The following is a 103631-nucleotide window of genomic DNA, read 5'->3' as shown; positions in this document are numbered from 1 at the left end:
CCACCACCGAGGCCGACATCGACGCCCTGATCGCAGCCCTCCCGGCGGCTCGGCGGGCTCGGTCGACGGCCGCCGGGAGGGCTGCGATCAGGGCGTCGATGTCGGCCTCGGTGGTGGTGTGGCCGAGGGTGAAGCGCAGCGAGGAGCGGGCGCGGTCGTCGTCGGCGCCCATCGCCAGCAGCACGTGCGAGGGCTGGGCCACCCCGGCCGAGCAGGCCGAACCCGTCGAGCAGGCGATGCCCTGGGCGTCGAGCAGGAGCAGCAGGGCGTCGCCCTCGCAGCCCGGGAAGGAGAAGTGCGCGTTGCCGGGCAGCCGGTCGACGGGGTCACCGTTGTAGACCACCTCGGGGACCGCGCGGCGGAGCCGCTCGATCAGGTCGTCGCGGAGCGCGGCCACGCGGGCCGCGTACTCCTGCTGGCCCTTCACCGCCGCCTCGACGGCGACCGCGAAGGCCACGATGCCGGCGGTGTCCAGCGTGCCCGAGCGGACGTCGCGTTCCTGGCCGCCACCGTGCAGCAGCGGCGTGGCCGCCACGTCCCGGGCGAGCAGCAACGCGCCCACCCCGGTCGGGCCACCCAGCTTGTGCCCGGTGACGGTCAGGGCGGCGACCCCGCTGGCGGCGAAGTCGACCGGCACCTGGCCCACGGCCTGGATGGCGTCGGTGTGGAACGGCACGCCGTGCTCGGCGGCGACGGCGGCCAGCTCGGTCACCGGCTGGATGGTGCCCACCTCGTTGTTCGCCCACATCGCGGTGACCACGGCCACCCGGTCGGCGTGCGCGGACAGCTCGGCGCGCAGGTCGCTCGGGTCGAGCCGGCCGGCGGCGTCCACCGGCAGCCAGCCGACCTCGGCTCCCTCGTGCTGGGCCAGCCAGTCGACCGCGTCCAGCACCGCGTGGTGCTCGACGGCGCTGGAGACGACCCGTCGGCGGTCGGCGGCGCCGCCACGCCGCGCCCAGAAGATGCCCTTGACCGCGAGGTTGTCGCTCTCCGTGCCGCCACCGGTGAAGATCACCTCGGACGGCCGGGCGCCCAGCACCGCGGCCACGCGCTCGCGTGACTCCTCCACCCGGCGGCGGGCACGGCGACCCGACGCGTGCAGGGAGGACGCGTTGCCAACCTCGCGGGCGGTGGCGACGTACGCCTCCAGTGCCTCGTCGAGCATCGGAGTGGTCGCCGCGTGATCCAGGTAAGCCATCGCCGTTCAGCCTACGGCCGTCAGGTCGGGAGCCGAATGCCGGAGGGGACCCCGTTGACGGCCGGAACCCGCGACCGGCGCTCTACCTGGCACAGCCGGGGCGGGAAGGGCGCCGCCGCGGCGATCGGTGTCGTGGGCACGGGTGACGCGCGAGTTTTCCAGAACGGCCAACTACATCCGCACGTGGCGAATCTCCCGCGCGTGCCGGGGTACTACGAGGTCTGGCTCATCAACCCGACGACCATGCAGATGTTCTCGGTGGGCACCCTCGGTGCCGACGCGGACGCCCTGCTGCCCCTGCCCCCCATGTCGACCTGAGGTCCTACTCGGTGGTCGACGTCTCCGCCGAGCGGTACGGCAACAACACCCGCCACTGCGGCGACAGCCTGTCGAGGGGCACCCTGACGGGCTGATCGGCGGGCCGGCTCAGCTCCCCGGCCCGCCGATCAGCTCCCTTTCCCGCTCGGGAAGGGCCATGACGACACGAAGCCGCCGCCCGGTGGTCCGGGCGGCGGCTTCGTCGGTACCGCGTCACTTGCGCTTGCGGATCTCCTCGGCGGCCTGCGGGACGATCTTGAACAGGTCGCCCACCACGCCGAAGTCGGCCAGCTCGAAGATCGGCGCCTCGCCGTCCTTGTTGACCGCGACGATGGTCTTCGAGGTCTGCATGCCGGCGCGGTGCTGGATGGCACCGGAGATGCCGAGCGCGACGTAGAGCTGCGGGGAGACCGTCTTGCCGGTCTGGCCCACCTGGAACTGGTGCGGGTAGAAGCCGGAGTCGACGGCCGCGCGGGACGCGCCCACGGCGCCACCGAGCAGGTCGGCCAGCTCCTCCACCAGCTTGAAGTTGTCGGCGTTGCCGACGCCGCGACCGCCGGAGACGACCACGCCGGCCTCGGTCAGCTCGGGGCGGGAGCCCTTCTGCTCGGCGACCCGGTCGACGACCTTCGCCAGCTTGTCGGTGTCGGTGACCGACACCGTGAGCTGCTCGATTGCCGGGGTGGCCGCCGCCGGGCTCGGGTTGACCGAGTTCGGTCGGACGGTGACCAGCGGCAGGCCCCTGGTGACCTTGGCCTTGACGATGGTGGAGCCGGCGAAGGCGACCTGGGTCGCGGTGCCGTCGGCGTCCAGGCCGACGACGTCGGTCAGGATGCCGTTGTCCAGCTTCACGGCGAGCCGGGCGGCGATCTCCTTGCCCTCCTGGGCCGACGCCAGCAGCACGGCGGCCGGCTGCACCCGCCGGACCAGCTCGGCCAGCACGGTGGCCTTGGGGGCCACCAGGTAGCCGTCGATCTCGTCACCCTCGGCGGCGTAGATCTTCTCCGCGCCGTACTCGCCCAGCTTGGCGCTCAGCGCCTCGGCGGCGCCGGCGCCGCCGAGCACCACCGCGCTCGGGGTGCCCAGCTCGCGGGCGAGGGTGAGCATCTCCAGGGTGACCTTCTTGACGCCGAATTCCTTGGTGGCTTCGACGACGACGAGAACCTCAGACATGTCCAGACCCCGCTCTCACACGAACTTCTCGGTGGCGAGGAACTCGACCAGCTTGACGCCGCCCTCGCCCTCGTCAGTGATCTTGGTGCCGCCGGAGCGTGGCGGGCGCTTGGTGTGCTCGACCACGGCGCTGGTGGCGCCGTCGAAGCCCACCTCGGCCGGCGCGACGCCGAGGTCCGCCAGGGAGAGCGTCTGCACCGGCTTCTTCTTCGCGGCCATGATGCCCTTGAAGGAGGGGTAGCGCGGCTCGTTGATGGTGTCCCAGACGGAGACCACGGCCGGGGTGGCGGCGGTGACCACCTCGTAGCCCTCCTCGGTCTGCCGCTCGACGGTCAGCGTGGCGCCGTCGACGGTGAGCTTGCGGGCGCCGGTGAGCGCCGCGACGCCGAGCCGCTCGGCGATCATGTGCGGCATGACCTGGACCCGACCGTCGGTCGACTCCGCGCCGCAGATCACCAGGTCGGCGTTGAGCTGGCCGAGCGCGGCGGCGAGCACCTTCGAGGTGGCCACCGCGCAGGAGCCGTGCAGGGCGTCGTCCACCACGTGCACGGCCTTGTCCGGGCCCATGGAGAGCGCCTTGCGGATCGACTCGGTCGCCCGGTCCGGACCCATGGTCAGGATGGTGACCTCGCCACCGTGCGCCTCCTTGATCTTCAGCGCCTCCTCGATGGCGTACTCGTCCATCTCGTTGATCACGTTGTTCGCCGAGCCGCGGTCGACGGTGTTGTCGTCATTGCGCAGGTTGCGGTCCGCGCCCGAATCAGGCACCTGCTTGACGAGTACGACGATATTCATCGCGCTTCGACGACCCTCCTGTGTGGTGTTGCGATTCGCTCGCCCGGTCTCGGGCGCAGCCTCGCGCGTCGGCCGACGCCAGGTCAACCGCGGGGTGCTGTGCGGTTTCCCACGGCGCAATGTTACCTGCCAGTAGCTTGCGGCTCCCGGGGCACTCAGAGTGACACAGCTCACCGGCGCCGGCAGCGAGGCCGGCCCGGTCAGGCCGGCTCGGCCAGCGCACCCCGGATCCGGTCGATGACCGCCGCCTCCGCCGGCGCCACCCCGTCGTGCGCCCGGGCCACCCGGTCCGCCGCGGTCAACACCACCGAGCGGTACGCGTCCACGTCCGCCGGTGACTTCTCCCGCAGGATCCGCACCGCCCGGTCGAGCGCCGGCAGCACCACCGACTCGATCTCCAACTGCGAGTCCCGGGGCAACCGGGGCATCGGGCCCGTGGTCAACGCCTCCTTGACCACCCCGCTGGCGTCGGCCAACGCGCCGGACGCGGCGACGCTCTCCCGGATCACCCCGAGCATGCCCGGGTCGGCGTTGGAAACCAGGAAGACGGCCCCGAACGCACCGGTCTTGAGGGTCAGCCGTTCCTCGTCCGTCAACCGCTCCATGATCACGGAGTGTAGACGTACGGGGTGGTGGTGGTGACCGGGACGAGACCGAGCCGCTGCAGGATCGGCCGGCTGTCCTCGGACGCGTCGACCTGCAACAGCGTCCGGCCGCGCTGGTCGGCCAGCCGCGCCCGGTACGTGACCAGCGCCCGGTAGATGCCCTTGCGGCGCCACTGCGGCAGCGTGGAACCGCCCCAGAGGGTGCCGAAGCCGGTGTTCCGCGGGAAGCGCACCCACCCGGCGCTCACCACCGTCTCGTCCGCCTCGGCCACCACCACGGTGATCGAGTGCGCGTCGGCGTCGATCTCCTTGGCCAGCCCCCAGACGAGGCGCGAGCGGTCCTCCTGCCAGACCTCCTCCTCCATGGCGGCGATCCGCTCCAGATCGGTCCGGGAGGTCACCTCGCGCAGGCGTACCCCCTCGGGGACGACCGGCAGCGCGGCGGCCAGCGGCGCGACCGGCCCGATCACGACGGTCTCCCGCTCCTCCGCCACGAAGCCGGCGGCGCGCAACCGGTCCGCCAGGTCCGCCGGCTCGTCGTGCTCGTTGAGCTTCCACTCCACCGACTGACGGCGCTCGCGGAACAGCTCCACCTGCCGGGCGATCAGCTCGTCCAGCGCGTCGCCGGTCAACCCGCCGAGGTCCCGGTAGGTGAGGAACCCGCCGGCGTCGAGCCCGATGATCCGGACCAACGGCCCGTCCCGCTCCACCGTCACCCCGGCCGGGACCGGGTCGGGGATCTCCGGGCGGAGCTGGTTGTCGTAGGCGGTGCGCAGCGTCATCACGTCGAGATCAGTCACGGGCCCAGGCTAAGCGGGAGGGGAAGCGGATAATCGGCAGCGTGTGGGAGGCGATCAGGCGATGGTTCGACCCGGCGGACCTGCGCTCGGTCGGCGAGCCACCGGACTACCGCTTCTCCCTGGCCAACGAGCGGACCTTCCTGGCCTGGCTGCGCACCAGCCTGGCGCTGGTCGGCGGAGGGTTGGCCGCCGCGCAGTTCCTGCCGCCGCTGCCCGTGTCCCACCTGCGAGAGGTGATCGCCGTCGCGCTGCTGCTGCTGGGCGGCACCGTCGCGGTCCGCGCGGTGGACCACTGGGCGCGAATCGAACGGGCCATCCGACTCGGTCAGGAGCTGCCCGCGTCCCGCTTCCCCGCCGTCCTCGCCCTCGCCGTCGGAGCCGGCGCGGTGCTGCTGGTGGTCGCGGTGCTGGTCCGGGCCATCGGCGCGTCGTGACCGGCGGCTCGATCGGGCCGGTGGGCGCCGGGCGCGACCCGGGGCTGCAACCGGAACGGACCCGGCTGGCCTGGCGGCGTACGGCGCTCGCGCTGAGCCTGGTGACCGCGCTGGCCGTCCGGCTGGGGTCGACCGGCGACCCGGCCGATGCGCTGATCGCCGGCGTCGTCGTGCTGGTCTGGGGGGCGGCGCTCGTGCTCTGCTGGCCCCGGGGCACCGGCACGGGGCCGGCAGGCGTCGGCGGCCGGACGCTGCCCCTGGTCGCGCTGGCCACCGTCGGGCTCGCGCTGCTGGGCGTGCTGCTGGTGGCTCGCGGACTGTGGTGACGGGACGCGGTGCGCCATGATGGGTGCATGGCCCGGCTGTACGTCCTCCTCTTCCTGGCGCAGATCGTCCTCGCCGTCTGCGCGCTGATCAGTTGCCTCTCCGCCGAGGAGGGTCAGATCCGCGCCCTTCCCCGGATCGCGTGGGTGCTGATCATCCTCTTCTTCCCGCTGGTCGGGTCGATCGCCTGGTTCGTCGCCGGCCGGCAGCCCGGCTCCGGCACCCGCAAGGCCTGGCCGTCCGGCACCGGCTCCGCCGGTCGACCGCCGCGCCGGCCGGTCGCCCCCGACGACGACCCGGAGTTCCTGCGCTCCGTGCAGGATCGCGCCGAGCAGCAGGACCAGGAGCTCTTCCGCCGGTGGGAGGAAGACCTGCGGCGTCGCGAGGACGACCTGCGCCGCCGCGACGGTGAGCCGCCACGCGAGGGCGACCGGCCGGAGGTGTGAACGCGGTGCCGCCGCGGTTCACACTCGACGCTTGAGCCCCCGTACGGCCAGCGGCGCGAAGATCACCGCGATGCCCGCGCCCCAGAGCAGCGTCTGGAGCACCGGGCCGGCCACCGGCCCGCCGACCAGGAGGCCGCGCAGCGCGTCGGCCACCACGGTCACCGGGTTGACCTCCACCCAGTTCTGCAACCAGCCGGGCATCCGGTCGGTGGGCACGAAGATGTTGCTGGTGAAGGTCAGCGGGAAGATCACCATGAAGCCGAAGATCTGCACCTTGTCCGGCTCGCTCACCAGCACGCCGACCAGCACCGAGATCCACGACGCGGCCAGCGTGAACGCCAGCAGCAGCGCGAACGCCCCGACCACCCCGAGCAGCCCGTTGCCGACCCGGAAACCCAGGATCGAGCCGACGCCCAGCAGCAGCGCGATCGACCAGGCCTGCTTGACGGTGTCGGCGAGGATGCGGCCGGCCAGGGGCGCCCACCGGGCGATGGGCAGCGCCCGGAGCCGGTCGAAGACCCCCTTGGTGAGGTCGTTGTTCAGCCCGAACCCGGTCGTCATCGTGGCGAAGAGCGCGTTCTGCACCATGATGCCGGGCAGCATGAAGGTCAGGTACTCACCGGACGAGCCGGCGATGGCGGTGCCGAAGACGTAGGTGAACAGCAGCACGAACATCACCGGCTGGATGCTCAGGTCGAGCAGCTCCATCGGGTTGTGCTTGATCTGCACCAGGCTGCGCCAGGCGAGCGTGAAGGTGTGCCGCAGCCCGGCGGCGGGGCTGAGCCGGCGGGTCGGCGTCAACGCGGGCGTGAGGGTCGCGGCGGTCATGCCGGAGTCCTTTCCAGGTCGGTGTCGGCAGGGGCGTCCTCGGCACGGTGGCCGGTGAGGGAGAGGAAGACCTCGTCCAGGCTGGCGCCGCGCAGCGCCAGCTCGGCGACCGCGATCTCGGCCGCGTCGAGGCGGCTCACCACCGCGGGCAGCACACCGGGGTCGTTCACCGCGACGGTGACCGCGTTCTGGGCCACCTCGGGCGTCGCGCCGGACACCTCGGCGGCGATGGCGGTCACGGTGCCCAGGTCGACGAGGTCGGCCGGCCGCACGGTCAGGGTCTGACCTCCGGTCTTGGCCTTCAGCTCCTCCGGCGTGCCCTGCGCGATCACCCGGCCGTGGTCGACCACCGCGATCTCACCGGCGAGCTGGTCGGCCTCCTCCAGGTACTGGGTGGTGAGCAGCACCGTCACCCCGTCGGAGACCAGGGCACGGACGATGTCCCACAGGTCGTTGCGGCTGCGCGGGTCCAGGCCGGTGGTGGGCTCGTCGAGGAAGAGCACCTGCGGCCGGCCGACCAGGCTGGCGGCGAGGTCCAGCCGGCGCCGCATGCCGCCGGAGAAGGTCTTGGCGGCCCGGTCGGCGGCGTCGCTGAGCTGGAAGTCGGCGAGCAGTTGACGGGCGCGCCGCTTGGCGTCGGCCCTGCTCAGCCCGAGCAGGCGCCCGATCAGCAGCAGGTTTTCCGCGCCGGTCAGGGTCTCGTCGACCGAGGCGTACTGGCCGGTCAGGCCGATCAGCTGACGGACCCGGTGTGCGTCGCGGACGACGTCGAAGCCGCCGACCGTGGCGTGCCCCTCGTCGGCGCGCAGCAGGGTGGCGAGCACCCGCACGGCGGTGGTCTTGCCGGCGCCGTTCGGCCCGAGCAGGCCGAAGACGGTCCCGGTCGGGACCGCCAGGTCAACTCCGGCGAGGGCGGTGGTGGCGCCGAAACGCCGCACCAGGCCCTCGGCGCGGATCGCGTGGTTCATCGCAACTCCTGTCGTCTCCGGTGGGGACACCACCATGGGCGACAGGGCTGACATCCCGCCGGTCCCCGGCTGACGTTACGACGACCGGCGCGGAGATTCCGCTGATTTAGCTGCGGGAAGAGGCCGCGCCGCCGCCCGGTGGGGGCGACGGCGCGGCGACGGGTGCGACTCAGGCCAGGTTCGACGACCGGGGGTACGCGTCGGTCGGGTCGGTGAGCACGTTCACCAGGTACGGCACTCCGGCGTCGAACGCCCGCTGGAGGGCCGGCCCCAGGTCGGCGGCCTTGGCGACCGTCTCCCCCGCGCCGCCGAGCGCGCTGACCACGGTGTCGTAGCGCAGCTCCGGCTGGAGGTCGGCGGCGACGTCGTAGCCGTACATGGCCCGCATCGGGTGCTTCTCCAGGCCCCAGATGCCGTTGTTGCCCACGACGATCACCACCGGCAGCTTCTGGCGGACCAGCGACTCGACGTCCATCAGCGAGAAGCCGGCGGCGCCGTCGCCCATCAGCACGCAGATCTGCCGGTCCGGGTGGCTGACCCGGGCGCCCATCGCGTAGCCCATGCCGGTGCCCAGGCAGCCGTACGGGCCCGGGTCCAGCCAGGTGCCGGGCTGGGCCGGCTCCAGGTACCGCCCGGCGTACGAGACGAAGTCGCCGCCGTCGCCGATGGTGATCGCGTCGCGGGCCAGCACCCGGCGCAGCTCGCCGTAGATCCGCGCCGGCCGGATCGGGTCGGTCTCGGCGGCCATCTCCGCCGCGTCGCGGGCGCGGGCCGCGTCCTCGGCGCCGCGCAGGTCGGCGATCCAGCCGCTGTGGTCGGCCCGGTCGCCGCTGTGATCGGCGAGCGCGGAGAGGATCAGGCGCAGGTCGCCGGCGGGTGCGGCGGCCGGCTGCACGTGCCCGGCCCGCTGGCTGGGCGCGTCGACGATGTGCACCACCTTGGCCTCGCCGAAGTCACCGAAGCTGAGCCGGAAGTCCAGTGGGGTGCCGACCACCACGACCACGTCGGCGCCGGAGAGCGCGGCGCGGCGGGCCTTGGCGAAGGCGAGCGGGTGCTCGGGGGGCAAAGAGCCGCGGCCCATCCCGTTGGTGAAGACCGGCACCTGCAACGCCTCGGCGGCCTCCCGCAGCGCGGCGACCGCGTCGCCGGCGTACACGTCGGAGCCGGCGATGATGACCGGCCGCTGCGCGGCGGCGATCAGCGTCGCGGCCCGGGCGACCTCGTCCGGGTCCGGCTCGACCGGGTCGATGCCGGTCGGGGCGGGCAGGTCGGCCTCGGAGACCGAGAAGACCGTCTCCAGCGGGAAGTCGAGGAACGCCGGCCCGCGGTGCGGGGTGAGCGCCGCGGTGAGCGCCGCGCCCACCGCGCGCGGGATGTCGTCGGTGCTGAACACCGTCTCGGCGTGCTTGGTGACCGGGGCGACCAGCGGCAGGTGGTCCATCTCCTGGAGGCTGCCCGAGCCCCAACGGAACGCCGGCGCCCGGCCGCCGAGCACCAGGACCGGGGAGGCGTTGAAGAAAGCGCTGGTCATGCCGGAGATGCCGTTGGTGACGCCAGGGCCGGCGGTGAGCACGGCGAGGCCGGGACGGCGCTGGAGCTTCGCCACCGCCTCGGCGGCGAAGACGGCGGACTGCTCGTGCCGCACGTCGTAGAGCGGGAAGTCGCTCTTGTGCGCCGCGTCGTAGAGGGGAAAGACATGGCCACCGGAGAGGGTGAACATCTCGCGCACCCCGTACGCCCGCAGCGCCGCGAGCGCCAGCTCCCCGCCGTGACCTTCGATCCGCTCCGCCATCGCCGCTCCCCTTCGTCGCTCCTGACCGGAGTCACACGCTACTGGCCGGTAGGAAGAATGTGAACCGTTCTCGGCTCACCGTCGGGCGGCGGCGCGGACCGCCGGCCCCGACCGGTCAGCGGCCGGTGAAGCCCGGCTTGCGCTTCTCGACGAACGCAGCCATGCCCTCGCGCCGGTCGTCGGTGGCGAACAGCGCCGCGAAGAGCTGACTCTCCCAGGCCAGGCCCGAGTTCAGATCCATGTCCAGGCCGCCGTCGACCGCCAGCTTCGCCGCGCGCAGCGCCTGCACCGGCCCGTTCACGTACGGCGTCACGAGCGCGACCGCCGCCTCGTAGACCTCGGCGGCCGGGACGACCCGGTCGGCCAGGCCGATCCGCAGCGCCTCTTCGGCGTCCACCATCCGCCCGGACATGATCAGATCCTTGGCCCGCGCCGGACCAACCAGCCGGGCCAGCCGCTGGGTGCCGCCAGCGCCGGGAATGATGCCCAGCTTGATCTCCGGCTGGCCGAGCTTGGCGTCCTCGGCCACCACCCGCCAGTCGCAGGCCAACGCCAGCTCGCAGCCGCCTCCGAGGGCGTAGCCGGTGATCGCGGCGACCACCGGCTTGGGGATCCGGGCGATCGCGCCGAGCGCGCTGGACAGGTTCGCGGCGCGGTCGGCCATGTCCACGTAGGACATCTCGGCCATCTGCTTGATGTCGGCGCCGGCGGCGAAGACCTTCTCTCCGCCGTACACGATGACGGCGCGGACCCCGGGGTCGGCGGTGGCCGCCGTCGCGGCGGCGCGCAACTCCTCCTGCACCTGGGTGTTGAGCGCGTTCATCGGCGGCCGCTCCAGCCGGATGGTGCCGATGCCGTCCCTGGTCTCCAGCCGAACGAACTCGCCCACGCTGCCCTCACTTCCTCGTCGAAGTCGCGTGCCAACCTTACGACCCGGCTCGTTGGGGTAAGTAGTCTGGTGTCAGCCCCGCGGGCGGGAGTCCAGCATGATCACCTATTACGACGACAGGTCGGTGCAGGTCACCTCCACCGCCGTCCGAGTGGACGGCCGCAGCTACGCGCTCGCCGACATCACCATGATCTGGCACCGCCGGGGCAGCCGCTCCTGGCGGGTCCTCGTCGGGCGGGGTGCGATCGGCGCCGCGCTGGCCGGTCCGCTGGTCGCGGCCGTGCTCGGCATCGGCGTGGCCGTCTGGCTGCACCGCTCGCCCACCGTGACCATCGCGATCGTCGGCGCCTCGGTGCTGGTGGGGCTGGCCGTCGGCCCGATCGCCGACTTCCTCTTCGAACACCTGGACCGCTCGTACGCCCGCGGCAGCCGGCAACTGGAGATCTGGGCACGCTGGCGCGGCCAGCCGGTACGGCTGCTGCGCACCGGCGACGCACTGCGCTTCGGTCAGATCTACCGGGCGGTGCAGCGCGCGGCCGAACGCAGCCAACCAGCCCGCCCCGGCAACCGCCGATAGCGGTCCCCGCTCAGAACCGCATGGGCTCGTCCGGCAGCAGGTCGAGCGGAACCGCACGAGGGGTACGGGTTGCCGGCCGGTGGTTAGGGTTAGTGATGACCCTCTATTACCGGGACGACGCGGTGCAGGTGACCTCCGAGTCGATCCGGGCGGGCGGTCACGTGGTCGCCCTCTCCGACGTGACGTACGTCTGGCACGCCCGCGGCCGAAAGACGCTCGCGGTACGCGGCCGGGTGCTCGGTCGCGGAGTCCTGGTCCTGCTGCTCTCCCTGCCCCCGCTGGTCGGGCTGGTCTGTGTGCTCTCGCTGGCCTACACGGCGCAGGACCGGGGCAACTGGAAGATGGCGCTGATCGTCCTCGCCGCCTGCGCGGTGGGGGCGCTGGCGTTGACCCCGTTCCTCGAGATCCCCCTCGGTTGGCTGGACCGCTCCTACGAGCGCGGCAGCCACGTGCACGAGCTGTGGGTGCAGCACCACGGCCGCGAGCAGCTGCTGCTGCGCACCCCGGACGCGCTACGGTTCGGGCAGATCTACCGGGCGGTGCAACGCGCCGTCGAGCAGCAGGGGGATCATCGGTGACCAGCCGCCGGGCCGAGGCCGCCGCGCCGGCCGAGCGCCGTCGGGCGGTTGTGGTGCAGCCGGCGCACACTTGATCCCATGGCGATTCCTCTCCCCACACCCACCGCGATGGTCGGCCTGACCCGCTCCGCCCTCGACCAGGCGCTCGGCTCGGCCGCCTCATTCGCCGCCGTGCCCGCCCGCGCGTTCGCGGTGCTGGACGGGGTTGAGGCGCTGCTGGCCCGGATCAACGGCGTGGTGGACCGGATCGAGACGACGCTGGACCGGACCGACCAGGTGCTCACCGACGCCGACACGGCGGTCCGCGAGGTGGCCGTGATCAGCGCCGCCGCCACCACCGCCATCGACACCGCCACCGAGGTGGCGACGGCCGCAGCCGTGGTGGTCCGGGAGGCTGATCAGGTCGCCCGCCTGGCCGCGGCCACCGTGGGCACCGCGGCCGAGGCGGCGGCCACCGCGGCCGAGCTGCTGGCGGCGTACGAGCCGGCACTGCGGCGGGCCGCGCCGATGGCCGGGCGGTTCGTCGGGGAGCTGAGCCACGAGGAGGTCACCGCGGCGATCCGCCTGATCGACGAGCTGCCCAAGCTCAAGGAGCACCTGACGGCGGACATCCTGCCGATCCTGGCCACCCTGGACCGCGTCGGGCCCGACCTGCACGACCTGCTCGACGTCACCCGCGACCTCAAGCTCGCCGTCGCCGGCATCCCGGGCCTGGGCATGCTGCGCCGGCGGGGCGAGAAGCTCAGCGACGACCTGGTCGGCTGAGCCCTCGCCGGCCGGGGTGGGCCACTGGGGTCAGCCCGGGGCGTACAGCTCGTCGATCTCGGCACGGCGGGGCAGCGCCACCGAGGCGCCGAGCCGGCGGACGCAGGCCGCGCCGGCAGCCGACGCCCAGCGCACCGCGTCGACCAGGTCGCGTCCCTCGCCCCAGCCGACGGCCAGCGCGGCGGTGAACGCGTCGCCGGCCGCGGTGGAGTCGACCACGTCGACCCGGACGGCGGGCACGTGCACCTCGGTGCCCTCCCGGTCGACGTACCAGGCGCCCTCGCCGCCGAGGGTGAGCACGGCCCGGGGCACCAGGTCGAGCAGCGCCCGCGGCTCCTCCCGGCCCCGGCCGGTGAACGCCCGCGCCTCGCCCTCGTTGACGACGAGCAGGTCGACCGCGGCGAGCAGCTCCGGTGGGAGATCGCGGGCGGGGGCGGCGTTCAGGATGACCCGGGTGCCGGCCGCGCGGGCGGCCACGGCGGCTTCGGCCACCGTCTGCACCGGGATCTCCAGCTGGGCGACCAGGACGTCCGCCCCGCGTACCGTGGCCAGCTCCTCGTCGGTGAGGCCGGTCAGCGCGTCGTTCGCGCCGGGGGTCACCACGATGGCGTTCTCCCCCTGCGCGTTGACCATCACCAGCGCCACCCCGGAGGCGCCGTAGACCACCCGCAATTGGCCGGTGTCCACACCGGCCGCGGTGATCCGGGCCCGGAGCGTGACGCCGAACGCGTCGGAGCCGATCGCGCCGAGGAAGGAACTGGACGCGCCGGCCCGGGCCGCGGCGACGGCCTGGTTGGCGCCCTTGCCGCCGGGCACCATCACGAAGTCGGTGCCGAGCATGGTCTCGCCCGGCCGGGGCAGCGCGGGCGCCATCGCCACCAGGTCCATGTTGGCGCTGCCCACCACAACCACCCGGGTCTGCGGCACGGTCACCTCCCGCCCTGTCGCGCGCTCAGGCGGCGCGGGCGGTGTAGCGGTCGCCCGACCGCTCGACCACCAGGGGCAGGCCGAAGGTCTTGGAGAGGTTGTCGCCGGTCAGCGTCTCGGCGAGCAGGCCCTGAGCGACCACCCCACCCTCACGCAGCAGCAGCGCGTGGGTGAACCCCGGCGGGATCTCCTCCACGTGGTGGGTGACCAGCACGAGGGCCGGGGCGTCCGGGTCGTACGCCAGCTCGGCCAGCCGGGCGACGAGGTCCTCGCGCCCGCCCAGGTCGAGCCCGGCGGCGGGCTCGTCGAGCAGCAGCAGCTCCGGGTCGGTCATCAGCGCGCGGGCGATCTGCACCCGCTTGCGCTCGCCCTCGGAGAGGGTGCCGTAGCGGCGTTCGGCGAGGCCGCCGATGCCGAGCTGGCTCAGCAGCGCCCGTGCCCGCGCCTCGTCGCCGCGGTCGTAGCTCTCCCGCCAGCGGCCGACCACCGACCAGGCGGCGGTCACCACCACGTCGCTGACCCGCTCCTCGGCGGGCAGCCGCTCGGCGAGCGCGGCGGTGGAGAGGCCGATCCGGGTGCGCAGCTCGTTGACGTCGGTGCGGCCGATCCGCTCGCCGAGCACGTGGGCGACACCGGTGGTGGGGTGCAGTCGGCCGGCGGCGAGGTTGAGCAGGGTGGTCTTGCCGGCCCCGTTGGGCCCGAGCACCACCCAGCGCTCGTCCAGCTCGACCCGCCAGGTCAGGTCCTGCAGCAGGGCGGTGCCGGAGCGGCGTACACCGACGCCGTCGAGGCTGACCACCAGATCCGGGTCCACGGGTGCGGCGGCAGGCGCGGCGCCGGCAGCGCCGGGGATCAGGTCACCAGTCACCGGACCATCCAACCACGCAGCGCCGCGGTGCCCCCCACGGGCGGCGTCCCGGTCATAGGGTGAAGCGCCGTGTCGTTGATCACCACACCCGGAGGACGGCTCATGCCCCGTCGACGTACGGAGCCGCGCGGATGAGCGCGGTCATCGAGATCGAGGGTCTGCGCAAGACCTTCCACAGCCTCCGGAACGGCCGGCGGGTCGCGGTCGACGGGTTCGACCTGCTGGTCGAGGCGGGGCAGATCCACGGGTTCCTGGGCCCGAACGGCTCCGGCAAGACCACCACGCTGCGTGCCCTGCTCGGGCTGGTCCGGGCCGACAGCGGGCGGATGAGGGTGCTCGGTGAGCCGTCGCCACAGCTGCTGCCCCGGGTGGCCGGCCGGGTGGGCGCCATCGTGGAGAGCCCGCAGTTCTTCGGCAACTTCACCGGGTACCGCACGCTGCGGCTCCTCGCGCGGGCCGGAGGGGTTCCCATCGCCCGGGTTCACGAGGTGCTGGACACGGTGGGCCTGCGCGACCGGGGCGACGAGCGGGTCAAGGGTTACTCGCTGGGCATGAAGCAGCGCCTGGCGGTGGCGTCGGCGCTGTTGAAGGACCCGCGGCTGCTCATCCTGGACGAGCCGGCGAACGGGTTGGACCCGGCCGGCATCCGGGAGATGCGGGACCTGATGCGGTCGCTGGCGGCGGCCGGGGTGACCGTGCTGGTGTCCAGTCACATCCTGGCCGAGATTCAGCTGATCTGCGACCACGTCACGATCATCTCCCGGGGGCGGCGGGTGGCGGCCGGCCGGGTGGACGAGGTGCTGGCCGGCCACGACCGGCACGAGTTCCTGGTCCGGGTCGCCGAGCCGGAGCGCGCCGTCGAGCTGCTGGAGACGGCCGACCTGACGGCGAGCGTGGACGGCGAGGCGCTGGTGGTGGGCGGGGTGACCGACCCGACGGTGATCAGCCGGGTGCTCGGTGAGCAGGGGCTGTGGGTGGGCGAGCTGACCCCGCTGCGGCCGGACCTGGAGAGCGTCTTCCTGGAGCTGACCGGCGCTGCCGGGCATCCGTCGGTGCCCCGGCAGGTGGACGACTCGGGGCTGCCGCCCGGCGGCGCGGGCGGCGCTGTGACCGATCTCGACGTACGGGGAGTGGACGCGTGAACCTGGTCCGTGCCGAGGTGGAGCGGCTGTCCGCACGTCGCTTCGTGCAGCTCATGGTCGTCCTGCTGGTGCTCGCGTTCGGCGTCACCGCCGCGACCACCCTGGCCGGCTCGCACAAGCCGAGTGCGGAGGAGCTCAGCTCTGCGCGAGCCCAGGCCGCCGAGGCGCGGCAGAGCATGGAGGACAGCTACCAGCAGTGCCTGGCCCGACAGAACGGCACGCTCCCGCCGAGCGACAATGACCAGTACTTCCCCTCCGACTGCTCGGAGATGGACCCGACGCTGCGGGACCGGCTGCCGATCGCCGCGGACTTCCTCCCCGGGGTGTTCAGCTTCGCCCAGCAGGCCCGCCCGCTGCTCTACTTCCTCATCGCGTTCCTGGTGCTGTTCGGGTTCCTGGTGGGCGCCTCCTACATCGGCGCGGACCTGAACTCCGGCGGTGTGGTGAACCTGCTGCTCTGGCGGCCGCGCCGGATGACGGTGCTCGGCGCGAAGCTGGGCACCCTGCTCGGCACGGTGCTGGCGCTGGCCGTGGCGGCCTCGGTGGTCTACCTCGCCACGTTCTGGGTGATCGGGCAGACGGCCGGGCTGGCCGGCCAGCTGGGCGACGAGTTCTGGCGCTCGCTGGGCGCGGTGCACGGGCGTGGCCTGGTGCTGGTGCTGCTGGCCAGCGTGCTCGGCTTCGCCATCGCCACGCTGGGCCGGCACACCTCGGCGGCGCTCGGCGCCGTCGCCGCGTACGCGGTGGTCTGGGAGCTGGGCGCCCGGCTGGTGCTGGAAATCGTCGACGCCCGTCGCCCGGACCAGCTGATGCTCTCGAGCCACATCGGAGCCTGGCTGAGCGGTGAGGCGAGGTTCTACGACAGCCGGCTCTGCGCCGGCTACACGGGGGGCGGCTACTGCGAGGGGTTCTACACGCTGACCTGGGCGCCGTCGCTGGTGGTGCTGCTCGTGCTCACCGGCGGGCTGACCGCGGCGGCGTTCGCCGTGTTCCGTCGCCGCGACCTGATCTGAGTCGCGGCGGGGCCGCCCGCCTGGTCCGGGCGGCCCGGCAGGCCCACGCGGTTGCGGCAAGAGCTTGCAGCACGCCGGCCGGCGGTGAAATATTCCTTCACATGACCGCCCCAGCGGGCTCAGCCGACGGTGGAGCCGAACACCTCGTCGCGGACGGCGTCCAGCGCGGTGCGCAGCGCTCCGCGCAGGATCGGCTCCTCGGTCAGCCCGGTGGGCACCACCCGGGGCCGCACCAGCGTGATCGCCGCGACCTCCTGCTGCACCCGGTCGGCGAGCGCGGCACCACCGGCCTGGCCGACCTCGCCGGCGAGCACCACCAGCGGCGGGTCGAGCACCACGCAGGTGCTGGCCACGCCGAGCGCGAGCCGGCGGGCCAGCTCGTCGAGCAGGGGGCCACCACCGTCGCCGTCGGCGACGGCCGCGCGGACCGCCTCGGCGGCGTCGGCGTCCGGGTAGCCGTGCTCGCGGGCCACCGCGCGCACCGAGTCCCCGCCGATCAACTGCTGGAACGCCGGCTTGGCGCGACGGGAGACGTCACGCGGGATGGGCGCGCCGGGCACCGGCAGGTAGCCGATCTCGCCGGCCGCACCGCTGCTGCCGTGGTGCAGGCGCCCACCGAGCATGATCGCCAGACCGACACCGGCGCCCACCCAGACCAGCACGAAGTCGGCCAGCTCCTGCGCGGCCCCGGACTGCGCCTCGGCCACCGCGGCCAGGTTGACGTCGTTCTCGAAGACGACCGGGGTGTGCAGGTCGTCGCGCAGCGCCGCCAGCAGGCCGCTGTGCCAGCGCGGCAGGTTGAAGGCGAAGGTGATGTCGCCGGTGTGCGGGTCGACCAGGCCCGGCGTGCCGAGCACGATCCGCCGTACGCTGCTCAACTGCGCCTGGGCGCTGCTCGCGGCCTGCACGACGGCGTTGTGCACCACTCCCACCGGGTCGTCGGTGTCCCGGGTGGACTGTTCCACCCGGCCGATCACGGCGCCGGTGATGTCGGCACAGGCGGCCACCACCCGGTCCGGCCCCACGTCGACACCGACCACGTGGGCGCTGCTCGGACGTACCGCGTAGAGCTGGGCGTTGGGCCCCCGCCCGCCGGCCTGCTCGCCGACGCGGGTGACCAGGCCTCGCTCCTCCAGCCGCTCGACCAGCTGGGAGGCGGTGACCTTGGACAGCCCGGTCAGCTCGCCGAGCCGGGCCCGGGTCAGCGGCCCACGCTCGAGGAGCAGTTCCAGCGCGGCACGGTCGTTGAGCGCCCGCAACAGGCGGGGGGTGCCGGGCAGCCGGGTCGCACTCATGCCACGTCCTCGTGTTTTAGTAAACTTTGCTAACTGTAAACCGACCTGCGAACGGGTAGCCGTAGCGTATCGGCCACCCGGGGGCGGAGCGCTCGGCCGACCCGGCAGGGCGATGACCACCGCCGGTAGGACATCCGTACCCGTGGGTACCGAAGGGGGAAGATCACGTGGGGCTCGATCCAGGACTGCGCCGGCTCGCGCTGGGCACGCTGCTCGCCGCGTACCCGGGACCGGTCCCGCCCGACTGGGCCGTCGACCTGGTGGCCGACGGACTGGCCGGGCACACCCTGTTCGGCACCAACGTGCACGACCCGTCCCAGGTGGCGGCGAGCACGGCCGCGCTGCGCGCCGGTCGGGCGGACGTGCTGATCGCCATCGACGAGGAGGGTGGCGACGTGACCCGGCTGGCCCACGCCACCGGCAGCCCGTACCCCGGCAACGCGGCCCTCGGCGCGATCGGCGACGTGGCGCTGACCCGACGGGTCTACCAGGCGATCGGCGCCGAACTGGCCGCGCTCGGCATCACCGTCAACCTCGCCCCGACGGTGGACGTGAACTCCGCCGACGACAACCCCGTGATCGGCACCCGGTCGTTCGGCGCGGACCCGGTGCGGGTGGCCGCCCACTCGGCCGCCGCCGTGACCGGTCTGCAGGCAGCCGGTGTCGCCGCCTGCGCCAAGCACTTCCCCGGCCATGGCGCCACCGTCACCGACTCCCACCACGAGCTGCCCACCGTGGACGTCCCGCTGGGCCTGCTGCGCCAGCGGGACCTGCCGCCGTTCGCCGCGGTCGTCGCCGCCGGGGCGCGCGCGGTGATGACCGCGCACATCCGGGTGCCGGCACTCACCGGCACCGGACCGGCCACCTTCAGCCGGGCCGTCCTGGTCGACCTGCTCCGCACCGAGTACGGCTTCACCGGCGCCATCATCACCGACGCGCTGGAAATGAAGGGCGCCGCCCTGGCGGCCGGCGGTGTGGGGCCGGCCGCGGTCCGGGCCCTGGCCGCCGGCGCGGACCTGCTCTGCATCGGCGCGAAGGTCGACGCCGAGCTGGTCGAGCGGGTCGCCGCCGAGATCGTCGACGCGCTCACCGACGGCCGGCTGGCGACCGCCCGTGTCGAGGAGGCGGCCGGCCGCGCCGCCGCCCTCGCCGCCTGGACCCGGGCCGCCGGCGGGTCGCCGGCCACCCCCGACACCGACCTGGGGTACGCCGCGGCGCGCCGGGCGGTCCGGGTGGACGGGGTGCTCACCGGCATGGACCAGCCGCTGGTGGTGCAGCTGCACACCGAGTCCACCATGGCCGAGGGGCGGGTGCCGTGGGGTCTCGGCCCCCACCTGGACGGCGTGCAGGAGGTCCGGGTGATCGCCGCCGAGACCGACACGGCGACGCTGCGCGGGCTGGCCGGTGACCGGCCGATCGTGCTCGTCGGGCGGCACCTGCACCGGCTGCCCGGCGGCCCGGAGCTGATCGACCGCCTGGCCGCGGAGCATCCGGTGACCGTGGTGGAGATGGGCTGGCCGGCGCAGTGGCGCCCGGCCGGCGTACGCGCCTTCGTCACGACGTACGGCGCGAGCCACGCCAACGGCCGGGCGGCCGCCGAGGTGCTCGGACTGGCCGGCTGACGCCGGGTTCCCGGTCCGCCCGCACTCTGCGTCACCACGCCTCGCCGGACACCCGGAGCACTGCGATCCAGGTCAAGTCCGTTACTCGACACTCCGAACCGACAGCTCGCACCTTGCACCGAGCCTGCTCGATACGTAGCGTGATCGGCACGTACCGGCCCGCCCGTCGCGCGGCCGGTCACCCGAAACCGGGACCTGGGGGAAGGTTGCGGACCGTGGATCCGGCCCGGGATCCACGGTCCGCGCCCCGCGACGGAAGCTCAGCGTTGCGCGGGCACCCGTGCCGGGTCGGCGTTCCGCTCGTCGACGACGGTCCCGTCGTGCGCGGCGTCCTCGTCGAGCATGGTGGCCTCGTCGAACGGGTCCTCGCCGCGCAGCACCCGGTTGGCCCGGCCCCGGTCGAAGCCGCCGGTCCAGGTGCCGACCAGCACGGTGGCGACCGCGTTGCCGGCGAAGTTGGTCAGCGCCCGCGCCTCCGACATGAACCGGTCGATGCCCACGATCAGCCCGACCCCGTCGACCAGCTCGGGCTTGTGGGACTGGAGCCCGCCGGCGAGGGTCGCCAGGCCGGCGCCGGTGACCCCGGCGGCTCCCTTCGACGCGATGATCATGAAGAGCAGCAGCGACACCTGCTCGCCGACCGACAACGGCTTGCCCAACGCGTCGGCGATGAACAGCGACGCCATGGTCAGGTAGATCGCGGTGCCGTCCAGGTTGAACGAGTAACCGGTCGGCACCGTGATCCCGACGACCGGCCTGCTCACGCCGACGTGCTCCATCTTCGCGATCAGCCGCGGCAGCGCCGACTCCGACGACGACGTCGAGACGATCAGCAGGAACTCCCGGCCGAGATACCGCAGCAGGGAGAAGATCGAGATCCGGGCCACCAGCCAGAGCAGCGCGCCGAGCACCAGTAGCACGAAGATCAGGCAGGTGGCGTAGAAGCCCAGCATGATCTGCGCGAGGCTCTTCAAGGCGTCCACCCCGGTGGCGCCGACCACGGCCGCGATCGCGCCGAACGCGCCGATCGGCGCCAGCCACATGATCATGGCGAGGACCTTGAACACCACCCGCTGGAGTACGCCGATCGCGGCGATCACCGGCTCGCCCCGCCGGCCCAGGCTCTGCACGGCGAAACCGACCAGCAGCGCGACCAGCAGCGCCTGGAGCACGTCCCCCTCGGTCAGCGCGGAGAACAGCGTGGTCGGGATGATGCCGAGCAGGAAGTCGACCGTCCCCTCCGCCTCGCCCTCGGCGGCCTGCTGCCCGGCGCCGGCCAGGGCGTCGTTGAGCTGGAGGCCGGAGCCGGGGTGGATGAGGTTGCCGACCACCAGGCCGATGGCGAGCGCGACCGTCGACATCAGCAGGAAGTAGCCGAGGGCGAGCCCGCCGACCTTGCCCACCTGCGCGGCCCGGCGGACCGAGCCGACCCCGAGCACGATGGTGCAGAAGATGACCGGGCCGATCATCATCTTGATCAGCGCCACGAACCCGGTGCCCAGCGGAGCCAGGGACTTGCCGAACTCCGGCCAGAGGAAGCCGACCGCGATACCGGCCAGGACCGCCAGGATCACGGCAAGGTAGAGAAAACGGGTGCGGTCCGGGCGCCGGGCCGGCTGCGCCACCGGATCGGCGCCGGGCGGGGCGCCGTCACCGGGCGAGGTGGCGGAGGTGGCGCCGGGATCGGGCACGGGATCCGGTTCGGGTGCCTGGGTCGCTGCCATGCCGGCACCCCTACCCACCCGGATCCGCCGTCACACGGACGGCTGCTCAGCGCGGGTAGACCCCGTACGCACGCCAGCCCCGGTCGGGGAAACCAGCCGCCTCGGCGACCCGGGCCGAGGCGTGATTGTCCCGCTCGTGCAGGTAGGTGGGCACCGCGCCCTCGTCGAGCACCCGCCGGGCCGCCTGTGCCACCAGGCGACGGGCGAGGCCGCGACCTCGGGCGGCGGCGACGGTGCCGACGGCCAGCTCCCGCCCGTACGCGTCATGTCGTTTGATCCCGGCCCCGGCCAGGTAGGCGCCGTCCGCGTCGCGGACCACCAGCACCGGCCGGTCGAAGAGCCGCAGCCAGGCCGGCAGCCCGGGGGCGGTCGGCTCGGTCCACTCCCCCACGTCGGGCAGCGGCGCAGGGGCCAGGGTCCACCGGAAGGGGCCGTCGTGCACGCACCAGTCGGGCAGCCCGACAGCCTCCGGCAGCCGCGGAAGCAGCTGGTCCGGCGCCCGCTGGAGCAGTGCGCGGATCGCCGCGACCCGGTCCGGCGGCACGGAGAGCACGCCGCTCTGCCCGGTGTCCACGGCCAGCGCCGGGCGCAGCCGGCCGTCCCAGGCCGGCTTGGCCCGCCGGTGCGAGGCGATCACGTGCAGCCCCGGCCCGGCCGGCCACTGGCCGAGCCAGGTGGCCAGGTGCAGCTGGAGCCGCCGGTCGAGCATGCGCACCTCCCCGTCACCCGGCCCCTCGTGGATCACCGTACGCCGGGCGGCCCGGCCCGGCGGACGATCCCCCAAGGGCCGGGCTCGCCGGGTCAGGACGCCGCCGGGGCGTCGCGGTGGTGCCCGCCGTGGTGGTGCTGGTGCACCACCGCGTGTCCCCTCCCCCGCACGATCAGCGCACGGTTCACCGGCACGGTGACGGCGAAGGCCACCGCCAACGCGCCGGCCAGGCTGCCCCAGAACAGTGGGTCGGTGAGGCCGGCCCGCATCGCGCCGGGGACGGCCAGCATGACGCCGTTGTCCACCAACTCCATCACCGCGATGCTGAGCGTGTCGGCGACCAGGGCAACCCGGATCGCCCGGCCCAGCGGCAGGCCCGAGCGCAGCACCGGGCGGATCGTCAAGGCGTACCCGAAGACGAACGCCAGGGCGACCGCCAGGGCGATGGTGGCCAGGTCGGACCAGCCGAGCGCGGTGCCGATCACCATGCCGAGCACCTCGCCGATGGCGCAGCCGGTGAGGCAGTGCAGGGTCGCGGCGATGGCCAGTCGGGTGGGATTCGTGTTCTCCATGCCCGGGACCATATACCCCCCGGGGGTATTGAGTCGAGCGACAATCGTCACTCTTCGTCAAGTCGCGGATCCGGTCGATTACCGACGGGGCGCACGGGGTACGGCCCGGTCGACCGTCAGCTCGACGCGCCCATCAGCCGGAACCGGGCGTACCTATCGACCGTCATATCTATTTCCATACATGGACACCTTTCTTTGGGACGGTATTGGGCATGCCGATTCAGCCGAACGACCGCTACCAGCAGGACCCCGAGCGACTCTGGCGGGCAGCGGAGGCCGCCGGACGTTTTCCGGCCCAAGCGCGGTACCACGGGGCCCGCGCGACGAGCGCGACGGAGGCCCTGCCCTGGGCGGAGCTGAACAAGCTGCCGGCGGGCCGCTCCAGCCGGCGCGGCCTCAACACCCGCTGACCCGGCGGGCGCCGACCGCGACACACCCGGGCCGTCCAGCGCTGGCGTTCGCACACCTGTCGGGTAATTTCTTCTGGTCCGGCACCCCGGCCTACGACAGGAGAAGCTCCGCGCATGGGCAAGAAGACGATCCACGTCTCCGACTTCACCGGCACCGCCCTGCAGGACGACGACGAGGTGGTCCGCATCGTCGTCCTGGAGCACCCGGACCTCGTCGCCGGGCCCGTGCAACTGGACGCCACCCCGGCCGAGGTGGAGAACATCGACGACGCCGCGCTGGACGTGGCGGTCGTCGAGATCCATGACCGTCACGGCGGCGGCGAGCCGCGACGGGTGGTGCTGACCGCCAGCGAGTTCGACGCGATGGCCACCGACGTGCCGATGGCGCAGCTACTGAAGACGGCCGAGCGGGTCCGGCCCCCGAAGACCCGCAAGAGCGCTGAGAAGATCGACTACGGGACGCTGGACCACGCCGGCAAGCCGCACCGGGGACGGGTCACCGAGGAGGAGGCTCGACTGGTGCGTGAGCGACTCGACGAGGTCAACAAGCGCCTCGCCGACGCGGGCGTGCGCCAGATCGACCCGGCCGACCCGGAGCACGCCCTGCGTTACGGCTTCCCGACGCCCTGAACGCGGGAGGTCACTTCTGCTGGACGGCCGCGGCGAGGGCGGCGGACAGGTCGGCCTCGACGGCCGCCTTCTCCAGGCCGAGGGTTGTGAGCACACCAGAGCCGTCCTCCTGCTCGAGCAGGGCGAGCAGGATGTGCTCGGTGCCGATGTAGTTGTGCCCGAGCCGCAGCGCCTCCCGGAAGGTCAGCTCCAGCGCCTTCTTGCCGCGCGCGTCGTACGGGATGAGATCCGGCACCTGGTCGGCCGGCGGTGGGAGGGCGGCGCCCACCGCCTCCCGCACCGCCTCCGGGGAGGCGCCCCGACCAGCCATCACCCTGGCGGCCAGCCCGTCGGGCTCGGAGAGCAGGCCCAGCACCAGGTGTTCGGGGCCGATTTCGGCGTGGCCGGTGGCCCGAGCCTCCTCCTGCGAGGCCACCACCACGTTGCGGGCGCGAGGCGTGAACCGGCCGAAGCCCGCGTTCGGGTCGAGCGCCGCCGCATCGGTCGAGGCCTTCGGCACGAAGCGCTTCTGGGCGGCCTGCTTGCTGACCCCCATGCTGCGGCCGATGTCGGTCCAGGAGGCGCCCGAGCGCCGGGCCTGGTCGACGAAGTGACCGATCAGGTGGTCGGCGATGTCCCCCAGGTGATCGGCGGCGATCACCGCGTCGGTGAGCTGGTCGAGCGCATCGCTGTGCGCTTTCTTGATCGCCTGGATCAGATCGTCGAGGCGAACGGTACCGGTGATCTGGAGTGGATCCGTCATGCGTCAACCATAAGTTGACGCTCCCGTTCCGTCAACCTGAAGTTGACGATCACTGGGACAACTCCGGTGGCCGACCCAACGGCCGGCGTCAGCCGGCCTCGGCGTACTCCGGTAGGCGGTGGGCGACGGCGGCCGGGGAGGGCATGCGGGCGATCTCCTCGGCGATCGTCCGGGCCGCGTCGCGGTGCTCGGTGTTCCCCTGGCGGGGCAGCAGCCGCCGGGCGTGCTCGGCCACGGCGTCCGCGTCGACCTGGTCGGGGAGCAGGCGCAGGGCGGCGCCCGCGGAGCTGACCGCCTCCGCGTTGGCGAACTGGTCGGCGCCCTGCGGCAGCATCAGTTGCGGGACGCCGACCGCGAGCGCGCCGAGGGTGGTGCCGCTGCCGCCGTGGTGCACCACCACGTCGACGTGCGGCAGCAACTCCGTCTGCGGCACCCACGACCGCACCGTGACGCGGTCGGGAATCTCGCCCAGCTGCTGGGGGGGCACCCGACCGGCGGCGACCACCACCCGCCCGCCCAGCGCCGCCAGACCCGCGATGGCCGTCCGCAGCAGCTCCGCCGTACCGAACGCGGTGCCGAGCGTCAGGTAGACCAGCGGACGGGACGCGCGGTCGGTGACCCAGACGGGCACCGGGGCCGGCGTCGAGTACGGGACCGGCCGCAACTCGATGCGCCGTTCCGTGGCGAGGAACCCCTTGTCCTGCAGGGAGGGCGGGCAGATGTCGAGGTGCGCCCGGCCGGCGACCTCGGCGTTCCTCGTGGGCAGCTCGAGACCGATGCCGTCGGGAAACATCCGGCCGAACCCGTGCCAGATCCCCGGGATGCCGGCCCGCTGGGCGGCGACGGCCGCGCCCGGCAGCCCCCACTCGTGCACCACCAGGTCGGGGCGCAGCCGCGCCAGCTCCGGTTCGAGATCCTCGGCGTACACCTCGTAGAACGCGTCGCCGGGCCGGAACGGCCGCAGGCCGTTCGCGGCCAGCGGCTCGTGCACCTCCGACCCGGCGGCGAAGTGCACCTCGTGGCCGGCGTCCCGCGCGGCGATCGCCAGCGGGATCAGCGGGTAGGTGTGACCGACGGACGCCAGGCTGGCGAACAGCACGCGCATGTCGGCGGACGCTACACGCCCGCACCGCCGGCCCCGTACCGTCCGGCGGCACGTATACCGTGGGCCCCGGTCAGACCGCCGGGGCGCGGTTCACCGGTGGGAAGGACGGTCATGCGTCTGCACGTGGGGTGCGCGATGTGGACCCACAGGTCGTGGCAGGGGCGCCTGCTGGCGCACCCACTGCCGCCGCAGGAGCGTCTGCGGCACTACGCCAGCTGGTGCGACGCCGTCGAGGGAAACACGACGTTCTACGCGACGCCGGCGCGGGAGACCGTGGCGTCGTGGGCGGCGCAGACCGATCCCGACTTCCGGTTCGTCCTCAAGCTTCCCAAGGTCGTCACACACGAACGCCGGCTCACCGACGCCGATGAGCCGATGCGGGCCTTCCTGGAGGCGGTCGAGCCGCTCGGCCCGCGCGCCCACGCGCTCTGGATCCAGTTGCCCGGGTCGTTCTCCCCGGCCGATGTCCCGACCCTGAGCCGCTTCCTGGCCCGGCTTCCCGGGTCCCACCGGTACGCCGTCGAGGTCCGCCATCCGGCCTTCTTCACCGACGCCCGCGCGACCCGGCTCCTGGAGGAGACCCTCACCGCGGCGGCCGCGGAGTGGGTTCCCTTCGACACCACCGCGTTCTTCGCGAGCCCGCCGACCAGCGACGGGGAGCGGGACGCCTGGACGAAGAAGCCACGGGTGCCGCTCCGCTCGCTCGCGCTGACCGACCGGCCGATCGTCCGCTACCTCGGTCGCGACGACACCACGCGGACGGTCGAGGGGTGGCAACGCTGGGTCGACATCGTCGCCGACTGGCTGCGCGAGGGGCGCTCCCCGACGGTGTTCATCCACACCCCGGACAACGCCGACGCACCCGTGCTCGCCCGCCGCTTCCACGACGAGGTCCGGGCGCGCGTACCCGAACTCGCCGCGTTGCCCGAGCCGATACCGGTCGAGCCCCTGACTCTCTTCTGATCCGCAGCGCGACACCGGGCGGGCGGGGCGACACGTCGGTCTCCCGCCCGTCCCGGCATCGGTGGGTCAGACGGCGCGGAAGCTCGTCCAGCGTCCGGCTTCGTAGGTGCGGAGCGTGCCCACGCCGGTCGCCTGCCCGGAGCAGTCCGGGGTCTGGTAGAAGGTGACGTCCCGGAAGCCGCTCCATCCGACGTGGCTGTCCGCGGTCGGGGGCAGCGCCGTGCAGGCGCCGGTCGGGGCGGGGACGTTCGCGACCCTCGTGGCGAATGTTCCACTGTAGAAGGTCAGGCCGGATTCCTGCGCCGAGGCGGGCGTTGCCAGGAGACCGAGCCCGGCTGTCATGATCGCGGACATGGTCAGAACGGCTCCGGCCCTGGCTGCTCGTGCTCGCATGCACCACTCCCATACATCGACAACTGTTGAGATCATCGTTGCTCGGTCTTGTTGCTGTCGCAAGTATTTCAGCGAGGAATACTTCGACAGTTCATTGCGGAAGCTCTCCTTCCGCAATCGTCGATAGCGTGGCCCACGACGGCATCGACGAGGGGACACACGATGAGCCTGCGAGGCTTCGCCACACTCAACTTCTGGGCGGACGACGTGGCCGCGGCCACCGCCTGGTACGAGGAGTTCCTGGGCACGAAGGCGTACTTCCTCCGGCCGGGCCCCGATGGGCGACCGGCGTACACCGAGTTCCGCATCGGCGACTACCAGGGCGAGCTGGGCATCATCGACCGCCGGTACGCGCCGGCCGGCGCGGCGAGCGGGCCCGGCGGCGCCGTCATGCACTGGCACGTCGACGACCTCGACGCCACCGTGGCGCGGCTGCTGGCGATGGGCGCCACGGAGTACCAGCCGATCACGCCGCACGGGGACGAGGGGTTCGTCACGGCCTCGGTGGTCGACCCGTTCGGCAACGTGCTGGGCGTCATGAGCAACCCCCACTACCGCGACGTCCTCTCGTCGATGACGGCGGAATGACGTGGACGTGCTCGACTTCCCCGATGCCGCGGCATGGGAGTCCTGGCTGGCCGGGCAGCACGAGGTGAGCGGCGAGGCATGGCTGCGGATCGCCCGGCGCCACTCGGGGCTCGCCTCGATCACGATCGTGGACGCGCTCGACGTGGCCCTCTGCTACGGCTGGATCGACGGCCAGCGCAGGTCCCACGACGACGTGTCGTTCCTCCAGCGGTACTCGCGCCGCCGACCGCGAAGCTCGTGGTCGCAGGTCAATGTGGCGAAGGTCGAGGCGCTGGCTGCGGCCGGGCGGATGCGGCCCGCGGGGCTGGCGGAGGTCGCCGCCGCGAAGGCCGACGGGCGGTGGGACGCGGCGTACGAGTCGCAGCGCGCCGCCGCCGTCCCGCCCGATCTCACGGCCGCGCTGGCTGGCGACCCCCGCGCAACCGTGGCCTTCGAGCGGCTCGGTCGATCCGCCCGGTACGCCGTGATCCTGCCGCTGCTCAAGGCCCGCACCCCGGAGACGCGCGCGAGGATGGTGGCCCAGGCGGTCGCGCGACTGGCCAGTCAGGGGTAGGGCCGCTGCCTTGCCGAGCGGGGCGGGGTCCGTAGGCATCGACAATTGCTGTTATGATCACGGCGGCACGCGCGAACCGATTATTCGTAAGATCCGGTGGATATCATGGTCCCTGACGGACAGGATCCGTACACGCTTCTCGGCGTGACGCGCGAATCGTCGGTCGCGGAGATCCGTGAGCGTTACCTCGTTCTCGTGCAGATCTGGCATCCCGACAAGCATCAGTCGAGTCCCGCGAAGGTCCGGGAGGAAGTCACCCGGCAGATGCAGCAGATCAACGCGGCGTACGAACATCTGACCGCCGCCCACGAGCGCGCGGCCCGCGACCGACAGAGTCGCGAACGCCAGGAACGCCAGACACGTGAACGCCAGAACCGCGAACGTCAGGACCGCGAACGTCAGACCCGTGAGCGCGAGGACCGCGAACGTCAGACCCGTGAGCGCGAGGACCGCGAACGTCAGACCCGCGAACGCCAGAACCGTGAGCGTGAGACGCACGACCGCCGGGACCGCGAACGCGAGGCACGGGAACGGCAGGACCGTGAGCGGGAGACCCGCGAGCGGGAGCACCCCAGGGCTCAGTGGACGCACCCGGGACTCGCGGGGGCGAGCCAGCAGGACAAATTCTCGGGCGCGTCGTCGACCATTCACCCGATTGCAATGTCGCTCCGCTCCGGGGAAAGGGGTTACACGCTCCGGGCGTATCTCGACGAAGAACGGACCGAGGCTGTTTTCCCCGGCGCGCAGAGCCGCCTGCTCCTTTTCCGGTCTTTGGAGTCGATGCGCAAGTATGTGGCCAGGACCGAAGCGCATGAATTGGCGAGATTGGCGGGCTGGGAAGACTTCGTCGACCAGTTGGGCAGCACGGCGACAGAGCCGGACGACGACCATTGCTTCGACTTCGACCTCGTTCTCTACAGCCTGCGGTATCCGCCGACGCAGTGGGTCCCGGCGTTGTTCGTCGCCAACCGCGACTTCGTTCGAGAGGTCTCCGAGGCGTTCAGTATCGACGACGTGCTCAGGCTGCTGACCGTGGGCTCACCGCTGGATTATCTCGACGACCTGTTCCGGAGCGTCGACAAGCCGGTGGCCGGGTGGGGCGCACGGCGTCAACTCGCGTCGCTCAACGGGGGGCTGGTCAGCAACGCCTGGCGAAAGGCGCTCCACGGGATCGAGGAACACGTCCGCTGGCTGCGGTGAGCTGCGGCAACCGATCATGCGGGACGCAATAGATCCGATGTCTCGCACCGCGCTCCCGTCCAGTGATCCCAAACTTCTCCCGCGCCGGGGATTGACCCTCGAAGACCTCCGATGTTAACTGCATGTCAACGATGTGGGTCGATGTTCACCTGATCGTCGGCAACCCCGGCGCGGTGGGCACCCTCCCAGATCCGACTCGACATCGCCCTCGTTTCGGCGGACGTGGGCAGACCGGGGCACTCCCCCCGGGGTGCGAGGCATGCATCCGCACGGACGATCCAGAGGAGATCGTGTCGATGAAGATGACGACGCCGCTACGAATCGCGCTCGCCGTCCTGCTCGCCGGTGGTGTCGTCGCCACCGGACCGGCCGGACCGGCCACCGCGGCCCCGACGGACGCCGCGTTCGGCGCCGGCACCGGGACGCTGAACGTCAACCGGGCCGGCTACCTGGCCAAGCACGACATCGTCTACAACCGCCCGAACACCAACCCCCTGCACGGCCTCACGGTCGGCAACGGCCGCACCGGCGCCATGGTCTGGAACGCCAACGGCCTGACCGCCCAGGTCTCCGGTGTCGATCTGTCCCAGCAGTCGACCTACGCCGCCGGGCTGGTCAACCTGTACAGCAACCCGCAGCTCGACACCGGCTACACCACCTTCGAGCAGCGACTCTCGCTGTACGACGGGACGCTGACCACGAAGTACGACAACAACCGCACCGTCACGGTCATGGGCGCGCCCAACTCCGAGGTGATGGGCATCCACGTCGAGGACAGCCGGCCCGGGGTGACCAGCGTCGGCCTCGACCTGAGCCTCTGGGACATGAACACCGTCCAGAACATCGCCGACGTCCCGGACCTCAACACCTGGCGTACCGTCTCGACCTTCGCCGACGCCACCGGTGTCGGGTTGAGCCGTGGGCAGACCGATGCGAACAACTTCGGGTACACCCTCGCGGCCACGGTCGAGGGAGCGTCCTACACCTCCCAGGTGGTCAACGGCACCCGCGTCCGCCTGACGATCACCCCCACGTCGAGCTACACCGTCTGGTTCACCGCGGCCAGCCGGATCAACTCGCCCGGCCTCAACTCGGTGACCCAGGCGAAGAACCAGCTGGCGGCGGCCAAGAGCGCCGGCTACGCCACCACGTTGAACAACTACCGCAACTGGTGGCACGACTTCTGGGCCAGGTCGTTCGTCCAGTACTCCAACGCCGGCGGCGACGCCGACTACCTGGAGAACGTCTACTACCTGGCGACCTACATGATCGCGGCCGGCGGCTACGGCAACTACCCGCTGCACTTCATCAACGGGGTCTTCCGAGCCACCCAGGACAACTCCAAGTGGAGCAACGGGTACTGGTACTGGAACCAACGGGACGTCTACAACTCGTTCCTGGCCAGCAACCACCTCGACGTGATGGCGGGCTTCAACCGGCTCTACAGCCGCAACCTCGCCTCGCTGAAGTCGTACACCACCACCCGCTACGGCAGTGACGGGCTCTGGGTGCCGGAGACGATGGGCTGGGACGGCAACGCCCGGGGCACGGTCAACAGCGACTACGTCAACGACCTCTACTCCACCGGCACCGAGGCCGCCTACAACATGTACCTCCAGTACCGGTACAGCAACGACGAGGCGTACCTGCGCAACACCGCCTACCCGTACATGCGTGAGGCGGTAAAGTTCTACGAGGACATGCTGGACCACGACGCCGCCACCGGCCGGTGGTACATGGCCAACTCGAACGCCCACGAGACGTACTGGGACGTCCGCAACGCCATCACCGACCTGGCCGCGGTGCGGCTGCTCTTCCCGCTGGCGATCCAGGTGAGCCAGCAGCTCGGCCTCGACGCCGGGTTGCGGGCCAACTGGCAGACCATCGTCAACAACCTGGCGCCCTACCAGGTCCAGAACGGGGCGTACCTGCCGCACGACCCGCCGATCTCGCAGACCCGTAACAACGAGAACGTGTCGCTGGAGCTGGTCTGGCCCTACGACCAGACCGGCATCGGCTACCCCGACCAGCAGACCGCCATCAACACCTGGAACGTGCGGCCGCACCCGTACGGCAACGTCTGGTCCAACGACCACGTGCACGCCGCCCGGCTCGGCCTCGGCAACCAGGCGTTCCAGGGCATGCGGACGATGCTGCAGAAGTACCAGAACTATCCGAACGGGATGACCAACAACACCAACGGCGTCTTCGAGTACCTCGGCATCCACCTGGCGGCGATGAACGAGTCGCTGCTGCAGTCGTACAACGACAAGATCCGGGTCTTTCCGGCCGTGCCGACCGACTCCAGCTTCGTCGGGAAGTTCACGCTGCTGGCCAAGGACGGGTTCCTGGTCAGCTCGGAGCGGGAGGCCGGCGAGGTCAAGTACGTCGGGCTGCGCAGCCTGCACGGCAAGACGGCCCGGGTGGTGAACCCGTGGGGTGGTCAGGAGGTGCGCGTCCGCCGTACCTCGGACAACGCCGTGCTGACCACCACCTCGGCCGCCGAGATCAGCTTCGCCACCGCGGCGAACACGGTGTACGTGGTGGAGCGCACCGCCAAGCCGCTGTCGACGTACGCGGCCACCACCCTGACCGGCACCGCCAACCAGGGCGAGAAGAGCCTGTCGGGCACCGCCTCGACGCTCGGTCTCGGCGGCGTCGGCGGCGGGGGGCTGGTCAACGACACGATGCTGACCTACGACGCCAACTGGCACCACACCACCGCCCGGGGGTACGGCGACTACAACGACGACACCCACCACAGCACGACCGTCGGCTCGGCGGCCAGCTACACCTTCACCGGCACCGGGGTCGAGTACCTGTCGGAGCGGTTCAGCGACATGGGCAACGTCGACGTCTACCTGGACAACGTCCTCCAGACCAACGTCAATCTGAACGTCGCCGGCCCCCGCCAGGCCCAGCAGGTCGTGTTCCGCAAGACCGGGCTGGCCAACGGCACCCACACGATCCGCATCGTCAACAAGACCACGTCGGTGGGCATGGTCGACGCGTTGCGGATCCTCACCGGCGGCCCACCGGCGACCGGCGCGGTCGCGCTGCGGGCCCAGGCCAACGGCCGCTACGTCAGCGCCACCAACGCCGGCGCGGGGAACCTGGTCGCGTCCGCCACCGGTGTCGGCGGCTCGGAGCAGTTCGACCAGGTCGATCTCGGCGGCGGCACCGTCGCGCTGCGGGCGCGGGTGAACAACCAGTTCGTCTGCGCCGAGAACGCGGGCGCCAACCCGCTGGTCGCCAACCGGGCGTCCGCCGGGTCGTGGGAGACCTTCGCCCTGGTCCGCAACGCGGACGGCTCGGTCAGCCTGCGGGCGACGGTGAACAACAGGTACGTGGTCGCCGAGAACGGCGGTGCCGAGGCGCTGATCGCGAACCGGGAGGCGATCGGCCCCTGGGAGAAGTTCGACCTGATTCCCGTGTGACGCCGGAGCGGCGGGCCCGAGCAGGGCCCGCCGCTCCGGCATCGTCTCCGACCCCCGCAAGGAGCCCTCATGCGCAGACGCGCCATCACCGCGGTCGCCGCCGTGGTCGCCGGACTCACCGTCGCCGCCGGCACGGCGACGGTGACCTCGGCCCCGGCCGAGGCCGCACCGCTGACCAAGATCCTGGTCTTCTCCAAGACCGCCGGCTTCCGGCACTCCTCCATCCCGAACGGCGTCGCCGCGATCCAGCAGCTCGGCGCGGCGAACGGCTTCACCGTCACCTCCACCGAGGACGCGGCCACCTTCACCACGGCCAACCTCGCCCAGTACCAGGCGGTGGTCTTCCTCAGCACGACCGGAGACGTGCTCGACGCCGGTCAGCAGAGCGCGTTCGAGGCGTACATGAGCGCCGGGGGTGGCTTCGTCGGCGTGCACGCCGCCGCCGACACCGAGTACGACTGGCCGTGGTACGGCGGTCTGGTCGGGGCGTACTTCGCCTCGCACCCGGCGACCCAGCAGGCGACCGTCCGGGTCGAGGACCGGGCCAACCCCTCGACCGCGCACCTACCGTCGACCTGGACCCGCACCGACGAGTGGTACAACTACCGCGCCAACCCCCGCTCCGCGGTCAAGGTGCTGGCCAGCCTCGACGAGTCGTCGTACAGCGGCGGGTCGATGGGTGGCGACCACCCGATCACCTGGTGCCACGGCTACGGCGGCGGACGCTCCTGGTACACCGGCCTCGGCCACACCGAGGAGAGTTACAGCGACCCGAACTTCACCCGCATGCTGCTCGGCGGCATCCAGGTGGCGGCCGGCGCCGTGGCGGCCGACTGCCGGCCGGAGCCCGGCTACACCCCGCTGTTCGACGGCACCGAGGCCAGTCTCGCGCAGTGGCGGCAGGCCGGGTCGGGCGGCTTCACCCTGGCCGACGGGACCCTCACCTCGTACGGCGGCATGGGGTTGCTCTGGTACCCGGTGCGCACCTTCGGCAACTACTCACTCAAGGTCGACTGGATGATGCCGGGCGACGACAACGGCGGGGTCTTCATCGGGTTCCCCGACCCGCAGGGCGACCCGTGGGGCCCGGTGGACGCCGGCCACGAGATCCAGATCGACGCGACCGACGCCGACCCCTCGCGCACCACCGGCAGCGTCTACAGCTTCCAGGCGCCGAACCAGGCCGCCCGTGCGGAGGCCCTCAACCCTCCCGGCTCCTGGAACACCTACGAGATCGGGGTGCACGGCCAGCGGGTCGAGATCTGGCTCAACGGAGTCAAGATCAATGACTACGTCAGCGGCCGGGCCATCGCCAACGGGTACATCGGGTTGCAGAACGACGGCGCCGGGCTGGACATCAACTACCGCAACGTGCGGATCAGGACCGACGGCCCGAGCGAGCCTCCCGCCACCGACGTGGCCCGAGGTCGGCCGGTGATCGCGTCCAGTGTGGAGCCAGGCAGCGCGCACGTGGCCGCCAACGCCGTGGACGGCAACGCGGGCACCCGGTGGGGCAGCGCGTACGCCGACCCGCAGTGGATCACCGTCGACCTGGGCGCCACGTACGCGGTCAACCGGGTCCGGCTGGCCTGGGAGACGGCCCACGCGCGGGCGTACCAGGTGCAGGTGTCGCCGGACAACGTCACCTGGTCGCCGGTCCACACCACGACCAGCGGGGACGGCGGCGTCGACGACCTCACCGTCGCTGGCACCGGCCGCTACCTGCGGGTGTACGGCACCCAGCGGGCCACCCAGTGGGGCTACTCGCTGTGGGACCTCAACGTCTACGGCACCCCGTCCGGCGGCACCCTGCTCTCCCGGGGCCGGCCGGTCACCGCGTCCAGCGTCGAGCCGGGCAGCGCACACGTCGCCACCAACGCGGTGGACGGCAACACGGGCACCCGCTGGGGCAGCGCCTACGCCGACCCGCAGTGGATCACCGTGGACCTCGGGGCGTCCCGCACCCTCGACCGGGTCCGGTTGACCTGGGAGGCGGCGTACGCGCGGGCGTACCAGGTGCAGGTGTCCACGGACAACGTGACGTGGTCGCCCGTCCACACCACGACCACCGGCGACGGCGGCGTGGACGACATCCCCATCTCGGCCACCGGCCGCTACCTGCGCGTCCAGGGCACCCAGCGCGCCCTGCCCGCGTACGGCTACTCGCTGTGGGAGCTGGAGGTCCACGGCACCTGACCCTGTCGCCTCCCCGTTCCACCGCCTCGCCTCCCGAGGCACCGATCCCCCACCGGGCCCGCCGTCGGACCATCCCCTCCGGCGACGGCGGACCACCACCAGGGCAGCCGGTGCGGCCGGCGTCCCCCGGCCGCACCGGCTGCCCCCGACCCGTTGGAGCGTCATGCACCCGAAGAACCGCTGGCTGCGCGTGGTCGCCGCCCTGGTCGCGGCGATCGGTCTCGCCGCCGCCCCCACCCCACTCGCCCAGGCGCGCGCGGCGGCGCAGCCGCCGACCGCCGCCGCCGCGCCGATCCAGCCCATGGCCGCCACCGCCAGCAACGTGCACATCTTCTACTACTCCTGGTACGGCAACCCCAGCGTCGCCGGCAGCTACCGGCACTGGCCGCAGGGCGGTCACACCCCACCGCAGGACGTCGGCGCGAACTTCTACCCGACGTTGGGCGCGTACGACTCCGGCGACCCGGCCACCGTGCGTCAGCACATGGCCTGGATCCGGGACGCCGGGGTCGGGGTGCTCGTCTACAGCTGGTGGGGCCAGGGTTCCTACGAGGACAACCTGGCCCGGACCGTGCTGGACGCGGCCGCCGAGTACGGGCTGCGGGTCGCCTGGCACCTCGAGCCGTACACCGGGCGGACGGCCGCCTCGACCGTCGCCGACATCACCTACATCCACAACCGGTACGGCAGCCACCCCGCGTTCCACCGGGACGCGGCACACGGCAACCGGGCGCCGTTCTACGTCTTCGAGAGCCTGCGGATCACCGACTGGTCGCCGCTGGCGCAGGTCCGCAACACCAGCATCGTGCTGGCCCAGACCACCGACACCACCAAGGTCGCCCACTTCGGCGGGATGTACACCTACGACGGGATCGCCGGTGCGACTGCCCCCGGCTGGGCGTCCACCAGTGCCTACTGCCGGGCCAACGGCCTCGTCTGGGCGCCCTCGGTGGCGCCCGGCTACCTCGACGACCGGGCGGTCCCGGGCAACACCACACCGACCGCCGACCGGGCCAACGGCGCCATGTACGACCAGCAGTGGACCAACGCGTTGAACCCCGCGCACGGCGGCCCGCCGACCTGGGTGTCCATCACCTCGTTCAACGAGTGGCACGAGGGCTCGACCATCGAGCCGGCGAGCGCGAACCCGCCGGGCGGGCACGGCTACCTGACCTACTCGGGCGCGTACGGCCGCACCGGTGTCGCCTCCGAGACCGCCTACCTGGAACGGACCCGCTACTGGGCCAGCCGGTTCGATCCCTCCGTCGACCCGGCGCCCGGCCCGCAGCGGCCGGTGAGTCTGCGCGCCCACGCCAACGGCCGCTACGTCAGCGCCGCTGCCGGTGGCGCCTCCGCCCTGATCGCCGACCAGACCGCGATCGGCACGGCCGAGCAGTTCGACCTCGCCGACCTCGGCGGCGGCACGGTCTCCCTGCGTTCCCGCGTCAACGGCCGGTACGTGACCGCGGAGAACGCCGGAGCCGCCCCGCTGATCGCCAACCGGACGGCGGTCGGGCTGTGGGAGAGGTTCCACCTCGTCCGCAACGGTGACGGGAGCGTGAGCCTGCGCGCCGCGGTCAACGACCGGTACGTGGTCGCCGACAACGCCGGGGCCGCGCCGCTGATCGCGAACCGGACCGCGATCGGGCCCTGGGAGCGGTTCGACCTGGTCGGCGGCTGACCGCCCGTCGCGCCTACGGAACGATCGGGAGTACGTCGTCGTCGCGGCCGGTCTGGGGTAGCCCGGCGGCCGCGGCGATGGCCTCGACGGCTTCCTCCAGCCCGGTGCTCTCCGCGAGGACAAGTTCGTCGGGCCAGCCGAGGACGTCGTGCGCGGCGTACCAGCCACTCATCTGCTCGGCGGTGAACTCGCTGACCTGTGGGCGGGTGAGGTGCCGGCGCAGAGTCTCGGGCAGGGACACGTCGAGGTAGCAGAACAGCGACTGCCCCCGGTGACCGTCCCGCAGGCCCGTCAGCATGCTCCGGTAGCGGCTGGTGTGCAGGATGCCCTCCAGCACGACGTGGTAGCCGTGGTCGAGCGCGAACCGGACGGTCTGCCCGATGAGCGCCGGCGCCGCGCCGCCGGGCTTGTCCCGCTCGCGCAGCACGATGCGCCGCAGGTAGTCCTGCTCGACCAGCGCACAGCCCCGACCGTGCCGACGCCGCAACTGCCGGGCGATGCTGCTCTTACCCGAGCCGGAGTTGCCCCGGACGCAGACGAGGATCGTGTCCGGACTGCCGGTCGGGAGGGCGTCAGCCACCATGCGCTCTCCACCACCGTCCTTCAGCAAATCACCGACGCGCGCACTGTCGACGAGGCCGTCAAGGAAGCGCAGACCCGGGCACGACGGCGCTGGCAACCATTAGACGCGGTCGAAGGCGGCAGCCGCACGGCTCTCAACCTTTCGTCGCACCTCTTCCGCGTCGTCTCGGGTGACGGAACCGGTGGAGGGAGCGGAGAGGCAAGCGTCATGCGTCCACCGGTCAGCGAGGGGATACGTGGGAGCAGTTCTCTGGCTCGGCATCGCCGGCGACCTGGAAGTCTCCGCAGGTGAGGAAGCGATCGTTCAACCGGCCAACGGCATAGCCGGTGAGTGTCACGGCGGCGACAACAGCCACGACTGCGATCTTGGCTCGTCGGTCCGGCAGGGTGAAGTAGTCCGGTGCGAGCAACCGCGCGACGACCCAGGCAACGATCGGCGACACAGCCACGGTCGCCACGAGCAGGATCCGATCCACGACAGTTGAGAAGGCACCTGACTCACTGGCCGGAAAGACGAGCCGCACCAGGGTGAGCAGGAGCGGAGGAGCGAACAGGGCCAGCAGCCACGGATGGATCCGCGTCCGAGAGCGCATGATCAACGCTCCCAGCAGCACGACCATCGCCACGACGAACAGTTGCTGCCGAAACGGGTAGAGGAGTGTGCCGTAAGCGCCGAAGCTGAAAGCAACATGCCACGCGTACAGGGACGCGCCGATGGTGATGGCGAAGAAGCCACCGAGTCTTCCTCCGCTCGGCCCTGTCTGGTCGAATCCCTTCAACAGGTCGTCTTCCGCCAGCCGACGCCGCTTCGACTCCGCCACACCGTTTGCTTCCCACACTGGCGTCATCAAAACGGAACTCGTCCAGCATCAGGACGAGTTCCGGGACGTGGGCGACACCGCGACCTCCCGGAGCGGATCCAACCACCTTCGGGTTCCTCGGCTCGTCCACCGGCATGCTCAGCAGGCGGCCGGCCCGGGACCGGGTCGACGATCGACCCGGCCCCGGCCCCGGCCCCGGCTCCGGTCACCGGATGGAGAAGTTCGCCAGCCGCAGCGCGGAATCGAACACCAGGTACACGTCGTGGGTGCCGGCGGCGCGGGTCAACTCGGCGCTGACGTCGACGTACCGGTAGTCGTCGCCGGTGCTGGGCACGGTGGCCGTGCCCAGCAGCCGCCCGGTGGGCGAGCCCAGCCGGACCTGGATCGTGCTGGCGCCCGCGCCGGCCTTGGCGACCCTCGCGGTGAGGGTGTGCGCACCGGGGCGTAGCGCGGAACCGGCGAAGGCGATCCACTGGCCGGGCGCGGTGGCGCCGACGGCCGTACCACTGGCCTTCGTCTCGTCGACCAGCCGGACCCCGGCGTACCGGTCGAAGTTCTCCGCCCGGGTGGAGCGGGACAGGTCACGGGCCGGGATCACCTCACCCCGTACCCGAATCGCGGTCCGGGCCCGGATGTCCTTCGCGGACGCGCCCACCATCAGGTCGTGGACGGACGACTCGACCACCCACCGGCTGCGGGTGACGTCCCAGTGCGCCAGGTCGACGGCGGGCAGTCGCAGCGTCACGGTCCGGGTCTGCCCGGGTGCGAGTTCCACCCGCTGGAACGCCTTGAGCTGGCGGATCGGGGTCTTGACCCGCGAGGTCCGCTGGTGGGTGTAGAGCTGGGCCACCTCGGAACCGGCCCGGCTGCCGGTGTTGGTCACGTCGACGCTGACGGTGATGGTGCCGTCGGCCGCGACCGAGGTGGCGCCGGTGCGCGGCGGGCCGTACCGGAACCGGGTGTACGACAGCCCGTGGCCGAACGGATACAGCGGCTTCGCGCTGCTGTACAGGTAGGTCTGCCCGGACGTGATGATGTCGTACTCCAGCAGGTCTGGTGGCAGTTGCCCGTCCGAGCGGTACCAGGTCTGGGTGAGCTTGCCGGACGGGTTGCGGTCGCCGAACAGGACGTCGGCGACGGCGTGCCCGGTCTCGGCGCCCGCGTGGGTGGTCCAGACGATGGCCGGGACGTGCTCCTGCTCCCAGTCGATGGTGACCGGGTAGCTGGTCTGGAGCACCAACACCGTACGCGGGTTGGCCTTGGCCACGGCCTTGACCAGCGCCTCCTGGCCGGCGCTCAGTGCCGTGGAGGTGCGGTCGTGCGCCTCGCGCCCGTTGATGAAGGGGTTGCTGCCGACGACCAGGACGGCGGTGTCGGCCGCCTTGGCCGCCGCGACGGCCCGGTCGATTCCGCTGCTGAGCACCTCGCGACTGAAGTGGGTCGCGTCGGCCGCCGTGGACGCGCCGAGTTTGAGGGCGCCGTCCGGGCCGACCGTGACGTACGTGTCGGCGCCGAACCAGCTCTCCGTGGTCTCGTAGCCGGCGTAGCGCAGCGCGACCGTTCCGTCGGCCTGCGGCTCCAGCTTGAACTGCTGCTGCACGTACCAGCCGTTCGGCTGCTCGTCGCGGGTGAGGAACGGCCCCCAGTTGTAGCCGAGGTAACGGCCGTTGGCGGCGTTGCGCAGCGTCACCACGTCCTGGCCCCAGTCCACCACGTCGAACTGGGCGGCGAGCGCGGCGGTGGCGCCGGTGGCCGCGACCGGGTCGGCGTCGGTGGTGCCGGTTGCCGTGACGTACCGGCCGGTCGCCGGATCCTTCAGTGCGATCCGGTCCGCCCCGTCGAGCCCGCTGACGCTGGCCGAGGCGCCCAGCCGTTCGCGGATACCGTCGAGCGCGGTCACCTCGTACGGCAGGTCACCGCCGTACCAGTCGGAGTAGAGCGTGTCGGCCAGCGGACCCAGGACGGCGACCTTGCGGGTCCGGGCCGGGTCCAGCGGTAGCGCCTGCCGGGAGTTCTTCAGCAGCACCATCGCCTCGCCGGCGGCCTGCCGGGCCAGCCGCTGGTGTTCCGGGCTGTTGATGACGTCCGGGGTGATGCCGCCGTACCGGCCGCCGCCCGGGTCGAACTCACCCAACCGGAACCGGACGTTGAGGATCTCCCGGATCCGGGCGTCGATGTCCCCCTCGGTGAGCAGCCCGGTGGCCAGCGCCTGCTTGATGGCCGTCACGGTCGGCTGAGCGTTGGTGTCGTCGGTGATGAAGCTGCTGAGGCCGGCCTTGATGATCGCGGCGTTCGCCTCGGCCTGGGTGGCGTAGTACCCCTGGGAGGCGACGAGGTTGTTCGGCGCCCAGGCGTCCGTGACGTTCATCAGCGGCTGGTCGGTCCAGCCGCGCACCACCGTGGCCAGGTCCGGGTCCACGGTTGCGGGACGACCGTTGATCAGGTTGTACGCGGCCATCACCCCGGTCGCCGCGTCAGCGGCGATGGCCGGCTTGAAGGCGGCGCGGTCGTACTCGTTGAGCACCCGTGGCGGCACGTTCGAGGAGGTGACGTCGCGCCGGACCTCGTTGTTGTAGGCCAGGTAGTGCTTGAGGGTCGGGGCGCTCTTCAGGTGGTCGGGGTCCCCGCCGGTCATCCCCGAGCCGTACGCCGTGGAGATCGCGCCGGTGAGCAACGGGTCCTCGGAGTAGCCCTCCTCGTTGCGGCCCCAGCGCGGGTCGCGGAGCAGGTTGACCACCGGCGCCCAGAGGTTGAGACCCCAGACCCGGGGGTTCAGTGCGTGGTAGCCGCGCGCCTCGTCGCCGACGGCCGAGCCGACCCGCTGGATCAGGTCGGTGTTCCAGGTGCTCGCCATGCCCACCGGCTGGGGGAAGACAGTTCCGTTGGCCTTCACCACCGCGCCGTTGTTGTCGATGTCGGTCGACCAGGCGACCCCGTGCAGGGCCTCGGTGCCGGTCTTGAACAGGCCGATGCCCAGCCGGGGAACGGCCGGCTGGTACTGGTGCAGCCACGAGATCTTCTCGTCCTGGGTGAGCCGGCCGAGCAGGTCGTCGACCCGGGCGTTCACGGGCAGGTGTGGATCTCGGAAGGGGTAGGTGGGTTCGGCGAGCGCCGTGCCGGGAACGGCCGGTAGGGCCAGCAGGGCGAGGGCGAGGGCGGTGATTCCGCGCCGGAGGCGCCTGTTCCGCATGCGGTTCTCCTCATGTCGTACGACCGACGCCCAGGGGGCGCCAAGACCGGCGTGGCCAGGCCCGACACCCGGCTGACGGGCCGGAACGACGGATCGTCGAAGCGCTTCGACGATCCGGCCGCACCACCACGGCCATGATTGTTGTGATCCGCGCAACTATAGATGCGCACCAATGGCGCGGCAATATGTGGGCCGCGCTGTGAAGAAGGGGAGGTGCGCGGCGTCGCCATCCCCACACGTGACCCGCTGCTCACCGCGACAGCATTCGACACTCAGCAGGCTGGCTTTTCTGGGACGAAACTGGGCGAACTGGCTACTGTTGGGTCGTGGGGTTGGCTGAATCTCGCGTACCCCGGGCAGCTCGGCGGTGGCGTTTGAGTCGGTTGATGCCGCACCCACTGCGCTGGCCGCTCGGACGCTGCGGAGAAGGGCGGGCACGGCCTGGTACGCCTTCGGGATCCGTGGGTCCCCACGGAGGACCTCGTCGCCAACCACATCAGGGCACCGCTGACGTCGGGCTTGCAAGACTTGGATCTGTCATCCGTTCTCTGGGACTTGGTTGGCACGACAATCAAGACAGGAGTTGACATGCAGACGCGTACGCTCGGCCGTACCGGACCGGAGGTTTCCGCGCTCGGGCTCGGCGCCATGGGGATGTCCGACCTCTACGGCCCCGCCGACGAGGCGGAGGGCCTCGCCACGATCCACGCCGCGCTCGACGCCGGGATCAACCTGATCGATACCGGCGACTTCTACGGCATGGGGCACAACGAGATGCTGATCGGCCGGGCGCTGCGCGGCCGCGACCGGGAACAGGTGAAGATCAGCGTCAAGTTCGGGGCGTTGCGGGACGCCGCTGGCGGCTGGCACGGTTCCGACGGCCGACCCAAGGCGGTTGGCAACTTCCTCGCGTACACCCTGCGCCGCCTCGACACCGACTACGTCGACATCTACCGGCTCAGCCGAATCGACCACGACGTGCCGATCGAGGAGACCATCGGAGCCATCGCCGAGCAGGTGCAGGCCGGCCGGGTACGCCACATCGGCCTCTCCGAGGTCGGCGCCGACACCATCCGGCGGGCCGCCGACGTACACCCGATCAGCGACCTGCAGATCGAGTACTCGCTGCTCTCCCGCAGCATCGAGGCGGAGATCCTGCCGACCCTGCGCGAGTTGGGCATCGGCCTGACCGCCTACGGGGTGCTCTCCCGCGGCCTGCTCAGCGGCCGATGGACCGCGGACCGCGCACTCACCCCCGGCGACTTCCGTGGCTTCAGCCCGCGCTTCCAGGGCGACAACCTGCTCGCGAACCTGGGCCTGGTCGAGGCGCTGCGGACGATCGCCGACGCGCGCAGCGTCACCGTCGCGCAGGTCGCCATCGCCTGGGTACTCAGCCGCGGCGACGACATCGTCCCCCTGGTCGGGGCCCGCCGCCCGGACCGGCTGGCCGAGTCGCTGGGCGCGCTCGACCTGACGCTGACCGACGACGATCTGGCCGCCATCGAACTGGCGGTACCGGCCGGCGCCGCCGCCGGTGAACGGTACGGGGCCCCGGCAATGGCGGAGCTGGACAGCGAACGGTAAGGACCGTGGATCGATCTCGCCCTGGTCGACGAGGACCATGGCGCCGGCCTCGCCCGCGTGACGGCAGCTCCGGGTCGACGGTGTACGTCACGGCTCGCCGTTACGGGTTGGAATCGTGCGATCCCGGAGCTTCGGCAGTCCGGGAGGCAAGAATCCCCAGGGCCTGGTGTGAGGGGGTGCCGGGTTCGGCGGTCAACACCATGAGGCGCTGTCCGCTGCCGTCCGGGCTGTCCCACACGTCGCAGTCGAGGGTGAGTTCGCCCAGGACGGGGTGGCGGTAGTGCTTCGTGCCGTAACTGGTGCTGGCGACCTGGTGCGAGGCCCACCAGGTGCGAAAGTCGTTGTCTGCACCGACAACTCGCCGACGAGCGCAGCGAGATCCGGGTCATGAGGATCATGAGCGGCTTCCATGCGGAGGGAAGCCACGCTGGTGCGGGCGGCCTCCTTCCAATCGATGTGCAGGGCCCGCACGGCGGGATCGGTGAAGAGCAGACGGACGTAGTTGCGCCGGTTCGCGGGGATGTGGGCGAAGTCGGCGAACAGGGCGGCGGCGCTGGCGTTCCACGCGAGGATGTCCATACGTCGCCCGAGCACCATTGCCGGGCTCTCGGTGAGTTGGTCGAGCAAGCGCCGCATGGCCGGCCGGACCCGCTGGACAGGGCGACGACGCGGCCGGCTTGCCGTCTTACCGGCCAGTTCGTACAGGTATGCCTGCTGGTCATCGTCCAATCGGAGTGCGCGGGCCAGAGTCACGAGTACCGAGGCGGAGGCTTCGACCCGGCCCCGCTCAAGTCGGGTGTAATAGTCGACGCTGATAGCGGCAAGTTGTGCGACCTCCTCCCGGCGCAGCCCCTCCACCCGTCGGAACGACCCCGTGTCGGGAAGACCGACCTCCTGTGGTGTCAGCTGGGCGCGCCGGGCTCGGAGGAAGTCCTTGAACTCGGAAGAGCCGCCCGATGCTGTTCTCACGGATTCCATTCTCCGCAGCGAGGTCGGACGTGGGGAGGCAGATTCCTTCCCCCGAAGCCGGCTGCCCCGGGCAGAACTTCGCCCTGCCCGTAGCGCGAGGAGACGGGCGAGCCTTGGGTTCGTGCCCCGGCCGCTCGGCGGGGCGGAACTGGCGGAACATCGCCCCCTTCGAACATCTCAGTGGAGAAGACCCATATGAAGACGAACGTCACGTTCGACAGCGCCGGCCTGACCCTCGCCGGTCATCTCTACGTCCCGGACGGGCAGCCCGGCGGTCCTCGGCCCGCGATCGTCGTCGGACATCCCGGAAGCGGCGTGAAGGAGCAGGCCGCTGGTCTCTACGCCGAACGGCTGTCCCTCGATGGCTTCGTCACCCTCGCATTCGACGCCGCCCACCAGGGCGAGAGCGAGGGCGAGCCGCGCGGGCTCGAGGACCCGGCGCACCGCGTCGAGGACATCAAGGCGGCGGTCTCGTTCCTGAGCACCCGAACCGACGTCGATCCCGACCGGATCGGCGCGCTCGGCCTCTGCGCGTCCGGCGGCTACGTCATTCCCGCCGCCGCCACCGATCACCGCATCAGGGCCGTCGCGACGGTCAGCGCCGTCGACATGGGCCGCCAGTTCCGCGAAGGCGCCGACGGCACGCAGGACCCGGCGATCCTCCAGGGCCTGCTCGACGCCGCAGCGGCGGCGCGCACCAGCGAGGCCCGCGGTGAAGGCGTCGGCGTCTTCCCGATCTTCCCGGAGACGGAGGCACAGGCTCGTGCCGGTGGCCAGCACCTCTTCGAAGGGTGGGAGTACTACGGCACCGACCGGGCGGCGCACGCGCGCTCGGCGAAGTTCTTCACCCTGAACAGTGTGGACCGCATCGCGTCATTCGACGCCTTCCGATTCATCGAGCTGGTCGCACCGCGCCCCCTGCTCATGATCGCTGGGACGGAGGCCGTCACCTCGTGGATGACCACGCACGCCATCGAGAACGCGCGGGAGCCCAAGGAGCAGTACTGGATCAACGGTGCCAGCCACGTCGCCCTCTACGACAAGGACGAGTACGTGACACCGGCGGTCGCCAAGCTCGCCGACTTCTTCGGGGCACATCTGGATGACAAGATCCCCGAGAGTTCCTAGACAGTCATCAAGGCCCCGGCCAGCTTCATGCTGGTCGGGGCCTTGATCGATGTGCGCCGCCAGGGACTCGAACCCCGAACCCGCGGATTAAGAGACAGCCGGCGTGATGGTCCATCGCTCGCCGCCTCGGTCCGCCTAGTGCCACAGCGGGGTCAGGGCGTGGTGTCGGCTGCCCCGGTTGCTGTCACCGTTGCTGTCAACAGCACGCCCTTGACGCAGGAGGCTAGGCAGAGAGCATGACCAGGCGTGAAGCAGCACGACAACTCGCGGCCCGGACCGCCGTCGAGGTCGGAACCGTTGGCGTCGGCCTCGCTATCGCTGGTCCGGTGGGAGCACAGCGCTCCACCAGTTAGAGGGCGGAGATGGAGGCGGGAGCTCGTTCTTGCCGAGCTAGCGCGCGTATCACGTTCAGGGAACCGTGTCGCCAGGCCGCAAGGCTGCTCAACAGCTGGATTGTCGCTTCAGTCGCTGTCTGCGGCATCGGTGGCGTCGGCAAGCCGAGGCTGACTGCCAGGTCGTCGGTGTGCACGACCAGCTCCATGACCCGGGTCAGCAGGAAGTCGTCGACCTTTAGGCCCCAGTCGCCGAGGTCCACGATGCGGTCGGGCGGTTGCGCTGTCACCGTGGCACCCAGGTCGGTCAATGCCGCATCGACCGCGTCCGCCAGCTCCCTGGCGGTCGTCGCTGCAGCAGTCTGCTCGCTGCGGCGCCGGATGTCGATGTTGTCGGCACTACCCACGCCTGAAGTCACCCAAGCGTTGCCGGTGAAGTGCTCCAGCACCGAGATCGCCGATTCTCCTGGCGGCGCGGCGAGGAACGTCACGGTCTGAGTGACCTGGTTGGCCAGGTGGCGGGCGAGGCCGCCGGTGGAGAAGTCCGGCAGTGCGCTGGGCGAGGACCATTGCTCGGCCAGTATCGGATTGCGCAACAGGGCCATGGCGGTCTCGGCGGCGTCCAGGAACGCGGGTCGGATCATCGAGTACACGTTATGCGCACAGGAACCCTTGTCATCCCCGCACGCGCCGGCGAGGAGCGGCTCCCCGTTGCGAGTGCGCGATCATCGGCTACTTGTTTCATTGACCTGCGACGTGAGGAGCTGCTCGCGCGCAACGGCTCTCCGAGCCTGGGCGGGCGATGACGTTGACGAGTGACACTTGTGCTGCCGCCGTTGCTGTCACTCGCCCCGAAACGGCACCTGGGCACCCACCCGCGAGGGTGAATGCCCAGGTTATTGCTGGTGCGCCGCCAGGGACTCGAACCCCGAACCCGCGGATTAAGAGTCCGCTGCTCTGCCAGTTGAGCTAGCGGCGCTCGTCGGCAACGGAGAGAACATTAGCACCCCGCCGAGCGGGGCTCCAATCCGGTTACCCGGGTCCCCCCTTCGGTCGAGCTTAGCCGACAGAACGGGGCAAATCGACCCGGGCACGCGGCACAGGGGCACGGGTCGCGGCGGTGATACGGCACGATGTCCGCCAGGTACGCGAGAACAGAGGTGGGGATGGCACGGTTCACGCGAGCCGGGGCGGTGGTGGGCGCTCTGACCCTGGTGGCGTCGCTGGCACTGACCGGGTGCGGCGACGAGCAGAAGAAGCCGGAATTCGTCGGCGGGGCCGAGTCCAGCGCGAGCGCCGCGCCCGGCACGTCCGAGCCGGCGGCGCCGGCCGAGCCGAGCGGTCCTCCGCTCACGCTGAGCCCGGCCGACGGCACGAAGAACAAGCCGGTGAGCACCGAGATCAGCGCGAAGCTTCCGGACGGCGCGAAGGTGTCCGCGGTGACCCTGACCGCCGCGGGTGGCGGCGCCGTCACGGGCACGTTGCGCACCGACGGCTCCGCCTGGGTGCCGTCCGCCCCGCTGAAGTACGGCACCCGCTACACGGCCACGGTGACCGCGACGGGGCCGGGCGGGACGAGCAGCCAGGGCACCAGCAGCTTCACCACGATGGCCAAGCCCAGGTCGACCGTCGGGTCCGGCCTCTACCTCTTCGACGACAAGAGCTACGGGGTGGCCATGCCGGTGGTCACGGAGTTCCACCCGGGCATCCCGAAGAAGGACCGGGCGGCGGTGCAGAAGCGGATGTTCGTCCGCACCGACCCGCCGCAGCCGGGGGCGTGGCACTGGGTCGACAACGGCACGCAGGCGTACTACCGGGCGCCGGAGTACTGGAAGCCCGGCACGACCATCACCGTGCGGATCGCCCTGGCCGGGGTGCCGCTGAGCAACGGCCGCTACGGCGACGTCGACCGCAAGGCCACCGCCAAGATCGGCCGGTCGTTCGTGATGAAGGTCGACAACGCCACCAAGAAGATGTCGGTGTACGAGAACGGCGCGCTGGTCCGCACCGTGCCGGTGAGCCTGGGCAAGAAGAGCACCCCGTCGTCCAGCGGCACGATGGTGGTGATGGAGAAGAAGGAGTCCACGGTCTTCGACACCCGCGACGACCCGGACCCGGCCAACCGCTACGTCACGGAGATCGACTTCGCCCAGCGGCTGACGTGGGGTGGGGAGTACATCCACGCCGCGCCCTGGTCGGAGCACGTGCAGGGCCGGCAGAACGTGTCGCATGGCTGCGTCAACGTGTCGATGGCGAACGCCCGGTGGCTGTTCGAGAAGACACGGATCGGCGACCCGATCACCGTGAAGGGCACCGAGCGCAAGCTCGCCGCCGGCAACGGCTGGACGGCCTGGAGCCTGAGCTGGTCGCAGTTCGTCAAGGGCAGCGCGCTGCCGGTGCCCGAGGGCGGGTCCGGACCGGCGCTCTGAGCGCTTTCGGCGGTCCGCGCCGGCCCGTGCGACGGCGCGGGCCGGCGCGTACTCTTTGCTCTGCCCGCGGTGCGACGACGCCCGCGGCGACCCCTCAGTCCCGGCACGGAGACGAGCCAGGCTCACGAATCGCCGGATTCTAGCAATTTTCCGGCATCATCGTCGGCGTGTTCCGGTTCACCCTCGGCAACCGGGGCCGTTCCTGGTGCGTCAGTAGGAGACGATGGGTCAGGGACCACGCGACTGTGAGGGAATCATGCGAGCTAGCCAGGACCAGTTGATCCGGCCCGGTGGGCGACGCCGCGTGTTCGCGGCGGGGCTTCTCGCCGTGGCGCTGGCCTTCACCTCCGCCTGCACGGACAGCGACGGCGGTAAGCCGTCCTCGTGGCAGGGCGGCGGCGAGAGCCAGGCGCCGAAGGCGGCGGCGACCATCAGCGAACCGGCGACCGACGCCAAGGACGTACCGGCGTCCACGGGCATCACCTTCACCACGAAGGACGCCGTGGAGACCGCCGTCGAGCTCAAGGACGCGGGCGGCAAGGCGGTCGAGGGCAAGCTCGCCGCGGACGGCAAGACCTGGCTGCCGGCCGGCGCACTGGAGTACGGCACGAGCTACACCGCCACGGTGACCGCCACCGGTGACGACGGCCGTCCCGCCACCGCGACCAGCACCTTCACCACGATGGCCAAGCCGGGCAAGCAGGTGCGGGTGAGCAGCTTCCTCGGCGACAACCAGGTCGTCGGGGTCGGGATGCCGCTGATCGTGAAGTTCAGCCGGGCCATTCCGGAGGACTACCGCGACGACGTGCAACGCCGGATGACGGTGACCTCGGCGCCGGCCCAGGCGGGCATCTGGCACTGGGTGAGCCCCACCGAGATCCGGTACCGGCCGAAGGAGTTCTGGAAGGCCAACAGCAAGGTCTCCTACCGGGTGCAGGCAGGCGGCCTGCCGCTGGGCGACGGCTGGTACGGCCGCGCCGACCTCTCCGTGGACGTCAAGATCGGCGCGGCGGTGATCATGACGGTGGACAACAGGACCAAGCGGATGACGGTGACCCGGAACGGCGCGGTGGTCAAGACCATCCCGGTCAGCCTGGGCAAGAAGAGCACCCCCTCGTCCAGCGGCACCATGGTGGTGATCGAGAAGCTGCGCAAGACGGTCTTCGACACCATGGAGGAGCTGGGCCCGGAGGAGGGCTACCGCACCAAGATTGACTTCGCCCAGCGGCTCACCTGGGGCGGGGAGTTCATCCACGCCGCACCCTGGTCCGAGGGGCAGCAGGGCACCACGAACGTGTCGCACGGCTGCGTGAACGTGTCGATGGCCAACGGCGACTGGCTCTTCAAGAACACCCAGATCGGCGACCCGATCACCGTCAAGGGCACCGAGCGCAAGCTCCAGAACGGCAACGGCTGGACCGACTGGAACATGAGCTGGGACGAGTACGTCAAGGGCAGCGCCCTGCCGTACGAGCCGCCGGCCGACCCGGACGCCACGCCCACCCCGGACGCCGGCACCCCGACTCCCACACCGACCGCCTGAGCATCCCGCACCAACCGACGCCCCCTCCACGGAGGGGGCGTCTCCATGCGCCGCCCTCGATCACGGTTCACCCACAAACGACGGCAGGCCCCCTCACTGAGGGGGCCTGCCGTCCACTGGCTGGGGTGACTGATGGGAATTGAACCCACGACAACCGGGACCACAACCCGGTGCTCTGCCAACTGAGCTACAGCCACCATGCCGCCGTCGCCCGGTCGATAGCCCCGGGCGGGGTGCGGACCAATAATAGCCACACCCCGGCTTACCGCGTCCAGCGGGTTGCCGCGCCCCACCCGCTCGCACCGTGACCGCTGCCAGGACGTGCCCTGACGCGCACCAGGGGTCAGAGGTCGGCGGCGATGCCCTTCGCGGTTTCCACGTCGGGGCCGGGCAGCGGCACGAAGACCGTCCGCCGGTAGTACTCCAACTCCCGGATGCTCTCCCGGATGTCGGCCAGCGCGCGGTGCGCCAGGCCCTTCTGCGGCTGGCCGAAGTACACACGGGGGTACCAGCGGCGGCACAGCTCCTTGATCGACGACACGTCGATCATCCGGTAGTGCAGGTGCGCGTCGAGGCGGGGCATGTCCCGGGCGATGAAGCCCCGGTCGGTGGCGATCGAGTTGCCGCACAGCGGCGCGGTACGCGGATCCTTGACGAAGCTGCTGACGTACTCCAGAACACGGTCCTCGGCCTCGGCCAGGGTCACCGGCGAGCGGCGCACCTCCTCGGTGAGGCCGGACTTGGCGTGCATCGTCCGGACGATCTCCGGCATCGCCTCCAGCGCGGCCTCGTCGGCGTGGATCACCACGTCGACACCGTCACCCAGCACGTTGAGGTCGGGATCGGTGACCAGTGCCGCAACCTCGATCAGCTTGTCCCTGCCGAGGTCCAACCCGGTCATCTCACAGTCGATCCAGACGAGGAGATCAGCCACCGGGACAGCCTACGCGCAGCCCATGACCCGCGGCTGCGCGCTCTCGACCGAGCGGCCCGCTAGGGTTTCGGGGTGCCAGCCGAACCCGTCGCACCGCCCGCCGTCACCGACGACGACCCCGGCGGCCGTACGGTCCGTCGACTCGTCGCGGTGGTGGCGCTGATCGCCGTCCTGCCGGCGCTCTACCTGCCCGGCCTGGTGCACAACTTCTTCGACCTGAAGATCTACATGTCCGCGATGGACTGGTGGACGGCGGGCAACCCGCTCTACGACTACGTCCAACCGGACCGCGTGCAGGGCGAGCTGTACTTCACCTACCCGCCGTTCAGCGCGCTGCTGCTCTGGCCGTTCGGGCTGATCCGGCTCGGCGCCACCGTGACGATCTTCACGGTGCTCACCGTGCTGGCCGTGGTGGTGACCACCCGGTGGCTGTTGACGCCGGTGATCGCCCGGCACAACCTGCCGCGCACGTTCACGCTGACGGTGGCCGTGCTGCTGGTGCTGGGGGTGGAGAGCACCCGCGAGACGATCACCTTCGGGCAGATCAACATGCTGCTGGTCGTGCTGATCCTGGCCGACCTGCTGTTCGCCGTGCCGCAGGCGCGGCGCTGGGCCGGGGTCGGCATCGGGCTGGCGACCGCGCTCAAGCTCTTCCCCGGCATCTTCATCGTGTACCTGCTGGCGACCCGGCGGTGGCGGGCCGCAGCGGTGGCGAGCGCGACCGCGGCGGCGGCGACCCTGCTCGCGGCGGCGGTCGCGCCCGGTGACTCGTGGCGCTTCTGGACGCACGAGCTGTGGGCCACCGACCGGGTGGGCCGCACCGACTACACCGGCAACCAGTCGCTGTTCGGTCTGCTCAGCCGGTTCAGCGCGCCGGAGAAGCCGGACCGGCTGCTCTGGTTGCTGCTGGTCGCCGTGGTGGCCGCGTACGGGCTGTGGCGGGCCGCCCGTGCCGCCCGGGCCGGTGACGCGCTGACCGGCCTCACCCTGACCGGTCTGGTCGGCGCCCTGGTCAGCCCGATCACCTGGACGCACCACATCTACTGGTTCGTGCCGGCGGTGGTGTTGCTCGCGGACGCGGCGTTGAGCGCGGGCCGCCCCGAGGAGGCGCGCCGGCGGCGGTGGCTGGCCGGGCTCGCGGTGGGCACCGCGGCCGTCAGCATCTACGGCGTCGTGTCGTTCCACGACTGGGGCGTGGCCCCGGTCCGCACCGACGACCCGGTGGACTTCGTGCTCCGCAACGGTTACGTGCTGCTCAGCCTGCTGCTGCTGGCGACCCTGCCGGTCCGGTCGGCCGCCGAGTGGAAAAGTCGCACCAAATGGACAGACCTCCCCACTAGCCACCATCGGCGCTAATCTGGTCTCACCTACCTCAAGCGTCGCTCGGGTAGCACCGATCCCCCGGTGAGGGTGGCCCTCCGCGTCGGCAGCGCGGGGGGCCGCTCGCCGTTCCGTCCACCGTCACCGGCCGCGCGGTTGGTTCCGGGCTGGCGGGCGGCCAGGCCAGGCTCAGCGTCACCTCCGGCGGTCGGGGCGACCGGGCCGACTCCTCCAGGTCGGCGAGCGTGGCCGGCCGGGGCGACTCCTCCAGGTCGGCGAGCGTGGCGGGCCGGGCCGGTTCGGCGCCGATCGCCGGGCGGGCACGCCCGCCCCCGCCGGAGCCGACCGGTGTGAGCTGCCGCCCGGCCGGCAGCGACCGTGCCGGTGTGGCGTCCCGGGCGGGCGGGGCGCCCAGTCCGGTCAACGACGTCACCCCGAGCCGGCCGGCGAGCACCGGCACCTGGTCCGGCTCGACCACGAAGACCACCTCGCGCGGGCGGGTCGGGCGCAGCAGGAGCAGCACCGCGCCCACCACCAGCAGCACTCCCAACGCCAGCAGCCCCCAGGTGGCCGGGGCCGTCCAGCCCGCCCGCAACTCGGCGCGCAGGTCCAGCGCCAGGTCGGCACCGCCGTCCGGCCGCATCACCACCAGGCTCATCGGCTCGCCGGCCAGCTCGTCGACGCTCCACTCCAGCGAGCCGATCCCCTCGCGTACCCAGAACGGGCGGCCCAGCGGGGTGACCGCCGCGGCGGCGGGCGGGGCGGCCGGACCGGCAGCGTCCAGCCGGACCGGCAGCGGACCCCGCGCCAGCGCCACCCGGCGGACCGAGGCGTGCGGCACCGGCTCCAGCCAGCGGTGCACCTCGGCGGTGGGCGCCAGCCCCACGAAGGCCGGGCCGTCCGGCGTACGGGCGTCCACCCGCAACCGGGTCTGCGCGGTACGCGCGAACGGCACCTCCTGGCGCAGCAGCCGTTCGAGGTCGGTGACCACGACCGCGTGGCCGGGCGTGCGGACCGTCTCGAACCGGGCGGCGAAGGTCCCCCCGGGGTCGGCGTGCCGGGTCACCAGCCAGAGCGCGCCACCGGCGAGCAGCGCCGGAATCCCGATGACCAACAGCAGCACTCCGGCGATCGCCCGCACGAAACGCATTCGCACCGTCCCCCTCCGTAGCCAGATACCCGGCCGACCTTACCGACGTACACCGTCTGATCAGGGGATATCCGCAGCACCGTCGGTCTGGACCCGGAAAGCACGCTGGCCCGCCGGATGCTCCGGCGGGCCAGCGGGTGCGGCGGGGTCAGGACTTGGCGACCGGCTCCCGGCGGGTCCGGGCGAACGCCAGCCCACCCAGCGCCAGTCCGGCGAGGCCGGCGACCAGACCGGCGATGCCGAGGCCGACCGCGGTCCCCTCGCCCTCGTCGTCGTCATCGTCGTCGGTCGCGGCGACGGCCGCCGCGGCCGGGGCGGCGGACGCCGACGGCGCCGCCGCGGTCAGAGCCAGCACCGGCGCGGGCTTCTCCGGCTCCGCACCGCCAGCCGTCGGCTCCTCGATCCAGCGCACCACGTTGCCGTCCGAGTAGGTCTGCAGGGTCTTGAAGACCATCGTGTCGACCTTCGGCAGCGGACCCATCGAGACGGGGAACTCCTGGAACTGGCCGGGCTTGACCGCGGCGTCGCCGGTCGCGGTCCAGGTCAGCTTGGAGACCGCCTCGGTGAGCTGACTGCCGTGCACCTCGATCGGCGGGTCGACCTTGCGCTTCTCCACGGCCACCGTCCACCCGGGCACCGGCATGGTGGACACCGAACCGACCGGGGCGTTCTCCGGCAGCACCACCTCCAGCTTGGTGGTCGACGCGCTGTCGCTCTCGTTCGGCACCCGGAACGCGAACCGCCCGTAGCCGCCCTGGGTCGCCTCCTTCGGGTTCACGGTGACGTGGGCGGACGCCGGTCCGGCGAAGCCGAGCACGGCGGTGGCGACGGCGGTGAACGCCAGGGCGGCAGCGGCGGTTGCGGTGCGCCGGATACGGGTCATGGATTCACGAACCTCTCTAACGGATGGGCACGGTGGCGGTCACCGTGGCCTGGTCGATGTCGGACGTGCGGACGGTGATCTGCAGTTGCCAGTCGCCGGCGGCCGGCAGACTGACGTCGCCGTACGCGTGGCTGTCCGTCAGCGGCAGCAGCGGGACCTCGATCGGCTCGATCCCGGCCGAGGGCAGCGCGGCGGTCGCCCGCCACTCCGCCACCGGCTGCGGCTGCGACTGGTCGTCCTTGGTGTACGCGTACAGGTGGATCGAGTTGTTGCCCCGCTCGGCCGGGTCCAGCTCGACCCGCAGGGAGTAGAGCGGGCTGGCGAGGGTGGCCGTGAAGAGACGGGCCTGGGTGCCGGACGGCTCGGCGACGGCGGTCCGCGCGGGCGTGGTCTGGACCAGCGTCGCGGACAGGCCCAGCACGACCACGGTGACGGCCAGCTCCACCAGGACGGCCCGGCGCACCGGCACCGGCCGCTGCGCCGCCGTGCGTCGGCGCACCAGGTGCCGGGAGTACGCGGCCACCGCGATCACCAGCGCGAACAGCCCGATCTTGGCCAGCAGCAGCCGCCCGTACGTGGTGGTGACCAGGGCGTCCAGGGTGGCCACCTCGATCAGCGCCTGGACGGTGCCGGCGAGCAGCAGCGCCGCGACGGCGAGCGCCGCCCACCGCGACCAGATCGGCAGGATCGCGCCCAGCTCCCGCTCGTCGGCCTGGCGCAGCAGGAAGCCCGCGAGCATCAGCAGGCCGCCCAGCCAGACGGCCATGCTGCCCAGGTGGACGGCGTCGACCACGACCGAGACCGCCGGCGCCGGGGAGGCCGCCGGGTGCCCGGCGAGCGGCCAGGTCAGCAGGGCGGCCCCGCCGAGCACGGCCAGGATGATCGCGTCGGCGCGGCCCGACGGCCGGGCCAGCATCGGCCGGAGCAGGAACGCCGCGGCGGCCAGCAGGCCGAGCCGGACCAGGTGGGCGGCGCCGAAGGCGCTGCCCACCACGCTGCCGAACCCCTCGCCGGTCACCTCGAAGAGGCCGCCGCCGGCGGTGTAGGGCACCTGCAGCCACAGGTCGGCGAGGGTGGCGACGACCACCAGGCCGAGGCCGGTCCAGGCCAGCCGGGTCGGCCCGCGCCGGGACAGCCGGCGCGGCCACAGCGCGGCGAGCACCAGCGCCGGCCCGACCAGCAGCACCAGGCCGGCGTAGCCGAGGAAGCGGGCCACCTTCACCGCGTTGCCCACCACCGGGTTGGCCCGGCTGTCGTCGCCGGAGTCGACCGGCGGCGCCGAGGGGGCGCCCACGGAGTAGGTGAACGCGCCGGAGACCGGATGGCTGTCGGCGGAGATCACCCGGAAGCTGACCAGGTAGGTGCCGCGATTCCCGGCCGGGTCGACCGGGATGGACACCACGCGGCCGTCAAAGGACGGCTCGCCCCGGTCGGCCCGGGAGCCGTCCGGAGCGATGACTCGGATCTTGCCGGGGACCTTGCGGACCGACTCGCTGAACGTGAGGACCACGTCGGCCGGGCCGCTCGGCACCACCGCCGAGGCGGCGGGGCTGCTGCTCTCCAGCACCGCGTGGGCGCTGGCGGGAGTGGCGGGGGCGATCAGCAGTGCGACGACAGTGACCAGGAGACCGGCGGTGGCGGCGAGCCGGGCCAGCCAGCGGCGGGGGGCGACAGTCATGCCCGCCATGCTCGCCGACCGGAGTCGATCTCGGCTACCCGAGTCAGCCGGGCCACTCACCCGCGTCCTGCCGCCAGCGCCGGCGTGAGCGGCCGGTCGTCCCCGCCCGTGCGGCCCAACGCCCACAGCAGCCCGGCCTGGACCACGGCGGCGAGGTGGCCGGCCTCGTGCACGAGCGCGGTGGTCGAGTTGGCGATGTCCACCACGCTGGTGCCGGCCAGGCAGACCGCCAGCACCAGGGCCACCGGCAGGAACGCCCGGGCCCGCTCGGGCCGCCAGGCGGCCAGCGCGAAGCCCACCGCCAGCGCCACGTCGAACGAGGCCATCTCCCGGCTGGTGTGCGAATCCACGGACACGCCCAGCCCGGCGAGCAGGATCGGCAGCGCGATGGCCAGCTGCGCCACCGCGGCCACCGCCACCGCGACGCGCAGCACCTGCCGGCGGGCCCGCCGGATCGCGGCCGGGCTCCGGTGGGCGGAGTCGGCGGCGACCGCGGCCAGCACCGCCGCGGTGAGGTCGGGCACCTCCACCGGCTGCACCCGGGCGAGCCGGGTCACCTGCTCGGCGCGGGCCAGCCAGGAACGGCAGCCGGCGCAGGTGGCGGTGTGCGCGTCGAGCACCGCCGGCGACGCCTGCGGGTCCTCCCCGTCGAGCCGTGCCGACAGCGCCGCGCGTACGTGGTCGCAAGTCATGACGGGGTAGTCGGCCCACGGCGGGGAAAAGTTCCCGACGTGGCGCAGAACATCCAGGGGCCGAAGGGCCCCGCCGCCACGTCGGGCGCCGCGTAACCTGGTTAGTCGTGATCCCCGTCCCGCGTGACACCGGTGCCGCCGGCCCGGCCGAGCCGACCGGTGACGTCGCCCGGGATCCGGCCACCGAGTGGGCGCTGACCGCGCGCGACGGCGACCCGACCGCCCAGGCCGCCTTCGTCCGGCTGACCCAGGCCGAGGTCTGGCGCTTCGCCGCCGCCCTCGTCGACCCGGACAGCGCCGACGATCTGACCCAGGAGACGTACCTGCGGGCGTTCCGGGCGCTGCCGGCGTTCGAGGGTCGCTCCACCGCCCGCACCTGGCTGCTCGGCATCGCCCGACGGGCCTGCGCCGACCACCTGCGCACGGTGATCCGTCGCCGCCGGCTCGACGAACGGCTGGCGGCGAACGCGTACACCGACAGGCCGCACCCCGACCCGTCCGGGCAGCTCGGCGCCGCCGACCTGGTCCGCCGGCTGAGCCCCGAGCGGCGGGCCGCCTTCGTGCTCACCCAGCTGCTCGGCCTGTCGTACGCCGAGGCCGCCGCTGTCGAGGGGGTGCCGGTGGGCACCATCCGCTCCCGGGTCGCCCGGGCCCGTGACGAGCTGGTCGAGGCGGTCGGCGACGCCCTCACCGGCTGAGCCCGGAACTTCCGGCGGAGACGGGACGACCAATGACCGTGACAGCACCTTCCACCCGGGCCGGCCGCTGGGACGCCGTCCGGCCCTGGCTCGGCATCGCGGCCCGGCTCGGCCTCGCCGCCGTGTGGCTGGTCGCGGGCGCGTCGAAGGTCGGCGACCTGGCGGCCTCCGGCCGGGCCGTGAACGCCTACCAGGTGATGCCGTACGACGTGGCGACCGTGATCGGCGCCGCGCTGCCCTTCGTCGAGCTGGCGCTGGGCGTCCTGCTGCTGCTCGGGCTGGCCACCCGGCTCGGCGCGGGCGTCTCGGCCGCGCTGCTGGTGGTCTTCATCGCGGGGATCGCCTCGGCCTGGGCGCGTGGCCTGTCGATCGACTGCGGCTGCTTCGGCAGCGGCGGGCAGCTCGCCGAGGGGCAGGCCCCCAGTTACCTCCCGGAGATCCTTCGCGACCTGGGATTCTTGGTGCTGGCCGGATTTCTGCTGATCTGGCCGCGTACGCCCGTCTCGGTGGACGGGTGGCTGTCCGGTGAACCCGCCGTGGAGGACGAGGATGAGTAGTCGCAAGGGGCAGCGTGACGCGGCCCGGGTGGTCCGCCAGCAGCTGGCCAGCGAGCGGCGCCGCCGCCGCACGGCCTGGGTCTCCGCCGCCGCCGTCGCCGTACTGGTCATCGCCGGCCTGATCGGCTGGAGCGTCTGGTCCGGCCAGCGCTCGGACGACTTCACCACCCCGCCCGGCGCCAACGCCGACGGCACCGGCATCGTCACCGGCGGCGGCCCGGTCACCGTCGACGTCTACGAGGACTTCCTCTGCCCGGCCTGCAAGCAGTTCGAGCAGGCCAGCGGGACGACCCTGGAGCAGTTGGTGGCCGAGAACAAGGCGAAGGTGATATACCACCCCGTGGCGTACCTCAACCGCTTCTCCACCACCGAGTACTCCACCCGCTCCTCGGCCGCCTCCGGCTGCGCCGCCGCCGGCGGCAAGTTCCGCGAGTACGCCACGGCGCTGTTCGACAGGCAGCCGCCGGAAGGCAGCGCGGGGCTCACCGACGACGAGTTGATCGACATCGGCGCCGGCGTGGGCCTCGACCGGGGCTCGTTCGGCGGCTGTGTGAAGGACCGCACCTACCAGACGTGGACCGGGCACGTCACCGACGAGGCCAGCCGCAGCAACGTCACCGGAACGCCAACGATCCTGGTCAACGGTCAGCCGCTGGCCGACCGCAGCCCGCAGGGCCTCACCGCGGCCGTGGCGGCGGCCGGCAAGTGATCCGTACCCTGCTGGCCCGCGCCGGCCTGGTCGCCACCGCCGCCTGCGCGGCCACCCTGCTCACCGCGGCGCCCGCCGCCGCACACGGCGCGGACGCCCCCGACGGCTCCGACTACCGCACCCGGACCACCGGCGTCGCCCCGGCCCGACCCGGGCTGGAGGTACGGGTCGTCGAGGCGGGCGCCCGGCTGGAGCTGACCAACCGCACCGGCCGCCCGATCGAGGTGATCGGCTACTCCGGCGAGCCGTACCTGCGCGTCGGCCCGGACGGCGTCTTCGAGAACAGCCGCTCCCCCGCCACGTACCTGAACCGCACCATCGCCGGGGACACCACCCTGCCCGCCGAGGCGGACCCGGCGGCAACCCCCTCCTGGCGGCGGGTCTCCGACGGGCCCACCGTGCGCTGGCACGACCAGCGCGCGCTGTGGCGGGAGTCGGCGCCGCCGGACGCGGTACGCGCCGCGCCGGATCGGGAGCACCGGGTCCGGGACTGGACGATCCCCGTGCGCGACGGCGCCGACCCGGCGCAGATCCGCGGCACGCTGGACTGGCTGCCGCCGCCCGACGCGTACACCTGGTGGGCGGTGACCATCGTGGGTCTGCTCGCGGTCGGTGCGCTCGGCCTGCTCGCCGCCGCCGCGCCGGCCGGCGCGCGGGCGCTGTCCGCGGTGGGGGCGCTGCTGGTCGTCGGAGGCGCGCTCGCCGTGCTGTACCCGGTGGGCCGCGAACTGGACGCCGGCGCCCAGGGCGTGGGCGCGCTGCTGGTCGGGCTGCTGTCCGGACAGGTCTGGTCGCTGCTCACCGGCCTCGGCGCGATCGCCGCCGGTTGCTACGCGCTGGCCCGCCGCCCCGCCGCCGACTTCGCGGTGGCGTTGGCCGGGGCCTGCCTGGCGCTGTTCGCCGGGGTGGCCAACGCCGCGGTGTTCGCCCGGTCCGTCGCCCCGGTGCCCTGGCCGGCCGAGGCCGCCCGGGTCATGGTGGCGTTGGTGCTGGTCACCGGGGCGGGCGCGACGGCCGCCGGCGTCCTCCGCCTGCACGCGGCCGCAAAGAGCCCCACCCCCAGCCGAGCCTGACCCCGCTCGGTCAGGCGGGTGGGGTGAAGCCGTAGGGGAGTTCCAGGCGGTGGCGGGCGAGCAGGGGAGCGTCGGTCAGCAGGTCGACGGTCGGGGCGTCGGCGACGATCCGGCCACCGTCCAGGATCACCGAGCGCTCACACAGCTCCGCCGCGTACGGCAGGTCGTGGGTCACCATGAGCAGGGTCACCGGCAGCTCGCGCAGGATCTCGGCCAACTCGCGCCGGGCCGCCGGGTCGAGGTTCGACGACGGCTCGTCCAGCACCAGGATCTCCGGGTGCATGGCGAGCACGGTGGCCACCGCCACCCGGCGCCGCTGCCCGAAGGAGAGGTGCTGCGGCGCTCGGTCCCGGTGCTCGCTCATCCCCACCGCGGCCAGCGCCTCGTCCACCCGGGCGGCCAGTTCCGCGCCGCGCAGGCCCAGGTTGGCCGGCCCGAACGCGACGTCCTCCGCAACCGTGGGCAGGAAGAGCTGGTCGTCCGGGTCCTGGAAGACGATGCCCACCCGGCGGCGCACCTCGGCCAGCGTGGCCCGGTCCGGCGTCACGGTCAGGCCGCCGACGCTCACGGTGCCCTCGGTCGGAGTGAGGATGCCGTTGAGGTGCAGCACCAGCGTGGTCTTGCCGGCGCCGTTGGGCCCCAGCAGCGCCACCCGGTCCCCACGCGGCACGGTCAGGTCCACCCCGTGCAGGGCGACGTGCCCGTCCGGGTACGCGTAGCGAACACCACGTACGTCCAGCGAGACAGCGGTCTGCACGACACCGATCATGTCAGCACGACGGCGGTGGCGGCGATGGAGGCGGCCACCACCGGCACGGTCGCCGCGACCAGCCACTGGCCGGCGGTCGCCGCGCCGTCGCCCTGCCACACGGCGGGCATCCGCCCGGTGTAGCCCCGGGACAGCATCGCCAGGTAGACCCGCTCGCCACGCTCGAACGCCCGCAGGAACAGAGCCCCGATCCCGGCGGCGAAGCCGCGCAGCTGCCACAGGAAGCGCGGGTCGTCGCCCCGGGAGATCCGGGCCACCCGCATCCGCCGCGCCTCGCCGACCAGCACGTCGAGGTAGCGCAGCATGAACGTGGCGATCTGGGTGAGCACCTGCGGGCAGTGCAGCCGGTCCAGCCCGACGATCAGGTCCCGGGTGGTGGTGGTCGCGGCGAGCAGCAGCGAGGCGAGAACACCCAGGGTGCCCTTGGCCAGGATGTTCCACGCCCCGTGCAGCCCGTCCTCGGACAGCCGCAGGCCCAGCACGTCGACCCGCTCGCCGGCGCCGAGGAACGGCAGCGCGACGGCGAACAGCACGAACGGCAGCTCGATCAGCGCCCGGCTGAGCAGCCACCGCGGCCCCACCCGGGCCAGCGCCGCCACCGCCGCCACCAGCAGGGCGTACGCGCCGAACGCCCAGAACGCCTCGCGCGGGGTGGCCACCACGGCGACCGTGAAGACCACCATCGCCACGATCTTGACCTCGGGCGGGAGCCGGTGCACCGGCGAGTCCGAATCCCGGTACAGCACGTGCCCGTGACCGGCACCCATCCGCGTACTCCCTGCTCAGCCGGCCGCGCCGGCGCGGGACGTCGCCGCGTCACCCTCGGACGGCGTCGTGCCCTCGGCGGGCGTCGTCGTGTCGTCCGGGGTCGGCGTGCCGCTGCCACGGCGGCGCAGCAGCCAGAAGCCGCCGGCGCCGATCGCGAAGGTGAGCAGGACCCCGAGCACCCCGGAGAGGCCGGTGGAGAGGAAGTCGTTGCCGACGCCCCGCACCCCGTAGTCGGCGAGCGGGCTGTCCCCCAACTCGTGCTCCCGGGCCTGCTGGGCGGGGCAGCTGCCGCCGACGATGTTGTCGTCGGCGTCGACGGTGCAGCCCTTCAGCAGTGACGAGTCCAACCCGTCCGGGTGGGACGAGGCGTAGTTGCTCACGACCCCGGCCAGCAGCAGCGCGACCAGCAGCCCGCCGACCAGAAAACCCCAGGAACGGTTCTTCACCGGACACCTCCGACGACCGGGACGGCGGGCGCGGACGTCGGGCGCAGCCCGCGCAGCGCGTAGACGAGATCGGGGCGCACCTTCGCGACGGTGAGCACGGTGGTCGCGGTGATCAGGCCCTCGCCGATCCCGATCAGCAGGTGGACCCCGGCCATCGTGCCGGCCAGGCCGGCGAGGTTGCCGCCCAGGTCGGTGGTGCCGCCCAGCCAGTACTGCAGGACGAAGCCCTGCGACGCCACCACGACGCTGACCAGCGCGGAGACGAACGCGGTCACGGCCAGGCCGGCCCGCGTACGGGGCAGCACCCGCACCAGGAGCGCGATCAGCAGGTACGCCGCGGCGGTGCCGAGCAGCGCCATGTTGGTGATGTTGAGACCGAGCATCGCCACGCCACCGTCACCGAAGATCAGCGCCTGCACGACCAGCACCACGGCCACGCAGAGCGCGCCGACCCACGGGCCGACGAGCATCGCGGCGAGCGCGCCACCGAGCAGGTGGCCACTCACCCCGGCCGTGAAGATCGGGAAGTTGAGCATCTGGACGGCGAAGATGAACGCGGCCACCAGACCGGCCATCGGGGCCAGGCGGTCGTCCAGGTCGCGCCGTCCGCGCAGGACGCAGACGGTGAGCGCGGCGAGGGCGAGCGCCGCGAAGACCGCCGCCACGGGACCATCGATGATCCCGTTCGAGATGTGCATCGCCAGGGTTTCCACGCGACCTCCCACGCGTCAGCGGACCCGTCCGGGCCGGCGGGGTCAGCCTATTTCCCAAGCATCGTTGTTGCCAGACCTTGGCAACAACGCATGTTCTTGATCACTTCGCCGGATCGGATGCCGCCGGCCGCCGTCCGGCGCGTCGCCGGCGGCGGCACCCGCCGAGCCGGCGGTATCGTCGGGCCATGACCACGCCCGACCGCCTCTCCCCCGGTGACCCCGCACCCGAGTTCACCCTCCCCACCGACACCGGCGACCAGCTCGCCCTGGCCGACCTGCGCGGCCGCAAGGTGGTCCTGTACGCCTACCCGGCCGCCATGACCCCCGGCTGCACCAAGCAGGCCTGCGACTTCCGCGACTCGCTCGCCTCCCTCCAGGCGGCCGGCTACGAGGTGGTCGGCATCTCCCCCGACAAGCCGGAGAAGCTGGCGAAGTTCCGCGACCGCGACGCCATCACCTTCCCCCTGGTGTCGGACGTGGACCGGGCGGTCCTGACCGCGTACGGCGCGTACGGCGAGAAGCAGCTGTACGGCAAGACCGTGACCGGCGTGATCCGCTCGACGTTCGTCATCGACGCCGACGGCAAGATCGAGCGGGCGCTCTACAACGTCAAGGCCACCGGCCACGTCGCCAAGCTCCGCCGCGACCTCGGCCTGGACTGACCGCCGTACCGGGGCCGTCGCCGCCTGTCGGCCTCCTGCGCGAGGCCGGGTTCGACACGGTCGGAGCGAGACGCTCTAGACTCAGCGAGTTGGCGGGAGTGGCGTAACGGCAGCCGCGATAGGTTTAGGTCCTATTGTCCGAAAGGGCGTAGGGGTTCGAATCCCCTCTCCCGCACAATTGAGTCGCACGTGAGTCCTCCGCCTGCGCGCTGTCGGTCGGATCACACCTCGGGCCGACCGGGTGCTCCAGCGGTCAGGATGGGCGCCGTGAGCCTGCGCTTCGTCCTCGATCCCGAGCTGACCCCGCACCTGCGCACCGAGATCGTCGCGCTCTGGGTCGACGTCACCAACGCCGGCGGCGCGGTGGGCTTCGTGCCGCCGGTCACCGCGGCCGACGTCCGCGCCACCGCGGACCCGACCTTCGCCGGCATCGCGGACGGTCCGGACCGGCTGCTGGTGGCGTACGCCGGCGACCGGCTGGTGGCCGTACTGATCCTCAGCGACAACCGGTTTCCGCTCAAGGCGCACTGGTGCGTGCTGAAGCGGGTGATGGTCCACCCGGACACCCAGGGCAGCGGGTACGGCTCGGCGCTGATGCGCGAGGCCGCCCGGCTGGGCCGGGAGTTGGGCCACGAGGCGTTGCACGTGACCGTGCGGGACGGGCTGGGGTTGGACGGGTTCTACCGCCGCCTGGGGTACCGGGAGATCGGCCGCCTGCCGGGCGCGCTGCGGGTGGCGCCCGGCGACGACCGGGACGAGATCCTCATGTGGCTCGACCTCGCGCCGACCGACTGACCGGTCAGCTCGCGCACCAGCGGGCGGTGGCCCCGGCCGGTCGGGTGGCCGGCGGGTTCGCCACCGCCGTGACCGGCGCGCCCGTCGTCGCCACCTCGGCCGGGCGGCGGGTCGGCGTGGGCCTACCTCCGGGTCGGGCCGCGGACGGCCGGGCCGACGCGGAGGGGCGCGAGGTGGCCGCTGCCGTGCCGCGCCCGTACATCCGGACCGCGCTGGTCTGCACCTGGCCGGGCGCCATCCGGATACCCGCGACGGTGACCCGGTTGCCGTACACGTCGGTCACCCGGATCGTGTACGGGCCGGCGCCCGCCCCGGAGGCGATCAGCCAGTAGTTGTAGTCCTGGCGGGCGGTCGACTGCCACGGCTCGCTGTCACGCTGCCGGACCTCGACGGCGCGCAGCGGGTTCCCGTGGTTGCCCACGCGGACGGCGAACCACCACTGCGACGAGCCCTCCTTGATCCGGAAGGTGAGCGGACCGGGCAGCGGCGGGTTCACCACCGCGCGGTAGGTGACGGGGACGAGGCCCTGGACCGGGTCGGCGATCCGGGCGAACGCCTCCCGGGACAGGTCGAGATGCCCGGGCGCGCACTCCGGGCACTGGTCCATGATGAGGACGCGGACGCTGCCCTTCGGGCCCGTCACGTCGAGGAACCCGCCGCAGGCGGCGCCGGCGGCGTACTCGGTGGGCCCGAGCGCGACGTAGAGCCGGTTGGCCGGCGCGGTGGGGTTCGAGCAGTTGCCGCCGGCGCCGTTCGAGTCGTAGAAGGTCGCCTTGCCGGTGTGGGTGGCGGTGCCGGTGGGTGGCGCCGCGGCGAGCGTGCGGCCGGCGGCGCACGCCGGGGTGGAGCCGGAGCGCAACGTCAGGGTGAGCCCGAGCGCCGCCGCGAGGATGGTGACGCCGGTGGCGACCAGCCAGGGAATGGGACCGGACGAGGGCGTGGGCCGGTCGTCCGGAGCCCGGTCGAGGTCGAGTTCGATGTCGACGTCGCTGGGAGCGCTTGCCTCCGTCACGCCGCGATGCTGCCCGAGCCGCCCACGGCCGGACAAGCCGGCTAAGCCAAAGCTAAGACAGTGTCGACGGACGGTGACCGCGGCGCTCCCCCGCGAGACCCGTGGTGACCTCGCTCAGGCCTCGATGACGACCGGCGCGCCCACGCGGATCGGTCCACTGTCGACCGGCACGAGATTCAGCCCGAAGAGGAGTTTCTGCCGGACGTTGCGGTACCGGCCGAGCGTGCGCAGCGGCTCCTTCGTGCGTACCCCGGTCTCCTGGTCGGTCGTGGTCACCACGCAACGGTCGCACGGCCCGGCGGCGCGGAAACGCCGGTCGCCGACGCGCAGCGACCGGCCGACCCAGTCGTCCTCGGCCCAGGCGGGCGCCCCGTCGACCACGAGGTTGGGCCGGAACCGGGTCATCGGCACCGAGTCCTCGCCGGCGTCGGCGAGCCAGCCGTTGAGGGCGTCGAGGGAGGCGGCGTTCGCCAGCAGCAGCGGGTAGGCGTCGGCGAAGCTCACCTGGTCACCGGTGTCGTGCTCGCTTTCCCCGGCGGGGAGGTGACGGGTCGGCCGCTCCAGCCAGACCAGCCGGACCGGCCGGTCGAGCAGCGCGCCGAGCCAGGCGTCGGCCGACGGACCGGCGGGCAGGGCGGGCACCGGAACCTTCCGGTTGCGGAAGGTGCGCACCAGGACCGGGTCACCGGCGGCGGGCTCGGGCACGTCGAGGTCGGGCTGCCCGTCGGCGCGCAGCGACAGGCCCCCCGCGTGGACGGTGGCGCGCAACCCGACCAGCCGGGTCGTCTCCCGCTGGGTGACGCCCACGCCGTCGGCGTCCACGATCATCCAGCGCCGGTCGCCCGCCAGGCCCCACGGCTGCACGAGCGCGCCGTCGTGGTCCAGGCGGTGGCAACCCTTGACGGGGTACGTGTGGATCGAGGTCAGCCGCACCCGGCTACCATGCCACGCCGATGCCGTCCCCGGGGTACCAGTGGTTGGCGGGGCTCTCCCGGTAGGCGAGGAACCGCCGGCCGGTGCGCTCGGCGTGCTCGGCGAGCACGTTGGTGCTGGTGACGTTGTCGGTGAGCAGGATCGCGCCCGGAGCGAGCTTCGGGTCCACCGCGTCGAACTCGCGCTTCTCGTGTGCCCGGCTGTGGTCACTGTCGTGCAGGAAGAGGTCGACCGGTCGGTGCAGAGCGCCGATCGAGGCGATCGAGTCGCCGATCACCAGGTCGACGACCTCGGACCAGGGCGCGGTGCGGGCCAGGTAACCCGCCTCGGGGTTGATGTCCAGGGAGGTGACCCGGCCCGGGTGGCCCTCGGCGGCGTTGCGCAGCAGGGCGGCGGCCAGGACGCAGCTGCCCAGCCCCTTGTCGACACCGGTCTCCACCACGTGCGCGGGGCGGGTGGCGCGGACCATCGCGTACCAGCCGATCCGCCGGGCGTAGCGGACCTGCTTGTCGGCCAGCCCCCGCCGGGCCGAGCCCGCGGTGGCCCGCTCGATGTGCTGCCGCAACGGCTGGTCGGACTCGACCTCGTCGAACCAGCCGCGGACCTGCTTGACCGGGCGGTCGCAGACCACACTGACGAACCAGGCCAGGTGGTGGCGGCTGAGTTTGGTCAGGTCGTAGGTGTAGTTGTGGTGCTCACGCGAGGTGACCAGCCACCGGGCCGAGGTGCGCAGCACCTTGGCGTCGTGCCGGGCGACCCGGGCCAGCCGCTTCGGGAAGGCGGCCACGGGCGCGAGCGGGGTGCGGGCGATGGCTCGCCGGAGCTTCGTTGCGTCCACCGGAGCTTCTTATCAGGCCGACGCGCCCTGCGGCAGAGGAAGTTGCCATCGAGTTCGGTCGACAGACCAACCCGACGGCGGACGGTGCCAGCCGGACGAGGGTACTCGGGCCGAGAGCCAAGTCAGTAGCATCGCGCCATGCCACGTGACAATGAGACCGCGCAACCCGGCGCGTACTACTCGACCGGGACCGCCGGCCAGCCACAGCGGGTGGACGACGGCGAGCCGGTCGGCCCGCCGCCACCCCGACGACGCCGTTGGCGGAGGATCCTCCTGATCAGCCTGCTGGTGGTGACGCTGGTGGGTGGCGGAGCGGTGATCGCCGGTGGCCTCTACCTGCGCTCCGTCGAGGGGGACATCGAGCGCGTGGACGCGTTCCAGGGCGTGCCGGAGGAGGGTCGCCCGCAGGCGGCGGTCGAGGGCGCGATGAACATCATGATCCTGGGCAGCGACTCGCGTGACCCGGAGAAGACCTCCGGCTCGCGGACCGACACGATCATCCTCGCCCACCTGCCGAAGGACCGGTCCAGCGCCCAGTTGATCTCGATTCCCCGGGACACCTGGGTGTCGGTGCCCCGATCCGCGGACGGCAACAACGGCGGCCGGGACGCCAAGATCAATGCCGCATACGCCTGGGGTGGGGTCCCGCTGATGGTGCAGACCGTGGAGTCGTTCACCAAGGTCCGGGTGGACCACGTCGCGCTGATCGACTTCGCCGGGTTCAAGGAGATCATCGACGCGCTGGGCGGCATCGACGTCAACTCGGAGAAGCAGTTCACCTCGATCCACGCGCCGTTCCGCACCTTCAGCAAGGGAATGCAGCGGATGGACGGCGAGGCGGCGCTCGACTACTCACGCCAGCGCAAGCAGTTCGCGGACGGTGACTTCGCCCGGATCCGGCACCAGCAGCAGGTGATCAAGGCGATCATCGACAAGGCCTCCTCCGGCGGCCTCCTCACCAATCCCGGCAAGCTGAACTCGTTCCTCAAGGCCACCTCGAACTCGGTCTCGGTCGACAAGGAGCTGTCCCTGCTGGAGACGGCCAATCAGATGCGCGGCGTCCGCGGCAGCAACCTGACCTTCGTCACCAGCCCCACCAAGGGCACCGGCCGGATCGGTTCGGAGAGTGTCGTCCTGGCCGACACGAACCGGGTCAAGTCGTTCTACGACGCGGTGCGTCGGGACGCGGTCCCGGACATCCTCGCCGGCGCGAAGGAGCAGTAGGTCCCCCTGCCCGCCAGGGCGCTGTCCCCGGTCCGCCTTGGCGGGCGACCAGGGACCGGGGACCGCCGCGGAAGGCGGCACCACGAACAGGGACGGGCGGTGGCCACAAGGCCACCGCCCGTCGGCGTTGCAGGGTGTCGGGATCAGTACGCGCCCCGCCGGGCCAGCACGACGCTGACCGTCTTCCACAGGATGGCGAGGTCGTACACCAGCGACCAGTTGTCCACGTAGTGCAGGTCCAGCCGGACCGCGTCGTCCCACGTGAGGTCGGAGCGGCCGGAAATCTGCCAGAGGCCGGTGATGCCCGGCCGCACCAGCAGCCGCCGGCGGACGTCACCGCGGTAGTCGTCGTCCTCGGTGGGCAGCGGGCGCGGGCCGACGAGCGACATCTGCCCGCGCAGCACGTTGATCAGCTGGGGCAGCTCGTCCAGGGAGAGCGCCCGCAGGTGCCGGCCGATCGGGGTGACCCGCGGATCATCCTTGATCTTGAAGAGCAGTCCGTCGCTCTCGTTCCGGTCCCGCAGGGCCGCCAGTCGCTCCTCGGCGTCGATGTACATGGTCCGGAACTTCCAGACCTTGAACGCCCGGCCCTCATGGCCGATCCGGGTCTGCCGGAACATCACCGGCCCCGGGCCGCTGGCCTTGATGGCCGCCGCGATTCCGAGCAGCACCGGGCTCAGCAGCACCAGCCCGAGCAGTGCGGTGACCCGGTCGAGCACGGTCTTGGCCAGCAGCGACAGGCCGGAGATGGTCGGCTCGTCCACGTTGAGCAGGGGAAGGCCCTCGATCGGCCGGACGTGGATGCGTGGGCCGGTGACGTCGGTGACCTGGGGGACCACCACCAGGTTCAGACCGGTGCCCTCCAACTGCCAGGCCAGCTTGCGCAGCTCGTACGACTCCAGGCTGGCGGGGCCGCAGACGGCGATGGTGTCCGCGCCGAGCTGCTGGACCAGCGGCACCAGGTCCCAGCCCACGTAGACCGGCACCGGGGCGTTCACCCGCTCCCCCGGCCGCGGATGGTGTGGCAGGTGGATGGCGACCGGGTGCAACCCGGCGCCGTAGTTGCGGGTCACCACCTCGTGCAGCGCGAGCGCGTCGGAGAGCCTGCCGACCAGCAGCACCTTCTGCGACGCCCGCCCGGTGCGGCGGACCCGACGCAGCACCACCCGAGCGGCGAACCGGGCCACCAGGGTGTAGATCAGCAGGCAGATGATGATGGCGGCGACCGTCGCCCGGGACAGGTCCTTCTTGAAACCGAGCGCCAGGAACGAGACCGTGGCGGCCATCGCGAGGTTGGCCCGGGCCACCCGCTTGAGCTCCTCGGTGCCCAGCCCGAGCGCACGCTGGTCATACGCCCCGGCGGCGACGAGCAGGAGCAGCCACCCCAGGGGGACGCCGATGTTCGCCACGAGGGTGAAGGAGCTGACGTTGCCGAGCACCCGCTGGTCCCAGAAGCCGGCGTCGGCCTCGTCCAGCAGGGCGACGACCGTCCGGCTGGCGGCCAGGGCCACAAGCGCGTCGAGGAGGACCAGCCAGGCCACGTAGTGGCGGCGCCAGTTGGGCCGTGGTGCGACCGGACGCGCGAACACCGACCGGGCCATGCCGTTGGAGGGGGGCGTGATCACCCCCAGGTCGGGGTCGAACCTCGGTGTCTGTTGTGGCGTGACAGCCGTGAGGAACTGCGTGTGCGCGGACACGGTCTTCCTTTCCACCGATACATGTCGCCAACGGTGCGGACGGGTGACACGGCGGCCCTCCACGGCCCCCCTGCCGGCGGTGCTCAGCCAGGACTGGAAACGCCTCCACTGCGGGGTGGGAGCCGCCGCAGTTCGTCGATAAGGGCGGCGTAGGCGGGCTTGGGGACCAACGCCGCGTCGAAGAGGCAGGCCGCGCCGTATCCCTCGTGATAACCGGGGATCCAACTGCGGGCGTCGGTGAAACCCCAGACGGTGAACGAGACGCACTCGGTCACGGCGAGGCAGGCCTTGAGCACCTGCCGGTAGAGCGCGGCCTGACGGTCCAGCTTCGCGGGGGTTTCCGGCAACTCGACGCGTACGTCGAGTTCGGTGATCGCCACCGAGACGCCCAACTGCGCGAAGCGGCGTAGGTTACCGACCAGGTCACGCGGCCGGTCGTCCCACTGGAGGTGGCTCTGGAAGCCCACCCCGTCCACGGGTACACCCGCGCGGCGTAGATCGCGGACCATGGCCAGGAGGCCGTCGGCCTTGCGGGTCCGGCCCTCGACGCCGTAGTCGTTGATGAACAACCGCGCGCCGGGATCGGCCGCGTGCGCCCACCGGAACACGTCGGCCACGTAACCGGGACCGAGCTTGCGCAGCCACAGCGTGTCGCGCAGCGAACCGTCCTCGTCCAGCGCCTCGTTGACCACGTCCCAGGCCCAGACCCGGCCGCGGTAGCGGGAAACCACGGTGGTGACGTGGTCACGGAGCACCGTCCGGAGTCGGGCCGCCGGCCACGCCGGGTCCACCCACTTCGGCACGTCGTTCTGCCCGAGCAGGGTGTGGCCGTACACCGCCTGGTCGTGCTGTTCGGCGAACGTGAGCAGTTGGTCGGCTCCGGTCCACGCGTACACGTCCGGCGACGGTTCGAGGTTGCCCCACTTCATGGCGTTCTCGGCCGTGACGGCGCCGAACTCGGAGCCGAGCAACTCGGCGTACTCCGGGTCGAGGCTCAACCAACGGCCGTCCGCGGCCGAACCGATCCGGACCCCCGACGGCATGAGGTCCCGCAGAGCCGGGCGCTGGGGTGCCGGGGGCACCTGGACGGTCGGCGTCGCCGTGACGGCCGAGACCGCGGGCGGCGTCCGCTCGTGTCCGTACGCCACCGCCAAGCCGGTCACCAGTAGCGCGGCGACCACCAGCGCGAGCGCCACGGGCAGCACCGGCACCCGATGCGACCGTGCGGCCCTGGCGCGCGCCAGCACCATCCCCGACGGCTGACTCACGGCCAGCGCCGGCGTTGTCGGCTTCCGCTCCTTGGTGAACAACCGGTCGGTCACCCCGGAGTTGGACCCGGTGCGGCGCTCAGCGCCCACGGCGCCCGCGTGAAGTTCCAGCGTGCTCGCTCGGCGAAATCCTCGCGCGGTAGACCGGGCACCTGGTCGCCGGTGAGCATGCCGGCCAACACCCGCGTCACCTCCGCCGGATCCTCGGGGACACGGCCGAGGCGCAGCGACGGCGGCTGCTCGATCTCGTCCAGGAAGTCGTCGCACTTCTTCTGGTACGGCACCAACGCGAAGGGCACACCGGCCAGGTAGGCGAAGATCGCTCCGTGCAGCCGCATGTGGAGCCCGAGGTCACACCGCTTCATCTCGTCCCAACAGGCCCGCACACCGTCGCGTGCCGTCACCACCCGGACGTCGCAGTGGTCGGACACCGCCGCGCGGAGCCGCTCGCTGACCTGCTCGTCGCCGTGTTCCGGATGGGTGTTGAAGACGAAGACGGTGACGTCCACCGGCTCCTTGAGCACCAGCGCCCGGACGCCCTCCACCAGGGCGTCCTCCCGCCGCCGCACCTCCGGCGCGGCGGCTTCGTAGTCCACGCCGAGCAGGGTCACCCCGAGGCGCGCCCGGACACCCGGCGCTGGTCGGGGCCGGCGCGGCGGGACCGGCTCGCCGAGCGCCTCGGGCAGCAGACCGGCGAGGTCGCCCGCGGAGATGAGGAGACCGGGGTAGCCGCTGCGGCGGAGGACCTCGGCCGAGGCGGCGTCGCGGACCCCGATGACGTCGATCCGCCTCAGCACCTCGAGCAGGCGGCGTTCCGCAGCGGCCGACAGAAACGGACCGACCGAGACACCGACGGCGGCCATCGGGTGCCCGGAGAACCGGCTGAACAGGGCGAACAACTTCTTCTCGCTCAACGGGCCCATGTCCCTGAACACCGAGCCGCCACCGAAGACCAGCATCGAGGAGCGGCTCAGCAGGGCCGCCTTGCTCAGCAGCGAGCCTGCCCGGCCGGTGGTCCCGCCGGCGCCGTGCCACCGGGCGCTCATGCCGGTGGTCTCCCTGGGCAGGTCGACCATCGGCGGCGCCGCGAAGACAGGTTGCACCGCGCCCCAGTAGGCGCGGGTAGCCCAGTCCAGGACGACGCAGAAGGCGTTGTCCCCGACGTTCTCCATGCCGTAGTACCCGACGACGAGGGGACGCCGGGCGGCCGGACCTGGTTCAGGACGCACGAGGACTCTCCCTTGTCAGGCGCCGGCGCAGATCGTGCCACGGCGGCAGATCAGCGTCACCCACCACCCGCCGACGTACCGCGATCCAGAACAGGACACAGAGCACGATCTCGGCCACGACGGTGGCCGCGGCCGCACCCATGATGCCCCAGAGCGGCGTGGCCACCGCCAGGGCCACGAGGAACACCAGGGCTCCCACCCCCTGGTAGGCCACCTTCCGCCGGAGCAGACCACCGCTGGTGAGCAGCGACGCCACGGCGGCGCCGCCGAATCGGAACGGAATGGCCAACGCGAGCACGGCCAGGACGGCCGCCGACTCCCGGTACTGTTCGCCGAGCAGGAGCGGCAACGCCGGTAGCCCGCCGAGCGCAACCACCACCGCGATGACCGCACCCAGCGCGACCATTCCGGTGCCGCCGTAGCGGTACGCCATCAGGATCGCGTCTTTGTCGGTGCGCGACCAACGGTGCAGCTTGGCCAGGAAGTACTGCTGGAAGACGACCCGAGGAACCAGGTAGACGGCGGTCAGCACGGACATGGGCACGGACAGCACGGCCGCCGCCGCCGGGCCCCGCACCTCGGCCACCACCACGACGCCCAGATAGATGCCGAGCAGATAGAAGACGTTGCCCAGCACGAACGGGGTGGCGGCCCGGGCGACCCGGGTGACCGGCACCACGGGCGCGGGCGGCGACGCGAGTGCCGCAGGGCGGTGCCCTTCCAGCGACATGACACCCCGGACGAAGGGCCGCATGACGACCACGCAGGCCAGCACCGTCAGCAGGGCCACCACGGCGTAACCGGCGGCTGCGGTCACCACCGAGAACCCGAACGCCCAGACGGCCAGCACCACCAGCACCCGGCCCAGGTGCGGCGCGACCTGGAGTGCGGACAGCCCGGCGTACGCGCCGCGCAGTTGCTGCACCGACGCGACAAGCGCCAGAGCGGCCTGCGCGACGATGACGCTGGCCAGCAGCGCGCGCACCCCGGCCCCGGTGGCGTCCGGCCACTCGGCGAGACTCCACGCCAGCGTGCCGACGACGAGCAGGGCACACGCGGTCACCACCAACCGCAGCGAGGGACCCACCCAGCGGTAGGCTCGCTCTCCCTCCTGCCCGAACCGCTGCAACCACAGCTCGGAGACGCCGAAGACCGCCAGCGGCGCGGTCAACGACACCAGCGCGAGTGCCGCGGTGAACGTCCCGAACGCGGCCTGGGGCAGACTGCGGGCCAGCAGGATCTGCGTGGCGAAGGCGGCAACGGTGACGCCCACCTGGCTCAGGCCCAGCATGCTCAGGTGGATCAGGACCCGGATCACCCGCCTCGGCGGGGATGCCGGGGGCGCCGGGGAGGTGGGGTCGAGGTCAACGGATGCGGGTGACAAGCCACTTGCCCGTCTCACTCAGCGCTCGTAGCGCCTTGATACTGAGACCCACCCCGGGGAACCGGGACGGCCGGTACATGTCGATCAGCCGGAACCAGAAGACCAGTCCACCGAGCCGACCCCGGGTGACGTTGTCGTCGTGGCGCTGGAACCGCACGATCGGGTGGTCGAGGTGACAGGGGTGCACGCCGGACCGAAGCGCCCGCAGCATCAACTCGACGTCCTCGAAGAGCCGGAAGCTCTCGTCGTACCCGCCGATGGTGTCCAGCACCCGCCGGTCGATCGTCGTGCCGGAGTGCTTGAACGGCAGGCGAGGGCGGGTCAGTACGCCCAGCAGCATCCGGCCGGCCGAGGCGTACTCGGGAAGCCGGATGAGACGGGCCCCACCTCGGGTGATCTCGGTGTAGTCGGCGTACACCCAGCTCCGCCCGGCGGTGGTGAGCAGGTGGTGCAGTCGGGACAAGGCATCGGGGGTGAGCTCGTCGTCCGAGTCGAGCACCGTGACGTAGCGGCCGACCGCCACCCGCAGCCCGAGGTTGCGGGCCTCCGCGATGCCGGTGGGTGGCTGGCTCACCACCCTGACCCGGCGATCCGACGCGAGCCCAGCCTCCTCGATCACCTGGCTCACCGGAACCTGCGAGCCGTCGTCGACGATGACGAGCTCGAAGTCCTGGAAGGTGTTGCCCAACACGCTGCACACCGCGTTGACGAGCAGAGTGGCCCGGTCACGGACCACGATGCAAACCGAGAAGGTCGGCCGGACGACCGGCGTGGTGACGGCGTCCGTCACGGCCCGGTCTGTGGGCTCCACGACCTGGCCGCCCTGGCGCGGCGGGCGGGGGTGCTCCCCGCGGACGGGAACAGGGAGGGAGGGATTCACCGGATCGTCCCGTCCCCCGCCACCGACTCGCCCTCGGGTCGCGCCACGGCCCGCTCCGGCCGGTCGCCGTCGTCGGCGTCCGCGTCGACGGCGAGCACCGCCATCGCACCGAGGAAGAAGAGCCAGAGAAAGTACGGGTACGCCAGGGGCTTCTGGGTGAGCCCGAAGATGACGAGCGTGGCAAAGAGCACCACCAGCGCCAGTCGACCTGACCGACCGACCGACGCACGGACGACACGGTACAGACCGACGAGAATCGCACCGGTCAGGACAACACCGACCAGCCCCCAGATGACCATCACCCGGAGCCAGTCGTTGTGCATGTCCCAGGGCTCGTATCCGAAGCCGAACAGCCAGACGTCCAACGATGACCGGCCGAGGATGTCCGCCACGTCGTTCCAGATCGCGCCTCGGCCGTGCATGAAGGTGTCGGAGCGGACGTCGAGCGACCCAACCTCGGTGAGGGCGACCCGCACGCGTTCCCAGATGGCCCCGCCCCAGAGCCCACCGACGACGGCGGCGACGGCGGCGACGGCGCCGCCCCCCAGCAGCGCCGATCGGCGGTCCACTCGGCCACCGGCTCGGCGGGACGCGATCAGGTCACGTACCCTCCGCGCCTCGAACGCCGCCACGATGACGACCAGGCAGACGATCGTGAAGCGGTGCAGTGACACGGCTCCGGTGGCCACGAACAGACCGACCAACGCGTACCGCACGGCGGCGGGAACCCACAGTCGGTCTTTCAGCACGTAGATCAGGAACACGGAGAAGATGAGCAGGCGGCCGAGCGACATCGGGTGGTAATAGCCCCCCGAGGCACGCCCGATCTTCTGCCAGTTGGCCAACTCGAAGTAGAACGAGTACGGAATGACGCCGGCGACCTGAAGCCAGGCCAGCACACAGTGGACTACCGCGCCCAGCAGCACCACCCCGGCCACCAGGGCGATCCGCCGTGAGGAGATGAAGGACCGGCGCATCAGCATCAGGCCGAGGAGCGCGATCGGGGCGAAGCCGACGATCAGGCGCAGGGCCTCGGCGGGAATGGCCTGGGTGGGTTCCACGTGCGCGCCGTAGATCGGGTAGCGCCGGACGTTGAAAAGGTCCAGCAGGTCATCACGGGCACCGACGAGCAGGTAGCTGACCGCCGACATGACCAGCAGCAAGGCCAGCCCACCCGCCATCAGAAGCAGTGGCCGGGGCGGCATCCGGCGAGCACCGAGGGCGACCAGTCCGAATGCGGCGATCATCAGCGCGGCCCCGATGGCGGTGAGCACGACGCCCAGGTCGATCCCGCCACCGGCGTCCTTCTCCCCGATGTCGAGCAGCGGCTTCACCGCGACGAGGGCCAGGGCCGCGGTCGCCAGGTGTGTGGCGGTCCGCTCGTGGCGGGACGTCGGCATGCCCCAGTGCCCCACCTCTGGCCGTGGTCCTCGGGCCGGAGTGGTCATGGTTCCCATTGCGGGTGTGTCTCCTCATCAGTGTCCGCCGCGGGCGGCAGCCCGGCGTCCTGGGCACGCCGCCGCTCCGGCCGGTGCCGTCCCCGACCATTGATCCGTGGCCGGCGAAACCGCCGCTGGGCGGAGACTGAGCCGAATGTCGAAAATGAACTCCACATTGCTCACCCGTCGCCCGGCCTCAGAATCACGAGGACGATACCAGCGCGGAACGGTTCTCAGGGGCCCGGTGATCGGGCAGACACATCGCTCGAATCGCGATGTCGGCCGTGTTGGACCGACATTTCCGATTCACTTAATCGGATCGTTTCAAGCCCATCTTGCGGCCGCGAGGCCCCATGCGGCAGGCTTGACCGCCGGCGCCGCCCAACCTCGTGTGGCACGCCATCCGCCATGCCCCGTCAGCCGGGCATGGCCGACCGAGCCAACCTGCCTCGACTGTGGAACGGTGCGACATTTCGATGATCTCTGTGGTGATCGCCGCGCACAACGAGGCGCGGGTCATTGGCGGTTGCCTTGACGCGCTGATCGCTGACGCCGGGCCGGAGGACCTGGACATCGTGGTGGTGGCGAACGGCTGCACCGACGACACCGCTCGGGTCGCCGGCGAGCGACCGGGTGTACGGGTCATCGAGTTGGCCGAGGCGGGCAAGGCCAACGCGCTGAACGTGGGTGACGCTGCCGCCCGCGGCTTTCCCCGGGTCTACCTCGACGCCGACGTGGTGCTGACTCCGGGCGCACTGCACCGGATGGCCGCAACGCTGACCGAGGGCGACTCCCCACCGCTGGCGGTCATGCCCCGCCGACACATGGTGACCCGGGGCCGGCCGTTGGCGGTGCACGCGTACTACGCCATCAACACCCGGCTTCCAATCTTCGCCGACGCGCTCTTCGGCCGTGGTGCCATAGCCATCTCGGCGGCCGGCCACCAGCGGTTCGACCGCTTCCCCGAGCAAATCGCCGACGATCTCTTCCTGGATTCGCAGTTCTCGTCGGCCGAGAAGCAGGAGGTGGTCGACGCCACCTCATACGTCCAGGCGCCGCGTCGCACCCGCGACCTGCTCCGCACCCTGGCCCGGGTCCGCGCAGGCAACACGATGCTGCGCGCCAGCCACAACGGGGTCCGGGCCTCCGTTCCCTCCTCCTGGCTGCGCGACGTCGTCCTGCCCCGACCGTGGCTCGCCCCGGCGGCCACGGTCTACGTGGCGGTCACCGTGGCCGCCGCGCTCAAGGCACGCCGCCACCCACGTGATGCATGGGGACGAGACGACTCCACCCGATGACCGCGCTTGACCAAGCGGTCCCGGCCCGGTCAGTACCGGGGCCGGCGCCGAATGAGCACTACCACGAGAACGACGAGCCCGACCAACAGCGCGCCACCGAGACCCGCGAGCAACGCCAGCGGAAGCCGGGACACGCCGCCCGACTCGCCCGCGAGCCGAGCGCGGTCCACTGCGTTCTGCCGGTACGCCTGCGCCAGCAGATTGACCGGCGAAGCCGACGCGACCCGATCGAAGCTGGCGATGGCGTCACCGTTCCGGCCGGCGAAGAACGCGTCCAGCCCGTCCCGGTACACCCCGTCCGTGTCAGCGAGACTGCTGGCGGTGCCAGCATCGGCGAGCAGCCCGGTGACCACCGCGACCGGCACCAACGCGCGGTTCGCCCCACCGTTGGCCGCCCGGTCGTTGTCCAACACGCCGACCACCCGACCGGCGGTGTCCAACGCGACGCCGCCGGTCGAATAGATGCCGACGTCGTCATTGAGTCGGGACACGCTGACCGAGCCCTGGTTGGCCGTGCCGGCGACCTGGGCCGGCTTGCTCTCCACGGTGTAGGTCGCCGCCCGGAAGTCCGCGTCGGTGGTCCGGTAACCCATCACCAGTAGCGCGGCACCCGGGCCCGGCGCACCGCCGCTGGCCAGCTCCACCGCTGGGAGGTTGGGCTGGGTCAGCTTGACCAGCGCGAGGTTTCCGGCGTCGGGATCGAGGACACGTACCACCTGGCCGGGGATGGCGGGGCTCGCGGTGAGATCGCCCCGCGCCACATTGAACTGGCTGAACACCTGGCTGGTGGGCTCGGAGCCTGGCTCAGCCCCGGTGAACACGGTGGTGCTCAGCTTGGTGCGAACGTACTCGTCCAACCCGGTGGCGGCCAGCTTCTTCTGCTCGATGAGGATCCGGCCCAGCGTGTAGAGGGCCCGCTCCCGGGCGGCGTCGGCCGACGGGCGGACACATTGACCGTTGGTGACCATGTGTCCGTCCGGGTTCACCACGAAGCCGCTGCAACGCCGCTTGAAGGTGACCGGCGTGACGCTCAGCGGGACGTTGGACTTCGCCTCCCGCAGGGTGCCGGTGAAGACGGCCTCGACGAACACCATCGACGGTGCGGCGATGGCGAGCGCGCGTTCCTCGGGACTGTACGGCGCGGCCTGGGCCCACGGCTTGAGCCCGGGGTTGACTGCCGGGGAGGTCGGGAAGGCGGTCGTGCCGGCTGTCGTGGGCAGGGTCTGCGGGCCCGCGGGGGCGTCGTCACCGACGACTGCCCACACGGTGGCCCCGGTGGCCAGGGCGACGGCGAGTGCCACGGCGGCGGTACCGACCCAGAGCCCCGTACGCCGCTGTGGCGGTGGCGAGGGTTGGATTCGCCGGACGGGGGCGGCGAACGGATCGACGGTAGTGACGTCGGTGGAGGGCCCGGGGGTATCAGGAGGAGACGCCGTGTCGGCGGCGGGGATTGCCCCTCCGGAACCGGAACCGGCGCCGGAGACCGGGTGGGGCGCGGCGGAGATCGGCTGCACCGGGATCGGGTCACCGTGCAGAGCCCACGGCGCGTACGGCGGCGCGGAGATCTGCGGCGCACCCGAGACGGGCTGAGGCGGCGCGGAGACCTGCTGCTGCGGCACGGAGACCGGGGCGGCGGGGCCGGGGGCAGGCGACGGTCCCGCGATCGTTCCCTGGACCGGCTGGTAGTCCTGACCCAGTGCGCGGAACAGTTTCTCCGCCCCCGGGCCGACCTCCGCCGGATAGGCGACCCACGGCGCGTCGGCGCCGAAGTCCGCGTACGCGAACTGCTGACCGCCCGGTGTCTGCGCCAACGCGTTGGCGGTGGCGGTGAAAGCCTCCCGCCAGGTCTGGTTGGCCGCCACGGTCGCGTCGAGGACGGCGACCGTGACCAGCCGGCCCTGCCCGTCGATGGCAGCCCAGGCCTTACCTACCTGACACCCGCCCAGCACATGGGTGAACCTGTAAGGGCCATCTGGCTGCATCCGCACTCCTCCGCTCAACCGCCGTGCGGATACTACAGAGGCCGCGCTCGGCCGGCTTCCCACCGTGGTCGGGCAAAGCACCACCCGATGGTTGCCCTCTGAAAGTTTTTATGCATAAAGTCACGGCGTGAATGAAGGAGGCGTCGCCGCGCCCACCGAGCGGGTGCTCGACCTGTTCCAGGGGGTCCGGCTCACCCCGACCCAGCGCCGGATCGCGCACTGCCTCGTGCAGCACGCCCCCGGCGTGGCCTACCTGTCCGCGGCCGAGGTCGCCGAGCTGGCCGGGGTCAGCCAGCCGTCGGTCACCCGGTTCGCCGTCGCGCTCGGCCACGACGGCTACCCGGCGCTGCGCCGCCGCCTGCGCGACCTCACCGCCTCCGCGCCCGGCGGACCGGCGGACGCCGGCAACGAGCTCCAGCAGGCGGTACGCGCCGAGATGGGCAACCTGGACCGGCTCGCCGGTCAGCTCGCCGACCGGGACCGGGTCGCCGAGGTCGGTCGGCTGCTCGCCGCCAGCCGTCCGCTGCCGGTGCTCGGCCTGCGCGCCGCCGCGCCGCTGGCCGCGTACTTCGCCTACTTCGCCGCCAAGGTGCACCCGGACGTCCGGGTGCTCGACGACGGCGGCAGCCTGCTCACCGACCGCCTGGAGCAGGCCGCCGAGGCCGGCGCGGGCGCGCTGCTCGCCTTCGTGCTGCCCCGCTACCCCCGGGAGACCCTGGACGCGTTGCGGGACGCGCGCGCCGCCGGGTTGACCGTGGTGGCGATCACCGACTCGCCGGTCAGCCCGGCCACCGAGCACGCCGACGTGGTGCTGCCCGCCGCGGTCGGCGCCCGGCTCGTCTTCGACCTGCACACCGCCCCGATGACCCTGGCCATGGTGCTGTTGCAGGCGATCTGCGACGCCGCGCCGGCCGACACCCAACGCCGGCTGGAGGCGTTCGAAGCCTCCGCGGCCCGCCGTCAGTTGTTCCTCGGATGACCCGGAGGAGATCAGAGATGACCCAGCACGTCCGTGCCGCACGGGGCAGCCAGCTCACCGCCCGTGGGTGGCAGCAGGAGGCCGCCCTGCGGATGTTGATGAACAACCTCGACCCGGAGGTGGCCGAGCGTCCCGACGACCTGGTGGTCTACGGCGGCACCGGCAAGGCGGCGCGGGACTGGCCGTCGTACCACGCGCTGGTCCGCACGCTGACCGACCTGCGCGACGACGAGACGATGCTCGTGCAGTCCGGCCGCCCGGTCGGCGTGCTGCGCACCCACGAGTGGGCGCCCCGGGTGCTCCTCGCCAACTCCAACCTGGTCGGCGACTGGGCGACGTGGCCGGAGTTCCGCCGGCTGGAGCAGCTCGGCCTGACGATGTACGGGCAGATGACGGCCGGTTCCTGGATCTACATCGGCACCCAGGGCATCCTCCAGGGCACCTACGAGACGTTCGCCGCGGTCGCCGCGAAGCTCGCCGGCGCCCGCGGCGACGGGCAGCAATCGAGCGCGGGCACCCTCGCGGGCACGCTGACGCTGACCGCCGGCTGCGGCGGCATGGGCGGCGCGCAGCCGCTCGCGGTCACCATGAACGGCGGCGCCTGCCTGATCGTGGACGTCGACCGGACCCGCCTCGACCGCCGGGTGCACGACCGCTACCTGGACGAGGTGGCCGACTCGCTGGACGACGCGGTGCGGCGGGTGCTGGCCGCGAGGCGGGACCGGCGCGCGCTCTCCGTCGGCGTGGTCGGCAACGCGGCGGAGGTCTTCCCGGAGCTGTTGAGCCGCGGGGTCGAGATCGACATCGTGACCGACCAGACCAGCGCGCACGACCCGCTGTCGTACCTGCCGGTGGGGGTGGAGCTGGCCGACGCCCCGGAGTACGCGGCGGCGAAGCCGGCCGAGTTCACCGAGCGTGCCCGGACGTCGATGGCGCGGCACGTGGAGGCGATGGTCGGCTTCCTCGACGCCGGCGCGGAGGTCTTCGACTACGGCAACTCGATCCGGGGCGAGGCGCAGCTCGCCGGCTACGAGCGCGCCTTCGACTTTCCGGGCTTCGTGCCCGCGTACATCCGGCCGCTGTTCGCCGAGGGCAGGGGCCCGTTCCGGTGGGCGGCGCTCTCCGGCGACCCGGCGGACATCGCCGCCACCGACCGCGCCATCCTGGACCTGTTCCCGGAGAACGAGTCGTTGGCCCGGTGGATCCGGCTGGCCGGCGAGCGGGTCGCCTTCCAGGGCCTGCCGGCCCGGATCTGCTGGCTCGGCTACGGCGAGCGGGACAGGGCCGGCGTGCGGTTCAACGAGATGGTCGCCTCCGGCGAACTGTCCGCCCCGCTCGTGATCGGCCGGGACCACCTCGACGCGGGCAGCGTGGCCAGCCCGTACCGGGAGACCGAGGCGATGGCCGACGGCTCCGACGCGATCGCCGACTGGCCGCTGCTCAACGCGCTGGTCAACACGGCCAGCGGCGCCTCCTGGGTGTCCATCCACCACGGCGGCGGTGTGGGCATCGGCCGGTCCATCCACGCCGGCCAGGTCTGCGTGGCCGACGGCACCGCCCTGGCCGGGCAGAAGATCGAGCGGGTGCTCACCAACGACCCGGCGATGGGCGTCATCCGGCACGTCGACGCCGGCTACGACCGGGCCCGCGAGGTCGCGGCGGAGACCGGGGTACGGGTGCCGATGGCGGAGGGTGCCGCGTGAGCGCGAGGAGCGCAGCGCAGCGGAGCCCCGCAGTCGCGAACAACGGGAGTAGAGCATGACCGACGACCTTGCCGCCCGGTTCCGGAAGCTGTGGGACGAGATCGCGCCGGTCGGGCGCGACGCCGGCAGTGGCGGCTACCTGCGCTACGCGTTGACCGAGCCCGAGTTGGAGCTGCGGGCCTGGTTCCGGTCACAGGCCGACGAGCGCGGCATGCCGGTCACCGAGGACGGCAACGGCAACCTGTTCGCCCACTGGGGTGACCCGGAGGTCGGGGACGCGGTGCTCACCGGCAGCCACTTCGACTCGGTGCCGCACGGCGGGGCGTACGACGGTCCGCTGGGCATCGTCAGCGCGTTCCTCGCCGTGGACGAGCTGCGGGCGGCCGGCGTCACCCCGACGCGGCCGCTGGTGCTGGGCGCGTTCGTCGAGGAGGAGGGGGCGCGTTTCGGCGTACCGTGCCTGGGGTCGCGCCTGCTCAGCGGGGCGCTGCCGGCGGAGCGCGCGGCCGGGCTGCGCGACGCGGCCGGGGTGAGCTTCGCCGAGGCGCTCGGCGACCGGCCGGCGGGCGCCCGCCCGGATCTGCTGGGCCGGTTCGGCGCCTTCGTGGAACTGCACGTGGAGCAGGGCCGCGCGCTGGTCGAGACGGACGCGCCGGTCGCGGTGGCCAGCGCGATCTGGCCGCACGGCCGCTGGCGCTTCGACGTCGTCGGCGAGGGCAACCACGCGGGTACGACCCGGATGGCCGACCGCCGCGACCCGATGCTCACCTACGCGTTCACCGTGCTGGCGGCCAACAAGGAGGCGCGGCTGCGCGGCGCGCACGCCACGGTGGGTCGGGTCGCCGTCGAGCCGAACGCCACCAACGCCATCCCGTCGAAGGTGACCGGCTGGTTGGACGCCCGCGCCGCCGACCCGGAGACCCTCGCCGGGTTGGTCGACGCCGTGCGGGGCAAGCTCGCCGATCGGGCCCGCCGCGACGGTACGGCGGTGACGGTGACCGAGGAGTCGGCGACCCCGCTGGTCGCCTTCGACGGGGGGCTTTCCGGCCGGCTGGCCACGCTGCTCGGGGCACCGGTGCTGCCCACGGGCGCCGGGCACGACGCCGGGGTGCTCGCCGGGCACCTGCCGACCGCGATGCTGTTCGTGCGCAACCCGACCGGGGTGTCGCACTCCCCCGCCGAGGCGGCCACCGACGAGGACTGCGCGGCCGGGGTGCGGGCGCTGGCCCGCGTGCTGGAGGAGCTGACATGCCGGTGAGCGTGGTGACGAGCCGGTCGCCGGGTGGTACGGATCGGCGGCGTCCGCGTGTGCGAGGTCGCCGGCGCGGCGGTGGCAGGTTCTTCCCGCCGTCCTTCAGAGCTGATGTCGCAAACGAATCAGCCAGAACGTCCCAGCCGCCGATGTCGCAAGCGATTCAGCTCCAAAGGGGGCGAGGGGCATGACCACAACCCGCTGGCTGGCGGAGTACGCCTGGCTGCCCGAGTACGCCGAGCCCACGCCGGACGTGCTGATCGAGGTCGAGGACGGCCGGATCACCGCGCGCACGCCACTCGTCGGGGCCGGAAGCCCGGCCGCCGGGGTCGAGGTGCTGCGGGACGCGACCCGACTGCCCGGCCTGACGCTGCCCGGCCTGGCCAATGTGCACTCGCACGCCTTCCACCGGGCGCTGCGCGGTCGTACCCACGGCGGCCGGGGCGACTTCTGGACCTGGCGGGACCGGATGTACGCCGTCGCGGACCGCCTGGACCCGGACACGTACCTCGCCCTGGCGCGGGCGGTCTACGCCGAGATGGCGCTGGCCGGGATCACCTGCGTCGGCGAGTTCCACTATCTGCACCACCGGCCCGACGGCGGCGCCTACGACGACCCGAACGCGATGGGCGCGGCGCTGGTCGAGGCCGCCGCGCACGCCGGGATCCGGCTCACCCTGCTGGACACCTGCTACCTGACCGCCAGCGTGGACGGCCGGGCCCTGGCCGGGCCGCAGCGACGCTTCGGCGACGGCGACGCCACCCGGTGGGCCGAGCGGGCGGCGGCGTTCCACCCGACGGACGGGCACGCCCGGGTCGGCGCGGCCGTGCACTCGGTGCGGGCGGTCCCCGCCGACCAGCTCGACACGGTGGCCGGCTGGGCCCGGGACCGGCAGGCGCCGCTGCACGTCCACCTCTCCGAGCAGCCCGCCGAGAACGACGAGTGCCGGGCCGTGCACGGGCGTACGCCGACCGCGCTGCTCGCCGAGCACGGCGTGCTCGGGCCGGACACCACGGCCGTGCACGCCACCCACCCGACCAGCGGCGACGTGGCACTGCTCGCGGAGAGCCGGACCGGGGTGTGCCTCTGCCCGACCACCGAACGGGACCTCGCCGACGGGATCGGCCCGGCCCGGCGGATGGCCGACGCGGGGATCCGGTTGAGCCTGGGCAGCGACAGCCACGCGGTGATCGACCTCTTCGAGGAGGCGCGGGCGGTGGAGCTGGACGAGCGGCTGCGCACCCGGCGCCGCGGTCACTTCGCGCCAGCCGACCTGCTGAGCGCCGCCAGCGCCGCCGGCCACGCCGCGTTGGGCTGGGCCGACGCCGGGCGGATCGCCGTCGGCGCCCGCGCCGACCTGGTGACGGTACGGCTGGACAGCGCCCGCACCGCCGGTGTGCCTCCGGTGGGCGCGTTCTTCGCGGCCGGGGCGGCGGACGTCGTCCAGGTCGTGGTGGACGGCCGGGTGGTGGTGGCCGAGGGCAGGCACCTGAGCGTGGACGTGCCGACCGAACTGTCGTCCTCGATCGAGGCGGTGACACCCGCATGAGCAGCCTGCTGGTGGACAACATCGGGGAGCTGGTCACCAACGGCGCCGGCGAGGGTCCCCTGGGCATCCGCCGGGACGCCGCCGTGCTCGTCGAGGAGGGGCGGGTGGCCTGGGTCGGGCCGGCGGCGTACGCGCCCGCCGCCGACCGGCGGGTCGACGCCGGTGGCGCGGCCGTGCTGCCCGGCTTCGTGGACAGCCACGCACACCTGGTCTTCGCCGGTGACCGGGCCGCCGAGTTCGCCGCCCGGATGGCCGGCCAGCCGTACACCGGCGGCGGCATCCGCACCACGGTCGGCGCTACCCGGGCCGCCTCCGACGACGAGCTGCGCGCCACCGTGCGCCGGCTCCGCGGGGAGGCGCTGCGGCAGGGCAGCACCACCATCGAGATCAAGAGTGGGTACGGGCTGACCGTCGCCGACGAGGCCCGCTCGCTGCGGATCGCCGCGGAGTCCAGCGCCGAGACCACCTTCCTGGGCGCGCACGTGGTGCCCGCCGAGTACGCCGACCGCCCCGACGACTACGTCGGGCTGGTCTGCGGGCCGATGCTGGCCGCCGCCGCTCCGTACGCGAAGTGGGTCGACGTGTTCTGCGAGCGGGGCGCCTTCGACGTCGACCACGCCCGGGCCATCCTGGCGTGCGGGCAGGCCGCCGGGCTGGGCGTGCGGGTGCACGCCAACCAGCTCGGCCCCGGCCCGGGCGTCCAGCTCGGGGTGGAGCTGGGCGCGGCCAGCGTCGACCACTGCACCCACCTGAGCGACGCCGACGTGACCGCGCTGGCCGACACGGCCACGACCGACGGGTCGGGGACCCGCACGGTGGCGACCCTCCTGCCCGGCGCCGAGTTCTCCACCCGCTCGCCGTACCCGGACGCCCGCCGGCTGCTCGACGCCGGAGTCACCGTCGCGCTGGCCACCGACTGCAACCCCGGCTCGTCGTACACGTCGTCGATGCCGTTCTGCATCGCCCTCGCCGTCCGCGAGATGCGGATGACCCCGGCGGAGGCGCTGTGGGCGGCGACCGCCGGTGGGGCGCGGGCGCTGCGCCGCGACGACATCGGCGTGCTCACCACCGGCGCCCGGGCCGACCTGGTCGTCCTCGACGCGCCGTCGTACCTGCACCTGGCCTACCGGCCCGGTGTCCCACTGATCCGCCAGGTCCTGCTCAACGGAGTGCCGCAATGACGACCGTGACCATCCAACCCACCGGGGTCTCCCCCGCCGACGTGCTCGCCGTGGCCCGCGGCAACGCCAAGGTCGTCCTCGACCCGGCCGCCATCGACGCCATGACGGCCAGCCGGGCCATCGTGGAGGGCATCGAGTCGGCCGGCCGCCCCGTCTACGGGGTCTCCACCGGCTTCGGGGCGCTCGCCAACACCTTCGTCGCCCCGGAGCGCCGGGCCGAACTCCAGCACGCGCTGATCCGCTCGCACGCCGCCGGGGTGGGCGCGCCGATGCCGCGCGAGGTGGTCCGGGCGATGATGCTGCTGCGGGTCCGCTCGCTCGCGCTGGGCCACTCCGGGGTCCGCCCGCTGGTCGCCGAGGCGCTGCTCGACCTGCTCAACAACGACATCACCCCGTGGGTGCCCGAGCACGGCTCGCTGGGCGCCTCCGGTGACCTGGCGCCGCTGGCCCACTGCGCGCTCGTGCTGCTCGGCGAGGGCTGGGTGCTCGGCCCGGCCGGCGAGCGGCAGGACGCGGCCGACGTGCTGACCGCCGCCGGGATCAAGCCGATCGAGCTGGCCGCCAAGGAGGGGCTGGCGCTGATCAACGGCACCGACGGCATGCTCGGCATGCTGCTGATGGCCATCGACGACGCCGCGCACCTCTTCACCATGGCCGACGTGACCGCCGCGCTGGGCATCGAGGCGATGCTCGGCTCCGAGCGGCCCTTCCTGCCCGAGCTGCACGCCATCCGCCCGCACCCGGGTCAGGCGGCCTCGGCGGCGAACATCCACCGCCTGCTGCAGGACTCCCGGGTGATGGACTCGCACCGCGACGACCTGGCGCACGCGGTGCAGGACGCGTACTCGATGCGCTGCGCGCCGCAGGTCGCCGGGGCCGCCCGGGACACGCTGGAGTTCGCGCGAACGGTCGCGGGCCGCGAGCTGGTGTCGGTGGTGGACAACCCGGTCGTGCTGCCGGACGGCCGGGTCGAGTCGACCGGGAACTTCCACGGCGCCCCGCTCGGCTTCGCCGCCGACTTCCTGGCCATCGCCGCCGCGGAGGTGGGTGCGATCGCCGAGCGGCGGGTGGACCGGCTGCTGGACGTCGCGCGGTCCCGGGACCTGCCGGCGTTCCTCACCCCCGACGCGGGCGTCAACTCCGGGCTGATGATCGCCCAGTACACGGCGGCCGGGATCGTCGCGGAGAATCGCCGGCTCGCCGCGCCCGCCTCGGTGGACTCGCTGCCCACCAGCGGGATGCAGGAGGACCACGTGTCGATGGGCTGGGCGGCGGCCAAGAAGCTGCGCACGGTGCTGGACAACCTGTCCAGCGTGCTCGCGGTCGAGCTGCTGGCCGCGGTCCGCGGCCTCCAGCTCCGCGCGCCGCTGGTGCCGTCGCCGGCCGGCCAGGCCGCGGTCGCCGCGCTGACCGGGTCGGCCGGTGCGCCCGGCCCCGACATGTTCCTCGCTCCGGTGATGGAGGCGGCCCGCGCGGTGCTGGCCGGCCCGGAGCTGCGCGCCGCCATCGAACGGGAGGTCGGCCCGCTGAGCTGACCTCCGCCGGGTCGCTGTCGTCCGCCGCGGGTCAGGCGGCGGGCGGCAGCACCTTGGCGACCAGCTTGGCCAACTCGCGCAGCGCCTTGCCGCGGTGACTGATCGCGTCCTTCTCCGCCGGGGTCAGCTCGGCGTTGGTCCGCTCCTGCCCGTCGCCCAGGAAGATCGGGTCGTAGCCGAAGCCGCCGTCGCCACGCGGAGCGCGCAGCACCTGGCCGGACTGCCGGCCGTCGACCAGGTGCTCCTTGCCGCCGGGCAGCACCAGCGCCACCGTGCAGACGAAGGACGCGGCCCGCTGCTCGTCGGGCACGTCGGCGATCTGGTCCAGCACCAGCTGGAGGTTGGCGCGGTCGTCGCCGTGCCGGCCGGACCAGCGGGCGCTGAACACCCCCGGCATCCCGTTGAGCGCGTCCACCGCCAGCCCGGAGTCGTCGGCGATGGTCGGCAGCCCGGTACGCCGGAAGCCCTCCCGCGCCTTGATCAGCGCGTTCTCGCCGAAGGTCAGGCCGGTCTCCGGCAGTTCTTCGTACTGCTCGACGTCGTCGAGCCCGAGCAGGGCGATCCGGTGCGCGCCGAGCGCGCCGTCCAGGATCCGCTGGAGTTCCACCAGCTTCTTACGGTTGCGGGTCGCGAGCAGGACCTTGTTCATGACAGTGCCTTCCGCTGGGCTTCGGCCAACTCGGCGCAGCCGGCGACGGCCAGGTCGAGGAGGCTGTCGAGCTGCTCCCGGGCGAACACACCCGCCTCGCCGGTGCCCTGCACCTCGACGAAGTCGCCGGCACCGGTGCAGACCACGTTCATGTCCACCTCGGCGGCCACGTCCTCCTCGTAGCAGAGGTCGAGCCGCGCCTCGCCGGCGATGATCCCCACGCTGACCGCGGCCACCGAGCGGTGCATCACCCTGTCCGGCTTGCCGGCCAACGCCTTGCGGGCGGCCAGCCAGTCCACCGCGTCGTGCAACGCCACGTACGCGCCGGTGATCGCGGCGGTCCGGGTGCCACCGTCGGCCTGGAGCACGTCGCAGTCGAGCACCACCGAGTTCTCGCCGAGCGCCTTCAGGTCGATGCAGGCGCGCAGGCTGCGGCCGATCAGCCGGGAGATCTCGTGGGTACGGCCACCGACCCGGCCCTTGACGCTCTCGCGGTCGGAGCGGGTGTTGGTGGCCCGGGGCAGCATCGCGTACTCGGCGGTCACCCAACCGAGCCCGGAGCCCTTGCGCCAGCGGGGCACCCCCTCGGTGACGCTCGCCGTGCAGAGCACCCGGGTATCGCCGAACTCGACGAGCACCGAGCCCTCCGGATGCGTGCTCCAGCCTCGGGTCAGGGTCACCGGTCGAAGTTGATCGGGCCCTCGCCCGTCAGGTCGCGCCATCCCTGCACCCTATGCGGTGCGGTGATCCACCCGCCCCCGGGTGCCCCGACCGGACTCCGCGTCGTGCACCCGGAGGAATCCGGCGACCGCGGTCGACCAGGACGAGGTGGGTCAGACGTCGTAGCTGGCGCCGGCCCGGACCACCTCGAGCGGCCCGGTGTACGCGGCGGCGGCCGACTCCAGCGTGTGCGCCTCGCTGCCCCAGGCGGCCACCAGGTGCGTGAGCAGCAACCGGCCCACCACGGCCTTGGTCGCCGTCTCACCGGCCTCCCGGCCGGTCAGGTGCAGGTCCGGTGGGTTGTCCGCGCCGTCGAGATAGCTGGCCTCGCAGAGGAAGACGTCGGCGTTCTGGGCCAGTCGCAGCAGCGCGTCACAGGGCGCGGTGTCCGAGGAGTAGCAGAGGGACCGCCCGCCGTGCTCCAGCCGCACGCCGTACGTCTCGACGGGGTGGTTGACCCGGTCGACGGTGACCGTGAACGGCCCGATCGGGAAGGTGCCCGGTTGGAGCGCGTAGAACTGGTAGACGTCCTCGACGGTGCTGTCGTCGCCGTACGCGGCGCTGAGCCGGTCCGGGGCGCCGGAGGGCGCGTACACCGGCAGCGCCGGGTAGGGGCCGTCCGGGGCGTAACGGCGGACCACCACGTACGACACGGCGTCGAGGATGTGGTCGCAGTGCAGGTGGGTCAACAGGATCGCGTCCGGGGCGTGCAGCCCCGCGTACCGCTGGAGACTCGACAGCGAGCCCGTGCCGAAGTCGACCAGGAGCCGGAAGCCGTCGGCCTCCACCAGGTAGGCCGAGCACGGCGACTCCGGGCCGGGGAAACTGCCGGCGCACCCCAGGACAGTCAGTCGCATCGAGTCGTCTCGCTGTCACTGTCAGTAGCACTCATGCCGGCCGTCGTCTCGGCCATGATCTCTACCGACGCGTACGCCACGCTGCGCAGCCTACGCCGGGACACGCCGCAGCAAGAATCATCCAATGGAAGTTGTCACGAACGTGACACCGGCTCACAGTGTGTCGGGCAGCGTACGGGCCGTCGACACGTGCATCGACGGCCCGCACCCGAAGACCCCTGCCCGTCAGGCCCAGAGCTGACCCTCCAGGGCGTCCTCGGCGTCGGCCAGCGTCCCGCCGTACGCGCCGGTGGACAGGTATTTCCAGCCGCCGTCGCAGACCACGAACGCCACGTCGGCCCGGCGGCCGTCGCGGACCGCCTCGTGCGCCACCGCGAGCGCGGCGTGCAGGATCGCGCCGGTGGAGAAACCGGCGAAGATGCCCTCCACGTCGACGAGCTGCCGGGTACGCAGCACCGCGTCCCGCGTGCCGACCGAGAAGCGCCGGGAGAGCACCGAGGCGTCGTAGAGCTCCGGCACGTACCCCTCGTCGATGTTGCGCAGGCCGTAGACCAGCTCGCCGTAGCGCGGCTCGGCGGCCACGACCTGGATGCCGTCGACCTTCTCCCGCAGGTAGCGCCCGGTGCCCATCAGGGTGCCGGTGGTGCCCAGCCCGGCCACGAAGTGCGTGATGGTGGGCAGGTCGTGCAGCAGCTCCGGCCCGGTCGTCTCGTAGTGCGCCCGCGCGTTGGCCTCGTTGCCGTACTGGTAGAGCATCACCCAGTCGGGGTGCTCGGCGGCGATCTGCTTCGCGGTGGCGACGGCCTGGTTGGAGCCACCCGCCGCCGGCGAGAAGATGATCTCGGCGCCGTACATCCGGAGCAGCTGGACCCGCTCGGTCGAGACGTTCTCGGGCATCACGCAGACCAGCCGGTAGCCGCGCAGCTTGGCCACCATCGCCAACGAGATGCCCGTGTTGCCGCTGGTCGGCTCGAGGATGGTGTCACCCGTCCGGAGTCGGCCCGCCTCCTCCGCCCCACGGACCATGAACAGCGCGGCCCGGTCCTTGATGCTGCCCGTCGGGTTCCGGTCCTCCAGCTTGGCCCAGAGCCGCACCGGCGGCGCGCCGTCGGGCACCGTCGGGGAGAGCCGGGGCAGGCCGACGAGCGGCGTGCCCCCGCAGGCGTCGAGCAGGCTGTCGTACCGCGCCATGGCGGCCGCCCTCAGCGGGCGGCGACGGCGCCGCCCGCTGCCGCCGTCGCAGTCTGCTGGCGAACGGCAGCGGCGCTGTGCTGGCTGATCGCCGCCGCCGCCGCGAAGCCGAACGCACCGCCGGCCACTGCCGGCAGGATGGTGATGCTGTCGCCGTCGGAGAGCTTCGCGTCCAACGCGCCGAGGAAGCGGACGTCCTCGTCGTTGACGTAGACGTTGACGAAGCGGTGCAGCGCGCCGGCGTCGGTGACCAGCCGGCCACGCAGCCCGGCGTGCCGGGAGTCCAGGTCGGTGAGCAGGTCGTTCAGGGTGTCGCCGGAACCTTCGACGACCTTGGCGCCGCCGGTGTAGCTGCGCAGGATGGTGGGGATGCGAACCTCGATGGCCATGATGTCGTGCTCCTCATTCGGGTGTGCCAACGGTGACGGGACGGAACGGGTGCGGACGCTGACGGGTCAGCGGCCGGAACACTCGTAGTCGACCGTCGCCGGGCTCTGCCCGAACATGTAGGACTGGACGGCGTGCGGGTCGACCCCGGCCTCCACCACCCGAACCGGCTCCTCGGTGACCACACCGTCGACGATCCGGAACGACCGGATCTCCTCCGAGTCGGGCTCACGGGTCGAGACGAGCAGGTAGTGCGCGCCGGGCTCGCCGGCGAAGGAGACGTCCGTCCGCGACGGGTACGCCTCGGTGGCGGTGTGCGAGTGGTAGATGATGACGGGCTCCTCGTCCCGGTCGTCCATCTCCCGCCACACCCGCAGGTGCTCCATCGAGTCGAACTCGTAGAAGGTCATCGACCGCGCGGCGTTGTCCATCGGGATGTGCCGGGTCGGGGTGTCGCTGCCGACGGGACCGGCGACCACGCCGCACGCCTCGTCTGGGTGGTCCCGGCGCGCGTGGGCGACGATCGCGTCGATGATCGACCGGTCGATGCTCAGCACGTGCACCAGCCTAACGCCTGGCGGGTACCGGCCTGAAGTGGTGCCGGTCACCCCTAGTCGATCAAGGCGTTGAGCAGCGACTCCTGTAGATATCCGAGGTACGCGTAGACCGACAGCTGGAACACCCGGCTGGAGGACGCATCCTCGGCCACCGCGTCGTCCAGCTCCTCGCCCAGGTCCGTGCCGTCCTTGATCTCCAGCCGGACGCCCATCGCCAGCCGGGCGTCGTTCAGCGCCCGCAGCCACGCCTCGGCCGCCTCGGCGTCCAGCCGCACCTCGCCGCCCGCCTCGTCAGGCAGCGCCGCCAGGATGGCCCCCGCCTGATCGATCTTCGCGGTCTTCAGATCACCCTCGGTGTAGCGGCGGAACTCGGCGGAGCCGGCCGAATCCTCGGGGTAGACCGCCGGGAAGAGCCGGTCGACGACCGGGTCGCTGTGGTCGAAGCCGTCGGTGAGCAGGCCGACCACCTCGGAGGCGACCTTGCGCAGCACCCGCACCTCGTCCACGGCCAAGGTGGCGACATAGCGGCCGGCCTGGCGACGGAACATACTCACGAGCGGTCCACCGTCGCCCACAGCCCGTACGCGTGCAGCTGCGACGCGTCGTGCTCCATCCGTTCCCGGGCACCGGTGGAGACCACGGCGCGCCCCTTGTGGTGCACGTCCAGCATGAGCTGCTCGGCCCTCTCCCGGCTGTAGCCGAAGAGCTTCTGGAAGACCCAGGTCACGTACGTCATCAGGTTGACCGGGTCGTCCCACACGATCGTCACCCACTGCCGGTCGGACGCCGGAACCTCGTGAGTGTCCGGCGTCTCGACCGGTGCAACCTGCGGAGCCGCCATGCCCCCCATCGTGCCACCGCTTTCCCGGAACCGAGGAACCGGAACGCCGGCCTGGCGAGGATCACCCAAACCGGCCGCTCCGGCCTCGGCCCGGACGCCAGCGGACGCGAGGCGCCACACGGAGCCGGGGCAGGACGCAGGCACGCCGTCAGGCGAGCAGGATGCCGTGATCGACTGCATCGGAGAGCACCGCGCCCAGCGAGAGGCGGATCACCTCGAACCGTCGGGAGACCTCCCGGGACAGCCCCAGCTCGACCTCCCGCAACGCCCGCTGGGACCACGCCCGGGCCGCGTTCTGGTCGTCGTTGCCGGGGGTACGCCACTGCTGCCAGCAGCCGCCGGAGAGCGCCACCGCGACCGGCGGGAGCACCTCGTCGCGGGACGCCCTCGGATAGCCGTCGAGCGCGTCGATCGCCTCCGGGCCGGTCAGCCCGGCCACCCCCGCTGTGCTGGTGATCAGCAGCACCCGGTCCAGGTCGCGGCCGGGCCGGTGATCGGTGAGGCCGTACTGCACGGCGGTGGCGATCCGGCGGAGCACGCCCTCGGCCGGTGGCGCGCCGAGCACCCGCGCCGCGGCGTTGGCCAGGATGCCTCGTACCGCCTGGTCGCACTGCGCGGTGGCCAACAGGGACAGCGCCGCCATCTCCCGGTCCAGCAGTTCCGGTAGACCGGCGCATCCGACCCCGAAGACGATCTCCTGAACGACCCGCAGGTGGGCGTTGGCCAACTCCAACGCCAGGTGCTGGCGGATCCGCTGCGAACAGGAGCGGGTCTGCCGGTCGAGCTGCTCGGACCAGTCCCCCGGGTCGGCCACGACGGTCACCCGGTCGTGCTGGCCCGGCAGCACCGGCGGATCGGCGCTGGCCCGCTGGAGCCCCTCCTGCGCCGCCCAACCCACCAGCGCCCGGCGCAGGTCGGCGGCGGACTCGGCGTCGTCGACCGGGAACCACCGCGCACCGGCCAGGGACGGCACGGCGGCCAGCAGCGCCGCGCGGTGCGCCTCCACCGTCACCGCGACCGGGTCCACCTCTTCACGCACACCGCCTGGCGGCGGGACGGACGCCCCCGTGCCCTCCGTCGTCGCCACGCCGTCGGCCAGTGGAGCCCAGCCCGCCGCGCCGGGGGTGACCGCGAAGACGACGTTCACCGGGGCGGCGGCCACCTCGGCGAGCAGGTTGAGCTCCGCGGCGGTGAACGCCTGGTCGGCCGCGATCACGAAGAGCAGCGCGCCGGCCCGACCGACCGCGTCGAGCAGCACGCGGCCGCCGGCGACGCCGAGCGTGCCGGTGTCCGGCGTGTCGACCAGGGTGAAGTGCCGCAACAGTGGCTCGGGCACGCTCAGCTCGACCCGCCGGGGCGGGCGGGCCAGCGCCGGGCCGGCGGCGTCCCGGTCGGCGCCGTACGAGTGCGGCTGGCGGTAGCCCGGCACGTACGCCGCCCGGGTGGGCGCCTTGGCGTGTCGCACCACCAACCAGCTGCCTGACGGCACGGTCAGCATGACCGGGTCGAGCCCGAGCAGGGTGGCGAGCACCCCGCGCCGCTCGGCGCCGGCCGGGCCGACGGCGACCACGCCGAGCGGCTCCTCCGGACCGGGGCCGGTGACCCCGACCCGGGTCGGTAACGGGCCGCAGCGCGGCAGGTCAGCGTGGCCGGCCATGTCGCCCGACGAGTCGACCGAGGGGAGAGGGCCCTGCTTCATCAGGTGGCCTCCCGTAGCAGGCGACCGGCGCGCCGGTCGCGTGGAAATTCCGGTGACGAACCCGGATGTCGGAAGAGTACGGGCGGGCCGGTGACCGGGCCGAACACCTCGAATACTCAGCGGTAACGACGAGGCTACTCAACTTCGGTGCGTGACGGTACGGGCGCGGACAGGTTTCGATGGATATGCTGCGCAAATGAGTCGATGGCAGTTCGTCGGCCGAACCGACGAGCTCAACCGCCTGTTGGCGGCAGTGACGGGCGAGGCTGGCCGAGGGCTCTTCTTCAGCGGCAGCGCGGGCATCGGCAAGAGCCGGCTGCTGCGCGAGGGCGTCAGCACACTGCCCACCGACCGGTACGCGATCTGGTCCATCGCGGCCAGCGCCACCACCGCCGCGCTGCCGTTCGGCGGGCTGGTGCAGGTCCTCCCCGCCGAGCAGCCGCAGGGCCTCTCGCCCGCCGGCATCCTGCGGTGGGCGCTGGACGTGCTGCAGCAGCAGGCCGCGGGCCGGCGGATCGTGCTCGCCATCGACGACGCGCACCTGCTCGACCCACCCTCGGCGGCGCTGGTGCACCTGGTCGCCCGCTCGGAGAACGCCACCGTGCTCGGCACACTGCGCGACGGCGAGCAGATCCCGATGCCGATCCGTGCACTCTGGACCGACGACCTGGTCGAGCACGTCGAGCTGCCCCCGATGCCACCGGCGGACACCGCCGGCCTGCTGGCGGCGATCCTGGGCGGCCCGGTGGACGCCGGCTCCGCCGACCGGCTCGGCCGGCTGTCGGCCGGCAACCCCCTGCTGCTGCGGGAGCTGGTGCACGCCGCCAGCGGCAGCGCGGAGCTCAAGCGCACCTACGGCATCTGGAAGTGGACGGGCCGCCTGGAGCTGGCGCCCAACCTGACCGATCTGATCGACACGCGGGTCGGCAAGCTCACCGACGGCGTCCGCGCGGTCGTCGAGCTGGTCGCCTTCGGCGAGCCCCTGGGCCTGTCCCTGCTCAACCAGGCCGCCCATCCGACCGACGTGGAGACCGCCGAGGAACGTGGGCTGATCACCGTGGTGCAGCACGACCGGCGGACCAACGTCCGGTTGGCCCACCCGCTCTACGGCGAGGTGATGCGCCGCCGCTGCCCCGTCAGCCGGACCCGGCGGCTCCAGGCCCACCTCGCGGAGCTGCTGGAGCGGGTCGGCAAGCGCCGCCGCGACGACCTGTTGCGGGTGGCGGTGTGGCGGCTCGACTCGGGCACCGCACAGGACCCGGCCCTGCTGGTGGACGCCGCGGTGCAGGCGTTCACCCGCTACGACGTGCCGCTGGCGACCCGGCTGGCCCGCGCGGCGCTGAACGCCGACGGCGGCTCCGACGCGGCGGAGCTGCTGGCCACCATCCTCATGTTCGCCGACCGCCCGGAAGAGGCGATCGAGGTGCTGGACGCGGTGACCCCGGAGCCCGGCGACGACCGGCGGTTCTGCCGGTGGCTGACCGTCCGGGGCATGGTGAGCTACTGGGGGCTGAGCCAGGAGTCCACCGTGGAGGAGATCGCCGCGCAGGTCGAGCAGCTCCGCGACTCCGCCGACCGTGCCCGGGTGCACGCCTTCGAGGCGATCATGCGACTGCACCGGCTGGACACGACCACCGCCGTGCGGCTCAGCCAGCGGGTGCTGGACCGGCCGGCGGCCAGCGTCGCCGCCCGCGAGCTGGCCCGCAGCACCATCGCGTACGTCCAGGCCGCGCAGGGCCAGCTGTCCCGCAGCGGTACGGCGATCGCCCAGGTGCACTCCGCGGCGGCCAGTTGGCGGACCGACATGCCGTACCTGCAACTGGCCCTGGAGTTGGCCCGGGGCACCCGGCTCATGCTCACCGGCGACCTGGCCGGCATCGACGCGATCGTCGCCGACGAGTTCGCCGACCTCGCGGGGGCGGGCGACTTCCGGTTGGGCACCGGATACCTGGGCATCCTCCAGGCGTACGCGGCCCGGCTGCGCGGGCAGAGCGACGCGGCGATGCGGACCTCGCTGGGCGCCTGCGCGGTGCTGGCGACCAGCCGGGTCTACGCCGGTATCGCCCAGGCCGAGCGGGCCCAGGCGGCGGCGTTGCGCGGCGACGCGGCGCAGGCCACCGAGGCGATGGCCGAGGCGGACCGCACCCACGCGCCGGGCATGGCGGTGCTCTACCCGTGGCTGGAGCAGGCCCGTGGCGCGGTGCTCGCCGCCTCGGGCGACCTGCCGGGCGCGGTGAAGCAGCTCAACGACCTGGTGGACCGGCTGCGCGCGGACGGCTTCGCCGGGCACGAGGTGCACGTCCTGCACGATCTGGTCCGGCTGGACCAGGCCGGCGCGCCGGTGGGGCCGACCTGCTCCGACGGCGGCCGGCGCACCGTCGCGCAGCGCCTCGCCGAGCTCTCGGAGCAGGTCGACGGCGTGCTCCCGCCGCTGCTGGCCCGGCACGCCCGCGCCGCGGTGACCGACTCCGCCCCGGAACTGCTCGCGGTCGCCGACGACTACGCCGCGCTGGAGCTGACGTTGTACGCCGCCGAGGCCACCGCCCAGGCCCTGCACCGGCTACGCCAGCAGCACTCCGCGGCGGTCGTCGACGCCCGGGAGCGGCTTGCCGGGCTGCTCGGCCGCTGCGACCTGATCCGTACGCCGGCGCTGCACGCCGGGGCGCCGGTGCTGACCGACCGGGAGTGGCAGGTGGCCCGCCTCGCCGCGCACGGCGCGACCAGCCGGGCCATCGCCGAGCGGCTCTTCCTTTCGGCCCGCACCGTGGAGAACCACCTCCAGCGGATCTACGCCAAGCTCGGCGTGACCGCCCGGGCCGAGTTGTGGGCGGCGCTCCGATCGATCCCGGGCCACGAGGGCGGCGACGCGGGCTGAACCTTAGGCTGGGGCCGTGAGCACCCTCCGCCCCGCCCTGCTGACCGACCACTACGAGCTGACCATGGTCAGCGCGGCCCTGAAGGACGGCACCGCCGACCGCCGCTGCGTCTTCGAGGTGTTCAGCCGCCGGCTGCCGACCGGGCGGCGGTACGGCGTGGTCGCCGGCACGACCCGGCTGATCGAGCTGATCCGCGACTTCCGGTTCGACCCCGAGGAGATCGACTTCCTGCGTCGGACCGGGGTGGTCGACGAGGCGGCGGCGGCCTGGCTCAGCGACTACCGCTTCACCGGCGACGTCGACGGGTACGCCGAGGGTGAGCTGTTCTTCCCCGGTTCGCCGATCCTCACCGTCTCCGGCGGCTTCGCCGAGTGCGTGGTGCTGGAGACGCTGGCGCTCTCCGTGCTCAACCACGACAGCGCGGTGGCGGCCGCGGCGGCCCGCATGGTGACCGCGGCGCGGGGCCGGGCGCTGATCGAGATGGGCTCCCGCCGGGCGCACGAGGAGGCGGCGGTGGCCGCGGCGCGGGCCGCGTACCTGGCCGGTTTCGGGTTCACCTCCAACCTCGCCGCCGGCGCGCGCTACGGCATCCCCACGGCGGGCACGGCCGCGCACGCGTTCACGCTGCTGCACGACGACGAGCGGGCCGCGTTCGCCTCGCAGGTGGCCACGCTGGGCAAGGACACGACGCTGCTGGTCGACACGTACGACATCAGCCAGGGCATCCGCAACGCGATCGCGGTGGCCGGCCCGGAGCTGCGGGCGGTGCGGATCGACTCGGGTGACCTGGCGGTGATCGCGCAGCAGTCCCGGGAACTGCTGGACTCGCTGGGCGCGACCGAAACAAAGATCATCGTCTCGGGTGACCTGGACGAGTACTCGATCGCCGCGCTGGCCGCCGAGCCGGTGGACATGTACGGCGCGGGCACGGCCGTGGTCACCGGCTCCGGGGCGCCGACCGCCGGGCTGGTGTACAAGCTCGTCGAGGTCGAGGGACGGCCGGTGGTGAAGCGCTCCGAGCACAAGGCGACCATCGGCGGCCGGAAGGTGGCGGTCCGCCGGCACAAGCCGACCGGCACCGCCACCGAGGAGGTCATCGTCCCGCAGGGCGTGCCGGACCGGCAGCCCAACGACCGGATGCTCCAGCGCTCGTACGTGGTCGACGGCGAGCCGGTGGCGCTGCCGACCCTCGACGAGTCGCGGGAGCACCTGCGTGAGTGCCTGATCTCCATCCCGTGGGAGGGGCTGAAGCTCTCCGCCGGCGACCCGGCCGTGCCGGTCACCGTCATACCCGCCGACTGAGACCGCCGGGGCCCGCACGGGGCCCGACCGTGACGAGAGGAGCGCCCGATGCGCAACGCGCTGATCATCGTGGACGTGCAGAACGACTTCTGCGAGGGCGGTTCGCTGGCCGTCGGGGGTGGCGCCGGGGTGGCCGCCGGTATCTCCCGACTGCTCGCCGCCGAGCCGGACCGGTGGGCGCACGTGGTCGCCACCAAGGACTACCACATCGACCCGGGCGCGCACTTCGGCGATCCGCCGGACTTCGTGGAGTCCTGGCCCCGGCACTGCGTGGTCGGCACCAGCGGGTCGGAGTTCCACCCCGATCTGGACACCGGGCGCGTGGAGGCGATCTTCCACAAGGGCGAGCACGCGGCGGCGTACTCCGGGTTCGAGGGGCACGCCGACGACGGTGAGTGCCTGGCCGACTGGCTGCGCCGGCACGACGTGGACCGGGTCGACGTGGTCGGCATCGCCACCGACCACTGCGTCCGGGCGACCGCGCTGGACGCCGCCCGGGAGGGCTTCGCCACCACCGTGCTGCTCGACCTGACCGCCGCGGTCGCTCCGGCGACCACCGACGTTGCGCTGCGGGCGCTGGACGGCGCCGGGGTGACCCTGCACGGTCAACCTGTGATCAGGGCCGCATGAGGCGGTAATTGGTTGGCCTTCGGGCCGCCGCCGGTCGAGGATGTCGCCGGAGGTACGGACCGACGTGAACATGAAGCCTTACCGGGAAGCGCTCGCGCTACCCGGCCTGCGGTCGCTGCTGCTGGTAGCCGTCCTCGCCCGCATTCCGCTCACCGCGACCGGGGTGACGCTGACCTTCCACGTGGTGCTCGACCTCGATCGGGGCTACGGGGCGGCCGGCCTGGTCGGCGCGGCCATCACGGTGGGCGCGGCGATCGGCGGCCCGCTGCTCGGCCGGCTGGTGGACCGGCGGGGCCTACGCCCGGTCCTGGTGCTCACCGGCATCGTCGAGGCGGTGTTCTGGGCCACCGCGCCCTCGCTGCCGTACCCGCTGCTGCTGCCGGCCGCCTTCGTGGCCGGCTCGCTCGCCCTGCCCATCTTCTCGGTGGTCCGGCAGTCGATCGCCGCGCTGGTCCCGGAGGACCGGCGCCGGCCGGCGTACGCGCTGGACTCCATGTCGGTCGAGCTGTCCTTCATGATCGGCCCGGCGCTGGCGGTGGCCCTGGTCACCGCGATCTCCGCGCGGACCACCCTGTACCTGGTCGGCGCCGGCATCGTCGCCGCCGGGATCGCCCTGTGGCTGCTCAACCCGCCGATCCGCGGCGCTACCGAGCCCGTCGGCCCCCGACGTCGGGTGCCCCGCCGGGAGTGGCTGACCCCCCGGCTGCTCGCCGTGCTGGCGGTCAGCGCCGCCGCCACCCTCGTCCTGGGCGGCACGGACGTCGCGGTGGTCGCCGTACTGCGGGAAAGCGGCGAGGTCGGCTGGACCGGCGCGGTGCTGGCCGGCTGGGCGGTCGCCTCGCTGGTCGGTGGCTTCGCCTACGGCGCCGTGCACCGCTCGCTGTCCCCGCTGGTGCTGACCGCGGCGCTCGGCCTCTGCACCATCCCGGTCGGGCTGGGCGGCGGGCACTGGTGGCTGCTGTGCCTGGCGCTGATCCCGGCCGGTGCGCTCTGCGCGCCGACCATCGCGGCCTCCTCCGACGCGGTGAGCCGACTGGCCCCGGCCGAGGTCCGCGGTGAGGCGATGGGCCTGCACGGGTCCGCCGTCACCGTCGGCATCGCGGTCGGCGCGCCGCTCGCCGGCGCGGTGATCGACGCCAGCGCGCCGCTCTGGGGCTTCGTGGTGACCGGTGCGTTAGGCGCGCTGGTCACCCTGGTGGTGCTCCCGATCGAGCTGCGCCGCCGCCGCAACGCCGACGCGGCCGCCCTGCCGCCGCCCGTCGAGGCGGACCTCACGCCCGTCGCCCCCTGAGACCGGCACGCCCCCTGTCCTCGGCTGACCACCCAAACCAGGGCGACGGTGAGCCGCGCCCCTGCCGCGCACTGCCGCCCGCCAACGCCGGACCCGCTGCTGTTCATGGCGACCGCACCGAGATGGTGGCCGGCCGCTTAGCGGCCCAGCAGCCCAGCAGCGCAGCGGCCCAGCGGCCCAGCGGCCCAGCAGCGCAGCGGCCCGGAGCGCAATGGACCAGCGGCCCAGCAGCCCGGCAGCCCCGCAACGCAGCGGCCCGGCAGCCCCCCAACGCAGCGGCCCGGCAGCCCTGCAGCGCAGCGGCCCGGCAGCACATCTCGCAAAAGAGCGCGATACCTGTGAGGCATATTTATGCCTCACAGGTATCGCGCTCTTCAGGACAGGTGGCCCCGGGAACGGCCAGTAAGAGTCCGGGCCGAGCGAGCGGACCGGCCGCACAGACCGAGCCGCATGAGCGGATCAACCGAACCGAATCGAACCACGCGGGGTCGAACTGACTAGCGGACCGAACCACCGGAGCGGGACCGAAAAGACCGAGCTGACCGAGCGGGACCGAAAAGACCGAGCAGGCCGAGCAGGCCGAGCAGGACCGAAAAGGCCGAGCAGGCCGAGCAGGACCGAGCAGACGGAGCACACGAGCACACCGAGCAGGCCGAGCAGGCCGTGTATCTAGGCGGCCTGGAACCGGGGGCCGGCCACGAGGGGATCAGCGGGCCACGTACTGGTGGCCGGACATGGCGACGGGCGCCGCTCCCGGTGGTCCCGGTAGCGGCGCCCGTCGTACGGTTCAGGGGCTGAGGATCAGTTCCTCTCGACTCCGCCGGGGGTGTCCTCGCGGTAGCTGGCACCGCCGTCCGACTCGCTGGTGAGCGGCTTGGCGCCACCCTCCGGCGGGCCGGCCAGGCTCTGTCCACCGGCGGCCAGCTCCGGGAACTTCGCGTCGAACGCCGGCCGCTCGGAGCGGATCCGGGGCATCCGGTCGAAGTTGCGCAGCGGGGGCGGGCTGCTCGTCGCCCACTCCAGGGAGTTGCCGTGACCCCAGGGGTCGTTCACCTCGACCACCGGGCCGGTCTTGTACGACTTCCAGCAGTTGTAGATGAACGGCAGCGTGGAGATACCGGTGATGAACGCGCCGATCGTGGAGATCATGTTCAGCGTGGTGAAGCCGTCGCTGGGCAGGTAGTCGGCGTACCGGCGGGGCATGCCCTCGTTGCCAAGCCAGTGCTGCACCAGGAACGTGGTGTGGAAGCCGATCATGGTGAGCCAGAAGTGCACCTTGCCCAGGCGCTCGTCGAGCATCCGGCCGAACATCTTCGGGAACCAGAAGTAGATGCCCGCGAAGACCGCGAACACGATGGTGCCGAAGAGCACGTAGTGGAAGTGCGCCACCACGAAGTACGAGTCGGACACGTGGAAGTCGAGCGGCGGGCTGGCGAGCAGCACACCGGTGAGACCACCGAAGAGGAAGGTCACCAGGAAGCCGATCGCCCAGAGCATGGGCGTCTCGAAGCTGATCTGGCCCCGCCACATGGTGCCGATCCAGTTGAAGAACTTCATACCGGTCGGCACGGCGATCAGGTAGCTCAGGAAGCTGAAGAACGGCAGCAGCACCTGGCCGGTGGCGAACATGTGGTGCGCCCAGACGCTCATGGAGAGCGCGGCGATCGCGACGGTCGCGGCGACCAGACCCTTGTAACCGAAGATCGGCTTGCGGGAGAAGACCGGGATGACCTCGCTGATGATGCCGAAGAACGGCAGCGCGACGATGTACACCTCGGGGTGCCCGAAGAACCAGAAGAGGTGCTGCCAGAGCATCGGCCCGCCGGTTGCCGGGTCGTACACGTGCGCGCCGAGGATGCGGTCCGCGGCGAGAGCGAACAGCGCGGCGGCCAGCAGCGGGAAGACCAGGATGACCAGCAGGCTGGTGACCAGGATGTTCCAGGTGAAGATCGGCATCCGGAACATGGTCATGCCGGGCGCGCGGAGCGTCAGCACCGTGGTGATCATGTTGACCGCGCCGAGGATGGTGCCCAGGCCGGAGATGGCCAGACCCATGATCCACATGTTGGCGCCGACGCCGGGCGAGTGCTCGACGCTGCTCAGCGGCGCGTACGCGAACCAGCCGAAGTCGGCGGCGCCACCCGGGGTGATGAAGCCGGCGGTCGCCATCGTGCCGCCGAACAGGTACAGCCAGTAGGCGAAGCTGTTAAGCCGGGGGAAGGAGACGTCGGGCGCGCCGATCTGGATCGGCACGATGTAGTTCGCGAAGGCGAACACGATCGGCGTCGCGAAGAACAGCAACATGATCGTGCCGTGCATCGTGAAGAGCTGGTTGTACTGCTCGGGCGACAGGAACTGCAGCCCGGGCCGGGCCAGCTCAGCCCGCATGATCAGGGCCATCAGGCCACCGATCATGAAGAACACGAACGCGGTGACCATGTACATGATCCCGATCTGCTTCGCGTCCGTGGTACGCAGCAGCCGCGCGATGGCCGACCCCTTGACCGGCTCGCGGACCGGCCAGGGCCGGGTCACGACCGGCTTGGGTGCGACGGTGGTCACGAGTGGCCTCCGGTTCTCGGTTGTCCCGCTCGGCACACGCTGGTTATCTGCGGGCCGTCATCCGCAAGGAGGATAGTCCCCGGCAGGTCGCAGTCCCGCGTGGGGTGTCGGGACACGATCTAGAGCGGGCCCACCAGCAGCCGGTAGTGTTCCCCGAAGATCCGGTCGCCGCGTCCGCGCAGCAGCGGGTCCCGCAGCGCCGGCGGCACGTCCCTGGTCCGGTTGCGGTCCCGGGTCCGGTCCCGCACCCATCGGGTACGCGGACGGCGGCGGCTCTCGTACGCCACCAGCGCCGCCTCCACGCTGCCGGCGGCACCCAGCGACTCGGCCAGCACGACGGCGTCCTCCAGCGCCATCGCCGCGCCCTGGGACAGGGTCGGCGCGGTGGCGTGCGCGGCGTCGCCGACCAGCAGCACCCGCCCCCGGTACCAGCGGCCCAGCTCCACCTCGTCGGTGATCCCGACGTGCACCCGGTCGAGCGCCGCCAGCACCTCGGGGACCGGGCCGCGGTAGTCGGCGAAGAGTTCGCGCAGCCGGGCCAGCGGGTCGGCGGGCGGCTCGGTGCCGGCCTCGTCGGCGTAGCAGTGCAGGCGACCGGCGCCGATCGGCACCACCAGCATCCCGGAGCGCTGACCGAGCAGGGCGGTCCACTCGGCGACGGGGGGACCGTCGCGCAGCACGGCCCGGTAGACCACCTGCCCGACGGGGCGGGGTGGCCCGCCGAGGGCGGCGAGCGCCCGGACCGAGGAGCGGGGTCCGTCGGCTCCGATGACCAGGTCGTACTCGGTGCTGGTGCCGTCGGTGAAGGTGACCCCGACGGCGCCGGGGAGCAGGTCCAGGGTGCGGACCTCGGCGCCGTGGCGGACGGCGCCGCCGGCTCCGCTGAGCAGCACCCGGTGCAGGTCCGCCCGGGGCAGCGCCCGGCACTCGCCGACGCCGGCCCAGAGGGTGTCGAGGTCGACCTCGCAGAGCGGCGCGCCGGCGGCGTCGAAGAAGCGCTGGCGCCGGATCACCTGCCCGAGTGGGCGCACCGGGTCGTGCAGGCCCAGCCGGTGCAGCGCTCGGGCGGCGTTGCCCGGCAGGTAGAGGCCGGTCTCGGTGGACTCCCCCGGTGGCAGCTTGTCCGTGACGTCCGGTCGGAAGCCCGCCAGGCGCAGCGCCCGGGCCACGGCCAGGCCGGCAATGCCCGCGCCGACGACGAGGATGCGCAGGGGGGAGCCACCCATGGTGGTGTACGCCTCCGGAGGGGATGCGGCACGCGTTGGAGGCAACACGCTACTCGGCGCTATCGACGCACACCAGGGCCCGATCGGACCGCCCGCGATCGCCCGTCGGTGGGCGGGCGCCGTTAGCTGGACGTCCGGCGACGGCCATCCGACGCGGCGGTGGCAATCCTCACAATTCACCAGTTTGACGCGTACGGTTGCGCTCCAGTATCAGACATGTAAATGTGTCGTTGAGCGTGGGAGCGCTCCCGCATCTGCCCCGACCCCGTCCGGCGCCCGGGCACGCGCCGCAGTCAAGGAGCGTCATGAAACGTCCACTTCGGGCCCTGGTCGCCGCCGGCCTGCTGCTCGGCGGCTCCCTCGTCGCCGTGGCCTTCGGCGGCAACGCCTCCGCCGACACCCAGATCTGCGAGCAGTACGGCTCGACCGTCATCCAGAGCCGGTACGTGGTGCAGAACAACCGCTGGGGCACCACTGCCCAGCAGTGCATCAACGTCACCAGCACCGGCTTCGAGATCACCACCCAGAACGGCAGCAACCCCACCAACGGCGCGCCGACGGCGTACCCCTCGGTGTTCTTCGGTTGCCACTACACCAACTGCTCCCCCGGCACGAACCTGCCGATGCAGGTGAGCCAGATCAGCAGCGCCACGAGCAGCATCAACTACCGGTACGTCAGTGGCGCGACCTACAACGCCTCGTACGACATCTGGCTGGACCCGACGCCGAAGACCGACGGCGTCAACCAGATGGAGATCATGATCTGGCTCAACCG

At 72.3% G+C, this 103631-nt stretch carries 93 protein-coding genes, 3 tRNA genes and 3 pseudogenes; 44 read left to right on the top strand and 55 right to left on the bottom strand.

Features of this window, described 5'->3' with window-relative positions:
• On the bottom strand, positions 1 to 1198 hold a 1198-nt coding region (locus DKT68_RS15080; protein ID WP_109818040.1), incomplete at its 3' end, for a cysteine desulfurase family protein.
• Between the two features lie 141 nt (positions 1199 to 1339).
• Here DKT68_RS15080 and DKT68_RS32700 point away from each other — a divergent pair.
• Positions 1340 to 1611 (top strand): annotated as a pseudogene (locus DKT68_RS32700) (anti-sigma factor); the annotation flags it as partial.
• A gap of 118 nt (positions 1612 to 1729) precedes the next feature.
• On the opposite strand, the gene DKT68_RS15070 reads toward DKT68_RS32700, so the two are convergent.
• The 4 genes from DKT68_RS15070 to DKT68_RS15055 all read right to left on the bottom strand — a co-directional run bounded on the left by DKT68_RS15070 (position 1730) and on the right by DKT68_RS15055 (position 4889).
• Positions 1730 to 2689, bottom strand: coding sequence for an electron transfer flavoprotein subunit alpha/FixB family protein (locus DKT68_RS15070; protein ID WP_109818029.1), 960 nt, complete (start codon positions 2687 to 2689; stop codon positions 1730 to 1732).
• Between the two features lie 15 nt (positions 2690 to 2704).
• Positions 2705 to 3484: an electron transfer flavoprotein subunit beta/FixA family protein gene (locus tag DKT68_RS15065; RefSeq protein ID WP_109818028.1), complete on the bottom strand. Its 780-nt coding sequence runs from the start codon at positions 3482 to 3484 to the stop codon at positions 2705 to 2707.
• A 200-nt stretch (positions 3485 to 3684) separates the two neighbouring features.
• The gene (locus tag DKT68_RS15060) at positions 3685 to 4089 is read right to left on the bottom strand and encodes a hypothetical protein (protein ID WP_109818039.1); all 405 of its coding nucleotides are present in this window, start codon (positions 4087 to 4089) and stop codon (positions 3685 to 3687) included.
• A 2-nt stretch (positions 4090 to 4091) separates the two neighbouring features.
• Positions 4092 to 4889, bottom strand: coding sequence for a GNAT family N-acetyltransferase (locus DKT68_RS15055; protein ID WP_109818027.1), 798 nt, complete (start codon positions 4887 to 4889; stop codon positions 4092 to 4094).
• A gap of 41 nt (positions 4890 to 4930) precedes the next feature.
• Between DKT68_RS15055 and DKT68_RS15050 the strand changes: the two genes are divergently transcribed.
• The 3 genes from DKT68_RS15050 to DKT68_RS15040 are packed head-to-tail and all read left to right on the top strand — an operon-like array spanning position 4931 to position 6093.
• Positions 4931 to 5323, top strand: a complete 393-nt coding sequence (locus tag DKT68_RS15050) for a YidH family protein (protein WP_109818026.1) — start codon at positions 4931 to 4933, stop codon at positions 5321 to 5323.
• On the top strand, positions 5320 to 5649 hold the full coding sequence (locus DKT68_RS15045; RefSeq protein WP_236646903.1) for a DUF202 domain-containing protein: 330 nt from the start codon (positions 5320 to 5322) through the stop codon (positions 5647 to 5649). The genes DKT68_RS15050 and DKT68_RS15045 overlap by 4 nt, the downstream gene beginning before the upstream one ends.
• Positions 5650 to 5676: 27 nt before the next feature.
• Entirely contained in the window at positions 5677 to 6093 is a 417-nt protein-coding gene (locus tag DKT68_RS15040) for a PLD nuclease N-terminal domain-containing protein (RefSeq protein ID WP_109818025.1), read from the top strand.
• 18 nt (positions 6094 to 6111) lie between these two features.
• Here DKT68_RS15040 and DKT68_RS15035 read toward each other — a convergent pair whose 3' ends face one another.
• From DKT68_RS15035 to DKT68_RS15020, 4 genes are all read right to left on the bottom strand, one after another.
• Positions 6112 to 6921 (bottom strand): ABC transporter permease, encoded by an 810-nt coding sequence (locus DKT68_RS15035; RefSeq protein WP_109818024.1) that lies wholly within the window; start codon positions 6919 to 6921, stop codon positions 6112 to 6114.
• Positions 6918 to 7889: an ATP-binding cassette domain-containing protein gene (locus tag DKT68_RS15030; protein ID WP_109818023.1), complete on the bottom strand. Its 972-nt coding sequence runs from the start codon at positions 7887 to 7889 to the stop codon at positions 6918 to 6920. The genes DKT68_RS15035 and DKT68_RS15030 overlap by 4 nt, the downstream gene beginning before the upstream one ends.
• Before the next feature lie 169 nt (positions 7890 to 8058).
• Positions 8059 to 9681, bottom strand: coding sequence for an acetolactate synthase (locus DKT68_RS15025; protein ID WP_109818022.1), 1623 nt, complete (start codon positions 9679 to 9681; stop codon positions 8059 to 8061).
• Positions 9682 to 9796: 115 nt separating this feature from the next.
• Positions 9797 to 10570, bottom strand: a complete 774-nt coding sequence (locus tag DKT68_RS15020) for an enoyl-CoA hydratase-related protein (RefSeq protein ID WP_109818021.1) — start codon at positions 10568 to 10570, stop codon at positions 9797 to 9799.
• A gap of 97 nt (positions 10571 to 10667) precedes the next feature.
• On the opposite strand from DKT68_RS15020, the gene DKT68_RS15015 reads away from it, so the two are divergent.
• The 3 genes from DKT68_RS15015 to DKT68_RS15005 all read left to right on the top strand — a co-directional run bounded on the left by DKT68_RS15015 (position 10668) and on the right by DKT68_RS15005 (position 12490).
• Positions 10668 to 11147 carry a DUF6232 family protein gene (locus tag DKT68_RS15015; RefSeq protein ID WP_109818020.1) on the top strand — a complete coding sequence of 160 codons (480 nt, stop codon included), beginning with the start codon at positions 10668 to 10670 and terminating at the stop codon, positions 11145 to 11147.
• A 95-nt stretch (positions 11148 to 11242) separates the two neighbouring features.
• Complete coding sequence (locus DKT68_RS15010; protein WP_109818019.1) at positions 11243 to 11725, top strand: DUF6232 family protein; 483 nt, start codon at positions 11243 to 11245, stop codon at positions 11723 to 11725.
• A gap of 78 nt (positions 11726 to 11803) precedes the next feature.
• Positions 11804 to 12490 (top strand): hypothetical protein, encoded by a 687-nt coding sequence (locus DKT68_RS15005; protein ID WP_109818018.1) that lies wholly within the window; start codon positions 11804 to 11806, stop codon positions 12488 to 12490.
• Positions 12491 to 12520: 30 nt separating this feature from the next.
• On the opposite strand, the gene DKT68_RS15000 is transcribed toward DKT68_RS15005, so the two are convergent.
• Together DKT68_RS15000 and DKT68_RS14995 are read right to left on the bottom strand one after the other, a co-directional pair.
• Positions 12521 to 13417 carry a ribokinase gene (locus DKT68_RS15000; protein WP_109818037.1) on the bottom strand — a complete coding sequence of 299 codons (897 nt, stop codon included), beginning with the start codon at positions 13415 to 13417 and terminating at the stop codon, positions 12521 to 12523.
• Positions 13418 to 13442: 25 nt separating this feature from the next.
• Positions 13443 to 14285, bottom strand: a complete 843-nt coding sequence (locus tag DKT68_RS14995; RefSeq protein ID WP_109818017.1) for an ABC transporter ATP-binding protein — start codon at positions 14283 to 14285, stop codon at positions 13443 to 13445.
• Positions 14286 to 14416: 131 nt separating this feature from the next.
• Here DKT68_RS14995 and DKT68_RS14990 point away from each other — a divergent pair, with 131 nt between their 5' ends.
• Both DKT68_RS14990 and DKT68_RS14985 read left to right on the top strand, forming a co-directional pair.
• Positions 14417 to 15427 carry an ABC transporter ATP-binding protein gene (locus tag DKT68_RS14990; protein WP_109818016.1) on the top strand — a complete coding sequence of 337 codons (1011 nt, stop codon included), beginning with the start codon at positions 14417 to 14419 and terminating at the stop codon, positions 15425 to 15427.
• Positions 15424 to 16440 (top strand): ABC transporter permease subunit, encoded by a 1017-nt coding sequence (locus DKT68_RS14985; protein WP_109818015.1) that lies wholly within the window; start codon positions 15424 to 15426, stop codon positions 16438 to 16440. Before DKT68_RS14990 ends, DKT68_RS14985 begins: the two co-directional genes overlap by 4 nt.
• A gap of 119 nt (positions 16441 to 16559) precedes the next feature.
• On the opposite strand, the gene DKT68_RS14980 is transcribed toward DKT68_RS14985, so the two are convergent.
• On the bottom strand, positions 16560 to 17735 hold the full coding sequence (locus DKT68_RS14980) for an ROK family transcriptional regulator (protein ID WP_109818014.1): 1176 nt from the start codon (positions 17733 to 17735) through the stop codon (positions 16560 to 16562).
• 167 nt (positions 17736 to 17902) lie between these two features.
• On the opposite strand from DKT68_RS14980, the gene DKT68_RS14975 reads away from it, so the two are divergent.
• A complete protein-coding gene (locus DKT68_RS14975) occupies positions 17903 to 19357 on the top strand; it encodes a glycoside hydrolase family 3 N-terminal domain-containing protein (protein WP_109818013.1) in 1455 nt (484 codons plus the stop codon).
• 260 nt (positions 19358 to 19617) lie between these two features.
• Here the strand turns inward: DKT68_RS14975 and DKT68_RS14970 are convergent, their stop codons facing one another.
• From DKT68_RS14970 to DKT68_RS14960, 3 genes are all read right to left on the bottom strand, one after another.
• On the bottom strand, positions 19618 to 21081 hold the full coding sequence (locus DKT68_RS14970) for a cation:dicarboxylate symporter family transporter (RefSeq protein ID WP_201749043.1): 1464 nt from the start codon (positions 21079 to 21081) through the stop codon (positions 19618 to 19620).
• Positions 21082 to 21127: 46 nt separating this feature from the next.
• Complete coding sequence (locus DKT68_RS14965) at positions 21128 to 21790, bottom strand: GNAT family N-acetyltransferase (RefSeq protein WP_109818035.1); 663 nt, start codon at positions 21788 to 21790, stop codon at positions 21128 to 21130.
• Positions 21791 to 21882: 92 nt separating this feature from the next.
• Positions 21883 to 22362, bottom strand: coding sequence for a DUF4396 domain-containing protein (locus tag DKT68_RS14960; protein ID WP_236646902.1), 480 nt, complete (start codon positions 22360 to 22362; stop codon positions 21883 to 21885).
• Positions 22363 to 22574: 212 nt separating this feature from the next.
• Here DKT68_RS14960 and DKT68_RS14955 point away from each other — a divergent pair, with 212 nt between their 5' ends.
• Both DKT68_RS14955 and DKT68_RS14950 read left to right on the top strand, forming a co-directional pair.
• The gene (locus DKT68_RS14955) at positions 22575 to 22772 is read left to right on the top strand and encodes a DNA repair protein (protein WP_109818011.1); all 198 of its coding nucleotides are present in this window, start codon (positions 22575 to 22577) and stop codon (positions 22770 to 22772) included.
• A gap of 114 nt (positions 22773 to 22886) precedes the next feature.
• On the top strand, positions 22887 to 23402 hold the full coding sequence (locus tag DKT68_RS14950; protein WP_109818010.1) for a hypothetical protein: 516 nt from the start codon (positions 22887 to 22889) through the stop codon (positions 23400 to 23402).
• A gap of 10 nt (positions 23403 to 23412) precedes the next feature.
• On the opposite strand, the gene DKT68_RS14945 is transcribed toward DKT68_RS14950, so the two are convergent.
• Together DKT68_RS14945 and DKT68_RS14940 are read right to left on the bottom strand one after the other, a co-directional pair.
• Positions 23413 to 24144: a Clp protease N-terminal domain-containing protein gene (locus DKT68_RS14945; protein ID WP_109818009.1), complete on the bottom strand. Its 732-nt coding sequence runs from the start codon at positions 24142 to 24144 to the stop codon at positions 23413 to 23415.
• 88 nt (positions 24145 to 24232) lie between these two features.
• Positions 24233 to 25249, bottom strand: coding sequence for a glycosyltransferase (locus DKT68_RS14940; RefSeq protein WP_109818008.1), 1017 nt, complete (start codon positions 25247 to 25249; stop codon positions 24233 to 24235).
• A gap of 135 nt (positions 25250 to 25384) precedes the next feature.
• On the opposite strand from DKT68_RS14940, the gene DKT68_RS14935 reads away from it, so the two are divergent.
• On the top strand, positions 25385 to 26212 hold the full coding sequence (locus DKT68_RS14935) for a DUF72 domain-containing protein (RefSeq protein ID WP_201749047.1): 828 nt from the start codon (positions 25385 to 25387) through the stop codon (positions 26210 to 26212).
• 66 nt (positions 26213 to 26278) lie between these two features.
• Here the strand turns inward: DKT68_RS14935 and DKT68_RS14930 are convergent, their stop codons facing one another.
• Positions 26279 to 26605 carry a hypothetical protein gene (locus DKT68_RS14930; protein ID WP_109818006.1) on the bottom strand — a complete coding sequence of 109 codons (327 nt, stop codon included), beginning with the start codon at positions 26603 to 26605 and terminating at the stop codon, positions 26279 to 26281.
• Between the two features lie 162 nt (positions 26606 to 26767).
• Between DKT68_RS14930 and DKT68_RS14925 the strand changes: the two genes are divergently transcribed.
• The 6 genes from DKT68_RS14925 to DKT68_RS14900 all read left to right on the top strand — a co-directional run bounded on the left by DKT68_RS14925 (position 26768) and on the right by DKT68_RS14900 (position 36260).
• The gene (locus tag DKT68_RS14925) at positions 26768 to 27193 is read left to right on the top strand and encodes a VOC family protein (protein ID WP_109818005.1); all 426 of its coding nucleotides are present in this window, start codon (positions 26768 to 26770) and stop codon (positions 27191 to 27193) included.
• A gap of 1 nt (position 27194) precedes the next feature.
• Positions 27195 to 27746, top strand: coding sequence for a YdeI/OmpD-associated family protein (locus tag DKT68_RS14920; RefSeq protein ID WP_109818004.1), 552 nt, complete (start codon positions 27195 to 27197; stop codon positions 27744 to 27746).
• Positions 27747 to 27851: 105 nt separating this feature from the next.
• Positions 27852 to 28946, top strand: a complete 1095-nt coding sequence (locus tag DKT68_RS14915; protein WP_109818003.1) for a J domain-containing protein — start codon at positions 27852 to 27854, stop codon at positions 28944 to 28946.
• Positions 28947 to 29242: 296 nt separating this feature from the next.
• On the top strand, positions 29243 to 32383 hold the full coding sequence (locus DKT68_RS14910; protein WP_109818002.1) for a glycosyl hydrolase family 95 catalytic domain-containing protein: 3141 nt from the start codon (positions 29243 to 29245) through the stop codon (positions 32381 to 32383).
• A 69-nt stretch (positions 32384 to 32452) separates the two neighbouring features.
• Complete coding sequence (locus tag DKT68_RS14905) at positions 32453 to 34579, top strand: ThuA domain-containing protein (protein WP_109818001.1); 2127 nt, start codon at positions 32453 to 32455, stop codon at positions 34577 to 34579.
• Between the two features lie 163 nt (positions 34580 to 34742).
• Positions 34743 to 36260 (top strand): hypothetical protein, encoded by a 1518-nt coding sequence (locus DKT68_RS14900; protein ID WP_201749042.1) that lies wholly within the window; start codon positions 34743 to 34745, stop codon positions 36258 to 36260.
• A 13-nt stretch (positions 36261 to 36273) separates the two neighbouring features.
• On the opposite strand, the gene DKT68_RS14895 is transcribed toward DKT68_RS14900, so the two are convergent.
• The 3 genes from DKT68_RS14895 to DKT68_RS14885 form a co-directional block, all read right to left on the bottom strand.
• A complete protein-coding gene (locus DKT68_RS14895) occupies positions 36274 to 36843 on the bottom strand; it encodes a kinase (RefSeq protein WP_109818000.1) in 570 nt (189 codons plus the stop codon).
• A 220-nt stretch (positions 36844 to 37063) separates the two neighbouring features.
• Entirely contained in the window at positions 37064 to 37663 is a 600-nt protein-coding gene (locus DKT68_RS14890) for a hypothetical protein (RefSeq protein ID WP_109817999.1), read from the bottom strand.
• Between the two features lie 205 nt (positions 37664 to 37868).
• The gene (locus DKT68_RS14885) at positions 37869 to 40853 is read right to left on the bottom strand and encodes a glycoside hydrolase family 3 protein (RefSeq protein WP_109817998.1); all 2985 of its coding nucleotides are present in this window, start codon (positions 40851 to 40853) and stop codon (positions 37869 to 37871) included.
• 588 nt (positions 40854 to 41441) lie between these two features.
• On the opposite strand from DKT68_RS14885, the gene DKT68_RS14880 reads away from it, so the two are divergent.
• Complete coding sequence (locus DKT68_RS14880) at positions 41442 to 42437, top strand: aldo/keto reductase (RefSeq protein WP_109817997.1); 996 nt, start codon at positions 41442 to 41444, stop codon at positions 42435 to 42437.
• 100 nt (positions 42438 to 42537) lie between these two features.
• Here DKT68_RS14880 and DKT68_RS14875 read toward each other — a convergent pair.
• Positions 42538 to 43415, bottom strand: a pseudogene (locus DKT68_RS14875) (helix-turn-helix domain-containing protein).
• Between the two features lie 186 nt (positions 43416 to 43601).
• Between DKT68_RS14875 and DKT68_RS14870 the strand changes: the two are divergent.
• Positions 43602 to 44534: an alpha/beta hydrolase gene (locus DKT68_RS14870; protein WP_109817996.1), complete on the top strand. Its 933-nt coding sequence runs from the start codon at positions 43602 to 43604 to the stop codon at positions 44532 to 44534.
• 349 nt (positions 44535 to 44883) lie between these two features.
• Here DKT68_RS14870 and DKT68_RS14865 read toward each other — a convergent pair whose 3' ends face one another.
• Both DKT68_RS14865 and DKT68_RS14860 read right to left on the bottom strand, forming a co-directional pair.
• A complete protein-coding gene (locus tag DKT68_RS14865; protein WP_109818034.1) occupies positions 44884 to 45510 on the bottom strand; it encodes a maleylpyruvate isomerase N-terminal domain-containing protein in 627 nt (208 codons plus the stop codon).
• Between the two features lie 259 nt (positions 45511 to 45769).
• Positions 45770 to 45845, bottom strand: a tRNA-Lys gene (locus DKT68_RS14860).
• Positions 45846 to 46032: 187 nt separating this feature from the next.
• Here DKT68_RS14860 and DKT68_RS14855 point away from each other — a divergent pair.
• Both DKT68_RS14855 and DKT68_RS14850 read left to right on the top strand, forming a co-directional pair.
• Positions 46033 to 47295: a L,D-transpeptidase gene (locus DKT68_RS14855; protein ID WP_109817995.1), complete on the top strand. Its 1263-nt coding sequence runs from the start codon at positions 46033 to 46035 to the stop codon at positions 47293 to 47295.
• Positions 47296 to 47551: 256 nt separating this feature from the next.
• The gene (locus DKT68_RS14850) at positions 47552 to 48838 is read left to right on the top strand and encodes a L,D-transpeptidase (protein ID WP_109817994.1); all 1287 of its coding nucleotides are present in this window, start codon (positions 47552 to 47554) and stop codon (positions 48836 to 48838) included.
• A 121-nt stretch (positions 48839 to 48959) separates the two neighbouring features.
• Here the strand turns inward: DKT68_RS14850 and DKT68_RS14845 are convergent.
• Both DKT68_RS14845 and orn read right to left on the bottom strand, forming a co-directional pair.
• A tRNA-His gene (locus DKT68_RS14845) sits at positions 48960 to 49035 on the bottom strand.
• 146 nt (positions 49036 to 49181) lie between these two features.
• Entirely contained in the window at positions 49182 to 49772 is a 591-nt protein-coding gene (gene orn / locus DKT68_RS14840) for an oligoribonuclease (RefSeq protein ID WP_109817993.1), read from the bottom strand.
• Between the two features lie 72 nt (positions 49773 to 49844).
• On the opposite strand from orn, the gene DKT68_RS14835 reads away from it, so the two are divergent.
• A complete protein-coding gene (locus DKT68_RS14835; protein WP_109817992.1) occupies positions 49845 to 51128 on the top strand; it encodes a glycosyltransferase 87 family protein in 1284 nt (427 codons plus the stop codon).
• Between the two features lie 16 nt (positions 51129 to 51144).
• Here DKT68_RS14835 and DKT68_RS31995 read toward each other — a convergent pair.
• The 4 genes and pseudogenes from DKT68_RS31995 to DKT68_RS14815 all read right to left on the bottom strand — a co-directional run.
• A pseudogene (locus DKT68_RS31995) lies at positions 51145 to 51720 on the bottom strand (hypothetical protein); the annotation flags it as partial.
• 670 nt (positions 51721 to 52390) lie between these two features.
• Positions 52391 to 53125 (bottom strand): YcnI family copper-binding membrane protein, encoded by a 735-nt coding sequence (locus tag DKT68_RS14825; protein ID WP_109817991.1) that lies wholly within the window; start codon positions 53123 to 53125, stop codon positions 52391 to 52393.
• Positions 53126 to 53141: 16 nt separating this feature from the next.
• Positions 53142 to 54812: a copper resistance CopC/CopD family protein gene (locus tag DKT68_RS14820; protein ID WP_109817990.1), complete on the bottom strand. Its 1671-nt coding sequence runs from the start codon at positions 54810 to 54812 to the stop codon at positions 53142 to 53144.
• Positions 54813 to 54859: 47 nt separating this feature from the next.
• Positions 54860 to 55495 carry a zf-HC2 domain-containing protein gene (locus tag DKT68_RS14815; protein ID WP_109817989.1) on the bottom strand — a complete coding sequence of 212 codons (636 nt, stop codon included), beginning with the start codon at positions 55493 to 55495 and terminating at the stop codon, positions 54860 to 54862.
• A 107-nt stretch (positions 55496 to 55602) separates the two neighbouring features.
• On the opposite strand from DKT68_RS14815, the gene DKT68_RS14810 reads away from it, so the two are divergent.
• Genes DKT68_RS14810 through DKT68_RS14795 form a run of 4 tightly spaced genes read left to right on the top strand, consistent with a single transcriptional unit; the run spans position 55603 to position 58532 of the window.
• Positions 55603 to 56193: a sigma-70 family RNA polymerase sigma factor gene (locus DKT68_RS14810; protein WP_109817988.1), complete on the top strand. Its 591-nt coding sequence runs from the start codon at positions 55603 to 55605 to the stop codon at positions 56191 to 56193.
• 32 nt (positions 56194 to 56225) lie between these two features.
• A complete protein-coding gene (locus DKT68_RS14805) occupies positions 56226 to 56750 on the top strand; it encodes a MauE/DoxX family redox-associated membrane protein (protein WP_109817987.1) in 525 nt (174 codons plus the stop codon).
• Positions 56743 to 57459 carry a DsbA family protein gene (locus tag DKT68_RS14800; RefSeq protein ID WP_109817986.1) on the top strand — a complete coding sequence of 239 codons (717 nt, stop codon included), beginning with the start codon at positions 56743 to 56745 and terminating at the stop codon, positions 57457 to 57459. Before DKT68_RS14805 ends, DKT68_RS14800 begins: the two co-directional genes overlap by 8 nt.
• Complete coding sequence (locus DKT68_RS14795) at positions 57456 to 58532, top strand: hypothetical protein (RefSeq protein WP_109817985.1); 1077 nt, start codon at positions 57456 to 57458, stop codon at positions 58530 to 58532. Before DKT68_RS14800 ends, DKT68_RS14795 begins: the two co-directional genes overlap by 4 nt.
• 10 nt (positions 58533 to 58542) lie before the next feature.
• Here DKT68_RS14795 and DKT68_RS14790 read toward each other — a convergent pair whose 3' ends face one another.
• From DKT68_RS14790 to DKT68_RS14775, 4 genes are read right to left on the bottom strand one after another with little or no spacing between them, the layout of a single operon-like run.
• Complete coding sequence (locus tag DKT68_RS14790) at positions 58543 to 59301, bottom strand: energy-coupling factor ABC transporter ATP-binding protein (RefSeq protein WP_109817984.1); 759 nt, start codon at positions 59299 to 59301, stop codon at positions 58543 to 58545.
• On the bottom strand, positions 59298 to 60068 hold the full coding sequence (gene cbiQ / locus DKT68_RS14785) for a cobalt ECF transporter T component CbiQ (RefSeq protein ID WP_109817983.1): 771 nt from the start codon (positions 60066 to 60068) through the stop codon (positions 59298 to 59300). Before cbiQ ends, DKT68_RS14790 begins: the two co-directional genes overlap by 4 nt.
• Before the next feature lie 15 nt (positions 60069 to 60083).
• Entirely contained in the window at positions 60084 to 60515 is a 432-nt protein-coding gene (locus DKT68_RS14780; protein ID WP_109817982.1) for a PDGLE domain-containing protein, read from the bottom strand.
• Entirely contained in the window at positions 60512 to 61228 is a 717-nt protein-coding gene (locus DKT68_RS14775) for an energy-coupling factor ABC transporter permease (protein ID WP_109817981.1), read from the bottom strand. The genes DKT68_RS14780 and DKT68_RS14775 overlap by 4 nt, the downstream gene beginning before the upstream one ends.
• A gap of 185 nt (positions 61229 to 61413) precedes the next feature.
• Here DKT68_RS14775 and bcp point away from each other — a divergent pair, with 185 nt between their 5' ends.
• From bcp to DKT68_RS14760, 3 genes are all read left to right on the top strand, one after another.
• Positions 61414 to 61890 (top strand): thioredoxin-dependent thiol peroxidase, encoded by a 477-nt coding sequence (bcp, locus tag DKT68_RS14770; protein ID WP_109817980.1) that lies wholly within the window; start codon positions 61414 to 61416, stop codon positions 61888 to 61890.
• 92 nt (positions 61891 to 61982) lie between these two features.
• Positions 61983 to 62065: transfer RNA gene (locus DKT68_RS14765), tRNA-Leu, on the top strand.
• A gap of 83 nt (positions 62066 to 62148) precedes the next feature.
• Positions 62149 to 62685 (top strand): GNAT family N-acetyltransferase, encoded by a 537-nt coding sequence (locus tag DKT68_RS14760; RefSeq protein WP_407940744.1) that lies wholly within the window; start codon positions 62149 to 62151, stop codon positions 62683 to 62685.
• A 4-nt stretch (positions 62686 to 62689) separates the two neighbouring features.
• Here DKT68_RS14760 and DKT68_RS14755 read toward each other — a convergent pair whose 3' ends face one another.
• The 3 genes from DKT68_RS14755 to DKT68_RS14745 form a co-directional block, all read right to left on the bottom strand.
• Complete coding sequence (locus DKT68_RS14755; RefSeq protein WP_109817978.1) at positions 62690 to 63697, bottom strand: expansin EXLX1 family cellulose-binding protein; 1008 nt, start codon at positions 63695 to 63697, stop codon at positions 62690 to 62692.
• A gap of 114 nt (positions 63698 to 63811) precedes the next feature.
• Entirely contained in the window at positions 63812 to 64630 is an 819-nt protein-coding gene (locus tag DKT68_RS14750) for an MOSC domain-containing protein (protein WP_109817977.1), read from the bottom strand.
• Positions 64631 to 64634: 4 nt separating this feature from the next.
• Positions 64635 to 65468: a class I SAM-dependent methyltransferase gene (locus tag DKT68_RS14745; RefSeq protein WP_109817976.1), complete on the bottom strand. Its 834-nt coding sequence runs from the start codon at positions 65466 to 65468 to the stop codon at positions 64635 to 64637.
• A gap of 138 nt (positions 65469 to 65606) precedes the next feature.
• On the opposite strand from DKT68_RS14745, the gene DKT68_RS14740 reads away from it, so the two are divergent.
• Positions 65607 to 66692: an LCP family protein gene (locus DKT68_RS14740; RefSeq protein ID WP_109817975.1), complete on the top strand. Its 1086-nt coding sequence runs from the start codon at positions 65607 to 65609 to the stop codon at positions 66690 to 66692.
• A gap of 143 nt (positions 66693 to 66835) precedes the next feature.
• On the opposite strand, the gene DKT68_RS14735 is transcribed toward DKT68_RS14740, so the two are convergent.
• The 6 genes from DKT68_RS14735 to DKT68_RS14710 form a co-directional block, all read right to left on the bottom strand.
• Positions 66836 to 68293 (bottom strand): sugar transferase, encoded by a 1458-nt coding sequence (locus DKT68_RS14735; RefSeq protein WP_109818033.1) that lies wholly within the window; start codon positions 68291 to 68293, stop codon positions 66836 to 66838.
• A 179-nt stretch (positions 68294 to 68472) separates the two neighbouring features.
• Complete coding sequence (locus DKT68_RS14730; RefSeq protein ID WP_201749041.1) at positions 68473 to 69747, bottom strand: endo-1,4-beta-xylanase; 1275 nt, start codon at positions 69745 to 69747, stop codon at positions 68473 to 68475.
• Positions 69708 to 70886: a polysaccharide pyruvyl transferase family protein gene (locus DKT68_RS14725; RefSeq protein ID WP_109817974.1), complete on the bottom strand. Its 1179-nt coding sequence runs from the start codon at positions 70884 to 70886 to the stop codon at positions 69708 to 69710. The genes DKT68_RS14730 and DKT68_RS14725 overlap by 40 nt, the downstream gene beginning before the upstream one ends.
• Positions 70876 to 72204 carry a lipopolysaccharide biosynthesis protein gene (locus DKT68_RS14720; protein WP_109817973.1) on the bottom strand — a complete coding sequence of 443 codons (1329 nt, stop codon included), beginning with the start codon at positions 72202 to 72204 and terminating at the stop codon, positions 70876 to 70878. The genes DKT68_RS14725 and DKT68_RS14720 overlap by 11 nt, the downstream gene beginning before the upstream one ends.
• Before the next feature lie 46 nt (positions 72205 to 72250).
• Positions 72251 to 73060: a glycosyltransferase family 2 protein gene (locus DKT68_RS14715; protein ID WP_161556667.1), complete on the bottom strand. Its 810-nt coding sequence runs from the start codon at positions 73058 to 73060 to the stop codon at positions 72251 to 72253.
• A gap of 86 nt (positions 73061 to 73146) precedes the next feature.
• Positions 73147 to 74550: a hypothetical protein gene (locus tag DKT68_RS14710; protein WP_109817971.1), complete on the bottom strand. Its 1404-nt coding sequence runs from the start codon at positions 74548 to 74550 to the stop codon at positions 73147 to 73149.
• 515 nt (positions 74551 to 75065) lie between these two features.
• Between DKT68_RS14710 and DKT68_RS14705 the strand changes: the two genes are divergently transcribed.
• Complete coding sequence (locus tag DKT68_RS14705) at positions 75066 to 75887, top strand: glycosyltransferase family 2 protein (RefSeq protein ID WP_109817970.1); 822 nt, start codon at positions 75066 to 75068, stop codon at positions 75885 to 75887.
• A 29-nt stretch (positions 75888 to 75916) separates the two neighbouring features.
• On the opposite strand, the gene DKT68_RS14700 is transcribed toward DKT68_RS14705, so the two are convergent.
• Positions 75917 to 77869, bottom strand: a complete 1953-nt coding sequence (locus tag DKT68_RS14700) for a trypsin-like peptidase domain-containing protein (protein ID WP_109817969.1) — start codon at positions 77867 to 77869, stop codon at positions 75917 to 75919.
• A gap of 127 nt (positions 77870 to 77996) precedes the next feature.
• Here DKT68_RS14700 and DKT68_RS14695 point away from each other — a divergent pair, with 127 nt between their 5' ends.
• From DKT68_RS14695 to hutH, 6 genes are all read left to right on the top strand, one after another.
• Complete coding sequence (locus DKT68_RS14695; RefSeq protein ID WP_109817968.1) at positions 77997 to 78848, top strand: MurR/RpiR family transcriptional regulator; 852 nt, start codon at positions 77997 to 77999, stop codon at positions 78846 to 78848.
• A gap of 17 nt (positions 78849 to 78865) precedes the next feature.
• The gene (hutU, locus tag DKT68_RS14690; RefSeq protein WP_236646901.1) at positions 78866 to 80551 is read left to right on the top strand and encodes a urocanate hydratase; all 1686 of its coding nucleotides are present in this window, start codon (positions 78866 to 78868) and stop codon (positions 80549 to 80551) included.
• Positions 80552 to 80606: 55 nt separating this feature from the next.
• On the top strand, positions 80607 to 81809 hold the full coding sequence (locus DKT68_RS14685; protein ID WP_109817966.1) for an allantoate amidohydrolase: 1203 nt from the start codon (positions 80607 to 80609) through the stop codon (positions 81807 to 81809).
• A gap of 181 nt (positions 81810 to 81990) precedes the next feature.
• A complete protein-coding gene (locus DKT68_RS14680; protein WP_109817965.1) occupies positions 81991 to 83352 on the top strand; it encodes a formimidoylglutamate deiminase in 1362 nt (453 codons plus the stop codon).
• On the top strand, positions 83349 to 84533 hold the full coding sequence (hutI, locus tag DKT68_RS14675) for an imidazolonepropionase (protein ID WP_109817964.1): 1185 nt from the start codon (positions 83349 to 83351) through the stop codon (positions 84531 to 84533). The genes DKT68_RS14680 and hutI overlap by 4 nt, the downstream gene beginning before the upstream one ends.
• Entirely contained in the window at positions 84530 to 86068 is a 1539-nt protein-coding gene (gene hutH, locus DKT68_RS14670) for a histidine ammonia-lyase (protein WP_109817963.1), read from the top strand. The genes hutI and hutH overlap by 4 nt, the downstream gene beginning before the upstream one ends.
• 31 nt (positions 86069 to 86099) lie before the next feature.
• Here the strand turns inward: hutH and rdgB are convergent, their stop codons facing one another.
• From rdgB to DKT68_RS14625, 9 genes are all read right to left on the bottom strand, one after another.
• Positions 86100 to 86717 carry an RdgB/HAM1 family non-canonical purine NTP pyrophosphatase gene (gene rdgB, locus DKT68_RS14665; RefSeq protein ID WP_109817962.1) on the bottom strand — a complete coding sequence of 206 codons (618 nt, stop codon included), beginning with the start codon at positions 86715 to 86717 and terminating at the stop codon, positions 86100 to 86102.
• Complete coding sequence (rph, locus tag DKT68_RS14660) at positions 86714 to 87439, bottom strand: ribonuclease PH (RefSeq protein WP_109817961.1); 726 nt, start codon at positions 87437 to 87439, stop codon at positions 86714 to 86716. Before rph ends, rdgB begins: the two co-directional genes overlap by 4 nt.
• Positions 87440 to 87550: 111 nt before the next feature.
• Positions 87551 to 88294 carry an MBL fold metallo-hydrolase gene (locus DKT68_RS14655; RefSeq protein ID WP_109817960.1) on the bottom strand — a complete coding sequence of 248 codons (744 nt, stop codon included), beginning with the start codon at positions 88292 to 88294 and terminating at the stop codon, positions 87551 to 87553.
• A gap of 225 nt (positions 88295 to 88519) precedes the next feature.
• Positions 88520 to 89485: a PLP-dependent cysteine synthase family protein gene (locus tag DKT68_RS14650; RefSeq protein ID WP_109817959.1), complete on the bottom strand. Its 966-nt coding sequence runs from the start codon at positions 89483 to 89485 to the stop codon at positions 88520 to 88522.
• A gap of 11 nt (positions 89486 to 89496) precedes the next feature.
• Positions 89497 to 89874 (bottom strand): MoaD/ThiS family protein, encoded by a 378-nt coding sequence (locus tag DKT68_RS14645; protein ID WP_109817958.1) that lies wholly within the window; start codon positions 89872 to 89874, stop codon positions 89497 to 89499.
• 66 nt (positions 89875 to 89940) lie between these two features.
• Complete coding sequence (locus DKT68_RS14640; RefSeq protein WP_109818031.1) at positions 89941 to 90429, bottom strand: Mov34/MPN/PAD-1 family protein; 489 nt, start codon at positions 90427 to 90429, stop codon at positions 89941 to 89943.
• Between the two features lie 53 nt (positions 90430 to 90482).
• Positions 90483 to 90977 (bottom strand): DUF2017 domain-containing protein, encoded by a 495-nt coding sequence (locus tag DKT68_RS14635; RefSeq protein ID WP_201749046.1) that lies wholly within the window; start codon positions 90975 to 90977, stop codon positions 90483 to 90485.
• A gap of 2 nt (positions 90978 to 90979) precedes the next feature.
• Positions 90980 to 91270 (bottom strand): ATP-dependent Clp protease adapter ClpS, encoded by a 291-nt coding sequence (clpS, locus tag DKT68_RS14630; protein ID WP_109817957.1) that lies wholly within the window; start codon positions 91268 to 91270, stop codon positions 90980 to 90982.
• Positions 91271 to 91418: 148 nt separating this feature from the next.
• The gene (locus DKT68_RS14625) at positions 91419 to 92969 is read right to left on the bottom strand and encodes a P-loop NTPase family protein (protein ID WP_109817956.1); all 1551 of its coding nucleotides are present in this window, start codon (positions 92967 to 92969) and stop codon (positions 91419 to 91421) included.
• A 196-nt stretch (positions 92970 to 93165) separates the two neighbouring features.
• On the opposite strand from DKT68_RS14625, the gene DKT68_RS14620 reads away from it, so the two are divergent.
• The 4 genes from DKT68_RS14620 to DKT68_RS14605 are packed head-to-tail and all read left to right on the top strand — an operon-like array spanning position 93166 to position 99068.
• Entirely contained in the window at positions 93166 to 95844 is a 2679-nt protein-coding gene (locus tag DKT68_RS14620; RefSeq protein WP_109817955.1) for a LuxR C-terminal-related transcriptional regulator, read from the top strand.
• A 16-nt stretch (positions 95845 to 95860) separates the two neighbouring features.
• Entirely contained in the window at positions 95861 to 97147 is a 1287-nt protein-coding gene (locus DKT68_RS14615; protein WP_109817954.1) for a nicotinate phosphoribosyltransferase, read from the top strand.
• A 48-nt stretch (positions 97148 to 97195) separates the two neighbouring features.
• Positions 97196 to 97777 carry an isochorismatase family protein gene (locus DKT68_RS14610; RefSeq protein WP_109817953.1) on the top strand — a complete coding sequence of 194 codons (582 nt, stop codon included), beginning with the start codon at positions 97196 to 97198 and terminating at the stop codon, positions 97775 to 97777.
• 40 nt (positions 97778 to 97817) lie between these two features.
• A complete protein-coding gene (locus tag DKT68_RS14605; protein WP_109817952.1) occupies positions 97818 to 99068 on the top strand; it encodes an MFS transporter in 1251 nt (416 codons plus the stop codon).
• Positions 99069 to 99869: 801 nt separating this feature from the next.
• On the opposite strand, the gene ctaD is transcribed toward DKT68_RS14605, so the two are convergent.
• Both ctaD and DKT68_RS14595 read right to left on the bottom strand, forming a co-directional pair.
• Positions 99870 to 101630 (bottom strand): aa3-type cytochrome oxidase subunit I, encoded by a 1761-nt coding sequence (gene ctaD, locus DKT68_RS14600; protein WP_109817951.1) that lies wholly within the window; start codon positions 101628 to 101630, stop codon positions 99870 to 99872.
• Between the two features lie 119 nt (positions 101631 to 101749).
• Positions 101750 to 102856: an FAD-dependent monooxygenase gene (locus DKT68_RS14595; protein WP_109817950.1), complete on the bottom strand. Its 1107-nt coding sequence runs from the start codon at positions 102854 to 102856 to the stop codon at positions 101750 to 101752.
• 305 nt (positions 102857 to 103161) lie between these two features.
• Between DKT68_RS14595 and DKT68_RS14590 the strand changes: the two genes are divergently transcribed.
• A partial coding sequence (locus tag DKT68_RS14590) for a GH12 family glycosyl hydrolase domain-containing protein (protein ID WP_407940743.1) occupies positions 103162 to 103631 on the top strand: 470 nt, incomplete at its 3' end.

Origin of the sequence: Micromonospora acroterricola (assembly GCF_003172955.1) — a bacterium.
GTDB classification, from domain to species: Bacteria; Actinomycetota; Actinomycetes; order Mycobacteriales; family Micromonosporaceae; genus Micromonospora; species Micromonospora acroterricola.
Note: the sequence above shows the minus strand (reverse complement) of the source record. Positions and strands in the feature narration are given on the sequence as shown.

Excerpts from the sequence above, each read along its gene's own strand:
- DKT68_RS15070 (WP_109818029.1), bottom strand. The coding sequence starts at position 2,689 with ATGTCTGAGGTTCTCGTCGTCGTCGAAGCCACCAAGGAATTCGGCGTC.
- DKT68_RS15065 (WP_109818028.1), bottom strand. The coding sequence starts at position 3,484 with ATGAATATCGTCGTACTCGTCAAGCAGGTGCCTGATTCGGGCGCGGAC.
- DKT68_RS15060 (WP_109818039.1), bottom strand. The coding sequence starts at position 4,089 with ATGGAGCGGTTGACGGACGAGGAACGGCTGACCCTCAAGACCGGTGCG.
- DKT68_RS15040 (WP_109818025.1), top strand. The coding sequence starts at position 5,677 with ATGGCCCGGCTGTACGTCCTCCTCTTCCTGGCGCAGATCGTCCTCGCC.
- DKT68_RS15035 (WP_109818024.1), bottom strand. The coding sequence starts at position 6,921 with ATGACCGCCGCGACCCTCACGCCCGCGTTGACGCCGACCCGCCGGCTC.
- DKT68_RS15030 (WP_109818023.1), bottom strand. The coding sequence starts at position 7,889 with ATGAACCACGCGATCCGCGCCGAGGGCCTGGTGCGGCGTTTCGGCGCC.
- DKT68_RS15025 (WP_109818022.1), bottom strand. The coding sequence starts at position 9,681 with ATGGCGGAGCGGATCGAAGGTCACGGCGGGGAGCTGGCGCTCGCGGCG.
- DKT68_RS15015 (WP_109818020.1), top strand. The coding sequence starts at position 10,668 with ATGATCACCTATTACGACGACAGGTCGGTGCAGGTCACCTCCACCGCC.
- DKT68_RS15010 (WP_109818019.1), top strand. The coding sequence starts at position 11,243 with ATGACCCTCTATTACCGGGACGACGCGGTGCAGGTGACCTCCGAGTCG.
- DKT68_RS15005 (WP_109818018.1), top strand. The coding sequence starts at position 11,804 with ATGGCGATTCCTCTCCCCACACCCACCGCGATGGTCGGCCTGACCCGC.
- DKT68_RS14990 (WP_109818016.1), top strand. The coding sequence starts at position 14,417 with ATGAGCGCGGTCATCGAGATCGAGGGTCTGCGCAAGACCTTCCACAGC.
- DKT68_RS14980 (WP_109818014.1), bottom strand. The coding sequence starts at position 17,735 with ATGAGTGCGACCCGGCTGCCCGGCACCCCCCGCCTGTTGCGGGCGCTC.
- DKT68_RS14970 (WP_201749043.1), bottom strand. The coding sequence starts at position 21,081 with ATGGCAGCGACCCAGGCACCCGAACCGGATCCCGTGCCCGATCCCGGC.
- DKT68_RS14965 (WP_109818035.1), bottom strand. The coding sequence starts at position 21,790 with ATGCTCGACCGGCGGCTCCAGCTGCACCTGGCCACCTGGCTCGGCCAG.
- DKT68_RS14960 (WP_236646902.1), bottom strand. The coding sequence starts at position 22,362 with ATGGAGAACACGAATCCCACCCGACTGGCCATCGCCGCGACCCTGCAC.
- DKT68_RS14955 (WP_109818011.1), top strand. The coding sequence starts at position 22,575 with ATGCCGATTCAGCCGAACGACCGCTACCAGCAGGACCCCGAGCGACTC.
- DKT68_RS14950 (WP_109818010.1), top strand. The coding sequence starts at position 22,887 with ATGGGCAAGAAGACGATCCACGTCTCCGACTTCACCGGCACCGCCCTG.
- DKT68_RS14945 (WP_109818009.1), bottom strand. The coding sequence starts at position 24,144 with ATGACGGATCCACTCCAGATCACCGGTACCGTTCGCCTCGACGATCTG.
- DKT68_RS14940 (WP_109818008.1), bottom strand. The coding sequence starts at position 25,249 with ATGCGCGTGCTGTTCGCCAGCCTGGCGTCCGTCGGTCACACCTACCCG.
- DKT68_RS14935 (WP_201749047.1), top strand. The coding sequence starts at position 25,385 with ATGTGGACCCACAGGTCGTGGCAGGGGCGCCTGCTGGCGCACCCACTG.
- DKT68_RS14930 (WP_109818006.1), bottom strand. The coding sequence starts at position 26,605 with ATGCGAGCACGAGCAGCCAGGGCCGGAGCCGTTCTGACCATGTCCGCG.
- DKT68_RS14925 (WP_109818005.1), top strand. The coding sequence starts at position 26,768 with ATGAGCCTGCGAGGCTTCGCCACACTCAACTTCTGGGCGGACGACGTG.
- DKT68_RS14915 (WP_109818003.1), top strand. The coding sequence starts at position 27,852 with ATGGTCCCTGACGGACAGGATCCGTACACGCTTCTCGGCGTGACGCGC.
- DKT68_RS14910 (WP_109818002.1), top strand. The coding sequence starts at position 29,243 with ATGAAGATGACGACGCCGCTACGAATCGCGCTCGCCGTCCTGCTCGCC.
- DKT68_RS14905 (WP_109818001.1), top strand. The coding sequence starts at position 32,453 with ATGCGCAGACGCGCCATCACCGCGGTCGCCGCCGTGGTCGCCGGACTC.
- DKT68_RS14900 (WP_201749042.1), top strand. The coding sequence starts at position 34,743 with ATGCACCCGAAGAACCGCTGGCTGCGCGTGGTCGCCGCCCTGGTCGCG.
- DKT68_RS14895 (WP_109818000.1), bottom strand. The coding sequence starts at position 36,843 with ATGGTGGCTGACGCCCTCCCGACCGGCAGTCCGGACACGATCCTCGTC.
- DKT68_RS14885 (WP_109817998.1), bottom strand. The coding sequence starts at position 40,853 with ATGCGGAACAGGCGCCTCCGGCGCGGAATCACCGCCCTCGCCCTCGCC.
- DKT68_RS14880 (WP_109817997.1), top strand. The coding sequence starts at position 41,442 with ATGCAGACGCGTACGCTCGGCCGTACCGGACCGGAGGTTTCCGCGCTC.
- DKT68_RS14870 (WP_109817996.1), top strand. The coding sequence starts at position 43,602 with ATGAAGACGAACGTCACGTTCGACAGCGCCGGCCTGACCCTCGCCGGT.
- DKT68_RS14865 (WP_109818034.1), bottom strand. The coding sequence starts at position 45,510 with ATGATCCGACCCGCGTTCCTGGACGCCGCCGAGACCGCCATGGCCCTG.
- DKT68_RS14855 (WP_109817995.1), top strand. The coding sequence starts at position 46,033 with ATGGCACGGTTCACGCGAGCCGGGGCGGTGGTGGGCGCTCTGACCCTG.
- DKT68_RS14850 (WP_109817994.1), top strand. The coding sequence starts at position 47,552 with ATGCGAGCTAGCCAGGACCAGTTGATCCGGCCCGGTGGGCGACGCCGC.
- DKT68_RS14825 (WP_109817991.1), bottom strand. The coding sequence starts at position 53,125 with ATGACCCGTATCCGGCGCACCGCAACCGCCGCTGCCGCCCTGGCGTTC.
- DKT68_RS14820 (WP_109817990.1), bottom strand. The coding sequence starts at position 54,812 with ATGGCGGGCATGACTGTCGCCCCCCGCCGCTGGCTGGCCCGGCTCGCC.
- DKT68_RS14815 (WP_109817989.1), bottom strand. The coding sequence starts at position 55,495 with ATGACTTGCGACCACGTACGCGCGGCGCTGTCGGCACGGCTCGACGGG.
- DKT68_RS14805 (WP_109817987.1), top strand. The coding sequence starts at position 56,226 with ATGACCGTGACAGCACCTTCCACCCGGGCCGGCCGCTGGGACGCCGTC.
- DKT68_RS14800 (WP_109817986.1), top strand. The coding sequence starts at position 56,743 with ATGAGTAGTCGCAAGGGGCAGCGTGACGCGGCCCGGGTGGTCCGCCAG.
- DKT68_RS14790 (WP_109817984.1), bottom strand. The coding sequence starts at position 59,301 with ATGATCGGTGTCGTGCAGACCGCTGTCTCGCTGGACGTACGTGGTGTT.
- cbiQ (WP_109817983.1), bottom strand. The coding sequence starts at position 60,068 with ATGGGTGCCGGTCACGGGCACGTGCTGTACCGGGATTCGGACTCGCCG.
- bcp (WP_109817980.1), top strand. The coding sequence starts at position 61,414 with ATGACCACGCCCGACCGCCTCTCCCCCGGTGACCCCGCACCCGAGTTC.
- DKT68_RS14760 (WP_407940744.1), top strand. The coding sequence starts at position 62,149 with ATGGGCGCCGTGAGCCTGCGCTTCGTCCTCGATCCCGAGCTGACCCCG.
- DKT68_RS14740 (WP_109817975.1), top strand. The coding sequence starts at position 65,607 with ATGCCACGTGACAATGAGACCGCGCAACCCGGCGCGTACTACTCGACC.
- DKT68_RS14735 (WP_109818033.1), bottom strand. The coding sequence starts at position 68,293 with ATGGCCCGGTCGGTGTTCGCGCGTCCGGTCGCACCACGGCCCAACTGG.
- DKT68_RS14710 (WP_109817971.1), bottom strand. The coding sequence starts at position 74,550 with ATGCCGACGTCCCGCCACGAGCGGACCGCCACACACCTGGCGACCGCG.
- DKT68_RS14705 (WP_109817970.1), top strand. The coding sequence starts at position 75,066 with ATGATCTCTGTGGTGATCGCCGCGCACAACGAGGCGCGGGTCATTGGC.
- DKT68_RS14700 (WP_109817969.1), bottom strand. The coding sequence starts at position 77,869 with ATGCAGCCAGATGGCCCTTACAGGTTCACCCATGTGCTGGGCGGGTGT.
- hutU (WP_236646901.1), top strand. The coding sequence starts at position 78,866 with ATGACCCAGCACGTCCGTGCCGCACGGGGCAGCCAGCTCACCGCCCGT.
- DKT68_RS14685 (WP_109817966.1), top strand. The coding sequence starts at position 80,607 with ATGACCGACGACCTTGCCGCCCGGTTCCGGAAGCTGTGGGACGAGATC.
- DKT68_RS14680 (WP_109817965.1), top strand. The coding sequence starts at position 81,991 with ATGACCACAACCCGCTGGCTGGCGGAGTACGCCTGGCTGCCCGAGTAC.
- hutI (WP_109817964.1), top strand. The coding sequence starts at position 83,349 with ATGAGCAGCCTGCTGGTGGACAACATCGGGGAGCTGGTCACCAACGGC.
- hutH (WP_109817963.1), top strand. The coding sequence starts at position 84,530 with ATGACGACCGTGACCATCCAACCCACCGGGGTCTCCCCCGCCGACGTG.
- rdgB (WP_109817962.1), bottom strand. The coding sequence starts at position 86,717 with ATGAACAAGGTCCTGCTCGCGACCCGCAACCGTAAGAAGCTGGTGGAA.
- rph (WP_109817961.1), bottom strand. The coding sequence starts at position 87,439 with ATGGCGCGACCTGACGGGCGAGGGCCCGATCAACTTCGACCGGTGACC.
- DKT68_RS14655 (WP_109817960.1), bottom strand. The coding sequence starts at position 88,294 with ATGCGACTGACTGTCCTGGGGTGCGCCGGCAGTTTCCCCGGCCCGGAG.
- DKT68_RS14650 (WP_109817959.1), bottom strand. The coding sequence starts at position 89,485 with ATGGCGCGGTACGACAGCCTGCTCGACGCCTGCGGGGGCACGCCGCTC.
- DKT68_RS14645 (WP_109817958.1), bottom strand. The coding sequence starts at position 89,874 with ATGGCCATCGAGGTTCGCATCCCCACCATCCTGCGCAGCTACACCGGC.
- DKT68_RS14635 (WP_201749046.1), bottom strand. The coding sequence starts at position 90,977 with ATGTTCCGTCGCCAGGCCGGCCGCTATGTCGCCACCTTGGCCGTGGAC.
- clpS (WP_109817957.1), bottom strand. The coding sequence starts at position 91,270 with ATGGCGGCTCCGCAGGTTGCACCGGTCGAGACGCCGGACACTCACGAG.
- DKT68_RS14625 (WP_109817956.1), bottom strand. The coding sequence starts at position 92,969 with ATGAAGCAGGGCCCTCTCCCCTCGGTCGACTCGTCGGGCGACATGGCC.
- DKT68_RS14620 (WP_109817955.1), top strand. The coding sequence starts at position 93,166 with ATGAGTCGATGGCAGTTCGTCGGCCGAACCGACGAGCTCAACCGCCTG.
- DKT68_RS14610 (WP_109817953.1), top strand. The coding sequence starts at position 97,196 with ATGCGCAACGCGCTGATCATCGTGGACGTGCAGAACGACTTCTGCGAG.
- DKT68_RS14605 (WP_109817952.1), top strand. The coding sequence starts at position 97,818 with ATGTCGCCGGAGGTACGGACCGACGTGAACATGAAGCCTTACCGGGAA.
- DKT68_RS14595 (WP_109817950.1), bottom strand. The coding sequence starts at position 102,856 with ATGGGTGGCTCCCCCCTGCGCATCCTCGTCGTCGGCGCGGGCATTGCC.